The sequence below is a fragment of the Pseudarthrobacter sp. Y6 genome, assembly GCF_050156205.1.
Lineage (GTDB): Bacteria > Actinomycetota > Actinomycetes > Actinomycetales > Micrococcaceae > Arthrobacter.
In genome coordinates this window covers 3,293,275-3,404,920 of record NZ_CP189574.1, presented here as the reverse complement: position 1 = coordinate 3,404,920, position 111,646 = coordinate 3,293,275, and the positions used below count along the sequence as shown (strand labels likewise).

107 protein-coding genes, 3 tRNA genes and 5 pseudogenes (2 of these 115 running past the window's edge) are annotated in these 111,646 nt (G+C 66.1%); 72 read left to right on the top strand and 43 right to left on the bottom strand.

Features of this window, described 5'->3' with window-relative positions; translation table 11 throughout:
• Positions 1-123, bottom strand: the beginning of a protein-coding gene (locus ACQCSW_RS16315; RefSeq protein ID WP_426987509.1) for an SRPBCC family protein. It extends 384 nt beyond the left edge of the window; the window shows 123 of its 507 coding nt (coding positions 1-123); the start codon lies at positions 121-123; its stop codon lies off the left edge, out of view.
• A 14-nt stretch (positions 124-137) separates the two neighbouring features.
• Positions 138-482: an ArsR/SmtB family transcription factor gene (locus tag ACQCSW_RS16310; protein ID WP_426987507.1), complete on the bottom strand. Its 345-nt coding sequence runs from the start codon at positions 480-482 to the stop codon at positions 138-140.
• Between the two features lie 405 nt (positions 483-887).
• Between ACQCSW_RS16310 and ACQCSW_RS16305 the strand changes: the two genes are divergently transcribed.
• The gene (locus ACQCSW_RS16305) at positions 888-1,157 is read left to right on the top strand and encodes an ANTAR domain-containing protein (RefSeq protein WP_426987505.1); all 270 of its coding nucleotides are present in this window, start codon (positions 888-890) and stop codon (positions 1,155-1,157) included.
• Between the two features lie 30 nt (positions 1,158-1,187).
• On the top strand, positions 1,188-1,589 hold the full coding sequence (locus tag ACQCSW_RS16300; protein ID WP_426987503.1) for an Hpt domain-containing protein: 402 nt from the start codon (positions 1,188-1,190) through the stop codon (positions 1,587-1,589).
• 71 nt (positions 1,590-1,660) lie between these two features.
• On the opposite strand, the gene ACQCSW_RS16295 is transcribed toward ACQCSW_RS16300, so the two are convergent.
• Entirely contained in the window at positions 1,661-2,071 is a 411-nt protein-coding gene (locus tag ACQCSW_RS16295) for a DUF6855 family protein (RefSeq protein ID WP_426990719.1), read from the bottom strand.
• Between the two features lie 195 nt (positions 2,072-2,266).
• Between ACQCSW_RS16295 and ACQCSW_RS16290 the strand changes: the two genes are divergently transcribed.
• The 4 genes from ACQCSW_RS16290 to menD all read left to right on the top strand — a co-directional run bounded on the left by ACQCSW_RS16290 (position 2,267) and on the right by menD (position 8,302).
• Positions 2,267-3,283 carry a magnesium and cobalt transport protein CorA gene (locus ACQCSW_RS16290; protein WP_426987501.1) on the top strand — a complete coding sequence of 339 codons (1,017 nt, stop codon included), beginning with the start codon at positions 2,267-2,269 and terminating at the stop codon, positions 3,281-3,283.
• A gap of 20 nt (positions 3,284-3,303) precedes the next feature.
• On the top strand, positions 3,304-4,305 hold the full coding sequence (locus tag ACQCSW_RS16285; RefSeq protein WP_426987499.1) for an o-succinylbenzoate synthase: 1,002 nt from the start codon (positions 3,304-3,306) through the stop codon (positions 4,303-4,305).
• A gap of 84 nt (positions 4,306-4,389) precedes the next feature.
• Positions 4,390-6,459, top strand: coding sequence for a PhoX family protein (locus ACQCSW_RS16280; RefSeq protein WP_426987497.1), 2,070 nt, complete (start codon positions 4,390-4,392; stop codon positions 6,457-6,459).
• A 139-nt stretch (positions 6,460-6,598) separates the two neighbouring features.
• Positions 6,599-8,302 (top strand): 2-succinyl-5-enolpyruvyl-6-hydroxy-3-cyclohexene-1-carboxylic-acid synthase, encoded by a 1,704-nt coding sequence (gene menD / locus ACQCSW_RS16275; RefSeq protein ID WP_426987495.1) that lies wholly within the window; start codon positions 6,599-6,601, stop codon positions 8,300-8,302.
• Between the two features lie 89 nt (positions 8,303-8,391).
• Here the strand turns inward: menD and ACQCSW_RS16270 are convergent, their stop codons facing one another.
• The 5 genes from ACQCSW_RS16270 to ACQCSW_RS16250 form a co-directional block, all read right to left on the bottom strand.
• Complete coding sequence (locus ACQCSW_RS16270) at positions 8,392-9,168, bottom strand: amino acid ABC transporter ATP-binding protein (RefSeq protein WP_160673510.1); 777 nt, start codon at positions 9,166-9,168, stop codon at positions 8,392-8,394.
• A complete protein-coding gene (locus ACQCSW_RS16265; protein ID WP_426990718.1) occupies positions 9,165-10,130 on the bottom strand; it encodes an amino acid ABC transporter permease in 966 nt (321 codons plus the stop codon). Before ACQCSW_RS16265 ends, ACQCSW_RS16270 begins: the two co-directional genes overlap by 4 nt.
• Before the next feature lie 23 nt (positions 10,131-10,153).
• On the bottom strand, positions 10,154-11,107 hold the full coding sequence (locus ACQCSW_RS16260) for an ABC transporter substrate-binding protein (protein WP_426987493.1): 954 nt from the start codon (positions 11,105-11,107) through the stop codon (positions 10,154-10,156).
• A gap of 246 nt (positions 11,108-11,353) precedes the next feature.
• The gene (locus ACQCSW_RS16255) at positions 11,354-12,766 is read right to left on the bottom strand and encodes an isochorismate synthase (protein ID WP_426987491.1); all 1,413 of its coding nucleotides are present in this window, start codon (positions 12,764-12,766) and stop codon (positions 11,354-11,356) included.
• 98 nt (positions 12,767-12,864) lie between these two features.
• The gene (locus tag ACQCSW_RS16250) at positions 12,865-13,578 is read right to left on the bottom strand and encodes a GntR family transcriptional regulator (RefSeq protein WP_354252340.1); all 714 of its coding nucleotides are present in this window, start codon (positions 13,576-13,578) and stop codon (positions 12,865-12,867) included.
• A gap of 200 nt (positions 13,579-13,778) precedes the next feature.
• On the opposite strand from ACQCSW_RS16250, the gene ACQCSW_RS16245 reads away from it, so the two are divergent.
• From ACQCSW_RS16245 to ACQCSW_RS16220, 6 genes are all read left to right on the top strand, one after another.
• Positions 13,779-15,164, top strand: coding sequence for an MFS transporter (locus ACQCSW_RS16245; protein WP_426987489.1), 1,386 nt, complete (start codon positions 13,779-13,781; stop codon positions 15,162-15,164).
• Positions 15,161-16,177, top strand: coding sequence for an L-idonate 5-dehydrogenase (locus tag ACQCSW_RS16240; protein ID WP_426987487.1), 1,017 nt, complete (start codon positions 15,161-15,163; stop codon positions 16,175-16,177). The genes ACQCSW_RS16245 and ACQCSW_RS16240 overlap by 4 nt, the downstream gene beginning before the upstream one ends.
• Positions 16,178-16,189: 12 nt before the next feature.
• Positions 16,190-16,966 carry a demethylmenaquinone methyltransferase gene (locus tag ACQCSW_RS16235; protein WP_426990717.1) on the top strand — a complete coding sequence of 259 codons (777 nt, stop codon included), beginning with the start codon at positions 16,190-16,192 and terminating at the stop codon, positions 16,964-16,966.
• Between the two features lie 3 nt (positions 16,967-16,969).
• On the top strand, positions 16,970-18,289 hold the full coding sequence (locus ACQCSW_RS16230) for a geranylgeranyl reductase family protein (RefSeq protein ID WP_426987485.1): 1,320 nt from the start codon (positions 16,970-16,972) through the stop codon (positions 18,287-18,289).
• Positions 18,286-19,386, top strand: a complete 1,101-nt coding sequence (locus ACQCSW_RS16225) for a polyprenyl synthetase family protein (RefSeq protein ID WP_426987483.1) — start codon at positions 18,286-18,288, stop codon at positions 19,384-19,386. The genes ACQCSW_RS16230 and ACQCSW_RS16225 overlap by 4 nt, the downstream gene beginning before the upstream one ends.
• 412 nt (positions 19,387-19,798) lie before the next feature.
• Positions 19,799-20,620 (top strand): endonuclease domain-containing protein, encoded by an 822-nt coding sequence (locus ACQCSW_RS16220; protein ID WP_426987481.1) that lies wholly within the window; start codon positions 19,799-19,801, stop codon positions 20,618-20,620.
• 163 nt (positions 20,621-20,783) lie between these two features.
• On the opposite strand, the gene ACQCSW_RS16215 is transcribed toward ACQCSW_RS16220, so the two are convergent.
• Entirely contained in the window at positions 20,784-21,212 is a 429-nt protein-coding gene (locus ACQCSW_RS16215) for a hypothetical protein (RefSeq protein ID WP_426987479.1), read from the bottom strand.
• Positions 21,213-21,225: 13 nt separating this feature from the next.
• Entirely contained in the window at positions 21,226-22,002 is a 777-nt protein-coding gene (locus tag ACQCSW_RS16210) for a trimeric intracellular cation channel family protein (RefSeq protein WP_426987477.1), read from the bottom strand.
• 61 nt (positions 22,003-22,063) lie between these two features.
• Here ACQCSW_RS16210 and ACQCSW_RS16205 point away from each other — a divergent pair, with 61 nt between their 5' ends.
• The 10 genes from ACQCSW_RS16205 (at position 22,064) to ACQCSW_RS16160 (ending at position 32,694) form a co-directional block, all read left to right on the top strand.
• Complete coding sequence (locus tag ACQCSW_RS16205; protein WP_426987475.1) at positions 22,064-22,798, top strand: sirohydrochlorin chelatase; 735 nt, start codon at positions 22,064-22,066, stop codon at positions 22,796-22,798.
• A gap of 139 nt (positions 22,799-22,937) precedes the next feature.
• Positions 22,938-24,683: a nitrite/sulfite reductase gene (locus tag ACQCSW_RS16200; protein ID WP_426987473.1), complete on the top strand. Its 1,746-nt coding sequence runs from the start codon at positions 22,938-22,940 to the stop codon at positions 24,681-24,683.
• Positions 24,680-25,390: a phosphoadenylyl-sulfate reductase gene (locus tag ACQCSW_RS16195; RefSeq protein WP_426987471.1), complete on the top strand. Its 711-nt coding sequence runs from the start codon at positions 24,680-24,682 to the stop codon at positions 25,388-25,390. The genes ACQCSW_RS16200 and ACQCSW_RS16195 overlap by 4 nt, the downstream gene beginning before the upstream one ends.
• A complete protein-coding gene (cysD, locus tag ACQCSW_RS16190; RefSeq protein WP_426987469.1) occupies positions 25,387-26,334 on the top strand; it encodes a sulfate adenylyltransferase subunit CysD in 948 nt (315 codons plus the stop codon). Before ACQCSW_RS16195 ends, cysD begins: the two co-directional genes overlap by 4 nt.
• Positions 26,335-27,774 carry a sulfate adenylyltransferase subunit 1 gene (locus ACQCSW_RS16185; RefSeq protein WP_426987467.1) on the top strand — a complete coding sequence of 480 codons (1,440 nt, stop codon included), beginning with the start codon at positions 26,335-26,337 and terminating at the stop codon, positions 27,772-27,774.
• Between the two features lie 161 nt (positions 27,775-27,935).
• Positions 27,936-29,102, top strand: a complete 1,167-nt coding sequence (locus ACQCSW_RS16180) for an RtcB family protein (RefSeq protein ID WP_426987465.1) — start codon at positions 27,936-27,938, stop codon at positions 29,100-29,102.
• 112 nt (positions 29,103-29,214) lie between these two features.
• Positions 29,215-30,351, top strand: a complete 1,137-nt coding sequence (locus ACQCSW_RS16175; protein ID WP_426990716.1) for an ABC transporter substrate-binding protein — start codon at positions 29,215-29,217, stop codon at positions 30,349-30,351.
• Between the two features lie 38 nt (positions 30,352-30,389).
• Positions 30,390-31,115 (top strand): ABC transporter ATP-binding protein, encoded by a 726-nt coding sequence (locus ACQCSW_RS16170; protein WP_426987463.1) that lies wholly within the window; start codon positions 30,390-30,392, stop codon positions 31,113-31,115.
• Complete coding sequence (locus ACQCSW_RS16165; protein ID WP_426987461.1) at positions 31,105-32,097, top strand: ABC transporter permease; 993 nt, start codon at positions 31,105-31,107, stop codon at positions 32,095-32,097. The genes ACQCSW_RS16170 and ACQCSW_RS16165 overlap by 11 nt, the downstream gene beginning before the upstream one ends.
• 147 nt (positions 32,098-32,244) lie before the next feature.
• Positions 32,245-32,694, top strand: a complete 450-nt coding sequence (locus ACQCSW_RS16160; protein ID WP_426987459.1) for an SRPBCC family protein — start codon at positions 32,245-32,247, stop codon at positions 32,692-32,694.
• Here the strand turns inward: ACQCSW_RS16160 and ACQCSW_RS16155 are convergent.
• On the bottom strand, positions 32,691-33,185 hold the full coding sequence (locus ACQCSW_RS16155; protein WP_426987457.1) for a cupin domain-containing protein: 495 nt from the start codon (positions 33,183-33,185) through the stop codon (positions 32,691-32,693). The genes ACQCSW_RS16160 and ACQCSW_RS16155 overlap by 4 nt on opposite strands.
• 75 nt (positions 33,186-33,260) lie before the next feature.
• On the opposite strand from ACQCSW_RS16155, the gene ACQCSW_RS16150 reads away from it, so the two are divergent.
• From ACQCSW_RS16150 to ACQCSW_RS16140, 3 genes are all read left to right on the top strand, one after another.
• Positions 33,261-33,878, top strand: coding sequence for a TetR/AcrR family transcriptional regulator (locus ACQCSW_RS16150; protein WP_426987455.1), 618 nt, complete (start codon positions 33,261-33,263; stop codon positions 33,876-33,878).
• A gap of 199 nt (positions 33,879-34,077) precedes the next feature.
• Positions 34,078-35,346, top strand: a complete 1,269-nt coding sequence (cobA, locus tag ACQCSW_RS16145) for a uroporphyrinogen-III C-methyltransferase (protein WP_426987453.1) — start codon at positions 34,078-34,080, stop codon at positions 35,344-35,346.
• Between the two features lie 33 nt (positions 35,347-35,379).
• A complete protein-coding gene (locus ACQCSW_RS16140) occupies positions 35,380-36,846 on the top strand; it encodes an FAD-dependent oxidoreductase (protein WP_426987451.1) in 1,467 nt (488 codons plus the stop codon).
• Between the two features lie 179 nt (positions 36,847-37,025).
• Here the strand turns inward: ACQCSW_RS16140 and ACQCSW_RS16135 are convergent, their stop codons facing one another.
• Positions 37,026-37,394, bottom strand: a complete 369-nt coding sequence (locus tag ACQCSW_RS16135) for an SRPBCC family protein (protein ID WP_426987449.1) — start codon at positions 37,392-37,394, stop codon at positions 37,026-37,028.
• 19 nt (positions 37,395-37,413) lie between these two features.
• Positions 37,414-38,140: pseudogene (locus ACQCSW_RS16130) on the bottom strand (DUF1206 domain-containing protein).
• Here ACQCSW_RS16130 and ACQCSW_RS16125 point away from each other — a divergent pair.
• Positions 38,103-38,249, top strand: coding sequence for a hypothetical protein (locus tag ACQCSW_RS16125; protein ID WP_426990744.1), 147 nt, complete (start codon positions 38,103-38,105; stop codon positions 38,247-38,249). The pseudogene ACQCSW_RS16130 and the gene ACQCSW_RS16125 sit on opposite strands and share 38 nt — an antisense overlap.
• Here the strand turns inward: ACQCSW_RS16125 and ACQCSW_RS16120 are convergent.
• Positions 38,246-38,533: a hypothetical protein gene (locus ACQCSW_RS16120; RefSeq protein WP_426987447.1), complete on the bottom strand. Its 288-nt coding sequence runs from the start codon at positions 38,531-38,533 to the stop codon at positions 38,246-38,248. The genes ACQCSW_RS16125 and ACQCSW_RS16120 overlap by 4 nt on opposite strands.
• Before the next feature lie 156 nt (positions 38,534-38,689).
• Between ACQCSW_RS16120 and ACQCSW_RS16115 the strand changes: the two genes are divergently transcribed.
• A complete protein-coding gene (locus ACQCSW_RS16115) occupies positions 38,690-39,226 on the top strand; it encodes a hypothetical protein (protein ID WP_426987445.1) in 537 nt (178 codons plus the stop codon).
• Between the two features lie 232 nt (positions 39,227-39,458).
• On the opposite strand, the gene ACQCSW_RS16110 is transcribed toward ACQCSW_RS16115, so the two are convergent.
• Complete coding sequence (locus tag ACQCSW_RS16110; protein WP_354252790.1) at positions 39,459-40,139, bottom strand: FadR/GntR family transcriptional regulator; 681 nt, start codon at positions 40,137-40,139, stop codon at positions 39,459-39,461.
• A 6-nt stretch (positions 40,140-40,145) separates the two neighbouring features.
• Entirely contained in the window at positions 40,146-41,369 is a 1,224-nt protein-coding gene (locus ACQCSW_RS16105; protein WP_426987443.1) for an MFS transporter, read from the bottom strand.
• Between the two features lie 166 nt (positions 41,370-41,535).
• Here ACQCSW_RS16105 and ACQCSW_RS16100 point away from each other — a divergent pair, with 166 nt between their 5' ends.
• Entirely contained in the window at positions 41,536-43,149 is a 1,614-nt protein-coding gene (locus tag ACQCSW_RS16100; RefSeq protein ID WP_426987441.1) for a CHAD domain-containing protein, read from the top strand.
• An 8-nt stretch (positions 43,150-43,157) separates the two neighbouring features.
• Here ACQCSW_RS16100 and ACQCSW_RS16095 read toward each other — a convergent pair whose 3' ends face one another.
• Entirely contained in the window at positions 43,158-44,594 is a 1,437-nt protein-coding gene (locus ACQCSW_RS16095; protein WP_426987439.1) for a PucR family transcriptional regulator, read from the bottom strand.
• A 157-nt stretch (positions 44,595-44,751) separates the two neighbouring features.
• On the opposite strand from ACQCSW_RS16095, the gene ACQCSW_RS16090 reads away from it, so the two are divergent.
• Together ACQCSW_RS16090 and gabT are read left to right on the top strand one after the other, a co-directional pair.
• Positions 44,752-46,182 carry a gamma-aminobutyraldehyde dehydrogenase gene (locus ACQCSW_RS16090; protein ID WP_426987437.1) on the top strand — a complete coding sequence of 477 codons (1,431 nt, stop codon included), beginning with the start codon at positions 44,752-44,754 and terminating at the stop codon, positions 46,180-46,182.
• Between the two features lie 106 nt (positions 46,183-46,288).
• Positions 46,289-47,659, top strand: a complete 1,371-nt coding sequence (gabT, locus tag ACQCSW_RS16085; RefSeq protein ID WP_426987435.1) for a 4-aminobutyrate--2-oxoglutarate transaminase — start codon at positions 46,289-46,291, stop codon at positions 47,657-47,659.
• Between the two features lie 9 nt (positions 47,660-47,668).
• Here gabT and ACQCSW_RS16080 read toward each other — a convergent pair whose 3' ends face one another.
• Genes ACQCSW_RS16080 through rarD form a run of 3 tightly spaced genes read right to left on the bottom strand, consistent with a single transcriptional unit; the run spans position 47,669 to position 49,424 of the window.
• On the bottom strand, positions 47,669-48,022 hold the full coding sequence (locus tag ACQCSW_RS16080; RefSeq protein WP_426990715.1) for a hypothetical protein: 354 nt from the start codon (positions 48,020-48,022) through the stop codon (positions 47,669-47,671).
• A gap of 60 nt (positions 48,023-48,082) precedes the next feature.
• Positions 48,083-48,454 carry an FAD-dependent oxidoreductase gene (locus ACQCSW_RS16075; RefSeq protein ID WP_426987433.1) on the bottom strand — a complete coding sequence of 124 codons (372 nt, stop codon included), beginning with the start codon at positions 48,452-48,454 and terminating at the stop codon, positions 48,083-48,085.
• A gap of 1 nt (position 48,455) precedes the next feature.
• Complete coding sequence (rarD, locus tag ACQCSW_RS16070) at positions 48,456-49,424, bottom strand: EamA family transporter RarD (RefSeq protein ID WP_426987431.1); 969 nt, start codon at positions 49,422-49,424, stop codon at positions 48,456-48,458.
• 217 nt (positions 49,425-49,641) lie between these two features.
• Between rarD and ACQCSW_RS16065 the strand changes: the two genes are divergently transcribed.
• The 7 genes from ACQCSW_RS16065 to ACQCSW_RS16035 all read left to right on the top strand — a co-directional run bounded on the left by ACQCSW_RS16065 (position 49,642) and on the right by ACQCSW_RS16035 (position 58,797).
• Entirely contained in the window at positions 49,642-51,084 is a 1,443-nt protein-coding gene (locus ACQCSW_RS16065; protein WP_426987429.1) for an FAD-dependent oxidoreductase, read from the top strand.
• 176 nt (positions 51,085-51,260) lie between these two features.
• The gene (locus tag ACQCSW_RS16060; RefSeq protein WP_426987427.1) at positions 51,261-52,679 is read left to right on the top strand and encodes a GAF domain-containing protein; all 1,419 of its coding nucleotides are present in this window, start codon (positions 51,261-51,263) and stop codon (positions 52,677-52,679) included.
• 169 nt (positions 52,680-52,848) lie between these two features.
• The gene (exaC, locus tag ACQCSW_RS16055) at positions 52,849-54,372 is read left to right on the top strand and encodes an acetaldehyde dehydrogenase ExaC (protein WP_426987425.1); all 1,524 of its coding nucleotides are present in this window, start codon (positions 52,849-52,851) and stop codon (positions 54,370-54,372) included.
• A gap of 122 nt (positions 54,373-54,494) precedes the next feature.
• Complete coding sequence (gene adhP, locus ACQCSW_RS16050) at positions 54,495-55,517, top strand: alcohol dehydrogenase AdhP (RefSeq protein WP_426987423.1); 1,023 nt, start codon at positions 54,495-54,497, stop codon at positions 55,515-55,517.
• Entirely contained in the window at positions 55,517-55,924 is a 408-nt protein-coding gene (locus ACQCSW_RS16045; protein ID WP_426987421.1) for a DUF779 domain-containing protein, read from the top strand. Before adhP ends, ACQCSW_RS16045 begins: the two co-directional genes overlap by 1 nt.
• A 224-nt stretch (positions 55,925-56,148) precedes the next feature.
• Entirely contained in the window at positions 56,149-57,717 is a 1,569-nt protein-coding gene (locus ACQCSW_RS16040) for an APC family permease (protein WP_426987419.1), read from the top strand.
• A 150-nt stretch (positions 57,718-57,867) separates the two neighbouring features.
• On the top strand, positions 57,868-58,797 hold the full coding sequence (locus tag ACQCSW_RS16035; RefSeq protein WP_426987417.1) for a PfkB family carbohydrate kinase: 930 nt from the start codon (positions 57,868-57,870) through the stop codon (positions 58,795-58,797).
• Positions 58,798-58,819: 22 nt separating this feature from the next.
• Here ACQCSW_RS16035 and ACQCSW_RS16030 read toward each other — a convergent pair whose 3' ends face one another.
• The 4 genes from ACQCSW_RS16030 to ACQCSW_RS16015 form a co-directional block, all read right to left on the bottom strand.
• Positions 58,820-59,455, bottom strand: a complete 636-nt coding sequence (locus tag ACQCSW_RS16030; protein ID WP_426987415.1) for a DUF2461 domain-containing protein — start codon at positions 59,453-59,455, stop codon at positions 58,820-58,822.
• Positions 59,456-59,575: 120 nt separating this feature from the next.
• Complete coding sequence (locus ACQCSW_RS16025) at positions 59,576-61,063, bottom strand: catalase (RefSeq protein ID WP_426987413.1); 1,488 nt, start codon at positions 61,061-61,063, stop codon at positions 59,576-59,578.
• Positions 61,064-61,070: 7 nt separating this feature from the next.
• Positions 61,071-61,556 (bottom strand): Fur family transcriptional regulator, encoded by a 486-nt coding sequence (locus ACQCSW_RS16020; RefSeq protein WP_354252774.1) that lies wholly within the window; start codon positions 61,554-61,556, stop codon positions 61,071-61,073.
• A gap of 30 nt (positions 61,557-61,586) precedes the next feature.
• Positions 61,587-62,381, bottom strand: coding sequence for a hypothetical protein (locus tag ACQCSW_RS16015; RefSeq protein ID WP_426987411.1), 795 nt, complete (start codon positions 62,379-62,381; stop codon positions 61,587-61,589).
• A gap of 78 nt (positions 62,382-62,459) precedes the next feature.
• On the opposite strand from ACQCSW_RS16015, the gene ACQCSW_RS16010 reads away from it, so the two are divergent.
• Complete coding sequence (locus ACQCSW_RS16010; RefSeq protein WP_426987409.1) at positions 62,460-63,731, top strand: MFS transporter; 1,272 nt, start codon at positions 62,460-62,462, stop codon at positions 63,729-63,731.
• A gap of 64 nt (positions 63,732-63,795) precedes the next feature.
• On the top strand, positions 63,796-64,662 hold the full coding sequence (gene htpX, locus ACQCSW_RS16005; RefSeq protein ID WP_426987407.1) for a zinc metalloprotease HtpX: 867 nt from the start codon (positions 63,796-63,798) through the stop codon (positions 64,660-64,662).
• Positions 64,663-64,825: 163 nt separating this feature from the next.
• On the opposite strand, the gene ACQCSW_RS16000 is transcribed toward htpX, so the two are convergent.
• A complete protein-coding gene (locus tag ACQCSW_RS16000) occupies positions 64,826-65,314 on the bottom strand; it encodes a YajQ family cyclic di-GMP-binding protein (RefSeq protein ID WP_426987405.1) in 489 nt (162 codons plus the stop codon).
• A gap of 190 nt (positions 65,315-65,504) precedes the next feature.
• Between ACQCSW_RS16000 and ACQCSW_RS15995 the strand changes: the two genes are divergently transcribed.
• The 3 genes from ACQCSW_RS15995 to ACQCSW_RS15985 all read left to right on the top strand — a co-directional run bounded on the left by ACQCSW_RS15995 (position 65,505) and on the right by ACQCSW_RS15985 (position 66,654).
• The gene (locus ACQCSW_RS15995; protein WP_426987403.1) at positions 65,505-65,759 is read left to right on the top strand and encodes a hypothetical protein; all 255 of its coding nucleotides are present in this window, start codon (positions 65,505-65,507) and stop codon (positions 65,757-65,759) included.
• Between the two features lie 181 nt (positions 65,760-65,940).
• A tRNA-Tyr gene (locus ACQCSW_RS15990) sits at positions 65,941-66,022 on the top strand.
• 200 nt (positions 66,023-66,222) lie between these two features.
• Complete coding sequence (locus ACQCSW_RS15985) at positions 66,223-66,654, top strand: CBS domain-containing protein (protein ID WP_426987401.1); 432 nt, start codon at positions 66,223-66,225, stop codon at positions 66,652-66,654.
• Positions 66,655-66,759: 105 nt separating this feature from the next.
• Here the strand turns inward: ACQCSW_RS15985 and ACQCSW_RS15980 are convergent, their stop codons facing one another.
• Together ACQCSW_RS15980 and ACQCSW_RS15975 are read right to left on the bottom strand one after the other, a co-directional pair.
• Positions 66,760-67,740, bottom strand: coding sequence for a LysM peptidoglycan-binding domain-containing protein (locus ACQCSW_RS15980; RefSeq protein ID WP_426987399.1), 981 nt, complete (start codon positions 67,738-67,740; stop codon positions 66,760-66,762).
• 415 nt (positions 67,741-68,155) lie between these two features.
• A pseudogene (locus tag ACQCSW_RS15975) lies at positions 68,156-68,713 on the bottom strand (potassium channel family protein); the annotation flags it as partial.
• Positions 68,714-68,783: 70 nt separating this feature from the next.
• Here ACQCSW_RS15975 and ACQCSW_RS15970 point away from each other — a divergent pair.
• Positions 68,784-69,353, top strand: coding sequence for an acyl-CoA thioesterase (locus ACQCSW_RS15970; RefSeq protein ID WP_426987397.1), 570 nt, complete (start codon positions 68,784-68,786; stop codon positions 69,351-69,353).
• Between the two features lie 19 nt (positions 69,354-69,372).
• Here the strand turns inward: ACQCSW_RS15970 and ACQCSW_RS15965 are convergent, their stop codons facing one another.
• The gene (locus ACQCSW_RS15965) at positions 69,373-70,173 is read right to left on the bottom strand and encodes an ABC transporter permease subunit (RefSeq protein WP_426987395.1); all 801 of its coding nucleotides are present in this window, start codon (positions 70,171-70,173) and stop codon (positions 69,373-69,375) included.
• Positions 70,170-71,108 carry an ABC transporter ATP-binding protein gene (locus ACQCSW_RS15960; RefSeq protein ID WP_426987393.1) on the bottom strand — a complete coding sequence of 313 codons (939 nt, stop codon included), beginning with the start codon at positions 71,106-71,108 and terminating at the stop codon, positions 70,170-70,172. Before ACQCSW_RS15960 ends, ACQCSW_RS15965 begins: the two co-directional genes overlap by 4 nt.
• Positions 71,109-71,268: 160 nt before the next feature.
• Between ACQCSW_RS15960 and trxA the strand changes: the two genes are divergently transcribed.
• Positions 71,269-71,715 carry a thioredoxin gene (gene trxA, locus ACQCSW_RS15955; RefSeq protein WP_426987391.1) on the top strand — a complete coding sequence of 149 codons (447 nt, stop codon included), beginning with the start codon at positions 71,269-71,271 and terminating at the stop codon, positions 71,713-71,715.
• A 74-nt stretch (positions 71,716-71,789) separates the two neighbouring features.
• Here the strand turns inward: trxA and ACQCSW_RS15950 are convergent, their stop codons facing one another.
• Positions 71,790-72,068 (bottom strand): putative quinol monooxygenase, encoded by a 279-nt coding sequence (locus ACQCSW_RS15950; protein WP_426987390.1) that lies wholly within the window; start codon positions 72,066-72,068, stop codon positions 71,790-71,792.
• Between the two features lie 113 nt (positions 72,069-72,181).
• On the opposite strand from ACQCSW_RS15950, the gene ACQCSW_RS15945 reads away from it, so the two are divergent.
• A complete protein-coding gene (locus ACQCSW_RS15945) occupies positions 72,182-73,858 on the top strand; it encodes an AMP-binding protein (protein WP_426987388.1) in 1,677 nt (558 codons plus the stop codon).
• Between the two features lie 143 nt (positions 73,859-74,001).
• Complete coding sequence (locus ACQCSW_RS15940) at positions 74,002-74,922, top strand: hypothetical protein (RefSeq protein ID WP_426987386.1); 921 nt, start codon at positions 74,002-74,004, stop codon at positions 74,920-74,922.
• 74 nt (positions 74,923-74,996) lie between these two features.
• Here ACQCSW_RS15940 and ACQCSW_RS15935 read toward each other — a convergent pair whose 3' ends face one another.
• On the bottom strand, positions 74,997-75,968 hold the full coding sequence (locus ACQCSW_RS15935; RefSeq protein WP_426987384.1) for a DNA-3-methyladenine glycosylase family protein: 972 nt from the start codon (positions 75,966-75,968) through the stop codon (positions 74,997-74,999).
• Positions 75,969-76,099: 131 nt separating this feature from the next.
• Here ACQCSW_RS15935 and ACQCSW_RS15930 point away from each other — a divergent pair, with 131 nt between their 5' ends.
• The 5 genes and pseudogenes from ACQCSW_RS15930 to ACQCSW_RS15910 all read left to right on the top strand — a co-directional run bounded on the left by ACQCSW_RS15930 (position 76,100) and on the right by ACQCSW_RS15910 (position 81,054).
• Positions 76,100-76,492, top strand: a complete 393-nt coding sequence (locus ACQCSW_RS15930; RefSeq protein ID WP_426987382.1) for a VOC family protein — start codon at positions 76,100-76,102, stop codon at positions 76,490-76,492.
• A 43-nt stretch (positions 76,493-76,535) separates the two neighbouring features.
• Positions 76,536-77,921 carry a cystathionine beta-synthase gene (locus ACQCSW_RS15925; RefSeq protein ID WP_426987380.1) on the top strand — a complete coding sequence of 462 codons (1,386 nt, stop codon included), beginning with the start codon at positions 76,536-76,538 and terminating at the stop codon, positions 77,919-77,921.
• A 68-nt stretch (positions 77,922-77,989) separates the two neighbouring features.
• The gene (locus ACQCSW_RS15920) at positions 77,990-79,150 is read left to right on the top strand and encodes a cystathionine gamma-synthase (protein WP_426987378.1); all 1,161 of its coding nucleotides are present in this window, start codon (positions 77,990-77,992) and stop codon (positions 79,148-79,150) included.
• A 75-nt stretch (positions 79,151-79,225) separates the two neighbouring features.
• Positions 79,226-79,714 (top strand): winged helix-turn-helix transcriptional regulator, encoded by a 489-nt coding sequence (locus tag ACQCSW_RS15915; protein WP_426987376.1) that lies wholly within the window; start codon positions 79,226-79,228, stop codon positions 79,712-79,714.
• Positions 79,711-81,054, top strand: a pseudogene (locus ACQCSW_RS15910) (MFS transporter). The gene ACQCSW_RS15915 and the pseudogene ACQCSW_RS15910 overlap by 4 nt, the downstream one beginning before the upstream one ends.
• A gap of 76 nt (positions 81,055-81,130) precedes the next feature.
• Here ACQCSW_RS15910 and ACQCSW_RS15905 read toward each other — a convergent pair.
• The 3 genes and pseudogenes from ACQCSW_RS15905 to ACQCSW_RS15895 all read right to left on the bottom strand — a co-directional run bounded on the left by ACQCSW_RS15905 (position 81,131) and on the right by ACQCSW_RS15895 (position 85,097).
• Positions 81,131-84,277 carry a glycoside hydrolase family 2 TIM barrel-domain containing protein gene (locus tag ACQCSW_RS15905; RefSeq protein WP_426987374.1) on the bottom strand — a complete coding sequence of 1,049 codons (3,147 nt, stop codon included), beginning with the start codon at positions 84,275-84,277 and terminating at the stop codon, positions 81,131-81,133.
• Positions 84,277-84,474, bottom strand: a pseudogene (locus tag ACQCSW_RS15900) (carbohydrate ABC transporter permease); the annotation flags it as partial. The gene ACQCSW_RS15905 and the pseudogene ACQCSW_RS15900, both read right to left, overlap by 1 nt.
• A gap of 365 nt (positions 84,475-84,839) precedes the next feature.
• The gene (locus ACQCSW_RS15895; protein ID WP_426987372.1) at positions 84,840-85,097 is read right to left on the bottom strand and encodes a hypothetical protein; all 258 of its coding nucleotides are present in this window, start codon (positions 85,095-85,097) and stop codon (positions 84,840-84,842) included.
• 157 nt (positions 85,098-85,254) lie between these two features.
• Here ACQCSW_RS15895 and ACQCSW_RS15890 point away from each other — a divergent pair, with 157 nt between their 5' ends.
• Positions 85,255-85,866: a TetR/AcrR family transcriptional regulator gene (locus tag ACQCSW_RS15890; RefSeq protein ID WP_426987370.1), complete on the top strand. Its 612-nt coding sequence runs from the start codon at positions 85,255-85,257 to the stop codon at positions 85,864-85,866.
• 170 nt (positions 85,867-86,036) lie between these two features.
• Here ACQCSW_RS15890 and ACQCSW_RS15885 read toward each other — a convergent pair whose 3' ends face one another.
• The 4 genes from ACQCSW_RS15885 to ACQCSW_RS15870 are packed head-to-tail and all read right to left on the bottom strand — an operon-like array spanning position 86,037 to position 90,629.
• Complete coding sequence (locus tag ACQCSW_RS15885; protein WP_426987368.1) at positions 86,037-87,245, bottom strand: acyl-CoA dehydrogenase family protein; 1,209 nt, start codon at positions 87,243-87,245, stop codon at positions 86,037-86,039.
• A 9-nt stretch (positions 87,246-87,254) separates the two neighbouring features.
• Positions 87,255-88,790, bottom strand: a complete 1,536-nt coding sequence (locus tag ACQCSW_RS15880) for an APC family permease (protein WP_426987366.1) — start codon at positions 88,788-88,790, stop codon at positions 87,255-87,257.
• Between the two features lie 31 nt (positions 88,791-88,821).
• Positions 88,822-90,033: a glutathionylspermidine synthase family protein gene (locus ACQCSW_RS15875; protein ID WP_426987364.1), complete on the bottom strand. Its 1,212-nt coding sequence runs from the start codon at positions 90,031-90,033 to the stop codon at positions 88,822-88,824.
• Between the two features lie 2 nt (positions 90,034-90,035).
• Entirely contained in the window at positions 90,036-90,629 is a 594-nt protein-coding gene (locus tag ACQCSW_RS15870; protein ID WP_426987362.1) for a Tat pathway signal protein, read from the bottom strand.
• A gap of 172 nt (positions 90,630-90,801) precedes the next feature.
• Here ACQCSW_RS15870 and ACQCSW_RS15865 point away from each other — a divergent pair, with 172 nt between their 5' ends.
• From ACQCSW_RS15865 to ACQCSW_RS15840, 6 genes are all read left to right on the top strand, one after another.
• The gene (locus ACQCSW_RS15865; protein WP_426987360.1) at positions 90,802-91,455 is read left to right on the top strand and encodes an MOSC domain-containing protein; all 654 of its coding nucleotides are present in this window, start codon (positions 90,802-90,804) and stop codon (positions 91,453-91,455) included.
• 407 nt (positions 91,456-91,862) lie between these two features.
• Positions 91,863-94,088: a DEAD/DEAH box helicase gene (locus ACQCSW_RS15860; protein ID WP_426987358.1), complete on the top strand. Its 2,226-nt coding sequence runs from the start codon at positions 91,863-91,865 to the stop codon at positions 94,086-94,088.
• A 235-nt stretch (positions 94,089-94,323) separates the two neighbouring features.
• Positions 94,324-94,395, top strand: a tRNA-Thr gene (locus ACQCSW_RS15855).
• A gap of 62 nt (positions 94,396-94,457) precedes the next feature.
• Positions 94,458-94,534: transfer RNA gene (locus ACQCSW_RS15850), tRNA-Met, on the top strand.
• Between the two features lie 381 nt (positions 94,535-94,915).
• Positions 94,916-95,473: a dihydrofolate reductase family protein gene (locus tag ACQCSW_RS15845; RefSeq protein WP_426987356.1), complete on the top strand. Its 558-nt coding sequence runs from the start codon at positions 94,916-94,918 to the stop codon at positions 95,471-95,473.
• A 15-nt stretch (positions 95,474-95,488) separates the two neighbouring features.
• Positions 95,489-96,145: an SDR family oxidoreductase gene (locus ACQCSW_RS15840; protein ID WP_426987354.1), complete on the top strand. Its 657-nt coding sequence runs from the start codon at positions 95,489-95,491 to the stop codon at positions 96,143-96,145.
• Positions 96,146-96,195: 50 nt separating this feature from the next.
• Here ACQCSW_RS15840 and ACQCSW_RS15835 read toward each other — a convergent pair whose 3' ends face one another.
• Positions 96,196-97,398: an ROK family transcriptional regulator gene (locus tag ACQCSW_RS15835; protein WP_426987352.1), complete on the bottom strand. Its 1,203-nt coding sequence runs from the start codon at positions 97,396-97,398 to the stop codon at positions 96,196-96,198.
• A gap of 263 nt (positions 97,399-97,661) precedes the next feature.
• Between ACQCSW_RS15835 and ACQCSW_RS15830 the strand changes: the two are divergent.
• From ACQCSW_RS15830 to ACQCSW_RS15820, 3 genes and pseudogenes are all read left to right on the top strand, one after another.
• Positions 97,662-98,117: pseudogene (locus tag ACQCSW_RS15830) on the top strand (carbohydrate ABC transporter permease); the annotation flags it as partial.
• 53 nt (positions 98,118-98,170) lie between these two features.
• Positions 98,171-99,883: a glycoside hydrolase family 13 protein gene (locus ACQCSW_RS15825; protein ID WP_426987350.1), complete on the top strand. Its 1,713-nt coding sequence runs from the start codon at positions 98,171-98,173 to the stop codon at positions 99,881-99,883.
• Between the two features lie 84 nt (positions 99,884-99,967).
• A complete protein-coding gene (locus tag ACQCSW_RS15820) occupies positions 99,968-100,936 on the top strand; it encodes an aldo/keto reductase (RefSeq protein WP_426987348.1) in 969 nt (322 codons plus the stop codon).
• Positions 100,937-100,941: 5 nt separating this feature from the next.
• On the opposite strand, the gene ACQCSW_RS15815 is transcribed toward ACQCSW_RS15820, so the two are convergent.
• A complete protein-coding gene (locus tag ACQCSW_RS15815) occupies positions 100,942-101,292 on the bottom strand; it encodes a metalloregulator ArsR/SmtB family transcription factor (protein ID WP_354250497.1) in 351 nt (116 codons plus the stop codon).
• Between the two features lie 75 nt (positions 101,293-101,367).
• Positions 101,368-102,108 carry an aquaporin gene (locus ACQCSW_RS15810; RefSeq protein ID WP_426987345.1) on the bottom strand — a complete coding sequence of 247 codons (741 nt, stop codon included), beginning with the start codon at positions 102,106-102,108 and terminating at the stop codon, positions 101,368-101,370.
• A 45-nt stretch (positions 102,109-102,153) separates the two neighbouring features.
• Here ACQCSW_RS15810 and ACQCSW_RS15805 point away from each other — a divergent pair, with 45 nt between their 5' ends.
• The 10 genes from ACQCSW_RS15805 to ACQCSW_RS15760 all read left to right on the top strand — a co-directional run bounded on the left by ACQCSW_RS15805 (position 102,154) and on the right by ACQCSW_RS15760 (position 109,231).
• Positions 102,154-102,828: an ArsR family transcriptional regulator gene (locus tag ACQCSW_RS15805; protein WP_426987343.1), complete on the top strand. Its 675-nt coding sequence runs from the start codon at positions 102,154-102,156 to the stop codon at positions 102,826-102,828.
• Between the two features lie 175 nt (positions 102,829-103,003).
• On the top strand, positions 103,004-103,426 hold the full coding sequence (locus ACQCSW_RS15800) for an arsenate reductase ArsC (RefSeq protein WP_426987341.1): 423 nt from the start codon (positions 103,004-103,006) through the stop codon (positions 103,424-103,426).
• 39 nt (positions 103,427-103,465) lie between these two features.
• Positions 103,466-104,455 carry a thioredoxin-disulfide reductase gene (gene trxB / locus ACQCSW_RS15795; RefSeq protein WP_426987339.1) on the top strand — a complete coding sequence of 330 codons (990 nt, stop codon included), beginning with the start codon at positions 103,466-103,468 and terminating at the stop codon, positions 104,453-104,455.
• A gap of 145 nt (positions 104,456-104,600) precedes the next feature.
• Positions 104,601-105,980 (top strand): FAD-dependent oxidoreductase, encoded by a 1,380-nt coding sequence (locus tag ACQCSW_RS15790; protein ID WP_426987337.1) that lies wholly within the window; start codon positions 104,601-104,603, stop codon positions 105,978-105,980.
• Between the two features lie 55 nt (positions 105,981-106,035).
• Positions 106,036-106,218: a three-helix bundle dimerization domain-containing protein gene (locus ACQCSW_RS15785; RefSeq protein WP_426987335.1), complete on the top strand. Its 183-nt coding sequence runs from the start codon at positions 106,036-106,038 to the stop codon at positions 106,216-106,218.
• A gap of 37 nt (positions 106,219-106,255) precedes the next feature.
• Positions 106,256-106,564, top strand: a complete 309-nt coding sequence (locus ACQCSW_RS15780) for a hypothetical protein (RefSeq protein WP_426987333.1) — start codon at positions 106,256-106,258, stop codon at positions 106,562-106,564.
• Positions 106,561-106,983, top strand: a complete 423-nt coding sequence (locus tag ACQCSW_RS15775; protein WP_426987331.1) for a low molecular weight phosphatase family protein — start codon at positions 106,561-106,563, stop codon at positions 106,981-106,983. Before ACQCSW_RS15780 ends, ACQCSW_RS15775 begins: the two co-directional genes overlap by 4 nt.
• Positions 106,984-107,130: 147 nt before the next feature.
• Positions 107,131-107,994: an HpcH/HpaI aldolase/citrate lyase family protein gene (locus ACQCSW_RS15770; protein ID WP_111906681.1), complete on the top strand. Its 864-nt coding sequence runs from the start codon at positions 107,131-107,133 to the stop codon at positions 107,992-107,994.
• Between the two features lie 33 nt (positions 107,995-108,027).
• Complete coding sequence (locus ACQCSW_RS15765; protein ID WP_426987329.1) at positions 108,028-108,984, top strand: DUF2797 domain-containing protein; 957 nt, start codon at positions 108,028-108,030, stop codon at positions 108,982-108,984.
• Between the two features lie 22 nt (positions 108,985-109,006).
• On the top strand, positions 109,007-109,231 hold the full coding sequence (locus ACQCSW_RS15760; RefSeq protein ID WP_426987327.1) for a DUF3188 domain-containing protein: 225 nt from the start codon (positions 109,007-109,009) through the stop codon (positions 109,229-109,231).
• Here ACQCSW_RS15760 and ACQCSW_RS15755 read toward each other — a convergent pair.
• The gene (locus ACQCSW_RS15755; RefSeq protein ID WP_426987325.1) at positions 109,221-110,882 is read right to left on the bottom strand and encodes a SulP family inorganic anion transporter; all 1,662 of its coding nucleotides are present in this window, start codon (positions 110,880-110,882) and stop codon (positions 109,221-109,223) included. The genes ACQCSW_RS15760 and ACQCSW_RS15755 overlap by 11 nt on opposite strands.
• Positions 110,879-111,256 (bottom strand): ArsR/SmtB family transcription factor, encoded by a 378-nt coding sequence (locus tag ACQCSW_RS15750; RefSeq protein WP_426990714.1) that lies wholly within the window; start codon positions 111,254-111,256, stop codon positions 110,879-110,881. The genes ACQCSW_RS15755 and ACQCSW_RS15750 overlap by 4 nt, the downstream gene beginning before the upstream one ends.
• Positions 111,257-111,403: 147 nt before the next feature.
• On the opposite strand from ACQCSW_RS15750, the gene ACQCSW_RS15745 reads away from it, so the two are divergent.
• On the top strand, positions 111,404-111,646 hold the 5' portion of the coding sequence (locus ACQCSW_RS15745; RefSeq protein ID WP_426987323.1) for an FAS1-like dehydratase domain-containing protein. It continues 225 nt past the right edge of the window; 243 of the gene's 468 nt are visible here — the first part of the coding sequence; its start codon is at positions 111,404-111,406; its stop codon lies off the right edge, out of view.

The following is a 111,646-nucleotide window of genomic DNA, read 5'->3' as shown; positions in this document are numbered from 1 at the left end:
GAGCTCCGGCGTGGTCCAGGCCCGGTAGACGAGGTGCCGGGGTGCGTTGAGGGTCCGCGTGATCAGGATTTCCGTGTCGCTGGGGAACGTCACGTCCATGGTGCTGCTGCTTGCCTGTGCCATTGTCCTGCTCCTTTTCAGTGCTCTTCTTTGAGGTCCTCCAGCACGTCCTCCAGGACGTCCTCCAGGAGGTTGAAGCGCTCCTCCCAGAGGTGCTGGTAGCTGGCCACCCAGTCGTGGATGGGCTTGAGGGCTTGCGGATTGAGCCGGTAGAGCCGCTGCCGGCCTTCGTCACGCACGACGACGGCACCTACCTCGCGCAGGACCCGCAAGTGCCGTGATACGTGCGGCTGCGCCAGGCCCAGGAGGTCCACCAGCTCGTTGACCGGGCGCTCGCCTTGGGTGAGGGCGTCCAGGATTTCCCGACGGCGGGGCTCAGCCACCGCGTTGAACGCATCTGCCGTTGTTGCCGCCCGTGCCATACCGCGATTATATACCCATATGGATATGCATTGGAAGGATCATCTGCTCCGAGTGTCGTTGAGTCCGAAAAACGAGTACACACTACGCATGCTTTCCATCTCCCCTTCCATGTAGCGTCGATTGAGGATCCTGCGGGACGTCGAGTACGTCGGCTTTGGGGGTGGCCATGAGTTTGGAGTTACGCGCGCACCACCGTGTCCGGTCCGGGGCGGGCCAGCCCGGCGAGGCCGACTCCCTGTGTGGGAAAAGTGGGCTCACGCCTGAGAGTGAAGCCGCCGAGGCAGCATCTTCCGGGTTTCTGTTGGATTTCCGCGCAGTCAGCGAGGAAGTGGTGACGGACCGGTCTCGCAGGCATTGGCTGGGAAATTGGCCATTATCGCCAACGACTATTCCAGGGATACTCGATGGCCCGGGTACTGGCGTCCGCTCCGGGATGCCAGCTACCGATCGGTGGTGTCTGTGCCGCTTCCGCTGGAACCGGGAGGCTCCGCAGCCGGACCTCAATCGACGTGGCCTGCGGGGTAATCATGGGGCAGAACCAGTGCTCCTATGAGGAGGCCTTCAACATTCTCGCTACGGCCTCCAGCCACCGAAACATCAAGGTCCGGGTGCTGGCGGAATCCCTTCTGGAGGATCTGTCAGGGGGAACCCCGTCAACGCATTTCAAGGGATAGGTCATAGCCCCGTCTAGCGGAAGGACAGTCATGGCGCAGGACGAGCACATCGATGTGCCCCTTCTGGATCAGGCAGTGCTGGAAAGGCTGCGGACAGAGCTCGAGGAAGATGACGGTGTGTGGAAGGTCTTCGTGCAGAACTTCATCGAGCACCTGCCTCACAGGACTGACAAGCTGCGGCTGACCCTGACCACCGGGGACCTGACCGGTGCGATGGATGCGGTCCTGAGCCTCAAGACTTCCAGTCAGATGGTAGGCGCGGAGCGCCTGGCCGAACTTGCCATGGACCTGGAACGGGCCCTTCGCCACGAGAGCATCGACATTGAGCCTGCCCGGGTGCTGCCGAGGCTGGCAGCGGACCGCCTGCGTCAGATCATTCGCTGCGCCCGGCAGACCACATATCTCCTGCAGAAGTACCTGCACTCCGGGTGAGGCCGTGACTGTTGAGTGTCCGGTTGCAAGCTGCCGTCAAGGCCTCCACCCTAGGGTTCGGGCGCGAAAGGTCAGGGTTTCGGCAGGGCCCGTACTGTGTTGTTCCGCTTCTCGTGCGTGAGTTCGGCTAGGCCCAGGGCTTCCAGGAGCGGCGGGAGATACATCCCAAGCCGGCCGCGATAGCCCTTCCGCAGCCCGTACCAGCCGCCCACGGGGTTGGCCGGGTCCCGGCCCCAGGCCTCGACGCTGTCCTCCGGCGCGGGCTTACTTTCATCGGCAGCCCCCAGCGGAACCCAGTCACCTTGCTCGAGCAGCCACGAGTGGAGGTCCTCAACGGCCTGAAGATGGTACTTCAACGTGGTCGAGCCCACCTGGCAGACCAGCGTCGGAGGGTCCGCGTCAGGATCCCGGTACATCGTGTACTCAGATGATCCCGGAGCCGTCACCAGCTCCCAAGGATCAGCCTTCGTTCCTTCCGCCACGACCATACCCACCTTCTTGGATTCCACCTGGAACTCCAGCCTAGGGGCAGCAACACAACGCGTAAACAGCGGGCCAACGCTGCCACCTCAGTGGGGGTGCCGCTTCCTCGACGCCCGCCTGCCCGCACTGCTGGACGGCTGGGAGTCGGAAAGGAACACTGGGGTCAAGCGACGTTCTGACAGGAAGGGCTGGCCATGACCATCATCGATAACGCGGTGTACGTGGACGGGGTCAGGACGGCGGACCCCGAAGGCCTGGACGAGACGTACTTCGTCCTGAGACAGCGCGAAGGAATGGCGTGGATCGGACTGTACCGCCCGGACCCCGAGGAACTCAGGTCGGTGGCCGAGGAATTCGACCTGAGCCCCCTCGCGGTGGAGGACGCCCTGGCCGGACACCAGCGGGCCAAGCTGGAGCACTACGGTGAATGCGTCTTCCTGGTGCTCCGCCCCGCCCGCTACCTCGACGATGTGGAGAAAGTGGACTTTGGCGAGATCCACGTTTTTGTCGGCGCCGATTATGTGATCACCGTCCGCCACGCCGAATCGCCGGACCTGGCAAGGGTGCGCCACCGGATGGAGTCCACACCGGAGTTCCTCGCTTTGGGCCCGGACGCCGTGCTGTACGGGATCCTGGACCAGGTGGTGGACGAGTACGAACCAGTGGCCGCGGGGCTGGAGAACGATGTGGACGAGATCGAGGACGAACTCTTCGGCGCCGATCCGGACGTGTCGCGCCGGATCTACGAGCTCTCCCGCCAGGTCATCACCTTTCAGCGCGCTACCAGTCCGTTAGTTGGCATACTCCAGGCCCTCACGGCCGGAACGCCGGAGCGCGAACCGGGTCCCGAGCTGCAGGACCACTTCCGCGACGTATTGGACCACGTGATCCGGCTGAATGAACGGGTGGCGTCCTTCCGCGCACTGCTGCAGAACGCCCTAGCTGTCAATGCGGCGTTAGTGGCGCAGCGGCAGAACGACGAAATGCGCAGGCTCACCGAATCCAGCTTCGCCCAAAGCGAGCAGGTGAAACGCATTTCGTCGTGGGCGGCCATCCTGTTTGCTCCCACGCTGGTGGGCACCATTTATGGCATGAATTTCACCAGCATGCCCGAGCTGAATTGGGTTTTCGGCTACCCATTTGCCCTGGGCCTGATGGTTGCCATGGGGCTGGGGCTCTACTGGACCTTCAGACACAACAAGTGGATTTAGCGTGCTTGTACAGTGAATCCATGCCCGCCACCTTCCCCTCCCTGGACGAACTGCTCGCCACCGCGCATGTGGTCAGCCTGCCCATGCGGGTGAAGTTCCGCGGCATCATGGAACGCGAAACCCTGCTGCTGCGCGGCCCGCTCGGCTGGGGCGAGTTCTGCCCGTTCCCCGAATACGCTGACGCCGAGGCCTCCCGCTGGCTCGCCGCCACCATCGAGGCCGGCTGGCACGGCTTCCCTTCACCGGTCCGTTCGGTGATCCCCGTCAACGCCACCGTTCCGGCCGTCTCCGCTGACCGGGTACCCGAAGTCCTGGCACGGTTCGGCCGGGTGGACGCCGTCAAGATCAAGGTTGCCGAGCACGGGCAGACGCTCGACGACGACGCCGCCCGGGTTGCCGCCGTCCGTGCCGCACTGCCCGACGCCGCCATCCGCGTCGACGCCAACGGCGGTTGGGACGTACCCACCGCGGTGTCGGCACTCAACCGGCTCGCCGCCGTCGGGCTTGAATACGCCGAGCAGCCGGTGCCCACCATCGAGGGGCTCGCCGAGGTACGCCGCCAGCTGCGCGCCGCCGGAACGCCGGTGCTGATTGCGGCCGACGAAAGCGTGCGCAAGGAATCCGATCCCCTCAAGGTGGCGCGGGCCGGCGCGGCGGATCTGCTGGTTGTTAAGGTCGCGCCGCTCGGGGGAGTGCGCCGCGCGCTGGACATCGTGGCGCAGGCCGGGCTCCCCGCCGTCGTCAGTTCGGCGCTGGACACCTCCGTGGGCATCCGCGCCGGGCTGGCTTTGGCGGCTGCCCTGCCCCAGTTGCCTTACGCGTGCGGGCTGGGGACGGTGTCACTGTTCGCCTCGGATATCACGCTGGATCCGTTAGTGGCCGACGACGGCGCCATCCGCCTCCGCGAGGTCGCCGCCGACGCTGGGCTGCTGGAGCAGTATGCGGCTTCCGCGGACCGCCGGGACTGGTGGCTGGACCGGCTCCGACGGGTCTACGCGTTTCTGCAGGTCACCCCCGGTTAACCCGAACTTCAACCTGCGGACGGCTGGGCGTCGGAACCGGCTGACAGGGTGGCCGGGACCCGATCGTAAATTTGGAGGCACCCCTTGTCTGAAACGACAGCCCGCAAGTTCACCCTGCTGCCCATGCTCGGCCACACCAAGGGCAAGCGCAGCGCCGTCACCTGCGCCTTGAAGTGCGACAATGCCTGCGCCGGCGATGTCTGCAACACCAGCTCCAACAGCTACTTCCGCGACATCGCGTCCGCCACGATGTCCCGCCGCGCCGCCCTGGGCTTCGGCGCTGCCGGTGCCCTCGCCGTCGTACTCGGCAGTGCCGTTACCTCCGCGGAACCGGCAGTTGCCGGCGGTCTGTCCAAGGCAGCGAAGGAAGGCTTCGGCAAGTCCAAGCTGCAGTTCACGGCCATCCCGCCCGTGGATGCTGCGGTCGATGCCGTCACCGTCCCCGAAGGTTTCACCTGGCAACCGGTGATCCGCTGGGGTGACCCGATCTTCCACGGCACGCCGGACTTCGATCTGGACAACCAGACGGCCGCCGCGCAGGAGAAGCAGTTCGGTTACAACAACGACTACTCGGACATCCTCGAGATCCCTGACACCAAGGGCCGCCGCGCGGTGCTGTTCGCGAACCACGAATACACCAATGAGAGCATCATGTTCCCGGCCACCATGCCGGCTGCCGAGATGCGGGCCGTGGGCCAGGCTGCGCACGGCCTCTCCGTGGTCGAGCTTGAGCGCAAGAACACCACCAAGCCGTGGAGCTACGTCAAGGGCGCTGAACTGAACCGCCGCTTCCTGAACAGCACGGTCTATGAACTGACCGGCCCGGTCGCAGGTTCCTCGCTCGTGAGGACCGTCGCGGACCCCAGCGGCCGCTCGATCAAGGGCACGCTGGGCAACTGTTCCGGCGGCACCACCCCGTGGGGCACCATCCTGTCCGGCGAGGAGAACTTCAACGGCTACTTCGTTTCGCCGGGCACGTCCGCTGAAGACAAGCGCTACGGCCTGACCACCAAACCTACGGTCCGCCAGTGGGAAATTGACGACAAGCGGTTCGACACCCGCAACGAAGGCTACGCGAACGAATCCAACCGCTTCGGCTGGATCGTTGAAGTTGACCCCTTCGACCCCACCTCGACCCCAAGGAAGCACTCCGCGCTGGGCCGCTTCAAGCACGAGGGCGCCAATGTGATCGTGGCGGACTCCGGACATGTGGTGGCCTACATGGGCGACGACGAGCGCTTCGACTACCTGTACAAGTTCGTCTCGAAGGACAAGTACATCGAGGGTAACCGCAAGCACAACATGAACCTGCTCTCGGCGGGCGATCTGTATGTTGCCAAGTTCACGGGCAATTCGCCTGCTGCCGAAATCACCGGCACCGGAGCCGTTCCGACCGACGGTTCGTTCGACGGCACCGGCGAATGGCTGCCGCTGGTGGTGGACGGTGTTTCCATGGTGAAGGACATGACCCTGGAGCAGGTCCTGGTCTACACCCGCCTCGCCGCGGACAAGGTGGGCCCCACCAAGATGGACCGCTGCGAAGATGTTCAGCCCAGCCTGCTCACCGGCAAGGTCTACGTTGCGTGCACCAACAACTCGGACCGCGGCAAGGCCGGCAAGGAAGGCGCTACCGAGATCAACCCGCGCAACGAGAACCGCGACGGCCACATCGTGGAAATCACCGAAACCGGCGACCAGACCTCCACACTGTTCACGTGGAACCTGCTGATGGTCTGCGGCGATCCGGCCCAGGGCGACGTCACCTACTTCTCCGGGTTCCCGGTGGACCAGGTCTCGCCTATCTCCTGCCCGGACAACCTCGCGTTCGACTCAGTGGGCAACCTCTGGATCTCCACCGACGGCGCCCCGTCCGGGATCAAGAAGGCCGACGGCCTGTTCAAGGTCACCGTGGAGGGACCCGAACGCGGCAAGGTGGAGCAGTTCCTGGCCCTGCCGCGCGAAGCTGAAACCTGTGGGCCCATCATTCACGACGAGGAGCGCAACGTGTTCGTCTCCGTGCAGCACCCGGGCGAGGAGGGCTCGTTCGCGGACCAGCACTCCTTCTTCCCGGACTACGTTCCGGCAGGCGCGACGCCGGCACCCGGCCAGGCGAGCGCGCCCCGTCCGTCCGTGATCCAGGTTTTCCGCAGCTGAGTTAGCTTCCTCCCACCCCTCCCGACGCTCTCCCACTCGTTGCTCTATCACTTTTGGTCCCTTTTCCGGTCTTTTAGGGACTGTAAGTGATAGAGCAACGCCGGGAGGTGGGAGCGTCCGGGGGTGGCAGACTGGTTCGGTGACTTCTGAGACTTCCCCGGACACCCTGAACTCCCTCGCCGCCGCGCGGATCGCCGTCGACGCCCTGATCGACGGCGGCGTCCAGTACGTGGTGGTCTCGCCCGGCTCGCGCTCGGCCCCCATGGCCTACGCCCTCGCCGAGGCCGAAACGGCTGGCCGCGTGGACCTCCTGGTCCGGATCGACGAACGCAGCGCGGGCTTTACGGCCCTTGGCCTTGCCCTGTGCACCGGCTCCCCGGCGGCCGTCCTCACCACGTCAGGCACCGCCGTCGGGAATCTCATGCCCGCCGTCATGGAGGCCAACCACGCGGCCGTTCCGCTGGTGGTGGTGTCCGCGGACCGGCCCGAAGAGCTGCAGGGGACCGGCGCCAACCAGACCACCATCCAGCTGGACCTGTTCGGTGAACACGTACGGTTCGCCGCCGACGTCCCGGCCGGCACCAGCCCGCTGCGCGCGGTGGAAACGGCACTGGCTGCGGCCACCGGCGCATTTTCCGACCTCGCGCCCGGGCCCGTCCAGCTGAACTTGGCGTTCCGAGACCCGCTGGTTCCCGGGCCGGGGGAGGGGCTTCCGCCGGCGGCCGGGCATCCCAGATTCCGGATCGGTACCGACCCGCTCACCATGAACCTGCCGCCCGCCGCCGGGTCGCTGGAGGAAAGGCGCACCGTGGTGCTGGCAGGGCACGACGCCGGGCCCGTCGCCGAGGCGTTTGCCCGCGCGAACGGCCTGCCGCTGCTCGCGGAACCGTCCTCAAACGCCCGCTTCGGCCCCAACGCCGTGGGCCCGTACCGCCTGCTGCTGGAACACTTCGGACCGACGGCGGCACAGCCCATCGAACGGGTGGTGATGTTCGGCCGGCCCACGCTGTCCCGGCCGGTTGCCGCACTTCTGGAGCGGGCCGACGTGCCGTCCGCGCTGTACCAGCCCGTCCCTGTGGCCTGGTACCAGCCCGGCCGGCGCACGGAACTACCGCTGGAGAACCTCGCCGACCTCGCGGATTTCGCAGGCCGTGGCCCGTCCGACTGGCTGGATACCTGGCTGCTGGCCGGTGCCGCGGCGCAGCACGCGCTCGACGGCGTCCTGGCCGCCGAGCCGGCCGCCACCGGACCATCCGTGGGTGCCCAGGTCTGGCAGCACGCCCGCGGCCAGTTGATGCTCGGCTCCTCCAACGGCATCCGCGACGTTGATCTGGCCGGCCTGCCCGCCGCCGAGCCCTTGGCAACGGTGTACGCCAACCGCGGCCTCGCCGGGATAGACGGCACCATCTCCACCGCCACCGGAATCGCCCTCGGAGGCCGCCAGGACACCACGCTTCTGCTGGGTGACGTCACCTTCCTGCACGACGCCGGCGGGCTGCTCCTCGGTTCCGGCGAGGTTCAGCCGCCGCTCCGGATCGTGGTGCTGAACGACGCTGGCGGTGCCATCTTCGATCTGCTGGAGCACGGGGCTGTGCGTGAATCGGGACGCTACACGGACGCCGTCGAACGACTCTTCGGCACCCCCCACACCGTGGACATCGCGGCACTCGCCGCAGGGTACGGCGTCGGGCACTGCTCGGTAAGTACGACGGCGGGTCTCGCCGAAGCGCTCGCCCAGCGCATCGTGGGGCGCAGCATCATCGAAGTCCGCACGGACCGGGTTGGCCTCCGCGCCCTGCACGCCCGCATCAAAGCCGCCGTGGCAGCCGCGGTCGCCCTTTAAGAAGCAACGCGGGGTCACTTACGGCCCATCATGTACTGCACAATGGGCCGTAAGTGACCCCGCGTTGCTTGAGTCAGAGGTTGGTTGGATCAGAGGACCCGGCTCAGGAACTCCTTGGTGCGGGCGTGCTGCGGGTTGGCCAGAACTTCCCGGGGATCGCCCGATTCGACCACAACGCCGCCGTCCATGAAGGTCAGGCGGTCGCCCACTTCGCGGGCGAAGCCGATCTCATGGGTCACCACAATCATGGTCATGCCGGACTTGGCGAGGTCCTTCATCACGTTCAGGACGTCGCCCACGAGCTCGGGATCCAACGCCGACGTGGGCTCGTCGAAGAGCATAAGTTCCGGGTCCATGGCCAGCGCACGGGCAATGGCCACGCGCTGCTGCTGGCCGCCGGAAAGCTGCGACGGATAGTGGTCGGCGCGGTCCGCAAGGCCCACCCGGTCCAGCAGTTCCATTGCCCTCTTCCGTGCGGCAGCCCGGGACTGGCCCTTGACCTGCATGGGCGCTTCCATGATGTTGTACAGGGCCGTCTTGTGCGGAAACAGGTTGAACCGCTGGAACACCATGCCGATCTCGCGGCGCTGGGCCGCGATTTCCTTGGTTTTCAGGTCGTGGAGCCGGCCGTTGACCTCGCGGTAGCCGATCAGGTTGCCACCCACGGAAATGCGCCCGGCACTGATGGTCTCCAGCAGGTTCACGCAGCGCAGCATGGTGGATTTGCCCGAACCGGACGGCCCGATCACCACGGACACCTCACCCTGGTTGACGGTCAGGTCGATGCCGCGCAGCACATGGTGGTGGCCGTAGTACTTGTGCAGGCCGTCGATCTTCACCAGCGGTTTCTCGGCGGTGATGGTCATTTTTCCTCCTCCTCGGGGAAGTCCATCCGCAGTGCGGGCTCGGCGCTGGCGCTCGGAGCCACGGCTGCGGCGGCCTTGGCAGCTGCCGGGTTCACGGCTGCGGGAGCCAGGTTGTCCACACCCCTCCCGTAGTAGTCCTCGATAAAGTGCTGGCCCACCATCAGCAGGCTGGTGATCACCAGGTACCAGATGGCCGCCACGATCAGCAGCGGTACAGGCAGATAGGTCCGGTTTGCCAGTGTATTGGTGGCGAACGTCAGGTCCAGCGTGAACGGCACAGCCAGGACCAGGGATGTGGTCTTCAGCATGCCGATGGTCTCGTTGCCGGTGGGTGGAACAATGACGCGCATGGCCTGCGGCAGGATGATCCGCCACATGATCTTGGTCTTCCCCATGCCCAGGGCCTCGGCGGCCTCCATCTGGCCCCGGTCAACGGACTTCAGGCCTGCCCGGAAGATCTCGGCCAGATAGGCCGACTCGTTCAGGCCCAGGCCCAGGATCGCGGCAGCGAGTGCCGTGACCACGGTGCTGGTGTCCAGGCTGAACAGCTCGGGCCCAAAGGGGACTCCCGCGCTGATCTTCGGGTACAGGACGGACACCAGGCCCCAGAAGATCAGCTGGGTGTACACGGGCGTGCCCCGGAAGAACCAGACCCACGCCCAGCTGGACCAGCGGAACACCGGGTTGTCCGACTGGCGCATGAACGCCAGCAGGATCGCCAGCACAATGGCCAGGACCATTGACGCCACGGTCAGCAGCAGTGTCCAGCCAACGCCCTGGACCACTTTGGTGTCCAGGATGTAGGTGCCCACGATGTCCCAGCGGAAGTTGGGGTTGGTCACCAGGCTCTGCAGGAACAGGACCAGGACCCCGAGGATGATGATGGCGCTGATCCAGCGGCCGGGGTGCCGCACGGGTACTGCTTTATTCAGTACCGGTGCTTCGTGCTGGTGGTGTTCCATTGCTTTGTCAGTTGTGGGAATGCTCAAGAGACGGCCTGGTTGATTTCCGACTTGGTGATGGCGCCGTCGGCGTTACCCCAGCCGTCCAGGATCTTCTTGTAGGAGCCGTCCGCGATGAGCTTGGTGACCGTCTTCTGGATCACGTCTGCCAAAGCGGTGTCCGACTTCGCCACGGCGATGCCCTGCGGCGCGGCGTCGTAGACGTCGCCAAGCCGTTCCAGCTGGCCGTTCGTCTGGGACAGGGCGTAGCCGATGATGGGGGAGTCCGCCGCCATGGCGTCGATGCTGCCGTTGACCAGCCGGGTGGTGACATCTGTCTGGTTCTTCAGCGTGATGATGTCGATGGCCTTCTTGCCGGCGTCGGTGCACTTCTTGTTGCGGGCGGACAGGTCCGGATCTTCCTGGACGGTGCCGGTCTGGACGCCGATCGACTTGCCGCAGACGTCATCCATGGAGAACTTCTTGGGGTTGCCCTTCTGGACGGCCCATGCAGTGCCGGCGTTGAAGTAGCTGACGAAGTTTACGGCCGCAAGCCGCTCAGGGTTGATCGTGAAGGAGGAGATGCCCAGGTCGTACTTCGGGCCGAGGGCGGGGAGAATGCCGGTGAATTCGGCGGTCTGCACCTGGACCTTCAGGCCAAGGGTGGCGCCGATCGCCTTGGCGATGTCGACGTCGTAACCCACTGCCGTCTGGCCGTCCGCGCCGAGGAATTCCGCCGGGGCGTAAGAGGTGTCAGAACCCACGGTCAGGGTTCCCTTGGACTTGATTGCCGCCGGAACCATCGCGGCCAGCGAATCATCCTTGGTGATGGTTGACGGGTCGAAGCTGGCTTTGGCACTGCCGGACTCCGTCGACGCACCGCCGGGCGTGGCATTCTGCGACGCGTTGGTGCAGGCGGAGAGCGCGAGGGCGCCGATGGCGAGGACAGTCATGGCCTTGAGCTTGGAGGTGCCCGGAGGCTTGCGGGAGATCAGCATATTCTTACCTTTTGTTGCTGGAGGGATTTTTTCTGAGCGGCTAATAGTGTACAGCCGGAAACGAGATGTGCGTCACAGGTAACTTTGTTTCACTATTGGATAACTTTGTGCCCCGAAACGCAAGGGTATTTCGTGGGTGAGTATCTGGGATTTCAGACGCCCCGCCAATGTAGCTCGCATTTGTTGTCGTGAAAGCGCGGTTTCACGACGTTAAGTGCCAGTTAGTTGGGTGGGGGGATGGCGGCCTTAGTTGGAAATCCCCAGCGACTCCAGCATCGGCCGGAACTTCGCCCAGGTCTCGGCCAGCTCGGCCTCCGGCTGGGATCCGTCAACTATGCCGCAACCGGCATATAACCGCACGGTATGAGGATCCTCAATCACGGCTCCGCGCAGCGCGATGCCCCACTCGCCATTCCCCGCCGCATCCAGCCAGCCGACGGGTCCCGCGTACGGGCCGCGGTCCAGGTGTTCAAGCTTTCGGATCAGGGCGCCGGCCACCAGCGTGGGCGTGCCGCAGACGGCGGCCGTTGGATGCAGTGCGTTGATCAGGGCGAGGCACGTGGGCACATGGCCCTCCACCTCGGCCAACTCCGCCTTCACGTCCGACGCGAGGTGCCACACGTTCGGCAACTCCAAAATGAAAGGCTCGTCGTGCGCATTCATGGCCTCGGAAAACGGTGCCAGCTGCGACGTCAGCGACTGGATCGCGATCTCGTGCTCATGCCGCTGCTTCTCGGACCCGGCCAGTACCCGCTCGGCATAGTCCATGGGAATCCCGGCCTCGCCGTGCGCATCGCGGCGGTCCAGCGTCCCGGCCAGCACGCGCGCCTGGGCAGTGCGGCCCTCCACCTGGATCAGCATCTCCGGGGTGGCGCCCACCAGCCCGTCCACGCCATACGTCCAGCATTCGCGGTACCGCACGGCGAGCTCGCGCAGCACCTGCGCGGCGTTCACGCCCGACGGCACCGTGGCCACAATGTCCCGTGCCAACACCAGTTTCTCCAGCGCGCCGGTCCGGATCTCCGCCACACCCGCGGCCACGGCGGCCATCCAGTCTTCCTCGCTGAGCGAGCCGGTGTGCAGGGTGGCCCCGTCGGCGGAAGGCAAAGGACGCACGACGGCGCCGTCCTCCTTCGAGGTGAGGGCGCCGGACGTGCCGTCCCCGGCGCTGCCGGACTCACCAATGAGGTCGGCCTCACCAATGGTGCCGGCCTCACCGGCAACGCTGCCACCGCTGAGCCAGCCCGCCAGGGCGGCGAGTGCGCCCGCTTCGGTGAGTTCGCCGTCGTCGAACGTTAACTGGGTGAGCCAGTACTGGCCGTCCCGGACGCCCACGACGATCTCCGGCACGATCAGCCGCGATACGTGGGTGGATTTCTTGGAAAACGCGAAGGAGCCGAAGGCTATCGGGCCGGTGCCGGGCAGCTCCAGTGAGTCGGTGATGTCCGCTTCGAGGACCAGGTGGCGCCACCAGATGTCGGCCTCGAGGAAGCGCTCAGGGCCGGTGGCCGTGAAGCGGGCGATCTCGCCGAACCCCACGAGGCCGGCTTCGCGGCGGGTCCAGCAGAGGACGTCGTCCCGGACCAGAAACTGCGGAAGTCCGCCGGCGGATGCGTTGCCATCCAGGGGGACTGTGAGGGTGCGGAACGTGCTCGTCATGATGAGACAACATTACTCCCGCGTATGCGTGCGGCCGCGTTGGGCCGTGCCGGTCGCAGTGGGGGAGCGGAAAGGACGTGCCCGCGAAGTCCCCGGACTCAGACCCGGGCCGGCCGGCCGGTGCGTCGCTCCGGCCCGGAAGGGGCGGAGAACAGGTCCGGCCGTGCCGCGCGCATGCTCGTGACGTCGTCCAGGATGAAGCGCAGGTGGCTGCGCAGGCCGTCTTCCGCAGCCGAAAGATCGCCGGCGAGGATCGCGTCCAGTACGTGGCGGTGATCGGCCGCGTACTCCGTGATGCCGCGGTAGCCGCTGAGCCCCAGGTATCGGGCGCGGTCCAGGTGGCCCTTGGCGTTGGAAACGGTGGCCCAGGCTGTTTCATGGCCGGCGATCGCCAGCAGGGTCCGGTGGAAGTCCTCGTCCAGCGGGTAGAACTCCTCGCGGGTGGTGCAGGCATCCTGCCGGTCCAGGAGTTCGTAGAGTGCGGCGGCGGCTTCAGAGGTGATGTTGCGGGCGCAGTCAGCCAGCGATGCGACTTCGATGGCTTCGCGGATGAACTGGGCCTGGGCCACGATGTCCGGGTCCAGGTAGGTCACGTAGGTGCCGCTCTGCGGGCGGATTTCCACCAGGCCTTCCTGCGCGATGAGCATCAGGGCTTCCCGGATGGGCTGGCGGCTGGTGCCCAGGTGGTGCGCGAGCTCGTTCTCGGAGAGGAGCGTCCCGGGAGCGTTCTCGCCGGAGATGATGCGCTCACGGATCTGCGCATACGCCATCATCCGGGCGGAGATGCGCGGGGTGGTATCGGGGACGGCCATGCTTCCACAGTAGCTGTGCCGCCCAGTCCGGGCACCGTCAGCCCGGGGCGCGGGGTAAGAGCTGCGTCACCTGTTGACAGACTGGTATGGCAGTGCTTGAATGGCAGTCGTTGTTCCAACGCGGGGACAAGAAAAGACGTCTGGCCATGCCGCATCATTGAAGCTGTGCATCCGGCCAGACCCGTAGAACAGAGGGGTTCATGACGGCAACAATCCAGATCGGGGCCACCCAGCGCTCATCCAAAGACCTGATCAGAACAGCAGTGTCCGGCTGGCTCGGCACGGCCATGGAATACATGGACTTCCAGCTTTACTCGCTGGCAGCCGCCATCATCTTCCCCAAAATCTTCTTCCCCAACTTCGACCCCGTAGTGGGCCTGCTGGTCGCGTTCATCACCTACGGCGTGGGCTTCCTGGCCCGTCCGGTCGGCGCCTGGTTCTTCGGACGCATGGGTGACCGCGTGGGCCGCAAGAAGGTCCTGGTCATCACCATCGTGATGATGGGCGTGTCCACCATGCTCATCGGCTTCCTGCCCGGCTACGCCCAGATCGGCATCGCTGCGCCGATCATCCTGGTGTTGCTGCGCCTCGCCCAGGGCTTCGGTGCCGGCGCTGAACTCTCCGGCGCTTCGGTCATGCTGGCCGAATACGCCCCGCCGAAGAAGCGCGGCCTGATCGCCTCCTTCGTCTGCCTCGGCACCAACTCCGGCACGCTGCTGGCCTCCGGCCTGTGGGTCCTGCTGACCCTCCTGCCCGAAGAAGCCCTCATGAGCTGGGGCTGGCGCCTGCCGTTCATCGCCAGCATCGGCATCACGCTGTACGCCCTCTGGATGCGCCGCAACCTGAAGGAAAGCCCCGTTTTCGAGGCCACCCGTGAGCAGGAAATCGCCGACGCCGCTGCTGCCGCCGCCGTCGCCGCGAAGTCCGGCACCGCCGTCGGGCAGTCCGCACAGGCCTCCGCGCCGACCACCAAAGCCAAGCGCAAGGGCAAGGCCTTCTTCCTGGCGATGGCGCTGCGAATCGGCGAATCCGGCAACTCGGCCATGATCCAGACTTTCCTCATCGGCTACATCGTCACCGGCCTGAGCATGGACAAGAGCGTGGGCACCTTCGCGCTGCTGATCGGCTCGTTCCTCGGCTTCGCCACGGTTCCGCTGTCCGGCTGGCTCTCGGACGAGGTGGGCCGCCGCACCATGTACCGCGCCCTGTCCGGCTTCCAGATGTGCTTCGCCATCCCGGCCCTCCTCATGATGCAGTCCCGCGATCCGTTCCTGGTTTCGCTGGCCCTGATCATTGGCCTGTCCGTCTCCGTGCTGGGCATGTTCTCGGTCCAGTCCGCCTACGTCAACGAACTCTTCGGCTCCCGCAACCGCTACACCCAGCTGGCCATGGCCAAGGAAATCGGCGGCGTACTCTCCGGCGGCCTGGCCCCCATCATCGCCGCAGGCCTGCTGGCCCTCTTCACCAACTCCTGGTGGCCGGTCGCCGGAATGATGGTCCTCTACTCCGCCGTCGCGTTTGTGGCCACCTTCTTCGCCCCCGAAACCAAGGGACGCGACCTGACCCTCGTGGAGGACGCAGTATGAAAGCCGTCGTTGTCCATTCCGCCGGAGACCTGCGCCTCGAGGACCGTCCGGATCCGGACTGCCCGGCCGGCTCGGTGATCGTCGACGTCGAATACGGCGGCATCTGCGGCTCGGACCTGCATTACGTCACCCACGGCGCCTCCGGGTTGAGCCTCCTGGCCGATCCCATGGTCCTGGGCCACGAGGTCGCCGGCAGGATCTCCCAGCTCGGCGAGGGCGTGACGGGCTTCGCGGTGGGCGACGCCGTGACCGTCCACCCCGCCGTGTCCTGCGGCGAATGCGCCGACTGCCTCGCCGGACGCACCAACCTCTGCCCGCAGGTCACCTACTACGGCAGTGCCGCGCACCGGCCCCACACGGACGGCGCCTTCGCCTCCCGCAAAGCGGTCCCGGCGGGCCAGCTCCGCCGCCTGCCCGACGGCGTCACCACCCGCCAGGCCGCCGTCGCCGAGCCGCTGGCGGTGGCCATCCACGCCGTTGCCCGGGCTGGCAGCCTCGCCGGCAAGGACGTCCTGGTCAACGGTGCCGGGCCCATCGGCGCGCTGTTGGTGGCCGCCGCCCGGCGCGCCGGCGCAGCCAGCGTTGTCGCCAGTGACCTGTCGGAGACTTCGCTGGCGATCGCCAAACGGATGGGAGCCGACGACGTCGTGCTGGTGGGTTCCGGCGCGCAGCTTCCCGAGGTGGATGTTGCGTTCGAGGCCTCCGGCGCTGCCCGCGCCCTGGGCGGTGTGCTCGCGGCCGTGCGCCGCGGCGGCGTCGTGGTCCAGGTGGGCAACCTGCCGGCCGGGCCAGTGACCGCCGAGCTCGCCGCGCTGGTCTTCCGGGAGATCGATTACCGCGGGACCTTCCGCTTCGCGGACGAACTGGACGACGCCCTCGCGTACCTGGCGGACGGGCTGGACGTTGAGCCGCTGCTGACGCACACGTTCGACGCCGGTGACGTGGCCGAGGCGTTTGCCGTGGCTTCGGACCGGGCGACGGGCTCGTCGAAAGTCCTTCTCAAGTTTGTCTGAGACAATTGCATGGTGAACCGAGCATCCTTGGAAAAGCGTCCGGACGAAGTAGCCACGATGTTTGACGACGTCGCACCTAAGTACGACGTCGTCAACGATGTCCTCTCTATGGGGCAAACCCGCCGCTGGCGCAGGATCGTGGTGGACGCCATGGACATGAAACTGGGCCAGCGGGTGCTGGACCTGGCCGCGGGAACCGGCACCTCCAGCGAGCCATATGCCGATGCAGGCATAGACGTCATCGCCTGCGATTTCTCCCTCGGCATGCTCAAAGTTGGCAAGCGCCGCCGCCCGGATATCAACTTCGTTGCCGGCGACGCCACCAACCTGCCTTTCGCGGACAACAGCTTTGACGCCAGCACCATTTCGTTCGGGCTGCGCAATGTCAACGAGCCCAAGAAGGCGCTGGCCGAGATGCTCCGCGTCACCAAGCCCGGCGGCAAGCTGGTCATCGCCGAGTTCTCCCAGCCCGTGGTTCCGCTGTGGCGCACCATGTATACGGAATACCTCATGCGTGCCCTGCCGGCCATCGCCGTGAAGGTGGCCTCCAATCCGGACGCCTACGTCTACCTCGCCGAGTCCATCCGCGCCTGGCCGGACCAGGACCACCTGGCCGCCTGGCTGCAGGAATCGGGCTGGGAAAAGGTCACGTACCGCAACCTGACCGGCGGGATCGTGGCCGTGCACCGTGCCACCAAGCCGCTGGAATCCAAACCGGAAGGCGCAGCGGAGGCCATCGCCGCGCACAAGGGCCCCGTGGCCAAACTTCGACGAAACATCCAGCGCTGACCAGTGAATGTCCTGATTGTCGGCGCGGGGCCAGCCGGCTCCACCGCCGCGTATTACCTTGCCAAGGCCGGCATCAGCGTGACCGTCCTGGAGAAAACCAGCTTCCCGCGCGAGAAGGTCTGCGGTGACGGCCTCACCCCGCGGGCAGTCCGCGAAATCCAGAAGCTCGGACTGCCGCACCCTGAAGCGGACGGCTGGCGCCGGAACAAGGGCCTCCGCCTGATCGCCGGCGGCCGCACCATCGAACTGCCCTGGCCCGAGGTCTCCGACTTCCCGCAATACGGCCTGATCCGCACGCGCCTCGGCTTCGACGAGGAACTGGCCCGCCACGCCCAGTCCGCCGGCGCCGAAATCCTCGAGCGGCACAGCGTCACTGAAGCCCTGCGGTCTGAAGATGGCCGCGTGACAGGTGTCCGCGCAGCGCTCCTGGACGAGTCCGGACGCAAGACGGGGGAGTCACGCGACTTCAGCGCCGACGTCGTACTCGCCGCAGACGGCAACTCCACCCGAACCGCCGTGTCGCTGGGTATCCAGAAGCGTGACGACCGCCCTCTCGGCGTCGCCGTCCGCACCTACTTCACGTCGCCCCGGCACAACGACGACTGGATGGAAGGCTGGCTGGAGCTTCCCGGCCGCGACGGAAAACTGCTCCCCGGCTACGGCTGGGTGTTCGGCGTGGGCGACGGCACCTCCAACGTGGGCCTGGGCATCCTGAACTCGTCCAAGGAATTCGGCAAGCTCGACTACAAGCAGGTCCTGCGCGAATGGACCGCCGCCATGCCCGCCGAGTGGGGCTTCACCCCCGAAAACCAAGTGGGCGAAATCCGCGGTGCCGCGCTGCCCATGGGCTTCAACCGCACCCCGCACTACTCGCCCGGCCTGCTGCTCCTGGGCGACGCCGGCGGCATGGTCTCCCCGTTCAACGGCGAGGGCATTTCCTACGCGATGGAGTCGGCTCGGTTCGCGGCGGAGTTCATCATTGACGCGTCCGCTTCGTCCGGAGCGTACGACGCCGACGCACACCTGGCGGGGTACGCGGACTATGTGCGGGGCCAGTGGGGATCGCACTTCACGCTGGGCCGGGCATTTGCCGCGCTGATCGGAAAACCCGCCGTCATGAAGCTAGCGCTGCGGACCGGGATGCCCATTCCCGTGCTGATGCGCTTTGTGGTGCGGCTCCTCGCAAACCTGACCGACCCGGCCGCGAAAGGCTTCGAGGACCGGGCCATCCGCGTCCTGGAATCGCTGGTTCCGGCCACATCCAACACCCCACCGGCATCGAACCAGCGGTATCCGCAACAAAAAGTTAGGGTTAACCAGTGACTAACTCCGCAGACCACAGCTGGACGCACGCCGGGCACGGCCTGCCGGACTCCGAACCCAGCCTCAATACCACCGCCATTGCCACGGGACTGCAGCTGCCCGCTGGCTTTGCGGCAATCGCGGACGATGCCGAGCTGGGCCCCGCCATCACCAACAACCTGGCCCGCGTGGAGAAGAAACTCCGCGAGGCCATTGCCAACTCCGATCCGCTGGCTGATGCAACGTCGCGTCACCTGGTGGAAGCCGGCGGCAAGCGCATCCGGCCGCTGCTGACGCTGCTGTGCGCCCACCTCGGCGACGCCTCGCTTCCCGCCGTGGTGCAGGCGGCCGTGGTGGTGGAACTGACCCACCTGGCAACGCTGTACCACGACGACGTGATGGACTCGGCCCCGTTCCGCCGCGGCGCACCCACGGCTCACGAGGTTTGGGGAAACTCCGTGGCCGTCCTCACCGGCGACCTCATCTTTGCCCGCGCCTCCATCCTGGTGTCCGAACTGGGTTCCCGCGCCTTGGGCATCCAGGCCCGGACGTTCGAGCGCCTGTGCCTGGGCCAGCTGCACGAAACGGTAGGCCCGCGCCCGGACGAGGACCCGGTGGAGCACTACCTGTCCGTCATCGCGGACAAGACCGGTTCCCTGGTGGCCGCCTCCGGCCAACTCGGTGCCATCTTCGCCGGTGCCGACGAGGCCTACGAGGACCTCCTGGTCGAGTACGGCGAGAAGGTGGGCGTGGCCTTCCAGCTCGCCGACGACGTCATTGATGTCACCGGCGTCAAGGTGAAGTCCGGCAAGTCACCGGGCACGGACCTCCGCGAAGGTGTGCCCACGCTTCCGGTCCTGTTCCTGCGGCGCGATGCTGCAGCCGGTGACCAGTCCGCCGTCGAACTATTGAAGCTCATTGATGGGGACCTGACCTCCGACTCTGCCTTGGCTGCCGCCGTGGCCGGGCTGCGCGAGCACCCCGTCACCGCCGAGTCTTGGGTGATTGCCCGCCGCTGGGCCGACGAAGCCATTGCCGCACTGGCGCCGCTTCCCGAAGGTGTTGTGAAGTCCTCGCTGTCCAACTTCGCCTTGGCTGTGGTGGACCGCGCCAGCTGATTCCTGTTTCGCTGCGAGCGGGGCCTCGGCGGGGTGAACCTGGCCGGGGCCCTGCTTTTTGGCATTAAATGCAATAGCCCCGGTTCTCAGCAACGCTACGAGTCACACGTTGCGTCGAACCGGGGCTATATCTCCGTTCGCATCAGACCCGCCGGAGGCGTTTAGCGGATCCACGAACAGTCTATGACAGGATTGTCATAGGATGCAAGGCTGCTGTTACTGCGCGTGTCACAGGAGTTCATGCCGCTCGCTGGATTTCCCCACGTTTGCCTCGAGATGCCGCTGTCAGCCCGGCGAGTCCTGCCGCCACGCCGGGACGGGCGCCCGAACCAGGGGAGACCCAGCGACCAGGTTGTGCACATAGGTAATTTCGACACTGCCGGCGAGAGCCATGGTCGGCTCTGCTGGGAGCATGGACGTCACTTCTTACCTCAAATACGCAGGTTCCGTCTCCAGGACAGCGACATTGCGTCAGGCCGGATTCTCGGATCGAAACATCCGCGTGGCCGTTGGCGCAGGCCAGATGCGGCGGCTCCGGCACGGAGTGGTGGCAATGCCGGGAGCCGCTCCCGATCTCGTGAGTGCGGTTCTGGCCAATGGTCTGCTCAGTTGCGGCTCGGCCAGCACACATCACCGGCTGTGGCGACTGCACCAACCGGCGGCCCTTCACCTGCTCTGTCGGCACGGGGCCGCCAGGGATGTTGTGGTTCATCGTGAGACTGTGGTGCCCCAGGATGTGCCCTGGCCCGTGGCCGGCCTGACTGATGTGCTGCTTCATGGCCTGCGGTGTTTACCAGAGGTGGAGGCTGCCATCATGGTGGAGAGCGCGCTGCTGCAAGGCAGGACCACCCTGGATTATCTGCGCGGACACCTGCCGGGCAACCGAAACGGAGCCGCCCGAGGGGTCCTGGACCTGGTGGATGGCACGGCCGGTTCGCCGATCGAGGTGGTGGCCCGGCTCCTTTTCCGCAGTGAGGGCATCTTCGTCCAGACCCAGGTGGACCTGCCCGGGATCGGAATCGTGGACTTCCTTCTGGAGGGCTTCCTCATTGTGGAGCTCGACGGCGGCACTCATCTGGAGCCGAAGCAGGTCAAGAAGGACAGGCTGCGGAACAACGCAAGCACGCTGGATGGCTACGCCGTGCTCAGGTACGGCTACGCGGAGGTGGTCTACCACCCGCAGAAGGTCGTGGACGAGGTGTGGCAGGTACTACGTGGCCGGGTAAAGCGCTGAGATTCCCCGGCTTCGCTTCGAGAACGGGCCGACACTCCGGCAGATCGGGGAGACTCGCCGGGCGGACCAGCCAAACCTGGGGAATTCCAGCGGCGGACCGCAGGCGGCTGGGCAGGCCAGGCGGCGGCCAGGTGCCGAAAGGTGGGCCGGGCAGGGGAGGACCCTAGTTTTCTTCCTCGTCGTTGAAGGCCCACTCGAACATGTCGAAGACGAATTCGGAGAAGGTGCCTTCTTCGCTCTTCCACTGGCCGCGGGCGTTGTTGCGGCGGTAGACGATGGGGTCCGGGATGCCCAGATCGCCTACGCGGAAGCCCCAGGTGAACTGTTCTTCCTCGTCCTCAAGGAACATCAGGAAGCCTTCGTCATCGACTTCCAGCTCTTCAGGATCCCAGAAGTAGTGGTAGGCCTCCATGATGTCCTCGCAGCCCCCCACCGCAAGGTAAAACTCGCGGAGGACCAGGGGAACCTGGAACTGGTGTTCGGCAAGGGCCGCGTCCATTTCGTCCGCGGGCAGGCCATCCTCTTCCTGCCATTCGTCCTCGAGATACGTTGGAACAAGCGCGCGGAACTTCTCGAGGAACATGTCAGTCATGCTCATATCCTAGCTAACTGCGGCGTGCTCCCGAGCCGCTGCCAGCCCCATCAGCCCCACCGCCCCCAAAGCCGCCCGGGCCACCAAAGCCCTCTGTCCCGTCCCCGCCGCCGGAGCCGCGGCCGGAGCCGCCGCCGGAGCCCCGCCGGTGCCAGCCGTGCACGGCCAGCGGAACATACCAGGACCGGCGCCAGGCAACCACGCGGAAAGCGAACACCACGGCAGCCACCGCGCACGCCGTCAACGCGTTGAAGGCCCCTGTCACCCAGAGCAAAGCGGTCAGAACCGCCCCGCTCAAGGCCGGCAGCGCGTAGAGGTCCCGGGGGTTGAAAAGCTGGGGCACCTCGTTGGCGGTGATGTCCCGCAGCAGGCCGCCGCCCACGGCTGTGGTCACGCCGAGGAGCACGGCGGCCACCGGATTCATCCCCAAGGCCAGGGCCTTCAGCGTTCCGGTGATGCAGAAGAGGGCCAGCCCGCCGGCGTCGAACAGCACCAGCAGCGAGGTGTACCGCTGCACACTGGAGTACAGGAAATACACCAGGACGGTGGCCAGCACCGGGGGAACCAGGTAGGCGGGGTTCGAGAACGCAGCCGGCGTGGTGTTGAGGATGATGTCGCGGATGACGCCGCCGCCGAGGGAGACCAGGGATGCCAGCAGCAGCGAGCCCACCAGGTCGAACTGTTTCCGTGCTGCCAACAACGATCCGGAGACGGCGAAGAAGAAGACCCCGGCCAGGTCCAGCCACACCAGGTCGATGTCGAACGGCAAGGAGTCGAACGGCAATGTCATGAGGCGTCCCGGCGGTTTCAAGGTGGGCGGAAAGGGCGGCTCCAACGTTACGCTAGCCCCTATGAACAACCCGATCATGATCGCCTGTGCCCACGGGACGTCCAGCACCCAGGGCGCCGCAGAGGTCAACGCACTGCGCGCAGACATCGCCGCCCTGCGCCCTGGCTTGGACGTGCGGGAAGCGTACGTGGACGTCCAGCAGCCGGATCTCGTGGACGTGGTGGCGTCGCTGCCCGAAGAGGATAAAGCCGTCATTGTGCCTCTGCTGCTGAGCGTGGGATACCACGTCAAGGTGGACATCGCCCGCGCTGTGAAAAGCCGTCCGGGCAGCCTGGCCGCGGCCCCCCTCGGCCCGGACTCACGGCTCGCGGCCCTGCTGGACCAGCGGCTCCGGGAAGCCGGCGTCACGGACCGCGACGCGATTGTCCTCGCCGCTGCCGGTTCCTCCAATCCCAACGCCGCCGTCAGCGTGGAAGAGCTCGCCGACCAGCTCAGGGCGCTGCGGCGCAACCGGATTCTGCCCGCCTACGGTGCCTCCGCCCAGCCGTCAGTGCCCGACGCCGTCGCCATGCTCCGACTGGAACTGGCAGGAGGTGCCGGGGCGGGGGAGTCCGCGGGGGCCGTGGACGACGGCGGCCGCGTGGTGATTGCCTCGTACCTCCTCGCGCCGGGGTACTTCCACGACCAGCTGGCCAAGGCGGGTGCCGACCTCGTGACGGAACCACTGCTGCCGTCGCCGGTGCTCGCCGAGATCGCGCTGGAACGGTTCGACGCCGCCGTCGCCCACGGTCAATAGCCGCCCGGGGCTCGGCAACCAAGCACAGCAGGCAGGCATCTTCAAGGTTCTCCGGCGGTTCGTGACGAATTGTTTCCCTAGGTGACCTCCCGTTTCCGGACCTTTGTGACGCGCTCCGGCAGGCACCTACAGTCGATGCATGACTGATACAGCTCTAGCCGGAGCGTCCGTGGACCCCGCCGCCGCCAAGCGCCCCGCGCGCGCCTCCCGCCCCGCTGCAAAGCCGCACGGGCAGTGGAAAGTCGACGGCAAGACCCCGCTGAACGCCAACGAAACCTGGAAACAGGAAGACGATGGCCTCAACGTGCGCGAGCGTATCGAGACCATCTACTCCAAGGACGGCTTCGACGCCATCCCCAGCCAGGACCTCCACGGCCGCTTCCGGTGGTGGGGCCTGTACACCCAGCGCAAGCCCGGCATCGACGGCGGCAAGACCGCCACGCTCGAGCCACACGAGCTGGAAGACAAGTACTTCATGCTCCGGGTCAGGATCGACGGCGGTGCGCTGACCACCGAGCAGCTGCGCGTCATCGGCCAGATTTCCGTTGATTTCGGCCGGGATTCCGCCGACCTCACGGACCGCCAGAATATCCAGCTGCACTGGATCCGGGTGGAGGATATCCCCGAGATCTGGAACCGGCTGGAGGGTGTTGGCCTGTCCACCACCGAGGCCTGCGGCGACGTTCCCCGCGTCATCCTGGGCTCCCCGGTGGCCGGCATCGCCAAGGACGAGATCATCGACCCCACGCCGCTCATCGCGGAACTGGGCGAGCGCTTCATCGGCAACCCGCTGCTGTCCAACCTGCCGCGTAAGTACAAGACCGCCATCACCGGCCACCCCAGCCAGGACGTGGTCCATGAGATCAACGACTTCGCCCTGGTGGGCGTCCGCCATCCCGAACTCGGCGTCGGCTACGACCTCTGGGCCGGCGGCGCGCTGTCCACCAACCCGATGCTCGGCAAGCGGCTCGGTGCCTTCGTGAAGCCCGAGGAAGCCGCCGAAGTCTGGCTCGGCGTCACCAGCATCTTCCGCGACTACGGCTACCGCCGCATGCGCACCAAGGCCCGCCTGAAGTTCCTGATGGCTGACTGGGGACCGGCGAAATTCCGCCAGATCCTCGAGGACGAGTACCTCGGCTACAAGCTGGCCGACGGTCCCGCCGCGCCCAAGCCCACCACTCCGGGCGACCACATCGGCGTGCACGAGCAGAAGGACGGCAAGTTCTTCATCGGCGCCACCCCGCTGGCCGGCCGCCTGTCCGGTGCGCAGCTGGTGACGCTCGCGGACACCCTCGAGGCCCGCGGCTCCTACCGCCTGCGCACCACCCCGCACCAGAAGCTGGTGGTCCTGGACGTTGCCAAGGACCACGTGGAACCGCTGGTTGCCGAACTGGACGCACTGGGCCTCTCCGCACGCCCGTCCGTGTTCCGCCGCGGCACGATCGCCTGCACCGGCATTGAATACTGCAAGTTGGCGATCGTGGAAACCAAGGTCACGGCCGCCACCGCCGTCGCGGACCTGGAACGCCGCCTGGCGGACCTCGCGGAGTCCGGCGAACTGCCGCACGCGCTGTCCCTGCACATCAACGGCTGCCCCAACTCCTGCGCCCGCATCCAGACCGCGGACATCGGCCTGAAGGGCATGATGCTGCCAACGCCCGACGGCGACCCCTCCCCGGGTTTCCAGGTCCACCTTGGCGGCGGGCTGGCTTCCAACAGCCGCGAAGAGGCAGGTTTGGGACGCACCGTCCGCGGCCTGAAGGTGTACGTCGAGGACCTGCCGGACTACGTGGAACGCGTCGTGCGCACGTTCGTGGCTAAGCGCGCCGAAGGCCAGACCTTCGCCGAGTGGGCCCACGCAGCAGACGAGGAGGCCCTCCAGTGACAACAGCCCTCCGAACCCACGACGAACTGAAGGTCATCGCCGAGTCCGGCGCCGCCGAGCTCGGCTGGGATGCGCCCGCCCGCGACGTCATCGCCTGGGTGGAGCGCAACTTCGACCTGTCCGCGGTGGCCGTCGCGTGCTCCATGGCCGACGCCGTCCTGCCGGCGCTGGTCGCGGACCAGCTGCCCGGCGTCGACGTCCTGTTCCTGGAGACCGGCTACCATTTCCCGGAAACCTACGCCACGCGTGACGAGGTGGCCGCGAACCTCCGTGTCAACGTGGTGGATGTCCTTCCCGAGAACACCGTGGAACAGCAGGACCGGCTCCTGGGCAAGGACCTCTTTGCCCGCGACGCCGCCCAGTGCTGCGCCCTCCGCAAGGTGGCCCCGCTTCGCCGCACCTTGGCCGGCTACGAACTTTGGTTCACCGGCGTCCGCCGCGACGAAGCCCCCACCCGGACGAACACCCCGCTGGTGACCTGGGACGACGTCAACGGCCTGGTCAAGGTCAACCCGGTGGCCGCGTGGACGTTCGACCAGCTGGTCCAGTACTCCGACGACAACCTCCTGCCCGTCAACCCGCTGCTTTCCCAGGGTTATCCCTCCATTGGCTGCCAGCCCTGTACCCGCAAGGTGGCGCCCGGCGATGACCCCCGCGCCGGCCGCTGGGCAGGCACCGACAAGACAGAATGCGGACTACACGTATGAGCACTTTCCTAACCGAGGAGACCACCCAGGTGACTGACGCTGCCGTTTCAACGCGCCTTTCCAGCCTGGACGCCCTCGAGTCCGAAGCGATCCACATCATCCGCGAAGTCGTGGCCGAGTTCGAGAAGCCTGCGCTGCTGTTCTCCGGCGGCAAGGACTCCGTGGTGATGCTGCACCTGGCCACCAAGGCATTCTGGCCGGGTAAGGTCCCGTTCCCCGTCCTGCACGTGGATACCGGCCATAACTTTCCCGAGGTCATCGACTTCCGCGACCGGACGGTGGAGCGGCTGGGACTGAAGCTCGTCGTCGGAAGTGTCCAGGAGTTCATCGACCGCGGCGAATTGGCCGAGCGTGCCGACGGCACCCGCAACCCGCTGCAGACCGTCCCGCTGCTGGACGCCATCCAGCAGAACAAGTTCGACGCCGTCTTCGGCGGCGGCCGCCGTGACGAGGACAAGGCCCGCGCCAAGGAGCGCATCCTGAGCCTCCGGGACGAGTTCGGCCAGTGGGACCCGCGCAACCAGCGCCCCGAACTGTGGAACCTCTACAACGGCCGCCACACCGTGGGCCAGCATGTCCGCGCGTTCCCCATCAGCAACTGGACCGAGCTGGACATCTGGCGCTACATCGAACGCGAGAACATCGAGCTGCCGGGGCTGTACTACGCCCATGACCGCGAAGTGTTTGCCCGCGACGGCATGTGGCGTGCGGTGGGCGAGGTTTCCCAGCCGTTGCCGCACGAGGAAGTCATCGTCAAAACCGTCCGCTACCGCACCGTGGGCGACATGTCCTGCACCGGTGCCGTTGAATCGGACGCAGCCACCGTGGGCGACGTTGTGATCGAAGTTGCCGCCTCCACCATCACCGAACGTGGCGCCACCCGTGCAGATGACCGCATCTCCGAGGCAGCCATGGAAGACCGCAAGAAGGATGGGTACTTCTAAATGAGCACCGAAACCTCACTCCTGGCCGCCGAGCTGGAGACAGCCCTGCCCACCACCCTTTTCCGGTTCGCCACCGCCGGATCGGTCGACGACGGGAAGTCCACTTTGGTGGGCCGCCTCCTGCACGACTCCAAGGCGATTCTTGCTGACACGCTCGACGCCGTTGCCCGCACCTCCGCGGACCGCGGTTTCGGCGGCGCGGGTGCCACCGGCACCCAGGCAATCGACCTGGCCCTCCTGACGGACGGCCTGCGCGCCGAGCGGGAGCAGGGCATCACCATCGACGTGGCCTACCGCTACTTCGCCACGGACCAGCGCAGCTTCATCCTGGCCGACTGCCCCGGGCACGTTCAGTACACCAAAAACACGGTGACCGGCGCGTCCACGGCGGATGCCGTCGTCGTACTCATTGACGCCCGTAAGGGTGTCCTGGAGCAGACGCGCCGGCACCTGTCCGTGCTGCAGCTGCTGCGCGTGGCGCACGTGATCGTGGCCGTCAACAAGATCGACCTGGTGGACTTCAGCGAGTCCGTGTTCCGTGAGATCCAGGCCGACGTGCAGCAGGTGGCCCGCGAACTGGGCATCGGCTCGGCCGAGCTGGGCACCGCGGACCACATCGATGACCTGCTGGTGATCCCCGTGTCCGCCCTCGACGGCGACAACGTGGTGGACCGTTCCGAGCGCACCCCCTGGTACGACGGCCCGGCCCTGCTGGAGGTCCTCGAGACCCTGCCCGCCGCGGACGAGATCGACACGCAGCTGGAGAGCTTCCGTTTCCCCGTGCAGCTGGTCATCCGGCCGCAAGGTGCGCTGGCTCCCGACGCCGTCGCTGGTGGCCTGGACGTTGAAGCCTTCCGTGACTACCGCGCATACGCCGGCCAGATCACCGAAGGTTCCGTGAAGGTGGGGGATTCGGTGTCAGTGCTGACCCCCGGCCAGGCTGCCCGCACCACCACGGTGACCGGCATCGATTTCGCCGGTGAGTCACTGCAGGAAGCGTTCGCCCCGCAGTCCGTGGCGATCCGCCTGGCGGAGGAATTCGACGTCGCCCGCGGTGACACCATTGCCGCCGCCGGAACCTTCCCGGAGTCCACTGCCGACCTCTACGCCGCGCTGTGCTGGCTCTCGCCCAAGCCGCTGCGTGAAGGTGCCAAGGTGCTGGTGAAGCACGGCACCCGTACCGTCCAGGCGCTGGTCCGCAGCGTCAGCGGCAAGCTGGACCTCGCCACGTTCAAGCTCGAAGGTGCGTCCAGCCTGGAGCTGAACGACATCGGCCACGCGCAGCTCCGGCTCGCCGCGCCGCTGCCGCTGGAGAACTACCTGCACCACCGCCGCACGGGCGCGTTCCTGGTGATCGACCCGCTGGACGGCAACACGCTGGCCGCGGGCCTGGTCAAGGACCACCCGGGCGACCATGAGGACGAGCGTTACTCCATCTGAGCCTCAGGAACCGCGGCTTGTCCGCGTATCCGGACCTTCACGGGCCGGATACGCGGACAAGCCGCGGTTTCGTCGTTTCTGGTCCTTGCAGGCCGTTCTTGCGGGCCGGTTATTGCGGGCCGGCAGGCACCAGACCATGATCGTGAGTGGGAGGCCGCGGCATGGAAACCATCAACAGCAAACTCATCAGCTGGGCCTCGATCCTGGATGACAAGACCCGCGAGCAGGCGCTGGCCACTTCCACGCTGCCGTTCATCTACCCGCATCTGGCTCTGATGCCGGACGCACACCTGGGCAAGGGCGCCACCGTCGGCTCGGTGATTCCCACCCTGCGCGCGATCATCCCTGCTGCCGTCGGCGTCGATATCGGCTGCGGCATGATCGCCGTGCGGACCCAGTACGCGGTCAAGGACCTGCCCCGGGACCGCAAACGGCTGCGCGAGGACATTGAACGCGCCATTCCGTTGTCTGCCGGCCACAACAACCGGCGGATCGTGGCCACTGCCGAACCGCGCCTTGAGGAGCTCAGGAAGCTGGCCGCGCAGGCCGGGTTCAACCCGGCCCAGTATCTGGCCAAGTGGGAGCTTCAGCTGGGCTCGCTGGGATCGGGCAACCACTTCATCGAGGTCTCTGCCGACGAGACCGACGCCGTCTGGCTGTTCCTCCACTCCGGCTCGCGGGGCGTCGGCAACAAGATCGCGCAGCACCACATCGGCGTCGCCCAGCAGGTGACCCGGAAACGCGGGACCAGGCTGCCCGACCCGGACCTCGCCTACCTGGAGGAGGGTACCAGCGAGTTCACCCGGTACATCAAGGAACTCCGCTGGGCGCAACATTTCGCCCTCCTGAACCGCGAGGAAATGATGGACCGCGCCATCACGCAGTTCGGGCACTGGGTGGGCGGCCATGTCAGGGAGCGCGAGCGGATCAACTGCCACCACAACTTCACGCAGCAGGAGACGCATTACGGCAAGTCCGTGTGGGTATCCCGCAAGGGCGCGATCAGAGCCGAGCACGGCGATCCGGGACTTATTCCCGGGTCCATGGGGACGGCGTCGTACGTGGTGGAGGGGCTCGGCAACCCCGTTTCCCTGAACTCCTCCCCGCACGGGGCCGGCCGCGAGTACTCCCGGACGGCTGCCCGGAAGACCTTTTCATTGGCCGAGCTGAAGACGGCCATGCAGGGCATTGAGTTCCGCGTCACTGAGGCGTTCATCGACGAGATTCCGGCGGCGTACAAGCCCATCGATGTTGTGATGCGGGACGCCGCGGACCTGGTCACGGTGCGCCACAAACTGCGGCAGCTGATCAACGTCAAGGGGGACTGAATCGGGCCCGGAATGTGACGCTGCATGAACCCGCGTGACCCCCCGTTTCTGCTTCATTGAATGGGTTTATGTCACTCCCTATGGTGAAACAATGACTAGTTCCAAGCCCGGGATGACCCGCATCGTGGCAGGCGAAAGCGCAGTACCCAAGCGCAAGCGTGCCATCGAGGCAGCCCTGGCCATCGGGCTCGTCTTCCTCATCGCCGCCGGTGCCGTAGTGGCGTCGTCCATTTCCCGTAATACGGCGGCAGAGGCAGCCATCCCGGCGCCCACTCCGGCCGCCGAACTGAAGCTGGGCTACTTCGGAAACCTGACCCACGCCCCCGCCCTGGTGGGCGTGAAGCAGGGGATCCTCGCCCGGAACCTGGGCGACACCAAGCTCAGCACCGAAACTTTCAACGCGGGACCTGCCGCGATCGAGGCGCTGAACGCCGGCGCCATCGACGCGGCATACATCGGCCCGAACCCGGCCATCAACTCGTTTGTCAAGAGCGAGGGGGAATCCGTGAGCGTCATCGCCGGAGCCGCCGCGGGTGGCGCCCAGCTGGTGGTGCGTCCCGGGATCACTTCCGCGGCCGAGCTGAAGGGCAAGACTCTCGCGTCGCCTCAGCTTGGCGGCACGCAGGATGTGGCCCTCCGCGCCTGGCTCGCCGCGGAGGGCTACAAAACAAACGTGGACGGCAGCGGCGACGTGGCCATCAACCCCACAGACAACGCGCAGACGCTGAAGCTGTTCCAGGATGGAAAGCTCGACGGCGCGTGGTTGCCCGAGCCGTGGGCGTCCCGTCTGGTGCTCCAGGCAGGAGCCAAGGTCCTGGTCGACGAAAAAGACCTCTGGGACGGCTCACTCTCCGGCAAGGCCGGCGAGTTCCCCACCACCATCCTGATCGTGAACAAGAAGTTCGCAGCCGCGCATCCGGACACCGTGAAAGCACTGCTGCGCGGCCACGCCGAGTCTGTGGCCTGGCTGAATGACACACCCGCCGCGGAGAAGACGGCCGTCATCAACGACGCCCTGCAGGAATCGGCAGGCGCGGCGCTCCCCGCCGATGTCCTTGATCGAGCCCTGCAGAACGTGGTGTTCACGGTGGATCCGCTCGCGGGAACTTACCCAAAGCTCCTCGAAGACGGGGTGAAAGCCGGCACCACCAAGCAGGCGGACATCACCGGACTGTTCGACCTCCGTGCCCTGAACGAAGTCATCGGGTCTGCCGGCCGCGTCTCCGCCGCCGGCCTGGGCCAGGACTGACCTCACAAACTCCCCACCAACTACTTAAGGACGGGACCATGCCAGTCGTACTGGAAAACCTGGGCAAGCGCTTCGGCGACGGCGCCCCGGTGCTGGACGACGTCAACGCCAATATCGGCGCGGGCGAATTCGTAGCCCTCCTCGGTGCGTCCGGCTGCGGCAAATCCACCCTGCTGAACATCATGGCGGGACTCGAAGTCCCGACGTCGGGCGCCCTTGAAGTACCCAGCGACGGAGCAGCCTTTATGTTCCAGGACGCCGCCCTCTTCCCCTGGCTGACGGCGCGGGAGAACATCGAGCTGGCCCTGAAGCTGCGCGGTGTGAGGAAAGCTGAACGCCGGATCAAGGCCGATGAGCTGCTCGAGTTGGTGCACCTCGGCGAGGCCGGGGACAAGCGTCCGCACGAGCTGTCCGGCGGCATGCGCCAGCGTGTGGCACTGGCCCGGGCCCTGTCGCAGGACCGGCAACTGCTGCTCATGGATGAGCCGTTTGCCGCCCTGGACGCCATCACCCGCGACCTCCTGCACGACGAGCTGGAACGCATCTGGAAGGAAACAGGGCGCACCATCGTTTTTGTCACCCACAACGTCCGCGAGGCCGTGCGGCTGGGCCAGCGCGTGTTGCTGTTGTCGTCCCGACCCGGCCGCGTGGTCCAGGAGTGGGCTGTTTCCGAGGAACACCGAACCGACGCCGGCCTGGCCGGACAGCTGACCGGGGTCATCACCGCCCGGCTGCGGGAGGAGATTCGCCGCCATGCCAAATAACCCCACGCCCCTCGCCGAGACCGAACCGGTGGTCGAGTCTGTCGAGACCGGGATTTCGCCAAGCTCAATCACCGGACAGCCGGAAACCCGCAAAGTCCACGCCGCCCTGACCCGCTCTTCCACCGGGCATGAGGACCTGCGTGAGCTCGAGGCCGGGCTGGATTCTCTCCAGTCCGACGCGGCGCGCAAGCACCGGATCGACTGGAGCCGGGTGCTCCTGCCCGTCGCGGCCCTCGTGGTCCTTGTCCTGATCTGGCAGTTCTACGTATCCCTGGGCCTCAAGCGCCGCGACCTGGTTCCCGGTCCGCTCGACGTCCTGGGCCAGATCGGCGTCCTCTGGGGCGAGGCCAAACTGCAGGAAGCGGTGTGGACCTCGCTGCAGCGCGGGCTGGTCGGGTTCCTGATCAGCGTTGCCATCGCCACGCCGGTGGGGCTGCTGCTGGCCCAGGTTGCGCCGCTGCGCCGTGCCTTCGGGCCGCTAATTTCCGGCCTTCAGGTGCTGCCGTCCGTTGCCTGGGTGCCCGCTGCCATCATCTGGTTCGGCCTCACGGACGCCACGGTCTACTTCGTGGTGTTTATGGGTGCGATCCCGTCCATCATCAACGGGCTGATATCCGGCGTGGACCAGATCCCGCCGCAGTACCGCCGCGTCGGCACGGTGCTGGGCGCCAACCGTTTCCAGATGGCCATGCAGATCATCCTCCCTGCCGCGCTGCCCGGCTACCTCAGCGGGCTCAAACAAGGCTGGGCGTTCTCCTGGCGGTCGCTGATGGCCGCGGAAATCATCGCCGTGGGCGGAACCATCGGCTTCGGCCTCGGCTCCATGCTGAACCAGGGCCGCGACTTGGCCGACATGACCATCGTGATGTCCGCAATCCTGCTGATCCTGGCCGTCGGCATCCTGATCGAGCTGCTGGTGTTCGCCCCCATCGAGAAGCGCCTCCTCCGCAGCCGCGGCCTGCTGGCCGGCAGCACCCGCTAACCCAGGCAGCACCTCTCAAGCGGCAGAAACCTGTCAGCAGAGCCCGATGGCGAGTCCCGCCGTCGGGCTTTGCTGTTCTGTTCTGTTCTGTTCTAAAGGCAACCAACTACGCACGTAGCCCACCAGGGAGTCTGGCAGACTGGCGCCATGACTGTCAGCTTCGTGTGCCGCACCGCGTCCGCCCTCCCGCCGGAGCGCCTGTTCGATCTCGCACGCAGCATTGAGACGCACCTGGATTCCCAGAAGGACGCCGGGGAACGGGCCGTAGGCGGGGTCACGTCCGGCCTGATCGGCGAGGGGCAAGAGGTGACCTGGCAGGCCCGGCATTTCGGCGTCCCACTGAGGATGACCAGCCGCATCACCGCACTGGACTTCCCCGACAGCTTCACGGACGAGCAGATCAGGGGCCCGTTCAAAACGTTCCGCCACGTCCACGAGTTCGAGGCCACGTCCACCGGCAGCATCATGACGGACCGTGTGGAGTTCACGGCGCCGTTCGGGGTCCTGGGCCGGCTGGTGGAGGACTTGGTTCTGAGCCGCTACCTGCAGCGGCTCATCACCAACCGCGGCCGGTTCGTGGCCGGCCTTGAGGACTAAGCCTCAGGGAATGGCGGCGGCCCCACGATCTCGATGCCGCCGTTCAGCTGCCCTGATTCACGGATGCGGTCAAAGTCCACAAGACCTGTTCCTTCGCCGTCAATGAGCGGTTCACTCGCGCCGAAGTAGAAGGCCTGGGCGCCGCCGGGGGTGTGCAGGCACAGCATGCGGGTCCCCTCCTGGAGGACCTTGAACGCGTGCGGGACACCCCTCGGCGCAATGGTCACGCCACCCGCTGCGACGTGATGCTCCGTGCCGTCCATGTTCATCAGGATCTCGCCGGCCAGGATGTACAGCGTTTCGTCGGAGTCCGGATGGGTGTGCATCGGCGTCACCTTGTTCAGGGCCATCTCATCTTCGAAGAGCAGGAAGGCCCCGGCCGTGTCTTCCTCCGTGGCCTTCCAGGTCTGCACTCCGCCGCCGAAGAACCAGCGCCTGGCCCCTTCGCCGGGCTGCAGGACAACTGCGGATGCTGAGTTCTTCGTCTTCATGGTGGTCGCCTCGATAGTGGTCGGAAGACTTATGGGACCGTTGTCCCATAACAAGACTGGGGTATCATAAAGAGCATGTCAAGACCCTATGCAGACGTCGGCCGCACCGGCCAGAAGCGCCGCACCCTTGATGCGCTGGTTGCTGCGGCGCGCCAACTCGTAGCGGATGGCGCCACGCCTACAGTGGACGATGCTGCGCTGGTCGCGGGGGTCGCCCGCAGTACCGCGTACCGGTACTTCCAGGGGCAGCGGGAACTGCTGGCTGCCGCCCACCCGGAAACCGCCGCCACATCGTTGCTGCCCGAAAATCCGCCGGCAGACGTCGCGGAGCGGCTGGACGCAGTGATCACCCAGTTCACCACGATGATTCTCGAGACTGAAGCGCAGCAGCGGACCATGTTGAGGCTCTCACTGGAGCAGACCACCGACGAACGCCGAAGCCTGCCCCTGCGGCAGGGCCGGGCGATCGCGTGGATTACCGAGGCGCTGTCGCCGCTCCAGGGGCAGATGGCGGAGCCGGACATCCATCGGCTGGTCCTGGCCATCCGCAGCGCCACCGGCATTGAGTCGCTGGTCTGGCTGACGGACATCGGCGGCCTGAGCCGCGACGAGGCTGTTGCCTCCCAGCGGTGGACCGCACGCGCCCTGCTCCAGCAGGCTTTGCAGCAAGGAGCTCCGCCCAGCGCGAACTAAGGACCCGCCAGCCGCCGATCTGGGGCACTTTGACACGGACGCGCCGGCGATCGAGCCGGCCTTGGCGTTCATTCCGGCCAATGTGCCCCACGACGGCGACCCGGGATTGCGGCCGCGCCTATGTGACGCAGGGTTACCTTACGTGAACTGGTGTTTCCGTCCCGTTGTTGGTGAAACGGCGCGGCCCTATCGTCGATCTATGGCAATTCAGGATATTTACCCCACAGCCTTGCGGCTGCTCGGCCGCCCCGTGCTGGTGGTGGGCGGCGGCCCGGTGGCTGCCCGCCGCGCCAAGGGTTTGCTCGACGCCGGTGCGCAGGTCACCGTCGTCGCACCCGTTGCCTCCGCCGCGCTCCGCGAACTGGCCGACGCCGGCCTCCTCACCTGGGAGCCGCGCACTTACCTTCCGTCCGACGTCGACGGCGTCTGGTTCGTCCAGACGGCCACCGGCGATCCCGCCGTGGACACCCAGGTGTCGGCCGACGCCGAGGCGCAGCGCATCTGGTGCGTCAACGCCTCCGACCACGAAGCCTCAGCCGCGTGGACGCCCGCCGTCGCCGTGGTTGATGACGTGCAGATCGCCGTGAACGCCGGGGGAGACCCGCGCCGCGCCATGGCCCTGCGTGACGCCGTCGCCACCGCACTGGAAACTGGCGACCTCCCGCTGCGCCGCCGTCGTGCGTCTGCGGGCTCTGTGGCCCTTGTTGGCGGCGGGCCCGGCGACACCGGCCTCATCACCGTCCGCGGCCGCCGGCTCCTCGGCCAGGCCGACGTCGTGGTGGCAGACCGCCTCGGCCCGCGCGAACTGCTCAACGAACTTGCCCCGGATGTCCGCGTCATTGAGGTGGGCAAGACTCCCGGCCACCATCCCGTGCCGCAGGCCGAGATCAACCGCATCCTCGTCGACGAGGCGCTCGCCGGGCACCGCGTGGTCCGGCTCAAGGGCGGCGACCCGTACGTCCTGGGTCGCGGCGGCGAGGAAGCCGAGTACTGCCGGCAGCATGGCGTCGAGGTTGAAGTGGTCTCCGGCGTCACGTCCGCGATCTCTGTTCCGGCCGCCGCCGGCATCCCCGTGACGCACCGCGGCCTGGCCAAGGGCTTCAGTGTTGTGACTGGCCATGAGGAGTTGTCCGAGGTCCCTGCCCGGGCAGATCACACCATCGTCCTGCTGATGGGCGTGGCCGCACTTCGCGACTCCGCCGCTGCCCTGGCGGGCGCCGGTTTGCCTCAGGACACTCCAGTTGGCATCGTTGAGAACGGCTATCTGCCGAATCAGCGCGTGACGATCGGCACGCTCGGTTCCATCGCCGACCAGGCGGAAGCCACCGGCGTCGCAAATCCTGCTGTGATTGTGATCGGCGACGTGGTCCGCGTCAGCCCGTTCGCGCCGTCGCACTTCAAGACAGCGGACTACAGCACCACCACCCCGAACAGCCCCCGCACCACCGCAACAGCCCTCACCACCTAGCCCCCAGCCGGAACGAACCAAAGGAACACAGCCGTGTCATCAAGCACCTCCGTAGGATCTGCCGAGCGTCCGCTGCGCGTCGCCGTCGTGGGCTCCGGTCCGGCCGGCGTTTACGCCGCGGACATCCTCACCAAGAGCGAAGCCGTCAAGAGCGGCGAGCTGACCGTGAGCATCGACCTCTTTGACCGCTACCCGGCACCCTACGGCCTGATCCGCTACGGCGTGGCCCCGGACCACCCGCGCATCAAGGGCATCGTCAACGCCCTGCACAAGGTCCTGGACCGCGGCGACATCCGCTTCTTCGGCAACGTGGACTACGGCACCGACATCTCCATCGAGGACCTCCGCACCCACTACGACGCCGTCATCTTCGCCACCGGCGCCATCAAGGACGCGGACCTGAATATCCCGGGCATCGAGCTGGACGGCTCCTACGGCGGCGCGGACTTCGTCTCCTGGTACGACGGCCACCCCGACGTGTCCCGCGAATGGCCGCTGGACGCCAAGGAAATCGCCGTGATCGGCAACGGCAACGTGGCCCTGGACGTGGCCCGGGTCCTCTCCAAGCACGCCGACGACCTGCTGGTCTCCGAAATTCCGGACAACGTCTACGCCGGGCTGAAGAACTCGCCCGTCACGGACGTGCACGTATTCGGGCGCCGCGGCCCGGCCCAGGTGAAGTTCACCCCGCTGGAGCTCCGCGAGCTGTCCCACTCCAAGGACGTGGACATCATCCTCTACGCCGAGGACTTCGAGTTCGACGAGGAATCGGACCGCCAGATCCAGAGCAACAACCAGACCAAGACCATGGTGGGCACCCTCACCAACTGGATCGCCGAGCAGCCCGAGGACCTCTCCGAGCTCACCGCCTCACGCCGTCTGCACCTGCACTTCCTGCACAGCCCGGTGGAAATTTACGACGACGCCGCGACGCCGGGCAAGGTTGCCGGCCTGAAGTTCGAGCGCACCGAGCTGGACGGCACGGGCAACGCCCGCGGCACGGGCGACTTCGTGGACTATCCCGTCCAGGCCGTCTACCGCTCGATCGGCTACTTCGGCTCGGCGCTGCCGGAGATCGAGTTCGACCACAAGAAGGGTGTTGTACCGAACGACGGCGGTCGCGTCCTGGATGCCGCCGGCACCCACGTGCCGGGCATCTACGCCACGGGCTGGATCAAGCGCGGACCGGTCGGCCTCATCGGCCACACCAAGGGCGACGCCCTCGAGACCGTGACGTACCTGCTGGAAGACCGCGAAAACCTTCCGGTCGCCGCTGTTCCCGAGGCGGACGCCGTCGTCGAACTCCTCGACGCCCGCGGCGTGAAGTTCACCAGCTGGGAAGGTTGGCTGGCACTGGACGCGCACGAACTGGCGCTCGGTGCCGCGGCCACGGAGTTCGGCGGATCGCACGGCGTTGAGGTCAAGCGTGAGCGCATCAAGGTGGTGCCGCGCGAGGACATGGTTGCCATCTCCCGCGACGGCGTGGCAGCCAACGTCTAGGAGGCTGCTAGTTCCCCCGCACTACAGCGCGAACTGGCAGCTAATGACCGCAAAACCCAAGTTTGAGGTCATCAGCTGCCGGTTCGCGCTTCCGTTTTAAGTGTCCGGGGCTTAACTCCCCGCCCCACCGGCCGCCATGAGTTCCAGCCGGTCGAGTGTTTCGCGGTTTCGGGCGCCGATCAGTGCGGCGCGCAGCGCCTTGGGGACCAGCTTGCCCGGTCCGCGGATGGCGTCCTCGGCGATGGAAGGCACTGTGTTCCCAAATCCTCCAGCGTGATGACCACTTTGGCCTCGCCCAGCGGCCAGCCGCGCGCCACGAGTTCCAGGGAGCGACCGGGCTCGACGGCGGACACCCGGGTGCTGTCGTTGATCACCAGCGGCCAGGCGCCCACGGAGTGGTGCAGCCGTGAACCGGTTGCAGGCCAGTGTGCGTCGACGGCGCGGATGCGGGAGGCGCCCACTACCCAGCCGGAGTAGAGCCACCCGTCGGCGATCACCTTCCAGACGTCGTCGGCTGGGGAATTGAACAGTTGGCTCACGGTTGACATGGCTTCCTTCCCTTGAAAGTTACATCCTGCCAAAGCGGGCACGGACCAGCGCGAACGCGCCGTAGCAGATGAAGCCCGCCCCGATTGCGACCAGCAGGTACGGGCCGAACGGATGGTCGCGGAGCGCCTGGAGGCTTCCGTCCAGCCCGGTGGACTCCTCGGGACTTTGCTTCCCGGCGGCGATGACAAACAGCAGCCCCGCCAGGTTCAGCGCGATTCCCTTGGCCACGTGCCCGGTGACGCCCAGGGAGTCGATGAGCTTGCCGCGGCGGGTGCCGTCAAACCGGAAGAGCTCCGTCTTGAACCCACGCCGCAGCCCCTTGACCACGAAGTAGACGCCGACGCCCATGGTGGTCAGGCCCACCGCCACCAGCACAGGCAGCCCGAACGGTGCGTCCAGGAGGGCGCTGCTGAAATCCCGGGTAGTGTCGCCGGAGTCCCCGCGCATGCCGACGGCGAATCCGGCGAAGCTGAGCCCCACGCTTCCGTAGGCAATGGTCAAGCACCCCGAAGAGAACAGTTTTCCCAAACGCTGAGCGGGGGGGCAGGTGCCGGGCACGGAGCGTGGCCTCACTGAGTTGCCAGGCCGCAAGGCCGGTGCACGCCACCACGCACGTCCAGAGCACGGCCGGTCCCCAGGGGTTGGCGCCCAGCTGCTCGATGGCACCGGTGGCTTCCGCCTGTCCCGGCTGACCGAAGGCCAGGGCGATGGCAATCGCGCCAACAATGATGTGGAGCAGGGCCATCACGGCGAATCCGGAGCGCGCCACAACGTCCAGCGCCTTGGTGTCTGACGCTTCCTCAACGGCATCCGCCGCCTCGCTGATGCTGGATTCCCCGTCTGCCATGGCTTAGCCGTTCATGGGTCCCTCTGCGTGCAGCTTTCCCGCGCCCGGGCCTTCAACGTGGACCGTGCATCGGACCACCAGCTTGCCCGGAGCATGATCCAGCTCCACGAGGCTGTCATTCGCACTCAGTGAGGTGAAGACATCAGAGCCGTTGACGACTGCGACGCCCTTGGCCTCAGCCGTCTCCCTGGCGTTCTCCAAGGCTTCCTTCTCAAGGCCTGCTATGTACGTATCGTCATCTTCGCGGGCGGGGTCTCCGAATGCCCAGCCGAATAATGTCCCTGTTTCCATGCCGACGATATTACGCGTTTCGGCTGTACAAGACGGGGTTCCGTGACATTAGTAAGTGTGCTTACCATGGTGTGACCGTGATCCTGATGGGACATGGACACCAAAGACCGCACCAGCGGCATTCCGGTACCAGTTTCGACGTGAGGAAAACACATCATGGCAGGAAATCTTGTTGCCCGGTCCGTTCACGATCTGACCGCTGCGGCCTGGTTCGGCGGATCGCTGATGGGTGCAATAGGGCTGAACGGCGCGGCTGCGGAAGCCAAGAACCCGGCTGAACGTACGCGGCTCTCCAGCGCGGGCTGGATGAAATGGGCGCCCCTCCAGACCGCGGCATTCGCCTCGCACCTGGTGGCCGACCTCGCCATTGCCTGGGAGAACAAAGGGCGCATCGCCAAGCAGGACGGCGTGGCCCGGGACACGGTGATCAAGACGGCGGTGACCGTGGCCGGGGCCGCTGTGACACTGTACGCCGGCATCCTCGGCAAGAAGGTGGACAAGCTCGCGGATCAGGGCGGCGAGGGTGCCACCGAGCCCAGGCCGGGGGCCTCCGACGAGCTGAAGTCGGCGCAGCAGCAGCTCAAGTTGCTGCAGTGGGCCATCCCGGCCTTCGCAGGCGCAGTAATCATCCTTGGTGCCAAGCACGGCGAGATGCAGCGACCCAGGAACGTGTTCGAGGGACTCCGCTCCTAACCCGGCTGACCCCGGCAGCGGCACAGCGCATTAACGCCCGACGGCGGTCCGGCCCCCAGGTGCCGGACCGTCGTCGGGCATTCCCCTTGCGACGCCCGAATGCCCCGCCGACGCGCAAATCTTCCTGCGACGCCCAAAAAATCCGCCGCACCCGATATTTCGGTTGCGCCAGATTCTTTGCGCGTCGAAATTGGCTGGGCGCGTCGAAACCGGCTGGGCACGTCGGGAGGATTTACGCCCGCAGCCACTCCGCGCAGGTGTTCAGGTTCTGGTTGACGCTGGCCACTGCGGCGTCGGCATCGTGGGCCTCGATCGCGTCCACCAGGGCGCCATGGCCCTCATACGTGAGACCGTCCAGCCGGCCCTTGCGTTGCTGCTTGAGCAGGTCCTGGTGGAACAGGTCACCAAAGCTGACGTAGAGCTCGTGCAGCAGCGGGTTCCCGGTCGCCTGGGCAACGCGCGCGTGGAAGTCCCAGTCGGCCCGGGCCCAACCCTCGAAGTCTGCGGCGTTCCAGGCGACTTCCCGGGTGGCGAGCACGGCACGCAGGGCGGCGACGTCGTCGGCCGTTGCAGTCCGGGCGGCGAGGCGCGCGGCCTGGGTATCCAGGCCCAGCCTGACCTCGAGGATGTGTTCGTCCGTGTGGTCCTGGTACATCCGGCGGGCGGCGCCGGACATCTCGCTGGTGGCGCGGACGTAGGTGCCGTCGCCCCGGCGGACCTCCAGCATCCCGCTGTGGGCCAGGGCCTTGATGGCTTCGCGCAATGTGCCGCGCGAGACGCCCAGGCGCTGCATCAGTTCCGGTTCAGAGGGGATGCGCTGGTCCAAGGGCCACTCGCCGGAGTGGATCATCTGCCGGAGTTTGGCGGTGACCTCGTCGGCGAGAGGCTGGCGTTGTGAGGTGCTCAGGGTCATGGCGTCCTACTTCTTCAGGCCGGACAAGGGGGCACGCGAGATCAGGTGGGCCACCGCCACTTGGACCACGGCGAGGCCCAGCAGCAGTGCCAGCGGCAGGGTCCAGCTGCCGGTGGCGCCGTACAGCAGGCCGGTGCCGAAGGGGCCCGCCGTGGCCAGCAGGTATCCGGTGGACTGCGCCAGGGTGGACAGGGCAGTGGTCTCGGCTGTGCTGGTCCCGCTCCGGCTGATCATCACCATCACCAGCGGGAAAATACCCAGGCCGAAGCCGAGCAGGACAGCGGGAATGACGGCCAGGCCCACCGGCAGGAACAGCAGCGACGCCATCCCGGCCACCATCATGAGGCTGACCAGATACAGCGCGGGGCGGAGCATCCGGGGCCGGGAGCCGATGGCGATCACCAACATGCCGGCGGGCACGGAGACCAGCTGCATCAGCCCGTACATCAGGCCACTGTCCGCCGAGTTGAGCCCCATGCTGATCAGGATGGAAGGGAACCAGCTGATAAGCGCGTACGCGAGCAGCGACTGGAGAGCGAAGATGGCCGTGAGCAGCTGGCCCTTCCGGGTGCGGAGCAAAGGCCACGGGGAGATGCGGACAGCCGTGCTCCGGACGCTGGTGCGGTGCGCATGCAGAACGACGGGCAGGAAGCCCAGGAAGGCAGCCACGGCCAGGAATCCGATTGCGCCCACCGCGGCGGACGGCGAGCCGAGCGCCAGGGCCAGCGGGACCACGGCGACCGCGGTGACAGTGGCGCCGGTGGTCATGGTGACGGTGTACAGCGCGGTCATCGCTGAGGTCCGGTGGGCAAAATGCTCGCGGATGAACGACGGCATGGCCACATTGCAGACCGCCAGGCCGGACATTCCCACCACGGTGCCCGCCACCAGCATGCCCGTTGCCGGGATCCCGCGGAGCAGCAACCCGCCGGCCAGGAATCCAAGTGCCAACAGGATTGCCTTCTCGACGCCGAGCCGCCCGGTCAGCCACGACGTCGCCGCCCCCGCCACCGCAAAACAGAGCGTGGGGATGGACGGGATGATCGCGGCCACTAGGGGCCCGTAGCCCAGGACCTGCTGAAAATCATGGAGGAGGGCAGACACGCCCGCGATCCCCGCCCGCAGGTTCAGCCCGATGAGCACCAGCGCAATGACGCCGAATACGACGGCGGTGCGCGGCTTGTGCGGCGCGTCGGACAGCGTCAGGGCATCGGATGAGGCAACAGTCATGTCTTAACATTAGACGTTAGACGTTTGATGTCTAGGGTTCTGTGGTGAACCTCTCCCGGCTATTAATGTTGCGGGCATAGACTCGGGCAACAAGAGTTCAGCCCCGGGCTCAAGAGAACTCGTCCAGCTGGATCTGGCGCCCATCAACGTGGAAGGACGGCCGGTCATGGCTTCGCAGGCAGTTGAGGTCGAAAAGAAGTACGACGTCGGTCAGGACGCCGAGGTGCCGTCGCTCGCGGAGATCCCCGGGGTCGCCCGCGTGGGGGAGCCCCACGTGGACACCCTGGAAGCGGTGTACTTCGACACGGCAGGTCACGCGCTCGCCTCCTGCGATATCACCCTTCGCCGCCGCACCGGCGGAGTCGACGCCGGCTGGCACCTGAAGCTGTCCACGGAGCGCCCCCGGTCCGGTGACGGGTCCGGCGGCTCCGGCTCGGAACCCCAGCGGCGCCGCGAGCTGCACGCCCCGCTGGGCCAGCCCGGCGTCGTTCCTGACAGCCTGTTGGCGCACGTGCTGGTGTACCTCCGCGGCGAGGGTGCCGCCCCGGTGGTCCGGCTGGAAACCCGGCGCACCACCTATCCGTTGTACGGCGAGGACGGTGTCCACCTGGCGGACCTGGCCGATGACCGCGTGAGCGCAGAGTTGCTTGGCGCTGCCGACAGCGCGGGCGACGCCGCTGCGGACGGTGCCGCCGCGCCCGACGGGGAGGCCCGGACGCAGCAGTGGCGCGAATGGGAACTCGAGCTGGTGCACGGGAGTCCTGACCTGTTCCCGGCCGCAGCGGAAATCCTGGCCGCCGCCGGGGCACTCCCGGCCAGGCACGGCTCCAAGCTGGCAAAAGTCCTGGCGCTGCCTGCGAGGGAGTCCGGTGCCGATGCCGGGCCAAAAAGTCCTGGCAGGAACGGGCCGGTGTCGGACCTCCTGGCCGCCTACCTGGCTGTGCAGATCCGCGGGATCCTGGCGCATGATCCCGGCGTCCGCCTGGAGGAGCCCGAGGCTGTGCACGATCTGCGGTCGGCCACCCGCCGGGCCCGTTCCGCGCTCGCAGCGTACCGCCGGCTCTACAGCGCCGTGGCCGTGCGGCGCCTCCGGGACGAGCTGAAGTGGCTCGGCAGGGTCCTGGGATCGCCGCGCGACGCCGAAGTGATGCTGGCTCGCCTGCTCGAGCACACGGCCGAACTGCACCCCGGGCTGGCCTCGGCTGTGAAGGCCCGGCTGGACGATGAACTCGGCAACAGATTGAACACTGCCTACCGGAAACTCCAGAAGGCCCTGCTTTCCGAACGGTACTTCCGGCTCCTGGATGACCTGGAAGCCTTCCGTGACCATCCGCCGGTCCGGCCGGACGGCGCAGCCCCGGCCCGCAAGGCGGCGGGCAAGCTGGTGGCCAAGGCCGCCCAACGGCTGCAGCGTGCAGCCAGGGCGGCCAAGCGATCACACAGGGGAGCCGAGCACGAGACGGCCCTGCACCAGGTGCGCAAGGACGCCAAACGGCTGCGGCACGTGGCGGAGTCCGCAGGGCCCGTTCACGGCAAGCGCGCTGCGAAGATCGCCAAGGCCGCGCACCGCCAGCAGAAGGTCCTGGGCGATTTCCACGACAGTGTTGTGGCCCGGGACGTGCTGGCCAAGTTGGCGGCGGCGCCGGACCTGCCCGAGGCCGTCGCGTCGGCCTACGTCACGCTCCATACCCGGCAGGTGCAGCTCGCGGCCGACGCCGAAGCCGCGTACCGGAAAGAACGGAAAAAGTCCCGCAAGGTCCTCCGGGGGACGGTCATTTAGGGCGGGGCCTACCTGGCCTGCCGCGCTCCGAGCCGCGACACGGCGAGTGCCAGCCACAGCTGCACACGGTCCGCCGTGACCGAAGGATCGTAGCCGGTCAGCTCGGTGATCTGCGCCAGCCGGTACCGCACGGTGTTCCGGTGCAGGGTTAGGCCTTCGGCGACGGCGGCCACTGAACCGTTGTTGTTCAGGTAGCTTTCCAGGGTGGTCACAAGTTCCGCACCGTGGGCGGCGTCGAACGCGCGCAGCGGGTTCAGCGACTCATGGGCCATGTCGGCCAGGGGAACGTCTTCGCTGGCCAGCAACAGTGAGGTCAGGCTCAGGCGCTCCGGCTCGTTCACCGGCAGCCCGTGGCTGGCCGCATCGCGCGCCTCGAAGTAGCTCCAGCGCAGGCCGTTCGGCTTGGTGTACGCGCCGCCGATCCCGATCGTCGCGTGGATCCCGGCCTCAGCCAGGTGGTCGCTGAGGTTCCGGGCCAGCGCAGGGGCCGCGCCGCCGTCGTCGTTAATTACCACCACCAGGTCCTTCCCGACGACGGCGGCCACCGCCTTCTCCAGCGGCTGCGGTACGGAGGTGCTCACCAGGGCCTTGTGATGGGCGGCGGACACCGCCAGCAGCACCACGTTTTTCCGGGTGCTGTTCAGGCCAACGCCGGCGAGGCGCCGCTGGGCCTCGCTGGTCTCCAGGGCGCCGTGGATGACGTCCTCCAGCACCTGGCCGCACAGGGCGCGTTGGGCTTGGCGCTGCTTGACCATATTGTTCAGCTCTACGCTGATCAGGTTCTGGGCGTAGCCGATGATGCCGGAATCCTCGAAGGGCTGGCGGATCCACAGAGTGCAGGCATCGCGGCGGCCGGTGGGGATGGGGTAGGAGGCCCACGTGTCGGCGAAGGGGAGTTCGGCGCTGCTGTTGTACAGGTGGGCGGTGAACTGGGTGAGGGCAATCTCTGTCCTCAGCATGCCGCCCAGGTGCTTCAGGAGCTGGGTGAGGCCGCCGCCGGTGAGGAGGGCGCGTGCCAGGATCTGGTGGCCCGCGATCAGGCGCTCCAGCTTGGCGACATGATCGGCGGCCTGCGCTTCCGCCACCAGTTTGCCGATGGCAATGAACGGAGTCTCGTAAGGCACCTGGACGATCGGCAGCCCCCAGCGGTTGGCCTCGGCAATAAGGGCCGGCGGGACGGCGTCGTGCGTCAGTCCTGTCCCGAACCCGATGCCCACGGCGCCGGCGCGCTGGACCTGCCGGACGAAGCGCCGCTGCTCGGGCGCGGACCGCAGGCGCATGCCGGTGGTGAGCACCAGTTCGCCGCCGTTGAGGAAGCGCTGTGGGTCTTCCAGTTCCGTGACGGCAACCCAGTTGATGTCCTCGTGCCAGGTGGTCTCGGCAAGGCCTGCTTTGGACAGATGGAGGGAGTGCACGCCGAGCAGGGTGGCGAGGGAAATGGCCATGGATCAAGGATAGACGGACGCTGGTCAACCGCACTAAACATTGCGGCCAAGGGTGTGCAGGTGGCTATTCCCCGGGGGGAAGGTGCTGGCATAGGCTCAAGGCAGTCGCAACCATCCGCTTTGCAGCTGATGTTCCCTATGAAAGAGGTTGTACACCGTGGTTCAAACCTTGCAGAACTTCATCAACGGTGAGTTCGTCACGCCCGCGGGCACTGACCTGCTGGACATCGTCAATCCCACCAACGGCGAGGTAGTGGCGCAGTCTCCTGTGTCCATCCAGGCCGACGTCGATGCTGCCATGACCGCGGCCAAGGACGCGTTTAAGACCTGGAAGCACGTCACCCCCGGGCAGCGCCAGCTTATGCTCCTCAAGTTGGCCGACGCCGTTGAGGCCAACAGCGACGAACTGGTGGAGGCGCAGCACCGCAACACCGGGCAGGTGCGCTCGCTGATCGCGTCCGAGGAAGTTGCCGCCGGCGCCGACCAGCTCCGCTTCTTCGCCGGTGCCGCGCGCATCCTGGAAGGCAAGTCCGCCGGCGAGTACTTCGAAGGCCACACCTCCTACGTGCGCCGCGAACCCATCGGCGTGGTGGCCCAGGTTGCACCGTGGAACTACCCGTTCCTGATGGCCATCTGGAAGATCGGCCCCGCGCTCGCCGCCGGAAACACCGTGGTCCTCAAGCCGTCCGACACCACGCCGGAATCCACGCTGGTGCTGGCCCGCCTGGCCGGCGACATCCTGCCCGCCGGCGTCCTGAATGTGGTGCTGGGAACGGGCGAAACCGGCGCCATGATGGTGGAACACCGGGTCCCCGGCCTGGTGTCCATCACGGGTTCGGTCCGCGCCGGCATTGCCGTGGCCTCCGGAGCGGCGAAAGGCCTCAAGCGCGCCCACCTGGAGCTCGGCGGCAAGGCCCCGGCCATCGTGTTTAAGGATGCCGACATAAAGAAGAGCGCCGCGGCCATCGCCGAGTTCGCCTTCTTCAACGCCGGCCAGGACTGCACCGCCATCACCCGCGTCCTGGTGGAGGATTCGGTCCACGACGACGTGGTGGCGGCCATGGTGGAGCACACCCGGACGCTGCACACCGGCTCGCAGAACGATGAGGACAACTACTTCGGCCCGCTGAACAACGTGAACCACTTCAACGCCGTCACCTCCGTGGTGGAGCACCTCCCGGAGAACTGCAAGGTTGTCACGGGCGGGCACCGTGCTGGGGACAAGGGCTTTTTCTTCGAACCCACTATCGTCACCGGTGCCAAGCAGACGGACGACATCGTCCAGAAGGAAACCTTCGGCCCGGTCATCACGGTGCAGAAGTTCTCATCCGAGGCCGAGGCCCTCGAGCTGGCGAACGACGTCGAATACGCCCTCGCGTCCAGCGTCTGGACCAGCGACCACGGCACCGCCATGCGGATGAGCCGGGACCTGGACTTCGGCGCGGTCTGGATCAACACCCACATCCTCCTCACCGCCGAAATGCCCCACGGCGGCTTCAAGCAGTCCGGCTACGGCAAGGACCTCTCCATGTACGGCGTCGAGGACTACACGCGCATCAAGCACGTCATGAGCGCACTCGACGCTTAGCAACTCTCCCGGTGGTCGAGCCTCCCCACCGGCGCCCTAACCTCGCTTCGCTTCGGCCAGGGAACCCTGCCGGAGTGGCCCCCATTCAGTCAAGAAAGGCCCTCCCATGAGCACCACAGCAAGTGAAATCACCTTCCGCCTGGAACAGAAGCGCCGTGTCCAGGCCGACTTCCCGGGCCCCAAGTCCATCGCCCTGACCGAGCGCCGCAAGGCAGTTGTCGCCGCTGGTGTCGCCTCCGCCGTTCCGGTCTACGTTGCGGACGCCGACGGCGGCATCATCCACGACGTCGACGGCAACTCCTTCATCGACCTCGGCTCGGGCATCGCGGTGACCAGCGTCGGCGCGTCCGATCCCGCCGTCGTCGGGGCCGTGAAGGAAGCCGTGGAGCACTTCACCCACACCTGCTTTATGGTCACCCCGTACGAAAGCTACGTGGCCCTCGCCGAGCAGCTCAACCGTCTGACCCCGGGCGACCACGAGAAGCGGACGGTGCTGTTCAACTCCGGTGCCGAGGCTGTGGAGAACGCCGTCAAGGTGGCCCGCCTTGCCACTGGACGTGACGCCGTCGTCGCCTTTGACCACGCCTACCACGGCCGCACCAACCTGACCATGGCCCTGACCGCCAAGGCCATGCCGTACAAGACCAACTTCGGCCCGTTCGCGCCCGAGGTTTACCGCATGCCCATGAGCTACCCGTACCGCGAGGAGAACCCCTCGATCACGGGGGCGGAGGCTGCCAAGCGCGCCATCACCATGATCGAGAAGCAGATCGGCGGTGACCAGGTTGCCGCGATCATCATCGAACCCATCCAGGGCGAGGGCGGCTTCATTGTCCCCGCCGAGGGCTTCCTCCCCGCGCTGGCCGCCTGGGCCAAGGCCAACGGCGTGGTGTTCATCGCCGACGAGGTCCAGTCCGGCTTCTGCCGCACCGGCGAGTGGTTCGCGGTAGACCACGAGGGCGTTGTCCCGGACATCCTCACCATGGCCAAGGGCATCGCCGGCGGTATGCCGCTGTCCGCGATCACCGGACGCGCGGACCTGCTCGACGCCGTCCACCCGGGCGGCCTGGGCGGCACCTACGGCGGCAACCCGGTGGCGTGCGCCGCCGCGCTTGCCGCGATCGGGTCCATGGAGGAATACAACCTCGCCGGACGTGCGCGCCACATTGAGCAGCTCGCCACGGGCCGCCTGCAGGAACTTCAGGCGGAGCTGGCCGGCGCCGGGAAGTCCGTGATCGGCGACATCCGCGGCCGCGGCGCCATGCTGGCCGTCGAACTGGTCCAGGCCGGGTCCAAGGAACCCAATGCGGAACTGACCAAGGCCGTGGCCGCCGCCTGCCTCAAGGAGGGCGTCATCATCCTCACCTGCGGCACCTACGGCAACGTCATCCGCCTGCTGCCCCCGCTGGTCATCACCGACGAACTGCTGAACGACGGCCTGGACGTCCTGGCCGCAGCCATCAAGGCCAACGCTTAGGACCAACACTCACCCCCACACCTCATATAGCGCGAACTGGCAGCAGATGACGTCAAATCCCGGATTTGAGGTCATCTGCTGCCAGTTCGCGCTTAAGAGCGGGTGGGGGTTAAGTGTCCTTTCGCGCTTCCAGGAAGGCGTCGCTGAGGAGCAGTTGGAGAACAGGGCGGCGCCCAGGATCAGATCGGTGTCACTGTCGACGACGGCCTTCCAGACGCCGTCGAGCTCGCCGATGGTGCGGGCCCGGGGTATGGCGGAAACGGGCATGCGCGCCCGGACGTTGCGTCCGGCCGCGCGTGCCTCAGTTTCAGTCAGGCCTACCCGGCCAAGCTCTGGCGTGATGAAGACCGCGTAGGGAACCAGCCGGTCCTTGGTGCTGAGGGATCCGCCGGCCAGGTTGGCTTTGGGGATGCGGAAATCGTTCTAGGACGCGTGGGTGAACTGCGGGGAGCCGGCAACATCGCCGGCTGCCCAGACGCCGTCGGCAGTGATGCGCAGGTGCTGGTCCACTGCCACAAACCCGCGCGGTGTGAGCTCGACGCCGGGTTTCTCAAGTCCCAGCCCTGCCGCGACCGGTTCGCGGCCCAGTTCCACCAGGACGACCTGGGCGGAAACTGAGCTGCCGTCGGAAAGTTCCACAATCAGTTCCTGGAGCCGGAGGATACTTTCGCTTGTCTGGACATTGGCGCCGGCAAGGCCGTCGATGGGCGGCAGGGACGGAACCGTGCCGGTGTTGATGAGCACCTTGGTGCCGCTGATGGTGCGGGTGCCGCCGCCGATGACGAGTAGATCCACGTTAGGAGACTGCATTCAGCTTTGCCCGCTTCCTTGCCATCGAGTTCTTGCGGGTGGCGCGGAGCATGTCGACGGTCAGCACCAGGAGTGCCAGCCACACCACCCCGAAGCCGATCCAGCGTCCCGGGGTCATGGCTTCCTGGAAGACCACTAAGGCCACGATGAACTGCAGCACCGGGGCGACGTACTGCAGCAGCCCGATGGTGGTCATGGGCAGCCGGCGGGCCGACGCACCGAAGAACAGCAGCGGCACCGCGGTGATCACGCCGGAGGCCACCAGGAGCCAGAAGTGCCCGGGGCCCTGGCTGGCCAGGGTGGCCGATCCGGTGACGCCCAGGAACACCATGGTGGCCGCGGCGATCGGTGCCAGCACGATGGTTTCCACGCTGAGGCTTGTCACCGCATCCACCTTGGGGCCAACCCGTTTCTTCACGAACCCGTACAGCCCAAAGCTGAGGGCCAGCGTCAGTGCGATCCAGGGCAGTTTGCCGTAGCTCACCGTGAGCACGCCTACTGCTACAAGACCGATTCCGACGGCAGCCCACTGGAGGGGACGCAGCGTCTCCTTCAGGACGAACACACCCAGGAGGACCGAGACCAGGGGATTGATGAAGTAGCCCAGCGCGGCTTCGACAGCTTGGCCGGTGGTCACGCCATAGGTGTAGGTCAGCCAGTTCACGGCAATGAGGGCCGCCGCGAGGGCCAGCGTGCCGAACACAGAGCGGTCGCGGAAGGCTGCGGACAGCGCGCGCCAGGACCGGGTGACGGTGATCAGGAAGATGCAGAAAATCAGCGACCACACGACGCGGTTGGCCACGATCTCCACCGCGCCGGCGGGCATCAGCGCAAAGAAGTACAGGGGAAGCAGCCCCCACAGCCCGTACGCGCCGAAGCCGAACAGGACTCCCGGCGTCGTCTCCTTGTCCACAGCTTTGAGCCCGGCAGGAACTCTGAAAGTGGTCGCGGGCACTGAGGTGGATCCATGAGGCGTAGGCACCTAACCATTAACACCAGTTGATGGACGCGTATTCCAGTCAGTACTCAATACAAACGCCTGGACTCCGCGGAAGCGGAGCTGCGGGCCCTGCTGTACCGGGAAAGCGACGTGGTGCCGCTGCAACACATTTAGAATGGGGACATTGTGCGCAGCCTGTCCCGCGCACCTCCTCGTTCCAGAAGGGCTCCCGGTGTCCAACCCAGGCGAAACCACCTCCAAGCGTCCACTCCGCGTTGCCATTGTGGGCGCGGGACCGGCAGGTGTGTATGCGGCGGACATCCTGACCAAGTCCAACGGCGTCAAGGACGGCGATTTTGAGGTCAGCATCGACCTTTTTGAGGCCTACCCCGCCCCGTACGGCCTGATCCGCTATGGCGTGGCGCCTGACCACCCGCGCATCAAGGGCATCGTGAACGCGCTGCACAAGGTCCTGGACCGGGGCGACATCCGCTTCCTGGGGAACGTCACCTATGGCCGGGACCTCACGCTGCACGATTTCCGCGCCTTCTACGACGCCGTGATCTTCTCCACCGGTGCCATCAAGGACGCCGATCTCCCTATCCCGGGCATCGACCTGGCCGGATCGTTCGGCGGCGCCGACTTTGTGTCCTGGTACGACGGCCACCCCGATGTACCCCGCGACTGGCCGCTGGATGCCAAGGAAATAGCGGTGATCGGCAACGGGAACGTGGCGCTGGACGTGGCGCGGATGCTGGTCAAGCACGCCGAAGAACTCCTCACCACCGAAATCCCTGACAACGTCTACCAGGGCCTGAAGAACTCACCTGTCACGGACGTCCACGTGTTCGGCCGCCGCGGCCCGGCGCAGGTCAAGTTCACGCCGCTGGAACTGCGCGAGCTGAGCCACATGAAGGACGTGGACATTGTCCTGTACCCGGAGGACTTCGAGTTCGACGAAGCCTCCGATGACGCCATCCGCAGCAACAACCAGATCAAGACCATGGTGAACACGCTGACCAACTGGCTCGTGGAGGAGCACGCCGAATCGGAAGAACCGTCCTCACGCCGCCTGCACCTGCACTTCCTGCACAGCCCGGTTGAGGTCTACAGGAACCCCGACGACGGCGGGTCCGGCCAGGTGGCTGGCATCAAGTTTGAGCGCATGGAGCTGGACGGCACCGGCAACGTCAAGGGCACGGGCGAGTTTGTGGACTACTCGGTCCAGGCCGTGTACCGCGCCATCGGCTACCACGGCTCGCCGCTGGATGAGCTGGAATACGATGCCAGGCGCGGAGTGGTCCCGAACGAGGGCGGCCGCGTGCTGGACGCCGCCGGCAACCCTGTCCCCGGAATCTACGCCACCGGCTGGATCAAGCGCGGGCCGGTCGGCCTGATCGGGCACACCAAGGGCGACGCCCTGGAGACCATCGGCTTCCTGCTGGAGGACCGGCTGACGCTGCCTCCGGCGCACAACCCGGATCCGCAGGCCATCATTGATCTCCTGCAAGAGCGCGGCATCGAGTTCACCACGTGGGAGGGCTGGATCAAGCTGGACGCGCACGAAGCAGCCCTCGGCGCGGAATGGGTTGGCTCCGACGTGACCGCCGACGTCGTGCGTGAACGCATCAAAGTAGTCCCGCGCGGGGAAATGATCAACATCTCCCGCGCCTGACCCCGTTCCTCCCTCCCGAGTTTTTGTCCACTTATCGTGACTTCCACGCCCCGGAAGCCGGAATACGTGGACAAAAACTCCAGCCCTAGGCTCGTGTGCGGGGCGGCGCTAGACTGGCTACACTCAGGCCGGCCGCGATGTGCCGCGCCTGCACGCCAAGCGCAAGTGGGAGTTCGATGAGGAACCTGATCCACCCGGCGGCTCCCGGTAACGACTCCGAGAGGCTGCTGCAGCGGAGTGCCTTGGCAGGCCATGAACTGCTCGACGGTGTGGCACGGCTTCCCGGAGACGGCCGCGACTTCCCGGGAACCCAGGAAATCCCCGGGCTGCGCAGGCTGATCCGGGAGTCCTGGCAGCGGTCCGCCAAACTGAAGGCCAACCCGGACAATCCAGAAGCGCCCCTTGCCCTGGACACTGACGAGCTGGAGGAATACCGCCGGCAGCATCCCCTGGCCAGCATCATGCCGGTGATCCACAAGCTCCTGGTCCAGCCCAGCCACGACAGCGGCCTGCTCGTTGCCGTGGGTGACGAAGTGGGCCGGCTGCTCTGGGTGGAAGGCGATCCGGCCCTGCAGCGCCGCGCCGAAGGGATGATGTTCGTCCCGGGCGCCGACTGGTCAGAGGCCACCGTGGGGACCAGCGCTCCCGGAACTGCCCTGGCCTTGGGCCGCGGGATCCAGATTTCCGGGGCGGAGCATTACCAGCGGTCCGTGCACGCGTGGAGCTGCACCGCCGTCCCGTTCCACGATCCGGATTCCGGCGCGCTGCTCGGCGTTGTGGACATCACGGGCAAGGCCACAGCGGTGGCGCCCCACACGCTGTCACTCGTCGAGGCGACCGTCGCTGCCGCTCAGGCGCAGCTTCGTGTTGAGCGGCTCCAGTTGGCGGCGACCCTTGCCAGCCGGCCGGCCCGACGGCGGAACGCCAGTTCGGCGGCCAGGCCGGATTCGGCGCGGGCCGGGAGAGCGGGCGCCGGCAGCGCCAAGGAAGGCAGCCTGTACCGCAACAGCCTGCAGCTTCTGGGCCGCGACCAGGCGTTGCTCAGCATCGAAGGCAAAACGGTGGCGCTGTCCGCCCGGCACAGCGAAATTCTCGCCCTGCTCAGCACCCACCCGGCCGGGCTGAGCGCCGAGGAGCTCAGTGTCCTGCTCTACCCAGGCGACGGCCCCACCATGACGCTCCGCGCGGAAATGGTTCGGCTGCGCAAGATCCTCCAGCAGCTCAACCCGGCCGCCGTCCCGGAATCCCGGCCGTACAAACTCACCATGGACCTGGTCCCGGACAGCGGGCAGGTGCTGAACTGCCTGCAGCGCGGCGCCCACCGCATTGCGCTGGAAATCTACCGCGGCGGGGTGCTGCCGCGCTCCGAAGCGCCGGGCATCATCGATCTCCGCGACAGGGTCTCCTCGCTCATGCGCGAAGCGGTGCTGACCGACGGCAGTGCCGAGACGCTGCTCAAGTATGCTGCCCTCCCGGAGGCGAGGGACGACGTCGACGTCCGGTCTGCCGCCCTGAAGCTGCTGCCGCCGCGCTCGCCCAAGCGGGCCGCCGTCGTCGCGGACCTTGAGCGGCTGGAAGCCGAACTCAGCGCCTGACTGCCGCGTCCGGGATTTCGACAAGCTCAATCACCGATCCCGGTGGGGACCGGCCGTGAGCTGGCTCACACCCGCGCAACCTGACTGCAACCTTCACCCTCCTACGCTGAAACCAACGGCGGCCGCCAGCATCAGGCGCCACCTTTCATGCACAGCAAAGGAGCTAGCAATGACTGTCTACGCACAGCCCGGTACCGAGGGTTCGAAGGTCACGTTCAAGGACCGCTACGAGAACTGGATCGGCGGCGAGTGGGTTGCCCCTGTCAAGGGCCAGTACTTCGAGAACATCACTCCCGTCACCGGCAAGGTCTTCTGCGAAGTGGCCCGCGGAACCGCCGAGGACATTGAACTCGCCCTGGACGCCGCCCACAAGATTGCGCCCTCCTGGGGCAAGACCTCCGTCGCGGAACGTGCCGCCATCCTGAACAAGATCGCAGACCGCATCGACGAAAACCTTGAAATGCTGGCCGTCGCCGAATCCTGGGACAACGGCAAGCCCATCCGAGAGACCCTGAACGCGGACATCCCGCTCGCCGCGGACCACTTCCGCTACTTCGCCTCGGCCGTCCGCGCCCAGGAAGGCCGGCTCTCCCAGCTCGACGACGACACCACCGCCTACCATTACCACGAGCCCCTCGGCGTCGTCGGCCAGATCATTCCGTGGAACTTCCCCATCCTGATGGCCGTCTGGAAGCTCGCCCCGGCCCTGGCAGCCGGCAACGCCGTGGTCCTCAAGCCCGCCGAGCAGACGCCGTCGTCCATTCTGGTCCTGATGGAACTCATCGGTGACCTGCTGCCGGCCGGTGTGCTCAACGTGGTCAACGGTTTCGGCGTCGAGGCCGGCAAGCCGCTCGCGTCCAGCCCGCGGATCCGCAAGATCGCCTTCACCGGCGAGACGTCCACCGGGCGCCTGATCAGCCAGTACGCCAGCCAGAACCTGATTCCCGTCACCCTGGAGCTCGGCGGCAAGAGCCCGAACATCTTCTTCAACGATGTTGCCGAGTCCAACGACGCGTTCTACGACAAGGCGCAGGAGGGCTTCACGCTCTTTGCCTTCAACCAGGGCGAGGTCTGTACCTGCCCGTCCCGCGCCCTGGTCCAGGAGGACATCTACGATTCCTTCATGGCTGACGCCGTGGCCCGGGTGGAGAAGATCATCCAGGGCAACCCGCTGGACACCGAGACCCAGCTCGGTGCACAGGCCTCCAACGACCAGCTGGAAAAGATCCTTTCCTACATCGACATCGGCAAGCAGGAAGGCGCGAAGGTGCTCACCGGCGGCGCCCGCGCCCAGCTGGAAGGCGACCTGGCCGGCGGCTATTACGTCCAGCCCACCGTCTTCGAGGGCCACAACAAGATGCGGATCTTCCAGGAGGAGATCTTCGGACCTGTCGTGTCTGTCTCCCGGTTCAGTGACTACAACGACGCGATGGAAATCGCCAACGACACCCTCTACGGGCTCGGCGCCGGCGTCTGGTCGCGGAACGGCAACGTCGCTTACCGTGCGGGCCGCGAGATCCAGGCCGGCCGCGTCTGGGTCAACAACTACCACGCCTACCCGGCCGGCGCCGCGTTCGGCGGGTACAAGTCCTCCGGCATCGGACGTGAAAACCACTCCATGATGCTGGACCACTACCAGCAGACCAAGAACCTCCTGGTCAGCTACAACGAGAACAAGCTCGGCTTCTTCTAAGCCGCCCTTAGCCCGGGCGGGGACGGATTAATGCGTCCCCGCCTGCACCACCCTGGCCACCCCTCAGGAAGGCAGCACCACCTCCACCGCACCATCGCTCCATCGACGCAAGGATTTCGCCAATGACGACGACAATGCAAGCAGCAGTAGTAACCGAGTTCGGCAAGGATCTTCAGATCCAGACCCTCCCCATTCCCACCCCGGGCCGGGGTGAGGCGCTGGTCAAGGTCATCACCACCGGCGTCTGCCACACAGACCTCCACGCGGCGGCGGGCGACTGGCCGGTCAAGCCGACACCACCGTTCATCCCCGGCCACGAAGGCGTAGGGGAAGTGGTTGCCTTGGGCGAGGGTGTAACTGACCTGGCTGTCGGAGACCTTGTCGGCAACGCCTGGTTATGGTCCGCCTGCGGCGACTGCCAATACTGCCGCACCGGCTGGGAGACACTGTGTGAAGCGCAGAAGAACGCCGGCTACAGTGTGGACGGTTCCTTCGGGCAGTACATGCTGGTGGACACGCGTTTTGCCGCACGCATCCCGGCGGGCTCGGACCCCGTTGAAGTCGCCCCGGTGCTTTGCGCCGGCGTCACGGTCTACAAGGGCCTGAAAATGACCGAAGCCAGGCCCGGACAGTGGGTCACCATTTCCGGCATCGGCGGACTTGGACACATTGCCGTCCAGTACGCCGTGGCGATGGGCCTGCGGGTGGCTGCCGTGGATATCGCGGACGACAAACTCGCCCTGGCCAAGAAGCACGGTGCGGAGCTTACCGTCAACGCGCTGCACGAAGATCCCGCCGAAGTCATCCAACGTGAAACCGGAGGTTGCCATGGAGTCCTGGTCACGGCAGTGCACCCATCGGCGTTCGGACAGGCGATCGGCATGGCCCGCCGGGGCGGGACGATCGTGTTCAACGGTCTGCCGCCGGGCGACTTCCCGGCACCGATCTTCGAGATTGTGCTCAAGGGCCTGACAGTCCGCGGCTCGATCGTGGGGACCCGGCAGGACCTGGAGGAAGCCCTCGAGTTCTACGCGGAGGGCAAGATCCACCCCACGGTGTCCACCCGGGAGCTCTCCGAGGTCAACGCCGTTCTTGACGAGATGAAGCACGCCAAGATCGACGGCCGCGTCGTCATCAAGTACTGATGATTGAGGCGGGGCTTGACGCGGCAGTGACGCTGCCCGGGGAGGACATCTCCCGCGTGGCGCTCACGGCCGAGGCCGTGGCACTTCTCAGGAAGCTGTGGGGCCGGCACGGACCCCTCATGTTCCACCAGTCCGGCGGCTGCTGCGACGGCTCCTCGCCTATGTGTTATCCGGCCGGGGAGTTCATCACCGCGGAAGCGGACGTCCTTCTGGGCCTATTCGACATCGCCGACGGCGTGCCGCCGCAGCCCCTCGAGTTCTGGATGTCCAGGGAGCAGTTCAACTACTGGAGCCACACCCATCTGACCGTGGACGTGGTCCAGGGCCGGGGGAGCGGGTTCTCGGTTGAGTCGCCGGAAGGCAAGCGGTTCCTGATCCGGTCAAAGCTGATGGACTGGCCCGTCTAGGCAGCCCGGTCCAACAACCCGTCAGCCAGCACCAAAACACCAGCACCAACCACCAGCGCGAACGGACACTTGAGGCCCTCCCGGCGAGGGCCTCAAGTGTCCGTTCGCGCTTTAACCGGGGCGGGCAGGCAGTCTCACCATGCGGGACGGGTGTGAACATCCAGTGGGTGGACAAGTATCGTTGATGGGTCTGTTTCCAACACAAATCAGGATTGTGGAACCTTATGAACCTTCTCCGGACCAAATCCATCGAGCAGTCCATTGCCGACGCCGATGAACCCGGACGCAAGCTCAAGCGGTCGCTCAGCAGCTGGGACCTGATGATCATGGGCGTCGCCGTCGCTGTCGGCGCCGGGATTTTCTCGGTGGGCGCCAAGGCCGCGGCCAACTTCTCCGGCCCGGCGGTGACGTTGTCCTTCGCCATTGCCGCCGTGACATGTGCCCTGGCCATCATGTGCTACGCCGAGTTTGCCACCGCCATTCCGGTCGCCGGGTCGGCCTACGTCTTTACGTACGCCACCATGGGCGAACTGCTTGCCTGGATCATCGGCTGGAACCTGATACTGGAACTGTTCACCGCCGCGGCAGTGATCGCCAAGTACTGGGGCATCTACCTCAGCAAGGTGTTCGCGCTGATGGGGGCCGACGTGCCGCCGGCCCTGTCGCTCGGCGGCGTGGACCTCTACTGGGGCGCCTTCCTGATCGTTGCCGTCTTCACCGTGCTCCTGGTGCTGGGCACCAAGCTCTCCGCCCGCGTTGGCAACGTCTTCACCTTGATCAAGATCGCCGTTGTGCTTTTTGTGATCGTAGTGGGCTTCACGTACGTGAAGTTCGAGAACTACACGCCCTTCGTGCCCGCCGCGGAACCCACCGCCGGTGGCACCGCCGACGTCCTGAAACAGTCATTCTTCGGCTTCCTCACCGGTGCCGCGCCTGCCCAGTACGGCACCCTCGGCATCTTCGCCGGTGCGGCCCTGGTCTTCTTCGCCTTCATCGGCTTCGACGTCGTGGCCACCTCCGCGGAGGAAGTCAAGAACCCGCAGAAGACCCTGCCGCGCGGCATCTTCGGCGGCCTGGCCGTGGTGACTGTGCTCTACATCCTGGTGTCCCTCGCGCTCACCGGCATGGTGTCCTACACGGACCTCGCGGCAGCCGAGACGCCCACCCTCACCACCGCGTTCGAGGCCGTCGGCAACACCACGGCGGCCAAGGTTATCGCCTTCGGCTCCCTGATCGGCCTCACCACGGTCATCATGGTGCTGCTGATGGGGCTGTCCCGCGTGGTGCTGGCCATGAGCCGCGACGGACTGCTGCCCCGCGCGCTGTCCAAGACCAGTGAAAAGCGTTCGACGCCGGTCCGCCTCCAGATCATCTGCGGCGCCGCAGTAGCACTTGTGGCCGGCCTGACCAACGTTGACCTGCTGGAAGAAATGATCAACATCGGCACGCTGTCAGCGTTTGTTGTGGTGAGCCTGGGCATCCTGGTGCTGCGCAAGAAGCGCCCGGACCTGAAGCCGTCCTTCCGCGTCCCGTTCGGCAAGGTCCTTCCGGTGGTTTCCGCAGTCCTGTGCCTGTACCTGATGACGAACCTCGCCGTGGAGACGTGGATCTTCTTCGCCGGCTGGCTGGTCATCGGCGTCGTGATCTACTTCGCCTACGGCCAGCGGCACTCCCGCCTGAACGAGAAGTTCGCCGAAGCAAAGTCCGCCGTGGACGCCACGGATTCCAGTGCAGACGCCGGCCTTGCCGGCAGTGATGCCGCAGTCGACAACGAGGCACTCACCCGCTCGTAAGCCCGCAGCTGCCAAGGCTGAAAACCAAGTCAGAGGCATCCGTCCACCCCTTTGGTGGCAGGGTGCCTCTGCCGTTTAACCCGCCTCTACTGTGGCTGAGAACGATGTTGTTCGCAGTAAATCGGCGGTCCTCGACCCCGACGGCAATGCGTGGCACTCCAGCGCGGCGCGTTGGCCCCGGAACTGGCAGCCGCTGCGGAAGCGGCAGGCGTCAGCGCCGCCGCGGTTCACGTGGACCTGGCGAGCGAAGAGTCCGTGGCCGCGGCCACGGCGGAAGCCTTCGCGGGCCGGCAGGTGGACATCCTGGTCAGATGCCGTGCAGGCGAGGGGGACAAGGTGACCTTCACCGACGTCGTGACCCTCGGCGGAACGATGGGCCTGATGAAGGCCGAGAAGCCTGGTCCGCTGGCCCAGGTGTCCTCGCTCAGCCTGGGCATGGGCGGCTCCGAGAGCAACTTTGCCATCGCCCTGCGGCGCTTGGGCACCTCGGTGACATGGGTGGGACGCGTCGGCAACGACAGCCTCGGCGAACTCGTCCTGCGTGAGCTCGCCGCGGAGGGCATCATGGTTGACCCCCTGCGCGACGAGTCGGCACCCACCGGCCTCATGATCAAAGAGCGGCGCACCATGGACCAGCTCAAGGTCTGGGACCACCGGTCCGGAAGCGCGGGCCCCGGCTGTCCCGGGAGGACATCCCCGCCGAGCGGATTGCCAACGCCCGGCTGCTGCACCTCACGGGCATCACTCCCGCGCTGTCGCCGGGGGCGGCCCGGGCGGGAGAAATGTGCGCTGGATATTGCACGCGAAGCAGGCGTGCTGGTCTCCTTCGACCTCAACTACCGCGCCGCACTGTGGCCCGCCGAGGAGGCCCGTGAGGTCGTCCGGAACTTCATCGCTCAGACTGACGTCGTGTTCGCCGGCGACGACGAAGCGGCGATTGCGGTCGGTGCTTCAGAGGACTCCCTGGAGCTTGCCCGCCGGGTTGCGGCCCTTGGGCCGAGCCAGGCGGTCATCAAGCGCCGAGCCGCAGGTGTGGGAATAACTTCCATGCCCCCAATTATCCCACGTATAGGGATATGACCCATCTACAGGAAGTCCGGCGTCAGGGCGCCGCGTGCCGGCCGACCCAGTCCACCAAGGGCCGCAGCTGGTCCCACAGCGCTGCGATTTCCTGCGCCGCGGCCGGTGAGTCCATCCACTCCGGCTGGCCCAGCTCGATGCCGGCGGACAGCGACTTGTGCTTCAGCAGCTCCGCCCGGGGATGGTCCTTGTCGAAACCGCGCGGCACTGTCTTGAGCTTTTCGCCCTCCACCGCAAAGCCCGCAGCAGTCACGGTATCCACGATGTGCCGCAGCGATTCGCCGGTCCCGGACGCATCCACCGAGTTCCGGAAGCGGGCCAGCTGCGCCGGCGTATGCGAATGGTAGCCACCGCCCACCAACAGGCCGTCGGCGCTCACCTGAAGGTAATACCCCACGCCTTCCTGGGCCGAGGCGAAGGCACCCTGGGCAGTCTTGTAGGGCGATTTGTCCTGGGAGAACCTGATGTCCCGGTTGGGCCGGAAGATCTTGCCCGGACCGAACCGCGGCTCCAGTTCGGCCAGCAGCGCCGTGACCGGATCCCGCACAAGAGTGTTGTAGCTGTCCTTGTGCTCCAGCCACCACTCCCGGTTGTTGTTGTGCTCAAGTTCGGCATAGAACACGAATGCCCCCGCGGGGATGCCCTCGAATGTACTCATGCAGTGATCCTAGGGACAGCCAACAGCTCCAGCCAGAGGGAACGCCCCCTATGTGGAAACAAGACCGCCCCGCCACGGAAACCGTGACGGGGCGGACGTTTCACCACAAGGGCAGGAAAACTAGCCGATCTTGTTGGCAGCCTCAGCGTCGGAGTCAGCGAGCCCAGCACCGAGGTTGGCGCGCAGCTTCGCGCCGAGTTCGGCGTCCACGTTGGTCCAGTACTGGATGGCGCGTTCCTTGATCTCGGCGTTCTTCACGCCGCCCACCGCACCGGTGATGGTGTCCAGCAGGCGGGCCTTGGCGCCGTCGTCGAACACCTCGCGGTACAGGGTGCCGGCCTGGACGAAGTCGCCGTCCTCGGCGTGCAGGGAGTGTGCGGAGAGCGTGAGCTCGCCGTCGTTCTCCCAGCCGCCGGCCGGGGAAGCCGGCTCAACTGCAGCGGGGCCGTTGAAGGAGTTGGGGGCGTAAACCGGCACGGACGGGGCGTTGAAGTGGTAACGCCCGGCGCCGTCCTGGCTGTAGTTGTTGACTTGGTTCTTGGGCTGGTTCACCGGGATCTGGGCGTGGTTGGTGCCCACGCGGTAACGGTGTGCATCCGCGTAGGAGAAGATGCGGGCCTGCAGCATCTTGTCCGGCGAAGCAGCGATGCCCGGCACGAAGTTCGACGGCGCGAAGGTGGCCTGCTCGATCTGCGCGAAGTAGTTCTCCGGGTTCTTGTTCAGCTCCATGGTGCCCACGTGGATCAGCGGGTAGTCCGAGTGCGGCCACACCTTGGTGAGGTCGAACGGGTTGAAGCGGTAGGCCTTGGCGTCTTCGTACGGCATGACCTGGACGTGCAGTTCCCAGGACGGGAAGTTGCCCTCGGCGATGTTGTCCTGCAGGTCGCGGATGTAGAAGTCCGCGTCCGAGCCGGCCAGCTCTTCAGCCTGGTCACCGGACATGGTCTTGACGCCCTGGTTGGACTGGAAGTGGTACTTGACCCAGAAGCGCTCGCCCTCGGCGTTGATCCACTGGTATGTGTGCGAGCCGTAGCCCTGCATTTCACGCCAGGATGCCGGCAGGCCGCGGTCGCCCATGAGCCAGGTGACCTGGTGCGCGGACTCGGGGGACAGGGTCCAGAAGTCCCACTGCATGTCGGCGTCGCGCAGGTGGGTGCCCGGGAGGCGCTTCTGGGAGTGGATGAAGTCCGGGAACTTGATGCCGTCGCGGATGAAGAAGACGGGGGTGTTATTGCCCACGAGGTCGTAGTTGCCCTCGGAGGTGTAGAACTTGACGGCGAAACCGCGGGGGTCGCGCCAGGTGTCCGGGGAACCGCTCTCGCCCGCCACGGAGGAGAAACGGATCAGCATCTCGGTCTCAACGCCCGGCTGCAGGAACGCGGCCTTCGTGTACTTCGAGATGTCCGAGGTGGCCTTGAACGTACCGAACGCGCCGCCGCCCTTGGCGTGCACTACGCGCTCCGGCACTCGCTCGCGGTTGAACTGGGCGAGCTTTTCGATCAGGTAGTGGTCCGTGAGGACGATGGCGCCGTCGGCACCGACGGACTTTGCGTGCGCGTCGGAAGTGACGGGCGCGCCGGACTGGGTTGTTGAGATGTTCGCAGTCATTTTTCTCCTATTTCTCGATTACTTGTGAGGGACGTTCAGAAGGAAGTTTTTGGGACTCTTGGCAGTCCTGGCAGATGCCCTGGTACATCACGTCGGCAATCTGGATGGTCATGGGCTTGGAGTTCTCATCCCAGTGCGGGGTGAGGCACGGCGCGTGCCCGACGGCGCATTCGACGTCCTCCACGCGGCCGCAGCTGGTGCAGATGGCGTGGTGGTGGTTGTCACCGACCCGGGTCTCATACAGGGCGGGGGAATGCGGCGGCTCGAAGCGGCGCAGCATGTGCAGGTCGGTCAGGTCGCCGAGGACCACGTAGACCGATTGTGCGGTCAGCTCGGGGAGCTCGGCGCGCGCGGCGGCCAGGATGGACTCCGCAGGGGAATGCGGGTGATGTTCGACGGCGGTCAGCACGGCGAGCCGCTGTTTGGTCACCCGGCGGCCGTGGGCGCGCAGGGCGGCAGCCCATGCGTCGTGGCCGCCAAAGTGATCCGTCATACCTCTATTGAAGCACTTATTATGAGTCGATCACAATAAGGCTTGGCTTACCTTCGGTAAATCCAGGAATTCCTGCATGGGGTTGACCGATTCTCCTGCCGCGCGGCCCATGACATGGACTTCCAGCCCGTCGGTGCCGGGGTCCGGCACCACGCAGCTCAGCCCCGTCACGCCGGGGCGATCGGTCAGGCCCTGTACGGCCGCTGCCAGCGCCAGCAGGTGGCCGGGGGTCAGGCCGGGTCCGCCCGACGCCGGCGCGAGCACCGTGTGGTGCGCACCGGCCTTGAACTGCGGGGCCCGGGAAGCGATTTCTGGGTCCAGATCCGCGAGATGGCATTTCGCGGCAGTGTCGCTGGTCAACATTGCCGCGAAATGCCATCTCGCGACTGCTTCGTGCTCCGCAGCCAGCCGGCGCAGGGCGGCGCGGAGACCGCCGTCGTACTCTTTGAGCTCTTCCGCTGCGGCCGGCACCCGGCGCTGAACGGGAAGGCGCAGCTGTGCGCCGGGCGTGACCGGCTCGGCGTCCCAGCGCCCGAACACGTGGAACGTGGGGGTGGAGGACTCCGCCTCCGGTTCGCCGATGGCCGCTCCGATAGGGTGCCACTTGTGCGCAAACACCACAGTGCAGCGGCTGGCACCCAGAACGTCGGTGAGGGCCTGCCGGGCAATATTGTGGCAGTGCAGCCAGTCAGCGGCCGAGCGGAGATCGAACGCCATGGCCGGGTTCGTAAGCCGGATCAGGAGATGGCCGGCGTTCAGGGCAGTCCTGGGCCGGGCAACCTCCCAGAAAGCCGAGGCAAAAAGCAGCCGCCTGGACACATTCATAAGCCAACTCCTTTCCCCCGCCTGAGGATACCAAGCGTGTGACAGAACAGGACACTGCTGCGCCATTAGGGTTGCAAGGTGGGGAAACTGCTGGCCGATATCACACCGCTCCGGGAGAGCCCGGCCTTCCGCCGGCTCTGGCTGGGTTCCGCCGTCTCGGCCGTGGGGAGCCAGCTCACGCTGGTGGCCGTGAGCCTGGAGGTGTACCGGCTCACGCAGGACAGTTTCTATGTGGGACTGCTGGGTGTGTTTGCGCTGGTGCCGTTGGTGTTCGGCGGCCTGCTGGGCGGGTCCATCGCCGACTCCCACAACCGCCGCACGGTGGCGCTCCTGGCAACCTCTGTCCTGTGGCTGACCACCGGCCTGATCGCGCTGCAGTCCTGGCTGCAGCTGGGAAACGTCTGGGTCCTGTACCTCCTGGTGGCGCTGCAAAGCGGCGCCCAGGCCATCAACCAGCCGGCACGCAGTGCCATCATCCCCACGCTTATCCGCAAGGAACTGCTTCCCGCGGCCAATGCGCTCAGCATGATTTCGTTCGGGCTGGCCATGACTGTGGGACCACTGCTGGCGGGTGTGCTGGTGGCGTGGGTGGGCTTCGGCTGGACCTACACCATCGACTTCATCAGCTTCGCGTTTGTGCTCTGGGCAGTCTTCCGACTGCCGTCCATGCCCCCTTCGGGAAGCGCCGGGCGGGTAGGGATCCGGTCCGTGATCGAAGGGTTCCGGTTCCTGGGCACCCGGCCCAACCTGCGGATGACCTTCATCATCGACCTCGTGGCCATGATCCTCGCCCAGCCGCGCGCGCTGATGCCCGCCATCGGTGCGCTGATGATCGGCGGCGGCGAAGCCACGGTGGGCATCCTGCTGGCGTCCACCGCGGTGGGCGCGTTTCTGGCCGGTCTCTTTTCCGGGCCGCTCGGCCATGTCCGGTGGCAGGGGAGTGCCGTGGTGTGGTCGGTGATGGGCTGGGGCGCATCCATTGCGGGCTTTGGCGTGGTGGTGCTCCTGGCAGGACGGACGAACGACGGCGGGGCCACCCTTTGGCTGGTCCCTGCGGCTTTGTGCTGCGCCCTGGCCGGAATCGCAGACTCCATCAGCGCCGTCTTCCGCAACACCATCCTGCAGGCCGCTGCGCCGGACCACCTGCGGGGACGGCTCCAGGGGGTCTTCATTGTGGTGGTGGCCGGTGGGCCGCGCGTGGGTGACCTGCTGGCAGGCGGCGGGACTAAGATTTTGAGTGAGGGCTGGGTCCTGCTGTTGGGCGGGGTTTTGTGCGTCGCGGTGGCCTGGCTGGCGGCACAGCTGCAGCCGGGCTTCCGGACGTACGATGCCCGCGACCCGGTGCCTTAGGACCATGCCTTGTCGGGGCAACTTTGTCAGGGCAACTTTGTCAGGGCGACGTGGAGGAGTGGACGTGCACAAGCATTACAACGGCCTGAAAACTGCGGCGCTCTTTGGCGTACTGTGGGCGGTGCTCCTGGGCCTGGGCGGCCTGATCGGGATCAATACCCGCAGCTCGGCACCCATCTGGATCATGGCCTTGATCGGTGTGGCCACCACGGCGTACGGCTACTGGAACAGCGACAAGATCGCCATCCGTTCCATGCAGGCCTACCCCGTCACGGAGGCGCAGGCGCCACAGCTGTACCAGATTGTCCGGGAACTCTCGGTCCGGGCCAACCAGCCGATGCCGCGCATCTACCTCTCACCCACCATGAACCCGAACGCGTTCGCCACGGGCCGGAACCCCAAAAACGCCGCCGTGTGCTGCACCGAGGGGATTCTGCAGCTGCTGGATGCCCGCGAGCTGCGCGGGGTCCTGGGGCACGAGCTGATGCACGTGTACAACCGGGACATCCTCACGTCCTCCGTGGCGGCCGCGGTGGCCGGCGTCATCACGTCCGTGGGCCAGATGCTGCTGTTCTTCGGCGGCGACCGGCGCAACTCCAACCCGCTGGCGATGCTGGCGATGGCGCTTTTGGCACCGTTTGCGGCATCCCTGATCCAGCTCGCCATCTCCCGGACCAGGGAGTACGACGCCGACGAGGACGGCTCGCAGCTCACTGGCGATCCGCTGGCGCTCGCCTCAGCCCTGCGCAAGATTGAGCAGGGCGTCCGGATCGCGCCGCTGCCGCAGGAGCAGAAGCTGGTCAACACCTCGCACCTGATGATCGCCAATCCGTTCCGCGGCGGGGCGATGACCAAGCTGTTCGCCACCCACCCGCCGATGAAGGACAGGATTGCGCGGCTGGAACGGATTGCCGGCCGGCCGCTGAACTGAGGACGGCTGAACTGACAGAAGCGCCGCCGTCGTACTTCCTCATTTGGCGACACTGAAAATCACCCGGGACACGCAAAGACGCCGGCGCTACCGGAATTCAGGTAGCGCCGGCGTCTTTTGCCAGCGGCAGAATTTTTGCGCCTCGAAAACGAAGGTTTGGTAGCTAGCGGAAGTTGACGAACTGCAGGTCCGCCTCGTCGAAGCCCTTCAGCAGTGCCATGGTGGCCTGCAGGTCATCGCGGGACTTGGACGAGACACGGAGTTCGTCGCCCTGGATCTGGGACTTGACGCCCTTGGGCCCCTCATCGCGGATCAGCTTGTTGATCTTCTTGGCCAGGTCCTGCTCGATGCCTTCCTTGATGGAGGCTTCCAGGCGGAATTCCTTGCCGGATGGGTACGGCTCACCGGTGTCCAGGGACTTCAGGGAGATGCCGCGGCGGATCAGCTTGGACTGGAGCACGTCCAGCACGGCCAGGACGCGTTCCTCAGAGTTCGCCTTCATCAGGATCTTCTCGCCGCTGAAATCGACATCGGCGCCAACGCCCTTGAAGTCGTAGCGCTGGACCAGTTCCTTCTGTGCCTGGTTCAGCGCATTGGCCACTTCCTGCTTGTCCACTTTGCTTACGACGTCGAACGTTGACTCGCCTGCCATGATGCTCCTTGTGCCGGTGGGTGCCCTGAAATTGGCTCTGCAGGGCGTGGATCTCTGCATTCCAGCCTAATACGGATGCCCGGCCGTGGCATGGTTGCGGATTCACAGTTCCCTCATAGCGGACGCACTGCGGGAACGAAGCCGGGCAGGCGAGAGTTGAACGAGTTGGAAGAAGCTCGAAAGGGAAGTCATGCAAGGCACCGCCATCCAGTACGTCACCCGAACCACAGCCGCAGCTGCCGGAGCGGTTGCCACCGCTGCCACGTCCGTTGCCGCCGCAGCCCTGGCAGGCTCCATCATCTTCAGCCCTGTCCCGGATGCCTCGGCCCGCATGGACGGTGTGAGTGAGGATCTGCTGCGGGCGGTCCAGCTGAACCAGATCACCGAGGCGCAGGCAGTGAAGTTCGAGGCAAGGCTGGCCGGACGGATTCTCGGCGAGGCCTAAGTCCCCGCGTTTTCCGCGGAATTGCGGGGCTTCTGGCAGCGTTTTCATGGGTCTGCCACCTCGATTCGATTCTTCGGCAGAAGTTCTGTAAAGTTGTCTTGCCCGCGGTTACTGGAAGCGGAACGGCCCGGAAACGGACGTTCCGAACACTGCAGCCGGGGGTGATCTTCTTTTGAAGTTCGGCAGATTACCCGAGCGGCCAAAGGGGGCTGACTGTAAATCAGCTGGCAACGCCTACGGGGGTTCGAATCCCTCATCTGCCACCCAAGGAGAAGCCTCCGGAACCACCAGGTTCCGGAGGCTTTTTTGTGCCCTGAGGCCGGCTCTTGGAATGTTGGCGGCAGCGCAAAAACAAGGGGAGGAACCGTCGTCGACAGCAGCGTTAGCCCCGGCGTAGGCTGGCAACATCGGCGCACGTGTCCCGATGCCCCGCGTCGATACATCAATCGATGAAGGAGAACCAATGAGCGTTGTACGTGAATTCATGACCACGGATGCACAGTGTATTAAGGAGCATCAGTCCCTCGCAGATGCCGCTCGGATGATGTTGGATCTGGACTGCGGATCGCTGCCGATCTGCGGTGATGACGGCAAGTTGAAGGGCATGATCACCGACCGTGACATCGTGCTCAAGTGCGTTGCTGCCGGCCGTGATCCCCGCGAGATGATGGCGCGCGACCTCGCCACAGGCAGCCCCCACTGGGTTGACGCCGATGCCAACGTTGATGCCGCCATCGACATCATGGAAAGGCACCAAATCCGGCGGCTCCCGGTCATCGCCGACCATAAGTTGGTCGGCATCATCAGCCAGGGCGACATTGCGCGCAACTACTCCGAGGAGCGCGTGGGCGAACTGGTGGAGCACATTTCGGAACGCCACCCGATGTCTGCATAGTCAGACAATTCCCGCATGGCCTTGTTCGCGGCTCCTTGCCTTGAAGGTTCGGAACCGCGAACAAGCTTCGGAAATGCTGGGCCGCGTACCCGGCTGGACCGGAGCCTAGTTCAGTGCGATCAGCAGCATCTGGTTGGTCCCGGGGATGCAGGTCTGCAGGATGGCCCGGGGGAACCCGCCGAACACTGCGATGACATCGTTGGTGGTTCCCGGGTTAGGGACCTGGCCCCTCGCTGTCGCTGTGTACGTCCCGTAGCCCGGAATGCTGACGGTCTCGCCCACGCCGATGCCGGAGAAACGCGCCCACCCGCCGCAGAAGTCGTGCTCCGTGATAAAGAGCGAGTAGCCGTCGTTTGGCGTGTAGTGGATTGGCCCGATGCAGGCGTCCAACATGGCCTGTCCGCCAGCGCCCGCGACATAGATGGTGCGGACAGCGGGCGCGGCCTGGACAGGCGCCGGGGCGGGGGCGTAGGCCGGTGAAGCAGCAACGGGTGCAGCCCCTGCCGGAGCCGGGGCTGGAGCGGAAACCTCGACGGCGGGTCCCGTCAGCTTCAGCGTCTGACCCGGGACGATGATGCTGTAAAAGCCGAGCCCATTGGCGGCCAGCATCGCGTTCGTGTCAACGCCGTACGTGGCCGCGATCCCACCCACCGTGTCGCCGGGAACCACTGTGTAGAGGTTGGGGTCGGCCGCGGGTGCCGGAGCTGGTGGTGGGGCAGCCTCGGCCGGAGCCGACGGCGGCACTGCAGCTGCGACCGGCGGCTGCGCGGTGCCAGCTCCTGCACTGCCAAACTCAACGGACCCAACATAGGGCGCATCCAGGGGCACCGCGGCCAAAGGCCGGGCAATCCGCACAACTGGAGACGCCGCCGTCGTCACCGCTTCCGGTGGCGTGGACACCTCCACCGTGGGGACGGGACCGGCCAACGCGCCGACGCCGAAGGCGGAAATCACAGCCGCTGTGGCCATGCCTGCCCACAGCCTGTTGCTGATCGGCCGGCGGCCCGTCAGGAGATCGGCCCGCGGGACGTCGGTTTCGAAATTTCGGCGGGGTGGTTCGGAAGTCTTTGCGGTCAACTGGTACATGGGTGGCCCGTCGCAGGTTGGCCCCGCAGCTGTGGCGGCAAGGCCGCCGCGAACTCCACATGCGGGACGGATCGAGGTGTGATGCGCTGCGCGGTCCCGGTCGGAACCGCGCGGAAGCGCATGATGGGAGCGCCCGCATACCCAGAAGATACGGATGCTCCGCTATGAAGCGGCATCATCCACCCCAGCTCGGAGGATGCGCCGGCAACTTTGTTTGGCCCTAGGAATTTCGAGTCTAGGAAGCCCGGAGAGCCGCGGCACGAGTAGGCGTTACCTGAATTTTTCCGCCGAATACTTGGCCCCGCGGCGGCATCTACTCGGGGTTCTTGGCGGCGACTACTCGGTGACCAGCGGCCCGGACCGCTGGACATTTCTACAACGTTGGGCGGTCCTTGAGCTCGGCCACCTCGCGCCGCACGGGAATGCCGCTCATCATCAGCGCCGAGGCCACCAGCCGGCCGATCGGCGTCACGGCGTACATGTCGCCATACCCAACAGCGGTGATGGTGGTGATGGCCCACCAAAGGGCGTCGCCGAACGTCAGGATCTTGGCGTCCGGGGCGGACTGTTCAACGTCGAGCACCGCCAGCGCGCCGACAAATACCCGGAGCGCCGCTGACCCGGCCACGTACGTGACCACCCGGCCCCTGAGGGTCTCGCCGATGGTTCGGTGCAGCACTGAAAGCAGCGTGACCAGCCGGAGGATGCGCAGCGGCCGGAAGAACGGAAGGGCCACGATCAGAAGTTCGTGCAGGTTCCAGAGGAACCAGCGGCGGCGGTCCGTGGCCAGCCGCAGGTTCGCGGCGTAGTCAAGGGCGAAAATACCCCACGTCAGCCACATAACCGTCTCAAGCCATACCGCGCCGCTGCCCTCGACGCGGCCGATCACCTGCCACGCATACGCCGCCCGGAACACCAGCGCCGTCGCCATTAGCGGCCACTCGGCGAGGTCCCGGTAGCGTTGTTGCGTCATGCGCCACATCCTGCGTGGCTGCCCGGTCCTGCGGACTTGTCAGCAAGTTACTGCCGGGTAACATTGACGCATGCACCTGCTTCTGCGCACCCTCCTGATGCTGTTCACGTCCGCCCGCCGCTCCGCGCTGACCATCTGGGATACCTCGTCCCTGCCGCTGCGCGTCCTGCCCACCGACATCGACATCGCCATGCACGTCAACAACGGCATGTACTTTTCCCTGATGGACCTGGGCCGGTTCGACCTGATGGTCCGCAGCGGGGTGTGGAAGTTGATGCGCCGGCACGGCTGGAGCCCGGTGGCGGCGGGGGAGACCATCGCCTTCCGGAAGTCGCTGCAGCTGTGGCAGCACTACACCATCGAGACAAAGATCATCGGCCTGGATGCCAAGGCCATCTACTTTGAGCAGCGCATGGTGTCCGACGGCGAGATATACGCGCGTGCCTACATCGCCACCCGCCTAGTCAGCAAGGGCAGGCCGGTGAGCCAGGAGGAGATCCTGCGCGAGTTCGGGCAGCCTCCGGTGGACATGGTGCTGCCCGAATGGATCCACGAGTGGCGCGAGACCAACGCCCTGCCCGGCAGCCGGACGCCGGCGCCTCATCTTTGGGACAACCTCACCCGGGAAACCAAGGCCTGACCGTCGGTCACCCGGAAGGCTACGTGCCGACGTCGCGCCTGTCCACCGCGAACGCGGCCACGGCCACCAGAGCTGCCGAAATTCCCCAGAGCCACCCGGCCGCAGCCCAGTCCGCGCCGTTGGCCACCGGTGAATTCCCGTAAGCCCAGTGGTACGGGCTCAGGTTCAGCAGCCACTCCACGTTCTCGCTCTGCCGGCCGACGGCGTTGAAGACATAGCCAAGAACGCCGACGGCCGCTCCGGCGGCCAGTCCGTACGTCCGCCGGCCGGACACGGCCCCGGCGCATAGCGCGGCCGTTCCGCTCAGCAATGCCAGCCCGGCAAACAGCACTGCTGCGCCGAAGAGGTTCTCGGGCCGGATGGCCAGCTGCGCCGAATCATTGAGCAGCCGGACCAGCATTAAGACCAGGGCCGCGAGCAGCACCACGCGCAGGAACAGGGAAAGTGCGCGCTCCAACACCACCTGCACGCGGGTCACCCCGTGGGCGAGGGTCAGCTCCAGCTGGCCGGATTCCTCGTCGCCGCCCACCGCGGCCGCACCCCACCCCACGGAAGCGATGGTCATCAGCAGGAAGCCGATCAGCCCGAACAGCGTGGCCTGGGTATACCCGGGACCGGTGGCGATCTGGTCGTAGTTCAGCGCCTTGGTCATCTCGGCCGGGAGGGCATCGATCATGTCCTGCATCTGCGCGCTCCCGCCGATGGACGGGTACAGCGGCAGGTAGAGGAACGTGGCGGCGGCCAGGCCGGCGGCCCACGCCACCGTGGAGCGCCAGGAATCAAAGAAGGCCCGGCGGAACAGCGGCAGGGTGGTGCTCATCGCGCGGCCTCCCGCTGGTCCGTGTCTGCGGGACTTGAATACATCTTCAGCACAGCCTCCTCAAGATCCGGTTCCTCCAGCACCAGGTCCGTAAGCTCCAGGGCGCCAAGGGCCCTGACCAGCGGCTGGATGGCCCCCTCCACGGTGGCCGAAAGGGTGATGCTGCCGTCGGAATCCAGCACCTCTACGTGCCCGACGCCGGGCACCCCATCCAGCAGCGCGCCGGCGTCGTGCGCTGTTATTCCGTTCGCGGTGAACCGGACCCGGCGCACCGCACCTTCCCGAAGCCCGCTCACGGACTCGACGGCGATGATCCGGCCATCCCGGAGAATCGCTACTGTGTCGGCCGTCTGCTGGACCTCGCTGAGGACATGGGAGCTGAGGAAGATGGTCTGGCCCTTGTGCTGCGCCTCGCGGACCATCGCATGGAATTCCTGCTGGACCAGCGGATCCAGGCCACTGGTGGGCTCATCGAGGACCAGGAGCTCGGGATCGTGCATAAACGCCTGGAGCAGGCCGAGCTTCTGCTTGTTGCCTTTGGACAGTTTGCGCGTGTGGCGGTCCAGGTCCAGCCCAAGCCGTTCGGCGAGGCCATCGATCCTGCCCGGGGCCACCGGACCGCTGATGGCCTGGTAGTGGGCCAGGAGTGTCCGGCCCGTGACACGGCCCTCGAGGAACAGCTCGCCCGGAAGGTAACCGATCCGCCTGCGGAGCTCCGGGCCTCCAGCCCGCGGATCCTTGCCCAGGACGCGGACCTCCCCGGAGGTGGGGCGGATGATGTCCAGGAGGCAGCGCATGGTGGTGGTCTTGCCTGCGCCGTTGGGGCCGATCACGCCGAACACGGAGCCCACCTCAACGCTGAAATCCACCCCGTGGAGCGCCCAGCGCGGGCCGAATTTCTTGGTGAGGGACCGGGCGGAGATAGCCTGGGCCATGAACCCTCCTGTGTGCGGCAGTCAGCGGCTGATGACCCCAAGGGTAGGCCGCGCAATGCCCGGTGTACACGGTCCGGCGCCGGATATTCCCGATGACGCGGGGAGCGAACAGGAGGCGCCGGGCCGGGACATCCGCCTGCGCCTCGCGTACCGTTGAACCATGGCTACCCTTGATATCACCGGCGAACAGTTCGCATCGACCATCGAAGGCAACGACATTGTGCTCGTTGACTTCTGGGCCGAATGGTGTGGGCCCTGCAAGCAGTTTGGGCCCACGTATTCAGCCGTTTCCGAGAAGCACCCGGACGTCGCCTTCACCAAGGTGGACACCGAGGCCCAGCAGCAGCTCGCCGCCGAGGCCGGCATCACGTCCATCCCCACCCTGATGGCCTTCCGCGAAAAGGTGCTGGTCTTCTCCCAGCCGGGTGCGTTGAACGCCCAGCAGCTGGAGCAGGTCATCGACGCAGTCAAGGCGCTGGACATGGAAGAAGTGCATGCCCATGTGGCGCGCTCGCAGGCAGAAGCCGCAGCGGCTGCGGGCAGCAACCCGGCTACCGCCGGAAAGACGTCAGGCCCCCAGGACGGTACTCAAATCCCGGACGCCTGATCCTTCCCTAAACTCCGAAGCGGGGCCTCTCAGAGAGAGGCCCCGCTTCGCTTTAACCGCTTTTTGACTGTGGGTTACAGGCGTTCCAGCTGAACGGGCTCGGCCAGCAGCGCGCTCAGGGATTCGTTCAGGTCCTGGACGGCCGTGCCCTTGGAGTGCTTGTCGAGATCCTCCTCGGACGCCCACTGCTCCGTCAGGACCAGCTTCTCCTCCGTGGCTTCCGTCAGTTCAAAGCGGATGCAGCCGGGCTCGTTCACCACCTCGTCGATCGCGATTTCCAGGGCGAGTTTTACACGGAAAAACTCGCCTTCGTTGGGGGTGAACGTTGCCTGCAGGTCGATGGGTGCACTCATGGATTTCACAATACCGGGCCGATGCAGGCAGTCCGTCCTGTTTACACCGGACACCCCACTGTTGCGCTTCTCTTGTGCTTTCTTTGTTGAAGGCCAGTTGGTAGCGTGCCATCATGCGCGCATACACAGCCGGGGACACTGACGTCCCGCTGCTCGAGGAAACCATCGGCCAGAACTTTGAGCGGGTGGTGGCCATGTTCCCCTTCCACGACGCGCTGATTGAGGCCGCAGCGGTTCCGGGCGCCGACGCCCGCCGCTGGAGCTACACCAAGATGAACGACGACGTCGACCGCCTGGCCCGTGCGCTCCTCGCCCTGGGCGTCGCCAAGGGCGACCGGGTGGGCATCTGGAGCCCCAACTGCGCCGAATGGACCCTCCTGCAGTACGCCTCTGCCAAGGCCGGCGCCATCCTGGTGAACGTGAATCCGGCGTACCGCAGCCACGAGCTTGAGTTCGTGGTGGAACAGAACGGCATGCGCGTGCTGGTGGCGGCACCGTCGGACCGGAACAGCGACTATGTGGGCATGGCCCGCCAGGCGCTCGCCGAATGCCCGGACCTCCGCGAACTCGTTTTCCTGCCGGATTCCGGCGTGGACGGGCTCGACGCCGGCGTCCCCCGAAACGACGCAGAGCTGACGTACGCCGAGCTGCTCAAGCGGGCTGACGACGTCGGGCATTCAGGCCTGAAGGCGCGGATGGCAGAGCTGGACCCGCACGATCCCATCAACCTGCAGTACACCTCCGGAACCACCGGATTCCCCAAGGGTGCCACCCTGACCCACCACAACATCCTGAACAACGGGTACTCGATCGGGGAGCTGCTGGGCTATACGGAGCATGACCGGGTGGTGATTCCGGTGCCGTTCTACCACTGCTTCGGAATGGTGATCGGCAACCTGAACGCGCTCAGCCGCGGTGCAGCCACCATCATCCCTGGCCGCGGCTTCACCCCGGCCGCCGCTTTGGAGGCCGTGCAGGACTTCGGCGGGACGTCACTCTACGGCGTGCCCACCATGTTCATCGCCGAGCTCGCCCTGCCGGACTTCGCCTCCTACGACCTGTCCACGCTCCGGACCGGGGTCATGGCGGGCTCGCCCTGCCCCATCGAGGTGATGCACCGGGTTATTTCGGAGATGAACATGAAGGATGTGGCCATCTGCTACGGCATGACGGAAACGTCCCCGGTGTCCACCATGACGCGCAGGGGGGACACGATGGAGCAGCGCACCGGGACAGTGGGCCGCACCATGCCGCGGCTGGAAAGCCAGATCGTCGGTCCCGCCTCCGGCGAGGTTCTGGAGCGCGGGCAGATCGGCGAGCTGTGCACCCGCGGCTACGCCGTGATGTCGGGCTACTGGGACCAGCCGGACAAGACCGGCGAAGCGATTGACCCTGACGGCTGGATGCACACCGGCGACCTTGCCCGGATGGATGAGAGCGGCTACGTGGTGATCGAAGGCCGGATCAAGGACATGGTGATCCGCGGCGGCGAGAACATCTACCCGCGCGAGATCGAGGAGTTCCTGTACACCCACCCTGCCATCCAGGACGTCCAGGTGATCGGTGTACCGGACGCCAAATACGGTGAGGAACTGATGGCCTGCCTTATCCTCAAGCCCGGCGCGGAGCCGCTGGACACGGCCGCCGTCGCCGACTTCTGCCGCGGGCGCCTGGCCCACTACAAGATCCCGCGCTACGTGGACATCCGCGAAAGCTTCCCGATGACCGTGTCCGGGAAGATCCGCAAAGTGGAGATGCGCGAAGAGGCGGTGGCGCGCCTGGGACTCTGACCCACCTCTAATTGCAACGCGGGGTCACTTACGGCCTATGTTTGCGTCCCGGAAGGGCCGTAAGTGACCCCGCGTTGGAGTGGATGAAACTGGGCCTGTGGATAACTCAGTATCCTCTCAACGGTGCGGACAGAATGGTGCACATGGTCCGCATCACGCCCTTGCCGCAGACGCTCAACACCCAGCCGTTCACCATCTATGAGTCCCGGATGCTGGGGGTCGCGCCCAAGCGCCTTCGCGCCAGGGACGTGCTCGACGGCGGACGGCTGATCTACCTGCCTGCCGGCCGTGAGTTTGTCCTTGCCGAACGGTCCCGGGTCCTTGCCGCGGCAACGCCCGGAGCCTGGGTTTCCCATGAGAGCGCCGCAATACTGACCGGGCTCGGCCTGCCGCCGTGGCTGGGTAAGGAGGAAACGATCCACCTCAGCAAACCCCACGGACTTCCTCGGGTCCGCCGTACCGGAGTGGCCGGCCATCGCGTGCATGCGCTGCCCGGCGAGGTCATGGAAATCGACGGAATCCCAGTCTCCGTCCCGCCCCGGACCTGGCTTGATCTGGCGCATCACTTACCGCTGGCATACGTGATCGCCATGGGAGACCAGCTGATCCGCATGCCTCGGCCCGGTCTTGAAGGAAGGACCGAACCATACGCCTTCAAGGAAGGACTGCGATTGCTCATCCGGCAGCATCCAAACATGAAGGGTGTGGAGAAGGCCCGGCTTGCCCTGGACGAGATGAGAGTCGGCGCGGACTCGTTTCCGGAGACATTCCTACGCCTGGCCATGCTGGACGCCCGACTTCCTGAGCCGGAATTGCAGCTCCGCCTGGATCCGGATGACCCCTGGTCGCCGTCCGCGGACCTGGGGTATCGGCGCTTCAGGACCGCATTGCAGTACGACGGCGCCCCTCATCTCACGCGCGATCAGCAGTCGCGGGACAATCGCCGTGACGAAGCCTTCACCAGCGCCGGGTGGTCCTACTTCAAGGCCAACGCGGATGACCTTGCCGAAGGATTCACCGGCCTCATCGCCAGGATCAAGAAGGCCAAACTCCGCTCCCTCTAGTCCAACGCGGGGTCACTTAGCGCCCATGTTGGCGTCCCGCATGGGCGCTAAGTGACCCCGCGTCGCTCCGGCGCTCAGTGCCGGCGGTGGTCCTGGATGGTCATCCGCGGCCCGAACGTCGGTTTGCGGAAGCCGCTCAGCCCGATCATCCGGACAACTCGCTGCCGGTGCCCGGTCCACGGCTCAAGCAGGGCCAGCATGCCCGCGTCATCCGTACGGTGGCCGGTGAGCGCGGCGCCCACATAGGCGGCGAGGTGGTAGTCGCCCACCGCGATGGAATCCGGACAGCCGTGGGTACGCTGCACCACTTCGGCCGCGGTCCACACGCCGATACCGGGAATCACCTGCAGCTTTGCTGCCGCCTCCGCAGCAGGCAGGGCCGCCAGCCGTTCAAGGGCGACGGCGGATCGCAGGGCCCGCATGACGGTCGCCGAACGCTGGGGTCCCACCCCAGCCTGGTGCCATTCCCAGGAGGGGATGCGCAGCCACTGCTCCGGGGTGGGCTGGAGGCGGAGCCCTTCCGGCGCGGCGTGTCCGGCCGCCGGAGCGGGTGAGCCGAAGCGGTACATCAGATACCGGTAGCCGCAGCGGGCCTCAATGACGGTGACCTTCTGCTCGAGGATAGTGGGAACGAGGCAATCAACCACCCGCCCGGTGGACGGCAGCCGGACAGCCAGGTTCCGGCGTCGGGCGTCACGGACCATCCGGGGGAGCGTGGCATGGAAGGCGGGTTCGTCAAACGCCGACCAGTCGTCCTCCGCGCCCAGGAGCCGGGGTACGCCGGCGAGTCCGGCGGCGGAACCTGGACCCCATGCTTGGGCATCAACAGCCCCATCCGCAGCAACAGTGAGGCGCAGCGTGACAGGGCCATCGGGCGTCGTAAAGGCAGTCCACAGCCCGTCCGGCTGGAACGAAAACGATGGATCCCCGGTGCCCCGCAGGAGCGTGCCCAGGGTCTGGTTCAGGCTGTACGGGCCGTCCGGATGCCACCGCAGGGACGCATCCGCGGCGGCGGCCAGCCGGGCGGGTGCGTCAGCAATGGTCATGTATTCATCGTCCCACGGTGGGCTGACAACGTAGCTTCCGGAGCCCCTTACAGAGCGAAGATGGCAGGACTAGACTCCATCGTGTGGCGCGGGGCGTCCGCGCCTTCCCCTCGCATTCAAAGGAGCAGGCAGTGGCTGGAGTTGTGCATTTCGAGATCCCCACGGAAAACAAAGAACGCGCCAACACGTTCTACCAAACCGCGTTTAATTGGAACCTGGTCCCCATGCAGGGGATGGACTACACCAGCGCCATCACCACGCCGTCGGACGAAAAAACGGGAATGCCCAGCGCGCCCGGGGCCATCAACGGGGCCCTGTTCCCGCGCACGGACAACCTCAAGACCCCCATCATCACCATCGACGTGGAGGACGTGGACGCCGCACTGGGGCAGATCGAATCCGCCGGCGGCTCGGTGGCCCAGGCCAAGGCCGCCGTTCCCGGCATGGGCTACTTCGCCTACTTCACGGACACCGAAGGCAACATCATGGGCCTCTGGCAGACGGATTCCTCGGCAGGGAGCTGAGCCCCGGGAAGGACCTGTGGCGGCAGGCGGTAACTTTGTACCTATGAAGTACGCGCAGTCCGTCCTGGACCTCATCGGAAACACGCCGCTCATCAAGCTCAACCACGTGACGGAAGGCCTCAAAGCCACTGTCCTGGTCAAGCTGGAATACATCAATCCAGGCGGCTCCATCAAAGACCGCATCGCGGTGAAAATGATCGAAGAGGGCGAACGGACCGGCAAGCTCCTGCCCGGCGGAACCATCGTTGAGCCGACGTCGGGCAACACCGGCGTGGGTCTGGCGCTCGTGGCCCAGCAAAAGGGCTACAAATGCATCTTTGTGGTGCCGGACAAGGTGGGCGAGGACAAGCGCGCCGTGCTTCAGGCTTATGGCGCCGAAGTAGTGGTCACGCCCACGTCCGTGGCCCCGGACAGCCCGCAGAGCTACTACAGCGTCTCGGACCGCCTGGTCACGGAAATTCCGGGCGCCTACAAGCCTGACCAGTTCTCCAACCCGGCCGCCCCCGGCAGCCATTACGAGACCACAGGGCCGGAAATCTGGCAGGACACGGACGGCCTGGTGACGCACTGTGTGATCGGCGCCGGCACCGGCGGCACCATCACCGGCACCGGCCGTTTCCTCAAGGAGATCTCGGCCCACCGTCCGGAGGCCGACGGCGGCCGGGTCAGGATCATCGGGGCGGACCCCGAAGGTTCGGTCTACTCCGGCGGCACCGGGCGCCCGTACTTCGTCGAGGGCGTGGGCGAGGACATGTGGCCGGCCAACTACGACAAATCCGTTCCGGACGACGTCATCGCCGTCACCGACGCCGATTCCTTCGCCATGACCCGGCGGCTGGCCCGCGAGGAAGGGCTTCTGGTGGGCGGCTCGTCCGGCATGGCGGTGGTGGCTGCGCTGCAGACCGCCCGCGACCTCCCCGAAAGCGCCGTGGTGGTGGTCATCCTCCCGGACTCCGGCCGCGGCTACCTGGCCAAGATCTTCAACGACCAGTGGATGCGTTCCTACGGCTTCCTCTCCGGCGGCGAAGAAGCGTCCGTGGGCGAGGTCATTAAGACCAAGAACGGCGAGCTGCCGGACCTGGTCCACATCCACCCCAACGAGACCGTCCGCGACGTCATCAACATCATGAACGAGTACGGTGTCAGCCACATCCCGGTCCTCTCGCAGGAACCGCCCGTGGTGATGGGCGAGGTCCTCGGCGCCGTGGATGAGCGCACCCTGACCTCCAAGCTGTTCCGCGGCGAGGCCAAGCTGACGGACAAGATCTCCGAGCACATGGGGCCCCGCCTGCCGGTCATCGGCTCGCTGGAAACCATCTCCGCAGCCCGCGAGCTGCTTTCCGACGTGGACACCGTGATGGTGACGTTCGTCGGCGCCCCCGTGGGAATCCTCACCCGCCACGACCTCCTCGCCTACCTCAGCAACTAACCCTCGGTGGTTGAGCTTGTCGAAACCAGGATCTCGACAGGCTCGATCACCGCATGAAAGGACCTTCAATGTCTGCAGAAAACCAGGGTTTCAACACGCGCGCCGTCCACGCCGGCCAGGCCTTCGAACCCCGCACCGGCGCTGTGGTTCCGCCCGTGCACTTCAGCTCCACCTACGCCCAGGACGGCATCGGCGGGCTCCGCGACGGTTACGAATACGGCCGCGGCACCAACCCCACCCGTGACGCCCTGCAGGAGCAGCTCGCGGCCCTCGAAGGCGGAACCCACGCCTACTCCTTCAGTTCCGGCCTCGCGGCGGAGGACTCCCTGATCCGGGCGCTGGCCCGGCCGGGCGACCACATCGTGCTCGGCAACGACGCCTACGGCGGCACGTACCGGCTCATCAGCCGTGTGCTCGGCGACTGGGGGATCGGCAACACCCCCGTGGACATGGCGGACCTGGACGCGGTGCGCAAAGCTGTGGCCACGAACAAGACCCGCTTCGTCTGGGTGGAGACCCCTTCCAACCCGCTGATGAAGATCACCGATATTGAGGCGCTCGCCGCGGTAGCGCACGACGCCGGGGCCCTCCTCGTCGTGGACAACACCTTCGCGTCGCCCTACCTGCAGAACCCGCTCGCCTTGGGTGCCGACGTCGTGGTCCATTCCACCACCAAGTACATCGGCGGACACTCCGATGTGGTGGGCGGCGCCGTTGTGGTCAACGACGCGGAACTCGCGGAGAAGATCGGCTTTGTACAGTTCGCCGTGGGTGCGGTGTCCGGCCCCATGGACGCGTTCCTCACCACCCGCGGCCTGAAGACGCTCGGCGTGCGCATGGACCGGCACAGCGACAACGGCCAGGCCGTGGCCGAATGGCTGCTCGAGCGCCCCGAGGTGGAGGCCGTCCTGTACCCGGGCCTGCCGTCCCACCCCGGCCATGAGCTGGCTAAGAAACAGATGAAGAAGTTCGGCGGCATGGTGTCCGTCCAGTTCAAGGGCGGCGAGGCGGCGGCCCGCACGGTCGCGGAAAACACGTCGGTGTTCACCTTGGCTGAGTCCTTGGGCGGCATCGAATCGCTGATGAACTACCCCTCGGAGATGACCCACGCATCGGTCAAGGGCACGGAACTGGCTGTTCCCGTGAACCTGATCCGGCTCTCGTGCGGCATCGAAGACGTGGAAGACCTCATCGCCGACCTGGAGCGGGCCTTCACGTTCCTCAAGTAGCACCGCTCAGTAGCACCGCGCTTTCCAACCACGGGCACCCTGGCTTTCTTCAAGAAAGTTAGCTAGGGTGCCTTTATGGTACTCCGCTCCGACTGGTCCCAGCGCAACTGCAGCATGGCACGCGGTCTCGACATTTTGGGTGACCCCTGGAGCATTCTGGTGCTCCGCGAGGTCTTTTTCGGCAACGGGCGCTTCGACGCCATGAAGTCCCGGCTCGCCGTCGCGGACTCGGTGCTCACCAGGCGCCTGGCGGGTCTCGTGGAGTCGGGTCTGCTCGAGAAGAAGGCGTACGACGACGGCGGGCGCGTCCGCCAGGAGTACGTCCTGACCCCGAAGGGCGAGGATGCCCTCCCTGTCCTGAACGCCGTGGTCATGTGGGCGGAAAAGCACCTCCCGGCGCCCTCGGACCAAGCCCACATGTTCGTGATCCATTCCGGCTGCGGCCAGCGGACCAGCTCCGCGGACACGTGCACCGGCTGCGGGGAGCGGCTGACGGCCGCGAACACGAGCTGGCACAGCCTCACCCGGACGGACGCGCCTGTGCAACTGGCCACCGCCGCATGAGCACCACCGAAACAACCCGCCGCCCGCGCCTGCACCCCGCCTGGACCGTCGCGGCCGTCGCCTTCCTGGCCCTTGTGGGAGCCGCCGGATTCCGTGCTGCACCCGGTGTGCTGATGGTGCCCCTGCAGCAGGAGTTCGGCTGGTCCACCACCGTTCTGTCCGCAGCTGTCAGCATCAACCTGGTGCTGTTTGGCCTGACCGCTCCCTTCGCCGCGGCCCTGATGGAACGGTTCGGGATCCGGGCCGTCACCGCCACCGCCCTGGTGATGATCGGCACCGGCAGCGCGCTCACGGTGCTGGTCAACCAGTCCTGGCAGATCCTCCTGACCTGGGGACTGTTGATTGGGCTGGGCACAGGCTCCATGGCGCTCGTCTTCGCCGCCACCATCGCCAACACCTGGTTCTCCAAGAGCCGGGGCCTGGTGATCGGCATCCTGACCGCCGGCAGCGCCGCGGGCCAGCTGGTGTTCCTGCCGTTCATCGCCATGCTGGCCCAGGACCCCGGCTGGCGGCAGGCATCGCTGCTGATCGCCGCCGGCGCACTGGCGGTGGTTCCGCTGGTGCTGAAGTTCCTCAAGAACTCACCGGCCGACGTCGGCGCCTTGCCTTACGGTGAAACGGCACCTGAGGAGGGGCTGGCTCCGTCCGCTGCTGCGGCAGCGGACACCGTGGACACCGGCCTTGCCCCGGACAGCGGGCGGAGCAGCAACGCCGCAGTGCGTGCCCTCCAGGTGCTCAAGCGTGCCAGCAAGGTGCGGACGTTCTGGGCGCTGGTGGCGGGATTTGCCATCTGCGGGGCCACAACGAACGGGCTGATCGGCACCCATTTCATCCCCTCCGCCCACGACCACGGCATGCCCGAAACCACCGCGGCCGGCCTGCTCGCCGTCGTCGGGATCTTTGACATCCTGGGCACCATCGCCTCGGGCTGGCTGACCGACCGCTACAACCCCAAAATCCTGCTGGCCGTCTATTACCAGTTCCGGGGGATCGGCCTGCTGGTGCTGCCGCTGCTCCTGAGCGCCACCGTCCAGCCGAGCATGATCGTTTTTGTGGTGATCTACGGCCTGGACTGGGTGGCTACGGTGCCGCCCACCGCGGCAATCTGCCGGAAAGCGTTCGGCGCGGACGGCAGCGTGGTGTTCGGCTGGGTGTTCGCGGCCCACCAGCTCGGCGCGGCAGCCGCTGCCCTCGGCGCCGGTGCCATCCGGGACGCCACCGGCCAGTACACCTAAGCCTGGTTTGGTGCGGCCGCCATGTGCACCATTGCCGCCGTGATCAGCGCGACCATCCGGAAGGGCAAGCCGGCCAGGGAACCCGTACCGGCAGGGGTTGCGTAGCCGCCCGGAACGCGACGAGATGGCACTTCGCGGCAGTCCCGGCGCCGGACATTGCCACGAAATGCCATCTCGGTGGCTACCCAGCCGTCCCGATGCGCAGCGTCAGCGTGCGGGCCTCCGGACGAAGGGCGAAGTCCGGCCAGACGTCCGGGCCGCAGGCCCGTGAACCCAAACCATGCTGGGCGGCGTCCAGGTAGAGGTAGCTGTGCTCACTCCGAGGCAACTCGTGGGGATGGGCCGCGGCGCTGACCTCCTGTGCGGTGTGACGGGCCAAGGTGAAACCGGGCCGGCGCCCGCGGGCATCCGCCACGGTGTCGATCTGCAGCCAGGGTGCGCCCGCGTTGTTCAGCTTGAGTGAACGCACGGCACTGCGGTGCCCGCTCTCCTGGGGCTTCGCGTATGTCACTGTGAGGTCGTCGATTGCTGCCGAATACCGCCCGATCAGTGCCGCGTGCATGCTGTCCGGATACGATTCCCGGGGGCCAGCGCCAAACCAGGAGGCGCCGTCCACGGAGCCGGGCAGATCGAACCTGACCCCGATGCGCGGCCAGATCATGTCCCAACCGCTACTGGGAACGATGTCCAGGCGCAGCCACAGCTCCCCATCCGCGAGCTGCCACTGTTCTTCGACTGTCACAGAGTCGGCGCTGTCGGCCGGCGCATACCGTGTCCGGACCACCACGGTTTCGGCGTTCGCCGAGATCATTTCCACGCGGGCAGTCAGGCGGTCCAGGCCTGCTTGACGCCAGACCGAGGCCGACGGCGGGGCTGGAACACCGATTCCGTTATTCAGCCAAGGTTCGTCGAGATCGTAACTGCCGTGGCCCGCTCCGCCGTCGTTGTCCGTCGGTGCGCGCCAGAGCTCCAGACGGGGACCGGCTACGGACAAGCCGCCAAGCGACAGAAGGCGGCCGTCTTCAAAAACCGCGGGTCCGAGGTTCACCGTTCCGGCCCCCGAGGAGCCGGCCCCCGAGGAGCCGGCCCTGCCGGCGGAAGCGATGGGGCGCGGCGCTTGAACTGACGGCGCAGGCGCCGAGAGATCCAGCTGGGCGGCTGAAATCATGTGCCCGGCCGGAGCCCAGTCGGTGTCTTTGCGGAGAACGGCTTCAACGGTGAGCCAGTGCTCGCCGTTACCTGAGCCGGCAAACTCCGGCAGCTCCAGCTGCGCCGATTCGCCTGCGGCCAGGGCATTGCCGGACGCGTCGGCGACCGCCAGCTCGCCCGAGTCACTGCGGACGCCGTCCACTTCGGTCCGCCACTTTAGTACGACGTCGGACGCGTCCGCCGAGTGCCGCAGGTTGGCGACCGTAACGAATGGCTTGGCGCCGGCGTGGTGGCCTGCGCCGGCCGGAACGTCGGTGCTGAAGCCCAAACGGATCGGCGCCACGATCTGCTTGTATTCGAAAAGTCCCGGACTCGGTGTCGAATCGGAGAGGACCATTCCGTCCATCACGAAGTTGCCGTCGTGGATGACCTCGTTGAAATCGCCGCCATAGGCGAAAAATTCGATTCCGTCCTCCGTGCGTGTGCGGATGCCGTGATCCCGCCATTCCCAGACGAAACCTCCGTGCAGCCGTGGGTAGCGGTCAACGAGGTCCTCATATTGGTCGATGGCGCCGGGGCCGTTGCCCATCGCGTGAACGTACTCGCACAGGATGAAGGGCTTGGTCCGTTGGCGGGCCGACTCGGCGGCGGAGCAGCCGAGCAGCAGCGAGCCGGAGTCGTCGCGACCGATCGACTCGGTCTCGGGCACGGAGGAGTACATCCGCGAATAGACGTCCGTGTAGGCGCCGCTGTAGTCGCCCTCATAGTGCACGGGTCGTCCGGTGTCACGGGCGTGGGCCCACGCTGCCATGGCTGCGAGGTTGGCGCCCGTGCCGGCCTCGTTACCGAGCGACCACATGATGATGGAGGGGTGGTTCTTGTCGCGCTCGACTGTGCGCTCGATGCGGTCCACGAAGGCTTCGCGCCAGGCTGGATCGTCACTGGGATTTCCGGCCCACTGCTGCGCGACGAACCCGTGCGTTTCGAGGTCGCACTCAAGGACCACCCAGAAACCCAGTTCATCGGCCAGGTCCAGAAGCCGCGGATGCGGGGGATAATGGCTGGTGCGGATCGCATTGACGTTGAACTGCTTCATGACGGCCAGATCGGCGCGGGCAAATTCTTCGTCGAAGACGCGGCCCCGGTCGGGATGGGTCTCATGCCGGTTCATGCCGTGGAACACCACACGGCGGCCGTTCACCAGAAAGCGATCCCCCACGATTTCCACCGTGCGGAACCCCAGCCGGAGTGAGACAATCTCGGCGGCGCTGGCCACCGTCGCGTCATACAGCCGCGGGAGCTCAGCAGACCAGGGCGCCACAGCGTCGACCACGACCGGTGCAACGTCCGCCGCAGAGTTCCACGTGACGTCGACACCCAGCTCCGGAACGGAGAGCGTCACCGGAAAGGCGTCACCGTTTGCCGTGATTTCGGGGTCAATCGTGCCGGCGCCGGAATCACCGGAGCCGCTGAACGAGGTGCGCAGCCAGACGTCGTCGATGCCGCCCGCCGGCCGTGCCTGGAGCGTCACGTCGCGGAAGATGCCAGGAAGCCACCACTGGTCCTGGTCTTCGAGGTAGCTCGACGCCGACCATTGGTGCACGCGCACGGCCAGCACGTTCGATCCCGGACGCACCGCGTCCGTTACGTCGAACTCCTGAGCCAGCCGGCTCCCGACGCCGACGCCGATCGGAACCCCGTTGATCCATACCTTGTAGCGCGATTCGACGCCGTCGAACCGCAGCAGGATCCGCTCGGCTTCGGTCCATGACTCCGGCAGTTCGAAGGCGCGCCGGTAGTCGCCGGTGGGATTCTCATCGGGGACGTTGGGTGCATCGGTGGGGAAGGGAAAGCGCACGTTCGTGTAGATCGGCCGCCCGTAGCGCCCGTCGCCTTCGAGCACCCAGTGGGCAGGGACGGCGATCTCGTCCCATGACGAGTCATCGAAGGCCTCCTCGGCGATGCCCTCCACAGCCTCGCCGGCGGGCAGGACGCCGCGGCCCCCGGGGGTTCCGGGTGCACCAGGAAGGAGCCGGAAGCGCCAATTGCCGTTGAATGACTGGGTGGGAGCGTTGCTGTGCAGCCAGGATCGGGCGGCTGTCCGCCTGCCCGATCCCGGTCCGCGGTCGATGATGTAGGAGGCATCGGCGGTGTGCCCGGATGCTGTGGGCTGGGTCATTACTTGACTGCTCCTTCTGTGAGTCCGCCGCGCCAGAAGCGCTGCAGAACGACCATGGCGATGCTGAGCGGGATGATCGACAGCAGTACGCCGCCGGTTGTCAGTTCGTAGAATTCGGGCAGGCGGTCAACCTGGCTCAGCCAGGTGTTCAGCCCGAGCGTAATCGGATACAGCCGGGAATCGGACAGCATCACGATGACAGGCACTTGCACAATGCCGAACAGAAGCATCCGCCCGATCGAGGCGAGGAAGCTGACGTCGGCCAGCGCCTGCGCGTAGTTGCTGAACCACGCGAATTCGCTTTTCACTCCGGTCTCACCGAAGAGTCCGCTCCTGGTCACCTTGGTGAAGCTCGTGAGGACCGCGACGAAAATCGGGAGGACAAACGTGAGGATGAACAGTACGAGGAACGGCGTGAGCAGCAGCCAAGGCGCACGGGATGGCGCATCATTTCTGGTTCCGCGGATCTTGGTCCGCGCCGGAAAGTCCGCGGCTGGACGTTGGCCGGCTCGATGCTGCCCGGCTGGACGCGGCCCGGCTCGGGCGGGGCGGGACGTCGTCGTCATGCCGTTCCCTTTCGAAGGCTGAGGCCCTTGTTCTTGAAAACGGCCATGATCTGTTGTTCCGCCGCGGCGACGGAATCGACCAGGCTCGTCCCGGACGCCTTCTTCCGGAAGCCGTCGCTGAGGATATTGAATGACTGCTGGGTGACCGGCCACACCACGACCAGTCCTTGTTTTGCTGCTGCGTTGCGCAGCCAGTGAGGAGCCTCATCGCTGCAGTGCCGAGGCCAGCGCCCAAGAGTTGTCTCCGCGTGCATCGGGCCATATTGCCTTCACCTCATTGTGTCGGTTCACGTGCCGGCAAATGTGAGCTCCAGCACGTATGGAATCGGATAAAAGAAAGGCTAACACAAAATTCGAGTAGTCACTCGAGTTTTGATTTATCGCACAAATCCGCCTGTACACTGGCTTGCCATGACCACAAACGACGTGAGCCGGCCGCCCCGGCGGGGACCATATGCGAAGTCAACGGAACGCCGCCACGCGATCCTTGTTGCCGCGCACGCCGTGTTTGCGGCCCACGGGTACCGCGGGGGCTCCCTGCAGGATGTGGCCGACCGCGTCGGAATGAGCCAGACGAGCCTCCTGCATTACTTCCCGTCGAAAAGCGATCTGCTGCTTGCCGTGCTCAATTGGCGCGACTCGATTACCGGAGATGGCACCACACCTCCCGATCCGGAGGAAACGCTCGTTGACGCCGTGATCCGCCAGGCGCGCTTCAACGAAGAGATCCCAGGCGTCATTGAGTTGTACACCGTGCTGTGCGCGGAATCTGTCACGGACGGCCATCCGGGGCGCGAATTCTTCACCGAACGATTTGACCGGCTGCGGCGGAGCTACGCCCGACGGTTTACGCAGCTCGCGGAGGAAGGGCGGCTGCGCCACGGCGTGGAACCGGAATCCGCCGCTGCATCATTGATTGCCCTGTGGGACGGCATCCAGACACAGTGGCTGCTGTCGCCCGAGAGCGTCGACATGGCGGGTTGCCTGCGTGGCTACCTTGAGCTGGTCATCCTGCCCGAATAGCCACACGTATGGGCCCGCGTCGTTCTCTGCGCCGCGGGATGCATCCGCCGGCTTTCATCGACATGGCACTTCGCGGCAGTCGCGGGGCCGGACATTGCCACGAAATGTCATCTCGGCGGCGAGGGGATGGGGAGCGGCGGGTAGTCAGGCAGGCCGGGCTGACGAGCGGACTACCGGAACGCGCCGAGGCCCGTGATGTGCTGACCCAGCACCAGCATGTGGACCTCATCCGTGCCCTCATAGGTGCGGACTGACTCCAGGTTGGCAGCGTGCCGGAGCGGCGAATAGTCCAGCGTGATGCCGTTGCCGCCCAGGATGGAACGGGCTTCCCGGGCGATCTTGATGGCCTCGCGCACGTTGTTCAGCTTGCCCAGCGAGATCTGCTCGGGCCGCAGTTTGTGCTCGTCTTTGAGGCGCCCCAGGTAGAAGGCCAGCATGGTGCCCTTCTGGATCTCCAGCAGCATGTTCACCAGCTTTTCCTGCGTCAGCTGGTACCCGGCCAGCGGCTTGCCGAACTGCAGCCGGTCCTGGGAATAGGCCAGGGCGGCTTCGTAGGAATCACGCGCGGCGCCCATGGCACCCCAGACGATCCCGTAGCGGGCCTCGTTCAGGCACGTAAACGGCCCGCGCAGGCCCAGCGCAGCCGGCAGCATGGCCTCCGGTCCCAGCCGGACGCCGTCGAACACTACATCGCACTGGATGGAAGCGCGCATGGATAGTTTCTGTGCGATGGGCGTGGCGGTCACGCCCGGCGTTCCGGCCGGCACCAGGAAGCCGCGGACGCCGTCGTCGGTTTTTGCCCACACCACCATCACCCCGGCCACGGAGGCCAGCCCGATCCAGCGCTTGGCACCGTCAAGCACCCAGCCGGCGTTGTCCCCGGTACCGTCCCTGCGGGCGAAAGTGGTCATTGAAGACGGGTCGGAGCCCGCCGTGGGTTCGGTCAGGGCGAAGCAGCCGATGACCTCGCCGGCGGCCATCCGGGGGAGCCACTCCTGCTTCTGGTCCTCGGAACCCCATTTGTGGATGGCCGTCATGGCCAGGGACCCCTGCACCGAGACGAAAGTCCGGATCCCGGAATCGCCGGCCTCGAGTTCCATGGCGGCCAGGCCGTATTCGACGGCGGTGCGGCCGGGGCAGCCGTACCCTTCCAGGTGCATCCCCAGGACGCCCAGCTCGCCGAGTTCGGGAGCGAGCTCCAGCGGAAAGACGGCGTCGTCATACCAGCGGGCGATGTTTGGTTTGATCCGCTGGTCGGTGAAGTCGCGGATACGCTGACGAAGCGCGCGTTCTTCAGCGCTCAGCAGCGCATTGAGGGCCAGGATGTCGGAGGGGTCCGGTGTAGGGGGCACGTCGGCAGTGACTTCAGCGTCGCTCATCTGAGTATCTTAGGCCGACGTCGATCTGGCGGCCGCCGCCGGCTTCCCGGTAAAGTAGCCCCGCGTTGACGGCAGGAACCGGCAGACAAAGGCCAGGACGACGCCCAGGGCCAGGAGCACAACCCCGCTGACAAACGCCCCGCCGATGCCGAAGATCTGCGTGTCGCCGTAGGCCGGATCCCACATCTGGACGGCTGAGATGAAGAACGCGGCCGTCAGTAGAAGAGCCCCGAGCAGCGGAAGGATGCCCCGGAACCAGAGGTTGCGGGCCGATTCCCGGAAGGTCACACGGAAATACCAGAAGCACGCGAAGCCCGTCAGCGCGTAGTAGAAGGCGATGAACAGGCTGATGGCGCTGATGGAATCGAAGAGCAGGTTTTCGCTGAGGAAACTCATGGCCACGTAGTACACCACGGCCGCTGCGCCCATAACCTGGGTGGAGAATCCGGGGGTCTGGTTGCGCGGATGGACCTCGCCGAACTTCGGCGGCAGCGCGCCGTGGACGCCCATGGAGAGCGTGCCGCGGGCCGTGGGGAGGATGGTGGTCTGGGTGGACGAGAGCACCGAAGCCAGCACCGCAACCACCATGAGCCAGCCCCACGGACCCAGGACCACGTCCTTCATGGCCAGGAAGACGTCGCTCTGGTTCGCTTCGTTGCCCAGGCCGATCCCGTCGGTGCCCACGGTGGCGTACATCATCACCAGCAGGGCAACGGAGACGTAGATGGCCACCAGGACAAAGGCCGAAATCACGGCGCCACGCCCCGGCGTGATGGACGGGTTCTCGGTCTCCTCGTTCACCGCGAGGCAGGTATCCCAGCCCCAGTAGATGAACAGGGCAAGGAGCGCACCGTGCACCACGGCGCCCGGATCAGCAAAGGCCCCGGCCGGGTTGAACCACTCGAAATCGAAAGCCTGAATGGTTGTGGCTTCGCCGGATGCCCCGCCCGCGATCCGCACAACGATGGCCAGCGCGAAGATGCCCAGCGAGACATACTGCACGTAGGTCAGGACGCGCTGGACATGCTCGCCCAGCCGGATGCCCCGGTAATTCACCAGGGTCATAAAGACAATGAACAGCACGCCGGTGGCCGTTACCACCACCTTGTTTTCGGCCAGCGAGCCGTCGCCGATCAGCAGCCACAGGTACTGGCCTGCCACCTGTGCAAGGTTGGCCAGGACCACGATGCCGGCCAGGGCGACACCCCAGCCGCCCAGCCAGCCGGCCCAGGGGCCGAACGCCCGGCGGGACCAGGTGAACGTGGTGCCGCAGTCCGGCATGGCGCTGTTGAGCTCCCGGAAGGCGTAGGCGATGAACAGGACAGGGATGAACCCGAGGACCAGAATCAGGGGAGTGTAGTTTCCGTTGACGGCCACGATCAGGCCAAGCGTGGCGGCCAGCGAATACACGGGCGCCGTGGACGCGAGGCCCAGCATGACCGAGTCGCCGAGGTCCAGGATTCCGGTACGGAGCCCCTTGGCCGGGACGGCACCGCCGGAGGGTCCGCCGGAAGCGCCGCCCGCCGTCGTCGTCTCCGCACTCATACGGTCACCGGGCTCGGGAATATCAGGGGGCTCATAGTGCGATACCTGCCTTGCTGGAGTGGGCCTGCGCTGAAAGCGGCGCCGGGGCGTCGATGGTGTTGGGCACAAAACGGCAGAAGTAGTCGGTGATGGGTCCGTCCGATTCCCGGATCCCGCAGCCCACGGACTCGCCGTCCACCACCCAGAGGCCCAGGACCGGGTGGTTGCCGTCGAAGTCCGGCAGCGAATGGAACTGCTGATAGCACCAGCCCTCACGGCCGTACCCGCCCGGTTGCTCCATGCTGATGCCCTGCGCGTGGATCTTGATGTTGTCCCCTTCGCGGCCGTGCAGCGGCTTGGCCACCCATTCCTTCAGGGCACCCGGCTCGTTCAGGTACGCGGGCAGCAGGTTGGGATGGTTGGGGTACAGGTGCCACAGCGCGGCCAGCAAGGCCTTGTTGGAGAGCAGCATCTTCCACGCAGGCTCCACCCAGCGGGGATTGTGTGCGCGCTGCAGCAGCCGGTGCCCGAACGGCTCCTTCATCATCAGCTCCCAGGGGTACAGCTTGAACATGGTGCTGATCATGAAGTTGTCCAGGTCCACAAAGCGGTTCAGGTTGGGATCCCAGCCGATATCGGACATGTTGATGCCGATGGTGGTCCAGCCCGCCTGGCTGGCCACGTCCCGCATGTATCCGGCCGTCATCCAGTCCTCGCCAGACTCCTCAGCCTCGGAATGGGCTATGTGGAGCGTGCTCATTCCGGTGCGGTACTGCATTTTCTTCCACTGCCGGATCAGGGCCTCGTGGATGCCGTTCCACTGGTCCCTTTCCGGGAACACGTCCTGCAGCCAGAACCATTGCGCGACGGCGGCCTCGATCAGGCCGGTAGGGGTGTCGGCGTTGTACTCCAGCATCTTGGCGGGTCCGCCCTGGCCGTCATAGATAAAGTCGAAGCGCCCGTAGACATCCATGTCCGCGGCCTGCAAAGACTCAGCCGCGAGCTCCAATGCCTGCGGGCCGATGCCGATGTTCCCCATGGCGCCGGTGGCCAGGAACTTGGCTGCCTCCAGGCACATCTTGTGCATGTCCTCGGCCGTGACCTCCAGCGTCTCCACCTCGTCCATGGTGAATTCGTAGTAGGCCGCCTCGTTCCAGTATTCAATTTTCCGGCCGTCGGGCATGGTGGTGGTGGAGAAGACCAGGCCCTGCTCTTCGATCTTCTGCTTCCAGTCAGGCCTGGGCTCCGATAACAACCGCTTCACGCCTAGCCCCCTGTGCTTCCGCCCTTGGAGCTGCTGCCAAAGCCGCCCCTGCTGACCGTTCCGCCCTTGGTGCTGTACCCGGTGGAAGCCTTGGCGCCGCTGGGGATGGTGCTGGTGTAGCTCGGATACGAGGACCGGTTCTGGCCCACCCCGGGAACGCTGGCGCCGCGGGAGTAGAAGTACCACGCGTAGAGTGCACCGCTGCGCCCGGCCGAACTGTTGCACTGGGTGTCCTCCACGCGCTCGCCGGTTTCGTCGTTGAAACAGACCTGGGCGTAGTCGGCCTCATCCTGGTTACTGGCCACGACGGCGGTGATGGTGCCGGCGAGGAGTGCCGTGACTCCCAACCCCACCACAACGGTCCGCCGCTGGGAACGTTTCTTGCGCGCGGCCACATCATGGGTCTGGCGCTCGCGGTCCCGGGCGAAGGGATCAACCGTGGGAATGGGTTCATTCAGGAGTTCGGGGCGCAGTTCCGGCTTGGGCACCTGCCACGGCGGCGGCTTCGGCGCCCCCTGGTCCTTGTCTTGACCGGTGCCCTTGTCCTTGGCCGGGTCTTTGTCCGGACCGTTGCCTTGGTCCTTTTCCGGGTCCATGACGTCCCCCCTTGGTAGTCCATGCTGAACGTGGGCGCAGCTGTGCGCCGGAAGCTCAATCCTGAAATCAGCGTAGTCTCTGCCCGGTCCGGCTGCGAGCACGAAACGGGAGAGAACTGCCCATCTCCGGTTCCACCGGTGGCTGTAACGCCGGGAACCCTACACTGGAGCCATGGAAACCGCATCAGTGCTAGCCGTCTGCCGTGTCCACCAGCTCCTTCCCGACGAAGGCAGTGTGGGAGTCACCGCCATCGACAAGCGGCCGGTGGAAGGTCCCGTTAAAGTCCACAAACTCGGCCTCCACGGTGACGTCCAGGCGAGCCGGGTCCACCATGGCGGGGAGGACCAGGCCATCTACGCCTACTCCCAGGATGATGCCGACTACTGGGCGAAGGAGCTTCAGCGCGACGTCCCGCCCGGGATCTTCGGCGAGAACCTCCGTGTTGCGGGCATCGAAACCACCGGGGCAGTGATCGGCGAACGCTGGAAGATCGGGCTCGACGTCGAAGTTGAAGTCACCTCGCCGCGCGTCCCGTGCGCCGCCTTTCAGCGTCGGATGGGGGAGCCGCAATGGGTCAAGCGCTTCACGGAAGCGGGCCGGGTTGGTACCTACCTGCGCGTGATCCGCACCGGTACCGTCCAGGCCGGCGACCACATCCACCGGCTTTTCGTGCCGACCCACGGCATCACCATCGGAAAGTGGTTCAGCGAACCTGACCTTGAGTCTATGGAAGCGTTGAGGGATGCCGACGCCGACGGTGAGATCCGCCTCCAGCCCGAGTACCACGACACCTTTGAGGCGCTATTGCGGCGGCTGGGACGGTAGCGTTACGGCCTCAGCCGCATGGAACCGACGGCCGTGTGCGCAAGCTCACCGCCGCCGTCGTACGTTCAATTAGCCGCAAAGCGGATCTGTACCTTACACTTGAAACATCCCCCACTCCGGAAATCCCTTATTCCTGCCCAATTTTTGAGGCAGGACTGGCAAGTGTTGGGGCCCGCTATTGTGATGCGGGCATTTTCATAGGGAGAGCCGGCTAAAGAAAACGCTGTACAGACTGCTGGGATAGCAGCCAAGAGATGCAGCGGGAAGTCCTGCCACGGGATTGCGAAAGCGCCGGACTTCTAAGTGACCGGCCGGTCAATGTATGCCCGGCACCCACGGCACACGTACTGCGGCTCCGCTCACCTCGGGTTGTGCCGCCTGGCCCCCTATGGATGAGGAAATTTCCTATGCCTGAAAATCAGACCAACACCGAGACGGCTGCCACCGCCGAAGCAGTAACTGCCGAAACCGTCGCCGTCGAATTCACCGAGGCCGTTGCCCCCGCAGCAGAGCCCGCCGCCACCGAAGCTGAAGCCCCCGCCGCTCCGGCTGAAGAAGCCCCCGCCAAGGTCGAAGAAGCGCCTGCCGCTCAGACCGAGGCGCCTGCCAAGGTCGAAGAGGCGCCCGCCGCTAAGGCTGAGGAAGCCCCCGTCAAGGCCGAGGAAGCCGAAGAAGAGGGCGTCAAGTTCGCCGATCTCGGCATCGACCCCCGCGTCCTCGCCGCCCTGCAGGATGTCGGCTATGAAAAGCCTTCCCCCATCCAGGCAGCAACCATCCCGCTGCTGCTTGAAGGCCGCGACGTCGTGGGCCTCGCCCAGACCGGCACCGGCAAGACTGCAGCATTCGCAGTACCGGCCCTGTCCCGCCTGGCCGAACTCCACGACCTCAACGGCCCGTCACGCAAGACCCAGGCCCTGGTCCTGGCCCCGACCCGCGAGCTGGCGCTCCAGGTAGCCGAGGCCTTCACTTCGTACGCCAAGCACATCGATGACTTCACCGTCCTCCCCGTCTACGGCGGCTCCGCTTACGGCCCTCAGCTCGCCGGCCTGCGCCGCGGTGCCCAGGTTGTTGTCGGTACTCCCGGCCGTGTGATCGACCACATCTCCAAGGGTTCCCTGGACCTGTCCGAGCTCCAGTACCTGGTGCTGGACGAGGCCGACGAAATGCTGCGCATGGGCTTCGCCGAAGACGTGGAGCAGATCTTCCAGCAGACCCCGTCGGACCGCCAGGTTGCACTGTTCTCGGCCACCATGCCGAGCCAGATCCGCCGCATGTCCAAGCAGTACCTGAACAACCCGGCCGAGATCTCGGTCAAGTCCAAGACCACCACCGGCGCCAACACCCGCCAGCGGTACCTGCAGGTTATGGGCCCGCACAAGCTTGACGCCCTGACCCGCATCCTCGAGGTTGAAGAGTTCGACGGCGTTATCGCCTTTGTGCGCACCAAGATGGCTACCGAGGACCTGGCTGACAAGCTGAAGTCCCGCGGCTTCCAGGCTGCCGCCATCAACGGCGACATCCCGCAGCAGCAGCGAGAACGCACTGTCGAGGCGCTGAAGGAAGGCCGCATCGATATCCTGGTGGCCACCGACGTCGCGGCCCGTGGCCTTGACGTTGAGCGCATCAGCCACGTGGTCAACTACGACATCCCGCACGACACCGAGTCTTACGTGCACCGCATCGGCCGCACCGGCCGTGCAGGCCGTTCCGGTGACGCCATCCTGTTCATGACGCCGCGGGAGAAGTACCTGCTGCGTTCCATCGAGAAGGCAACCCGCCAGCCGGTGGAGCAGATGCACCTGCCCACGGCCGAGACCGTGAACACGCTGCGCCTGGGCAAGTTCGCCGAGCGCATCACGGAGACCCTCGAGTCCGAGGACGTTGCCGCGTTCCGCGACCTCATCTCCTCCTACGAGGAAGAGCACAACGTGCCGGCCTCGGAGATCGCTGCTGCGCTGGCCGTGATGGCCCAGGGCGGTCAGCCTCTGCTCGTCAAGGAACTGGCCGCAGCTCCCGATTTCCAGAAGCGCGAGCGCTCCAAGGACGGCTTCGGCTCACGTGGCCCCACCCGTACGCTCACTGAGGGCAACGCCACCTACCGGATCGCCGTCGGACGCCGCCAGCGCGTTATGCCGGGTTCCATCGTTGGCGCCATTGCCAACGAAGGCGGCATCTCCTCGGCCAACATCGGCGGCATCGACATCCGTGCGGACCACTCCCTCGTGGAGCTCCCGGCGGACCTCAGTGCCGACCAGCTGAAGGCTCTGTCCCGCACCCGGATCGGAGGCGAGCTGATCCACCTCGAACTGGACAACGGCCGCAAGCCCTCCGGCGACGGCGAGCGTGGCGGCTACCAGGGCAACCGTGGCGGCGACCGTGGCGGCTACCAGGGCAACCGTGGCGGCGGCGAGCGTGGCGGCTACTCCGGCGGTGGCGCCGGCGGCGGAGACCGTGGCGGCAACTTCAAGGGCAACGGCGGGTTCAAGAAAGAATTCCGCAAGACCGACGGCGAGCGTAGCTCCGCTGACCGCGGCGGCCGCTCCTTCAGCGACCGCAACGAGCGCAGCGTGGGCACCGACGCGGCACGCAAGCCGCGCACCGAAGGCGGCTTCAAGCCCCGCAACAAGTGGTAACCACTGCTTCCTAAAGTGAACTGAGAACGGGCCGGCTTCCTGCCGGCCCGTTCTGCTTTAAGGTTGCTGCTTAAGTTCGCTTGGTCACATCCCTTCAGAGATCCGTCCCCGGGCCGGGTCATGGGCCGTCCGGAGGGCCCGGGAAGCCCGGATTTCCGGCACTTTTGGCGCCGCGGGCGTCGTTCTGGAGCCGATTTGTTGGTGGCCAAATCTTCCGGTAGAGTATTTACTCGTTGCCCCCCTAGCTCAGTGGTAGAGCGCGTTCTTGGTAAGAACGAGGTCACCGGATCGATTCCGGTGGGGGGCTCTGGATGAGGGCCTGTGTCAAGGCGGTTTTTGACCGGCTTGGCGCAGGTTTTTCTCATTCGTGGCGGTGTAGCTCAGTTGGTTAGAGCGTACGACTCATAATCGTGAGGTCGGGAGATCGAGCCTCCCCACCGCTACCAAAACCGCAGGTCAGAGGCACATTGCCTCTGACCTGCTTTTGTTTAAGCCCCGCTCCAACGGAAACCCAACTAATTGAGTCTAGGTTGATCGTTTTTCGTCGTGCTGTGACCCCCATTGGGGAGGCCTGTACCACGCTCGAGCCTGTGGAAAAGCCATGCATAGTTCTTTGCATGTCCTTGGAACGTTTAAAGAAAATGGCGTTTTCTTTACACGTTGTGCCATACGTTGCTCGTTTCTTTCTATGTCGAACTGGGATCCGAAGAAGCCGCACAACTAACGGTCGCCCGAAGCACTGAAACCTCACCCCTCACCGCAGGGCAGGCACCGCGCGGCCGCTACAGCCTACCCATCCGGCCCGGCCCAGGGGCACAATGGGCCGCATGGGCCAGCTCATCTACTCAGCAATCGCGTCACTGGACGGATACGTCGCGGACCGCAACGGCAACTTCAGCTGGAGCGAGCCGGACGCGGAAGTCCATACGTTCGTCAATGATCTCGAACGCGATGTGGGCACCTACCTTTTCGGCCGCCGCATGTACCAGGTCATGTCTGCGTGGGAAACCTTCGATACGCCCGATCAGCCGGACTACATCCGGGACTTCGCGCGGATCTGGCAAGAGGCAGACAAAGTTGTCTACTCCACCACTCTCAACGCTGTATCCACGGCCAAGACCAGGATCGAGCGGACCTTTGTTCCCGACGCCGTCCGGGACCTCAAGAACGCCACGGACGCGCACATCAGCATCAGTGGCCCCACGCTGGCCGCTGCCGCGCTCCGGGCCGGGCTGGTGGAGGAATGCCGCGTGTTCCTCAATCCGGTGGCCGTGGGAGGAGGCCTGCGCTTCCTGCCGGACGGGCTGGGCATGCGGCTGGAACTCCTCGAAGAGCACACCTTTGGAAACGGCGTGGCCTACCTCCGCTATCGCACACGGAGATAAGGAGCAGAATGGGGCATGACCAGCATCGTTATCATTGGCGGCCACGGCAAAGTGGCCCTCCACCTGTCCACGCTTCTTACAACCGAAGGTCACAGTGTCACGTCGATCATCCGCAACCCGGACCATGCCGCTGACATCGCGGCTACCGGTGCTACGCCGTCGGTCCTGGACGTTGAAAATTCGACGACGGCGGCAATCGCCGACGCCCTCAGGGGCCATGACGCCGTGGTCTGGTCCGCCGGGGCCGGGGGAGGAAGCCCGGAACGCACTTATGCGGTGGACCGTGACGCGGCCATCCGGTCGATGGACGCGGCGGCGGAGGCCGGCGTCGGGCGATATGTGATGGTGTCCTACCTGGGCGCGGGGCCGGACCACGGCGTCCCGGCCGAGAACAGCTTCTTTGCCTACGCGGACGCCAAGGCGGCGGCGGATGAGTACCTGCGCGGCACCGCACTGGCCTGGACCATCCTGGGTCCGGGGACGCTGACGGACCAGCCGGGGACAGGGCTCATCGAAGTGGACCCCGGAACGGACGGCAGCCGGGCAACCTCCCGCAGCAACACGGCCAGTGTGGCCGCCGCGGTGCTTGACCTTCCCGAAACGGCGGGGAGGACCATCGAATTCCGTGACGGCACACTCCCGATTGCCGCCGCCCTGGAGCCGCAGCCGTAGCCGAGGGGCCGGCCGCGACGCTGGAATAACACGGCGTCGGAGCACGCAGCTTAGTCCGGAACCGCGAGCTCCAGGTCCAGGGTGTTCCTTTCCACGTAGTCGAGGGCGCACCGCACGGCTCCCACGGTCACGATTGAATCCCCCAACGGTGAGACCGCCACCCGCGGGGGAGTGACGGTGTACTCCGTCAGGTGCCTGGCGATCGGCTCGAGCAGCACGCCGGCGGAGTTTGCTACGGCCCCGCCGATGACTACGAGTTCGGGGTTGATCATGGTAGCCACGGCCCCGATAACCCGGGCCATCCTGTCGGCCAGCCGTTCAAGGATCTCCAGCGCCACAGCATCGCCGTCCGCGGCGGCTGCGAAGACGTGCTCAGCTTCGGCGCCACTGGCGGCGTAGTCCCGGAGCGACGTCTTGTTCATGCCCGCGAGCGCCTCTGCGGCCCATCTCCTGGCCAGTGCGGCGATACCGTACGTATCTCCCACTCCCTCCAACATGTCGAGGAAGGCGAGCTCGCCGGCGCCTCCGCCGCGGCCGTGCAACAGCCGTCCGCCGTCGATCACGCCCGAACCGAGGCGCTCACTCGCGAGGATGACCACGACGTCGTCCACGCCGGCAGCGGCGCCCCGCCAGCGGTCGCCCAGGGCGGCCAGGTTGGCATCATTTTCCAGAAGAACCGTCCAGCCCCGCCGGTCCCGTAGTGCAGACTTCAGGCCGACGTCGAACAGTCCCCAGAAGTGCTGCGTCACCAGCACAACGCCGTTGCGGTCCACCGGCGCCGCAATGCCGGCGCAGACCGCCAGAACGGAATCGGGGGAGGCTCCCACGCTGTGGAGGGCCATCATGGCGGTGCGGTCAATCACGGCGATACGTTCCTCTGCCGGGATGTCCGCTTCCGCGAAGGGTTGGCTGGACCTGCCGAGTGCCTTTCCGCGAAGGTCGGACACCACGACGGTGGCCTTGGAGACACCTACGTCCATGCCCAAAACGTAGCCTGCGCGTTCGTTGAGCTCGAACCGCCGTGCCGGCCTGCCTTTCTGGTAGCCGCCGAATGCCCGCTGGTTTTCCAGCTCCCGGATCCAGCCTCGGTGCATGAGGTCCTCGCACACTGATATAGCCGTGGCCCGTGTCAGTCCGGTGGCTTCCATCACGTCGGTGACCGTTACGGCCTGCGACGCGCGCATAAAATCCAGGACGGCTCCGGCACTCACGCGCCTGAGTAGCTGGGGCGTTGCGACGGAAATTTCGGACATGGTGTTGACCCCCTGTGTTCTACACCACATAATACTTGAGTAACTAAATTTAGATTCCAAATAAACGATGCATTGCCGTGCGGACCGGATGGCCACCGACCGCCGGCCTTCTCCCGTCCTTCACTCAGCCTTTGCAAAGGAGTAACCGTGAACCGCATCCCGAAGCACTGCCCGCCCTCACCGCAGTCCCCTCCCCGTCCTGTGAACGCCGCTGTGCCCGCAACACTGCCCAATAGGCGCTCGCTGTTCCGGGCGGCCGGCCGCCGCTGATCAAGCAGACGGCTTTGCTCGGCCTGGACAACCCGGCCGGCGTCGTCTTCCTGCACGTGCTGGGCGGAATCTCGTTCAACGCGCTGCTGTACATCGCGTTCGTCCGCTCCATACCTGTGGAGCTGGAGGAATCGGCCCGGATGGACGGCGCCACCACGTGGCAGGTGTTCCGCAAGATCATCTTCCCGCTGCTGGCCCCCATGAACGCCACCGTGGGCATCTTCGCTTTCCTGGGCTCGTGGAACGACTTCCTGTTGCCGCAGATGATGATCGCGGACCCGGCGCTGCAGACCCTCCCCGTGGTCCAAATGCTGTTCCAGGGCGAATTCAACACGAACTACAGCCTCGCGTTCGCGTCCTACCTGATGGCCATGGCACCCACCCTGGTGGTTTACATCCTGGCCCAACGTTGGGTACTGTCCGGAGTCATGCGCGGGGCCGTTAAATAGCCAGATCAATCCACCCAGCAACAACAATCCAACAAAGAGAAAAGGATCATCCTTTGCCCACCACCGCCACTCTGGCAACCCTGTCCGACTCTGACCGTTTGAGCGATCCCAACTGGTGGCGCCAGGCCGCGGTGTACCAGATCTATCCGCGCAGTTTCTCCGATTCCAACGGCGACGGACTGGGTGACATCAAGGGCATCACCGCTAAGGTCCCGTACCTGAAAGCATTGGGGATCGACGCCGTATGGCTCAGCCCGTTCTATCCGTCGGCCCTGGCCGACGGCGGCTACGATGTGGACGACTACCGCGATGTGGACCCCAAGCTCGGCACCCTGGCAGACTTCGACGAGATGGCCGCGGCACTGCACGCCGCCGGCATCAAGCTGATCGCCGACATCGTCCCCAACCACTCCTCGAACCGGCACGAATGGTTCAAGGAAGCCCTCGCCTCGCCGAAGGGATCCGCCGCCCGCGGCCGCTACATCTTCCGTGACGGCAAGGGACCCAACGGCGAATTCCCGCCGTCGGACTGGGATTCCGTCTTCGGCGGCCCTGCCTGGGAGCGCATCACCGAACCTGACGGAACACCCGGCCAGTGGTACATGCACATCTTCGCGAAGGAGCAGCCGGACCTGAACTGGGCCAGCCGGGAGGTCCGCGATGACTTCCTCAAGACCCTGCGTTTCTGGTCCGACCGCGGCGTGGACGGCTTCCGCGTGGACGTGGCACACGCCCTCACCAAGAACCTCACCGAGCCGCTTCTCTCCAAGCTGGAGCTGAGCGCGGCCAACACCGGCACCGACGGTTTCGACGACGGTTCGCATCCCTTCTGGGACCGGGACGACGTCCACGACATTTACCTTGAATGGCGCGAAGTCTTCAACGAATACAACCCGCCGCGCACCGCCGTCGCCGAGGCATGGGTGCACGCCACCCGCCGCGCCCGCTACGCCAGCCCTGAGGGCTTGGGCCAGGCCTTCAACTTCGACCTGCTGCAGGCCGACTTCGATGCCGAGGATTTCCGCGAAATCATCACCCGCAACCTCGCCGAGGCGGCTGCGACCGGTGCGTCCTCCACCTGGGTTTTCTCCAACCACGACGTCGTCCGGCATGCCACGCGCTACGGCCTGCCCAAGGCGTCCAAGGGCAAGAAGCACGCCAAGGGCCAGGACGGCAAGGGCTGGCTGCTGGCCGGTGGCCCCAAGGAGGAGCTCGACGGAGAGCTTGGCGAGCACCGTGCCCGCGCCGCAACCCTGCTCATGCTCGCTGTGCCCGGTTCGGCCTACCTTTACCAGGGCGAGGAGCTGGGCCTGCAGGAAGTGGCGGAGATTCCGGACTCCGAACGCCAGGACCCCGCGTTCTTCCGGAACAAGGGTGTTGAGGTGGGCCGCGACGGCTGTCGCGTGCCCCTGCCGTGGAATGTTGAGGGAACCTCATTCGGTTTCGGCAACGGCGGCGCACACCTGCCGCAGCCGGACTGGTTCAGCAAGTACGCGGTCGAAGCACAGGACGGCACCAAAAACTCCACCCTGGAGCTGTACCGCTCAGCCCTGAAGCTGCGCCGGGAACTGCAGGCCGGGGAGGAGCTGGAATGGGTGGAGACCAGTATCCCCGACGTCCTGCACTTCCGCCGCCCCGGCGGCTGGCAGTCCGTCACCAACTTCGGGGACACCGCCGTCGAGCTGCCGGCAGGGACCGTACTGGTCAGCAGCTCCCCGCTGGAGGACGGCAGACTGGCCGCCAACAGCACGGTCTGGCTGCGCTGACCTAACTCAATATCAAGCACAGGTGGCGGGGCCCGGCCGGGCCCCGCCACCTGTGTCTGCCGCGACTCATGAAAGAGTGAAGCAATGACTGAACCCAACGTTCCTTCGTCCGCGCAGGAACTCATCTATGGATGCATGGGCCTGGGCGGCAGCTGGTCCGACGTGCCACATGGCAGCGACCATGTGAACGAGGCCGCTGCCGCCGTCGAGGCGGCGCTGGCTGCCGGAATCACGTTGTTCGACCACGCCGATATCTACCGCAGCGGCAAGTCCGAAACGGTGTTCGGCGAGGTGCTCGCGGCAACGCCCGGGCTGCGTGACCGGATCAGGCTGCAGACCAAGTGCGGGATCCGGCTCAGCGAACGCGGGCTGGCCACGCACTATGACCTCAGCCGGGAATCCATCCTGGAGCGGGTCGACGGCAGCCTGAAGAGGCTACAGACGGACTTCGTGGACGTGCTCCTGCTGCACCGCCCCGATCCGCTGACGGACGTTGCGGAGGTGGCGGCCGCCGTCGGGCAACTGCTGGCCGACGGCAAGGTGCGGAAGATCGGTGTTTCCAACATGTCCGGCGCGCAGATCGAGGCGTTGCAGGACCGGCTGGAGGTGCCCGTGGTAGCCAACCAGCTGGAGATGAGCCTGCTGAAGCGGGCCTGGCTGGAGAGCCAGGTTCTGGTGAACCATCCTGAGTCGGTAGATTACAGCTTCCCGCACGGGACCCTGGAATACTGCAGCAGCAACGGCGTCACCCTCCAGGCCTATGGTGCGCTGGCCCGCGGGCTGTACACCGGTGCGGGTCCGGATGATCCGACGGCGGCGGAAGCTGCCACTGCAGTGCTGGTGGGGGAGCTGGCACGGGAGCACAACACCACGGGGGAGGCGGTACTCCTGGGCTGGCTTATGAAGCACCCCGCGGGGATCGCGCCGGTGATCGGGACCGTGAATCCCGCAAGGATCGCTGCCTGCGCGGACGCCGCACGGGTGGCAGAAGCCCTGACGCGGGCCCAGTGGTACGGGCTGTGGATTACTGCGCGGGGCAGCAATATCCCCTGAGGCGATCAGAGGGTTGTGAGAAGCCCGGCCACGTCGTCAAGTGCTCCTGGAACCAGGGAGTAATAGGCCCAGGTTCCGCGCTTTTCGCGGTGCAACAGACCTGAGTCCACCAGGATTTTCAGGTGGTGGGAGACCGTGGGCTGGCCTAGGTCCAGTGACTCTGTCAGGTCGCATACGCAGGATTCACCGGAGGACTCGGCCTTAACCATGGACAGCAGCCGCAGCCGGTTCGGGTCGGCCAGGGCTTTGAAGACCAGGGACTTCTGCTTGGCCTCATCCGCGCCCAGGGCGGGTTGCCCTGCCGGTGTACAGCAGGCTTCTTCCGTACTCGGCTCAAGGGTGGGGAGCGCGTTCATGTACCCATTATGCCTGAATATTGACCAGCATCAATGTATGGGCTCCGCGTTCCCGGCCCGTCAGTCCGGCGACGCTTATGAGCTGGTCCTCGCCAGGGCGTGCGGAAGAACGACGTCGTCCGCGGTTCGAGCGGCGGAGGGGAAGAGGATGGCGAGTAGCCCCACGCCTACCGCCGCTCCGATCAGCTGCGCCAGGACGAAGCCGGGAACGGAAGCAGGTGCGATGCCGGCGAACGTGTCACTGAAAATGCGGCCGACGGTCACTGCCGGGTTCGCGAACGAAGCCGATGACGTGAACCAGCACGCGGCTCCGATGTAGGCACCCACGGCCGGCGCGGCGAGCGCGCCGCGGTTGGTGGCGGCGAGGGCGAAGATCAGCAGGACGAGTCCTGCGGTGGCGACGATTTCGCCCAGCAGGTGCCCCGTGGTGGCGCGGTCTTTGACCGAGATGGAGGTTCCCACCTCAAACATGGCGTTCGCGACGACGCTGCCGCCGATCGCCCCGACCGTCTGCGCTATCACATAGGTGCCAAGCTCCCGCAGGGTCAGCCCGGTTCCGCTGCGCCGGCCCAGGACCCAGTCCACGAGCGAGACCACAGGATTGAAGTGCGCGCCGCTGACGGGTCCGAACATGAGGATCAGCACCGTCAGGCCGAGCACTGTGGCGGTACTGTTCTGGAGCAGTTGCAGGCCAACATCGTCGGGGGAGAGCTGCTGCGCGGCGATCCCGGAACCGACGACGATGGTTACGAGAAAGCTGGTGCCGATCAGTTCGGCGACGGCGCGGCGCCACAACGGCGGCTGGTTGGAAGTCATGCCAACAGCTTGACTCAAGAAATTAACTCAGTCAAAATTGAACCAATGATTACTGAGTCAGCTGAAGCTTTTCAGGCGCGGGTCGCAAAGCATGCCGCCCTCGCAGATCCTGCGCGGCTGCGCATTGTGGACCTGCTGACATTGGGCGACCTTTCCCCCATGGAACTGCAGGCCGAGCTCGGGATGCCGTCGAACCTGCTGTCCCACCATCTGCGGACCCTGGAAGGGGCGGGTCTGGCGACCCGGCATCGTTCAGAGGCAGACAGGCGGCGCAGCTACGTCCGGCTCGCTGCGGGGGCGCTCGAAGGGCTGGCGCCGGGGGCTGAACACGGAGCCCGCCGCGTCCTCTTCGTCTGCACGCGGAACAGTGCACGGTCCCAACTCGCCGCCGCACTCTGGATGCAGATCAGCAACATCCCTTCGACCTCGGCAGGAACCCACCCCGCGGACCGCATGGCCCAGGGGGCTATCGATGTCGCCCGCCGCCACGGCGTCGAACTCGGAGACCTCTCCCCGCGCCGGCTGGACCAGGTGGCGCACGCTGAAGACTTTGTCGTGACCGTGTGCGACAACGCCCATGAGGAACTCGCCGGCCTTCGGAGTATTCACTGGTCTGTTCCGGATCCACTGCGACTGAACACTGACGAAGCCTTCGAGGACGCCTTTACTGATATTTCGCACCGCATCGACGACCTGTCGCCCCGCCTGCACGCCGCTTAGCCCGACTAGTTAACCCCGACTAAACCCCGACTGATGAGAATATTGACAATCATCAATGTATTGTTCGATACTGCATAGATCGACAAGCATCAATATCCAGTCAGTCAGTCAGGCGGTGCGGGCATGAAGGCCTCAACCACACCGTTCCACACCCAACTGATTCCAGGAGAAACCCGTGAGCACAGAAACCGCCAAGAAGCCCTCCGTCCTGTTCGTCTGCGTCCACAACGCCGGCCGTTCCCAGATGGCAGCCGCTTTCCTCACCACGCTGTCCAAGGGCGGCGTTGAGGTCCGTTCCGCAGGCTCCCAGCCCGCAGACAAGGTCAACCCAGCCGCCGTCGAGGCCATGGCGGAACTGGGCATCGACATGTCTGCAGAGATCCCCAAGGTCCTCACCACCGAGGCCGTCAAGGAGTCCGACGTCGTCATCACCATGGGCTGCGGCGACGAATGTCCGTACTTCCCCGGCAAACGTTACGAGGACTGGGTCCTGGAGGACCCTGCCGGGCAGGGCGTGGACGCGGTCCGCCCCATCCGTGACGAGATCAAAACGCGCATCCAAGGACTCATCGAGTCCCTGATCCCGGCCACCAAGTAACCCGCCCCCACGCATTTTCAAGCATCAGGAGAGTCCTTCGTGAGCACCGACGCCAGCACCGAACAGTTGATCATCATTGGGTCCGGCCCTGCCGGTTACACGGCCGCCATCTACGCCGCCCGCGCGGGGCTCAGCCCGCTGGTCCTGGCCGGATCGGTCACGGCAGGCGGGGCCTTGATGAACACCACCGAAGTGGAGAACTTCCCGGGCTTCCCGGGCGGTGTCCAAGGACCCGAGCTCATGGACGGGCTGCAGGAGCAGGCCGAAAAATTTGGCGCACAGGTGAAGTTCGACGACGTCACTGAAGTCACGCTGACCGGTCACCTCAAGCGCGTGGTGACCGGAGCCGGCGACGCTTACGAGGCTCCTGCCGTCATCCTCGCCACCGGCTCCGTCTACAAGGAACTGGGCCTGCCCGAAGAGAAGAAACTCAGCGGACACGGAGTGTCCTGGTGCGCCACCTGCGACGGCTTCTTCTTCCGCGAGCAGGACATCATTGTGGTCGGCGGCGGCGACTCCGCCATGGAGGAAGCAACCTTCCTGACCCGCTTCGGAAAATCCGTGACCGTCGTCGTCCGCAAGGGCGAGCTGCGCGCCTCCCGCATCATGGCCCAGCGGGCCAAGGACAACCCGAAAATCAGCTTCGCCTGGAACTCAGCCATCACCGCCATCCACGGCGATTCCAAAGTCGCCGGCGTCACCCTCACCGACACCCGCACGGGCGAAACACGAGAACAGGCCGCCACCGGGATCTTCGTGGCCATCGGTCACCTGCCGCGCACGGAACTCGTGGCCGGGCAGGTCGATCTGGACGACGAGGGCTACATCAAAGTCGACTCGCCCACCACCGTCACCAACCTCACCGGCGTTTTCGCGTGCGGCGACTCGGTGGACCACCGCTACCGCCAGGCGATCACGGCCGCCGGCACCGGATGCGCCGCAGCCCTCGACGCTGAACGCTACCTCGCCGCCCTGGACGATGCTGACAGCATCGCCACGGCGCTGGTCGAAGAGCCAACACACGCCTGATCACAGGGAAGGGAGAGGGGGTGAGCTGGATGGACACCGAATGCTGCACCGATACGGGCTGCTGCGACGAGGAGGATCTGGACTGCTGCTAGCCACCGCGCCCCTCACCGAACCGGCCACACCAACGGATGAAACAGAGGACAGCATGGATTCAGTGAAGAAGCTTCCCGTCGCCATCATCGGCGCCGGCCCCGTCGGACTCGCCACCGCGGCCCACCTGCTCGAACGCGGCCTCAAGCCTCTGATCTTCGAAGCCGGCCCGACCGCGGGATCCGCCATCGAAGCGTGGCGCCACATCCGGCTGTTCTCACCCTGGCGGTTCAACCTCGACGCCGCCGCCGTCCGCCTACTCGAAGCCTCCGGCTGGGACTCGCCCCGGCCCACGGCACTGCCCTACGGCGGGGAACTCGTCGACAACTACCTGGCCCTACTGGCTGCACTCCCGGCCATCAGCTCGCAGCTGCAGACCGGCGCCAGGGTCATCGCCGTGACCCGCGCCGGCATGGACAAGACCCACACCCGCGACCGCGAGAACACACCCTTTATCGTCCGGGTCGAACACGCCGGCGGCGAGGTCCGCGACCACACGGTCGCGGCGGTCATTGACGCGTCCGGCACCTGGTCCACCCGGAACCCGCTCGGCACTTCCGGCCTGCCCGCCAGCGGCGAAAGCGCGGCCGCGGACCGGATCTCATCGCCCCTGCCGGACGTCACCGGACGGGACCGGGCGTCCTTCGCGGGCCGCCGCGTCCTGGTCGTCGGAGCCGGGCACTCGGCCGCGAATACCCTGATCAACCTCGCGGACCTCAGCAAGGAAGAACCCGGAACCACCATCCTGTGGGCCGTCCGCGGGCCCTCGGCGGAGAAGGTCTACGGCGGCGGGGACGCCGACGGACTGCCCGCCCGGGGCCAGCTCGGCTCCCGGCTCCGCCGACTCGTTGAGGCAGGGACCATCGACCTGCACACAGGCTTCGGCATCTCCTCGCTGAAGACCCTGGACACCCACGTGAGCATCGAAGCCGTCGACGGACGGACCCTGGACGCCGACGTCATCGTTGCCTGCACCGGGTTCCGGCCCGACCTGGACATCCTGCGCGAGTTGCGCCTGAACCTGGACGCCGCCGTCGAAGCACCTGTCGAGCTCGGCCCGCTGATCGACCCCGAATTCCACTCCTGCGGCACGGTCCAGCCGCACGGCGCCAGGCTGCTGGCCCACCCGGAGAAGGACTTCTACATCGTCGGCATGAAGTCATACGGCCGCGCTCCGACCTTCCTGCTGGCCACCGGCTACGAACAGGTCCGCTCCGTCGCAGCAGCCCTTGCCGGCGACCGCGAAGCCGCGGACACCGTCCACCTCGAACTCCCCGAAACTGGAGTCTGCTCCGCCGACGGCGGCACCAGCTGCGAGGACCCGGCAGCCTCCACAGCAGCGGGCTCGGCGGAAACGGGCTGCTGCGCCGTGCCGGAACCGGTCCTCGTTGGATTCCCCAGCGGGCTGGCTCACGGCCGCTCCGGCGAACAATGACCACAACCACCACAACGATCACCGCCGTTCCGGACGCGCTCAAGGGAGTACTGCCATGACCGAACACCGAGAAACGACGCTGGGGCTGCAGGGCAACACTGAAATCCTGCACCGGATCAGCAACCGCCTCGCCGACCGTTTCACCGGGATATTCGCCACCGCAACCGTCGAACGCTACGTCTTCGGTGCCTACACGGCCTTGGCCAGGACAGCGAAGATCAGCGCCTACCTGCGTTGAAGCCAAAGGCAGGATCCGGGTCGGCTCGGCCGGGTCCATGCCGGCATCTGAACTGGATCCGACCGTTGTGACTGCGATGTCCGAAATGGGCTTGGACCTGGCCAACGTCTATCCGAAGCCGCTCACGGACGACGTCGTTCGCGCATCCGATGTCGTCATCACCATGGGCTGCGGTGACTCCTGCCCGATCTACCCCGGGAAACGCTACGAAGACTGGGACCTCACCGACCCCGCCGGAGAATCCCTGGAGACCGTCCGGGTCATCCGCGACGAAATCCATGAACGCATCAAATCCCTTGTCGGCTCCCTCCTGGCCGCACAACAGAAAGAAGACACCAACGCATGACCGAAAGCATCAAGACTCCCCGCATCCTGTTCGTTTGCAGCAAGAACGGCGGCAAGTCCCAACTGGCGGCCGGTCTCATGCGGGACCTCGCCGGGGACGACGTCACCGTTTACTCGGCAGGCACCAAGCCGGGCAGCTCCCTGAACGACCAGGCCGTGGAATCCCTGAACGAACTCGGCATCAACATCACGGGCGAGCACCCTAAGCCTGTCACTGACGAGGTGCTCGACGCCGTCGACGTCGTCATCGTTCTGGGCACCGAAGCCAAACTCGAACCCCGCGAAGGCACCCGCTTCGAAACCTGGGAATCCGACGAACCTTCCACCCGGGGCATCGAAGGCACGGAACGCATGCGCCTCGTCCGCGACGACATCAACACCCGCGTCCGAAAGCTCTATGCGGAACTCACAGGCAACTGAGCGTGGGCCCACGCCCGCCGGGTTCCCTGGCCGAGCTTGCGAGGTCAGGGAGCGGGTGGGGAGCGTAGCCCGGTCGTATCTGTATTGTTCAGCACGTCCGGCACCATCGCTTAGCGCTGGCGGTGCCCGGACAGATACGGTAGTAGCATGACGTCACCCACCGCCACCGAGACCTTACGCCCCAAACGCAACATCCCAGCAGAAATCGCCCGTTCGTGGCTTCTGGTCAACGCCATGAAAACCGACCTGTTTGACCAGTCGGCTGTTTCGCGCGCTGACTCGATCATCCTGGACATCGAGGACGCCGTGGACCCGTCGCAAAAGGACGAGGCGCGCGGACATGTGATTGATTGGCTCAGCGGCGGCGGCCAGGCCTGGGTCCGCATCAATGATGCCACCAGCCCGTTCTGGGCCGATGACCTTGCCGGGCTGCGCGGTACCCCGGGCCTGCTCGGCGTGATGCTCGCCAAGACCGAATCAGCCGACCAGGTGACCGAAAGCTTCCATCGGATGGACGGCAAGACGCCCGTCATCCCGCTCGTGGAGTCGGCGCTCGGCATCGAGGAAGCCAACCACATCGCCAAGGCCCAGGGCGCCTTCCGCCTTGCCTTCGGCTCCGGCGACTTCCGCCGCGACACCGGCATGGCGGCCACCCCGGAGGCCATGGCCTACCCGCGCGCGAAACTGGTGGTTGCCAGCCGCGTCGGCAACCTGCCGGGCCCCATCGACGGCCCCACCGTCGGCACCAACCACCCCATCCTGCGCGAGCAGACCGGCATCACCGTGATGATGGGCATGACCGGCAAGCTGTGCCTGGCCATCGATCAGACGAACGTCATCAACGAAGTCATCAGCCCCACCCCGTCGGACGTCGCCTGGGCCACGGACTTTATGTCCGACTTCGAAGCCAACGGCCGCGTCATCCGCGACGGCTCGGACCTGCCCCGCCTGGGCCGCGCCGAAAAGATCATGAAGCTCGCGGTAGCGTTCGGCGTGCAGCCGGCGCTGTAGCGCCACCCGTTTATCCAAAGCACAGGAGACCCCGTGACCGATACTCGCTATCTGGTTCACGGGGTCTTTTGGGACGGCGTCCCGGCGCAGTCGGTAGGGCACGACGGCGGCAGCCCGGTTCTGCGCCTTCAGTCACCGCCCGGGGGTCTCCGCGACGTCAGCCTCGAGGCGGGCGCCAGGCTCGGGTTCGCGGTGGCCGATCACGGCAGGTTCTGCCTGGGGCACCACAAGGTCCACTCAGCCAGCAGCCGAGACCACATCCTGTGCCCCACAAGCGCCCCCGCAGTGAAGGGCAAGCAGTGCGAACGCTGCTTTGTGGTGGACGATTCCCGCCTTATCCACGATTTCCACCGGGGCGGTCGTGTTCCGGACGGGCTGCGCACGTACCTTCTGCAGGATCACTGGCTCTACGTGGCCACCTTCGCCGGGGGCGCCAGCAAGGTGGGCACGGCGTCCCACCTGAGGAAATGGAACCGGCTCGCGGAGCAGGGAGCGGTGGTGGCGCGGTATGTTGCCAGGGCGGAGGACGGCCGGGTGGTGCGGCTCCTCGAGGACATGGTGACCAGGGAGTCCGGGCTGGCGCAGCAGGTCCGCTCCGCCGCCAAGGCCGAAGCCCTCGCGGGGCCGTTGCCAACGGCTGCACTGGACGGCATCAACAGCGCCCACGCGGCAGCGGTCCGCACACTGCTGGGCCAGGCCGCCGTCGAAGGTTTCAGCACAGAAGGTTTCAGCATTGTGGACGAAGGGTGGGTGCGGCCGGCGCAGGCGGCGGGGCTCTGTGCCCCAACGGCGCGCCACGCCTACCCCCATCCGTTGGAACAGGGAAAGCACGGCTTCGGAATCACCGCTCTGAGCGGGACCAACGCCCTCGCCAGCCTGGCCGGAACGGACGCGGCGTTTGTGGTGAACCTTGGCCGTCTGACTGCCCGTACCATCGTCCTGGGGGACTTCGCCTCGGAAGTGCCGGCCGTGCAGGAATCGCTGTTCTGAACGTGCTCGGTAGACTGTCACAGTGCTCAAAGAATTCTGGGAGTCAGCGCCCACCTCGTATAAAGTCCTGGTATTCGGCGCCATGGGCCTCATCGGCGTCGGGATCATCCTGAACCTGGTGGGCAACACCACCAACAACCGTGACCTCGCCATGGCGTCCCTTGCGGTCATCGGCCTGGGCCTGGTCCTGCACATCGCCGGGATTGTGGTGCGGGGCCAGACTATTCGGAAGAACCTCAAGCGTTAGCGGCAGCGTTCCGGAGTACGTGGCTGCGGGCGTGCTCCACAGCCTCGGGCAGGGACGTGAACAGGTGCTTGTGATGCCGCAGCGAGCGGATGACGCCGACGTTGGTGACGAGTTCGAGGTGTTGGGGCTGGACGCCCTTCAGCAGGACTGTCACGCCGCGCAGCTCCAGCGCCGAGATGACCTCCACCAGCATGTGGGCTCCGGTGGCGTCGAGCATCCGCACCTGTGACAGCCTGATTATTGCCACCTGGATGTCCCGGACCTGGCTGATTTCCTGCAGGACGCGTTCCGCGGCGCCGAAGAACATGGCCCCGTCCAGCCTGAAGAGCGCGATGTGCTCGTCCCCGGCCTCGGGCGGCCCCGGAATTTCCTCACGCTTTACGCTGCTGAGCGTGGCGAACTTCCGCAGCGTAAAGAGGGCCGCGGCGACAAGCCCGATCTCGATGGCCACGATCAGGTCGAAGGCCACGGTAATAAGGGCCGTCAGGATGAACACGAAGGCGTCGGCGCGGGTGGAGCGCATGATGGCGGTGACCGTGTGCCGTGAAACCATACGGGTTGCCGTGACCATCAGGATCCCGGCCAGGACCGCCAGCGGGATCTTCCCTACCAGACCGGCCGCCAGGTAGATGATGGCCAGCAGCACGAGCGCGTGAACAATCGCGGAGAGCCGGGTCTTGGCGCCGGAGCGTACGTTGACCGCGGTCCGGGCGATGGCACCCGTGGCCGGCATGCCGCCGAAGAACCCCGCCGCAACGGAGGCGAGTCCCTGCCCCATGAGCTCCCTGTCCGGGCTGTAGGTCCCGGAGGGCCTCCCGTCAGGGCCAACCATGCCGGCTGCCACCCGTGCGGACAGCAGGGACTCGATAGCGGCCAGTATCGCGATTGACACCGCGGGCATCAGCAGCCCGCCCAGCGCTTCCGGATCAAGGGACGGCATCGACGGTGCGGACAGGGAATGTGGCAGGGCGCCGATCCGTGGAATGTCCACGTGCAGCAGCTCGGCCGCCACGGTGGCCAGCAGCACTGCGATCAGGCTCGCGGGCAGGGCTTTGTTCAGCTTCGGCAGCAGGAGCATCACGGCGGCCACACCCACCACGACGCCGAGCGTCTGAAGCACCGCGGGCAAGGTGGCCTGGGAGGCGCTCTCGAAGGCGGCCAGCAGGGTGTTGTGGCCCGGTATCCCCGCGGTGCCGGTGGCCATGGGGACCTGCTGGAGGAAGATGATCGCGGCGATGCCGAGCGTGAAGCCCTCCACCACCGGCCACGGGATGAAGGCAACCGCCCGGCCCAGCCCGCTGATGCCGAGGATGGCCACTAGCAGCCCTGCGACCAGGGAGACCAAGGCGATGCTGCCGACGCCGTGCGTAGCGACGACCGGGGCCAGCACCACGACCATCGCGCCGGTGGGGCCGGAGACCTGGACGTGCGAGCCGCCCATGACCGCAGCCACCAGGCCGGCCACGACGGCGGTGATGAGTCCGGCTTCGGCGCCGACGCCCGAACTCACTCCGAATGCCAGGGCAAGCGGCAGGGCCACAATCCCCACGGTGATGCCGGCCAGCAGATCCGTTTTCCAGGACGAGCTCAGCCCGTCATAGTCGCGGCGGGACGGCAGGAACCGGCTGAGATGCGCCAGGGCGGCCCTCATGAATTTGAACTTTTCAGATGCTCGCTAGGCAGTCCCTGCGCGAGTTTGAGCTGTTCGTTGGAGTCGGCCAGGCTGTCGAGGAGGAAGATCCGGGCGATGGTCAGCAATTCGGCGATCTTCGGATGGGCCAGCCGGTAGGTCACGGTGTTTGCGGAACGGACCGAGGTCACCACCCCGTGCCGGCGCAGAGTGGCGAGATGCTGGGAAAGGTGGGATGCCTCGAGGCCCGTCTCGGACAGCAGGTAGCCGACGGTCGCCGAGTTATCCGGCGCCGCGGACAGCAGTTCAAGCACGCGGATCCGCGCCGGGTGGGCGAGGGCCTTGAACAGGTTCGCCTTGATCTCGTACAAGGGGGTTTGCGCTGCCGAGATCATCGCTGCCTGTGCTTTCTCGTCACCGCGGATCGGAGGACCGGCCGTGAATTGATGAATTGATGTTTTCATCATACCGCATTTGGTAATCCTGTACAGCCTCATGTCTTCGGCGCGGGCGCCCGGACGCGTGACGCTAGGCTTGAACCCATGACTATCAATCCGGACCTGCAGGGCCGCAGCTACCCTGCCGCAGAGGTTTACGACGTCGGCCGCGAGAAGATCCGCGAGTTCGCCCGCGCGGTCAAGGCCACGCACCCAGCCCATTTCGACGTCGAGGCCGCCAAGGCTCTGGGGCACAAAGACCTGGTGGCACCACCTACGTTCGCCATCATCATCGCCCAGCGCGCCGATGCCCAGCTGATCGAGGATCCGGATGCCGGCATCGACTTC

Bases quoted from the DNA above. Each gene is read 5' to 3' on its own strand.
- adhP (WP_426987423.1), top strand. From the start codon at position 54,495: ATGACGACGACAATGCAAGCAGCAGTAGTAACCGAGTTCGGCAAGGAT.
- ACQCSW_RS15870 (WP_426987362.1), bottom strand. From the start codon at position 90,629: ATGGACCCGGAAAAGGACCAAGGCAACGGTCCGGACAAAGACCCGGCC.
- ACQCSW_RS16125 (WP_426990744.1), top strand. From the start codon at position 38,103: ATGGCAATCGCGCCAACAATGATGTGGAGCAGGGCCATCACGGCGAAT.
- ACQCSW_RS16025 (WP_426987413.1), bottom strand. From the start codon at position 61,063: ATGACTGCGAACATCTCAACAACCCAGTCCGGCGCGCCCGTCACTTCC.
- ACQCSW_RS16310 (WP_426987507.1), bottom strand. From the start codon at position 482: ATGGCACGGGCGGCAACAACGGCAGATGCGTTCAACGCGGTGGCTGAG.
- cysD (WP_426987469.1), top strand. From the start codon at position 25,387: ATGAGCACTTTCCTAACCGAGGAGACCACCCAGGTGACTGACGCTGCC.
- ACQCSW_RS15980 (WP_426987399.1), bottom strand. From the start codon at position 67,740: ATGTACCAGTTGACCGCAAAGACTTCCGAACCACCCCGCCGAAATTTC.
- ACQCSW_RS16110 (WP_354252790.1), bottom strand. From the start codon at position 40,139: ATGACCCTGAGCACCTCACAACGCCAGCCTCTCGCCGACGAGGTCACC.
- ACQCSW_RS16155 (WP_426987457.1), bottom strand. From the start codon at position 33,185: ATGAAGACGAAGAACTCAGCATCCGCAGTTGTCCTGCAGCCCGGCGAA.
- ACQCSW_RS15845 (WP_426987356.1), top strand. From the start codon at position 94,916: ATGGGCCAGCTCATCTACTCAGCAATCGCGTCACTGGACGGATACGTC.
- ACQCSW_RS16205 (WP_426987475.1), top strand. From the start codon at position 22,064: ATGAACAACCCGATCATGATCGCCTGTGCCCACGGGACGTCCAGCACC.
- ACQCSW_RS16220 (WP_426987481.1), top strand. From the start codon at position 19,799: ATGGACGTCACTTCTTACCTCAAATACGCAGGTTCCGTCTCCAGGACA.
- ACQCSW_RS16015 (WP_426987411.1), bottom strand. From the start codon at position 62,381: ATGAATGTGTCCAGGCGGCTGCTTTTTGCCTCGGCTTTCTGGGAGGTT.
- ACQCSW_RS16115 (WP_426987445.1), top strand. From the start codon at position 38,690: ATGGCAGGAAATCTTGTTGCCCGGTCCGTTCACGATCTGACCGCTGCG.
- ACQCSW_RS16045 (WP_426987421.1), top strand. From the start codon at position 55,517: ATGATTGAGGCGGGGCTTGACGCGGCAGTGACGCTGCCCGGGGAGGAC.
- ACQCSW_RS15905 (WP_426987374.1), bottom strand. From the start codon at position 84,277: ATGACCCAGCCCACAGCATCCGGGCACACCGCCGATGCCTCCTACATC.
- gabT (WP_426987435.1), top strand. From the start codon at position 46,289: ATGAGCACCACAGCAAGTGAAATCACCTTCCGCCTGGAACAGAAGCGC.
- ACQCSW_RS16105 (WP_426987443.1), bottom strand. From the start codon at position 41,369: ATGACTGTTGCCTCATCCGATGCCCTGACGCTGTCCGACGCGCCGCAC.
- ACQCSW_RS15940 (WP_426987386.1), top strand. From the start codon at position 74,002: ATGGTCCGCATCACGCCCTTGCCGCAGACGCTCAACACCCAGCCGTTC.
- ACQCSW_RS15995 (WP_426987403.1), top strand. From the start codon at position 65,505: ATGCAAGGCACCGCCATCCAGTACGTCACCCGAACCACAGCCGCAGCT.
- ACQCSW_RS16000 (WP_426987405.1), bottom strand. From the start codon at position 65,314: ATGGCAGGCGAGTCAACGTTCGACGTCGTAAGCAAAGTGGACAAGCAG.
- ACQCSW_RS15820 (WP_426987348.1), top strand. From the start codon at position 99,968: ATGACTGAACCCAACGTTCCTTCGTCCGCGCAGGAACTCATCTATGGA.
- ACQCSW_RS16030 (WP_426987415.1), bottom strand. From the start codon at position 59,455: ATGAGTACATTCGAGGGCATCCCCGCGGGGGCATTCGTGTTCTATGCC.
- ACQCSW_RS15970 (WP_426987397.1), top strand. From the start codon at position 68,784: ATGCACCTGCTTCTGCGCACCCTCCTGATGCTGTTCACGTCCGCCCGC.
- ACQCSW_RS16165 (WP_426987461.1), top strand. From the start codon at position 31,105: ATGCCAAATAACCCCACGCCCCTCGCCGAGACCGAACCGGTGGTCGAG.
- cobA (WP_426987453.1), top strand. From the start codon at position 34,078: ATGGCAATTCAGGATATTTACCCCACAGCCTTGCGGCTGCTCGGCCGC.
- ACQCSW_RS16040 (WP_426987419.1), top strand. From the start codon at position 56,149: ATGAACCTTCTCCGGACCAAATCCATCGAGCAGTCCATTGCCGACGCC.
- ACQCSW_RS15755 (WP_426987325.1), bottom strand. From the start codon at position 110,882: ATGAGGGCCGCCCTGGCGCATCTCAGCCGGTTCCTGCCGTCCCGCCGC.
- ACQCSW_RS15750 (WP_426990714.1), bottom strand. From the start codon at position 111,256: ATGATCTCGGCAGCGCAAACCCCCTTGTACGAGATCAAGGCGAACCTG.
- ACQCSW_RS15840 (WP_426987354.1), top strand. From the start codon at position 95,489: ATGACCAGCATCGTTATCATTGGCGGCCACGGCAAAGTGGCCCTCCAC.
- ACQCSW_RS15985 (WP_426987401.1), top strand. From the start codon at position 66,223: ATGAGCGTTGTACGTGAATTCATGACCACGGATGCACAGTGTATTAAG.
- ACQCSW_RS16095 (WP_426987439.1), bottom strand. From the start codon at position 44,594: ATGGCCATTTCCCTCGCCACCCTGCTCGGCGTGCACTCCCTCCATCTG.
- ACQCSW_RS16200 (WP_426987473.1), top strand. From the start codon at position 22,938: ATGACTGATACAGCTCTAGCCGGAGCGTCCGTGGACCCCGCCGCCGCC.
- ACQCSW_RS15895 (WP_426987372.1), bottom strand. From the start codon at position 85,097: ATGCACGCGGAGACAACTCTTGGGCGCTGGCCTCGGCACTGCAGCGAT.
- ACQCSW_RS16120 (WP_426987447.1), bottom strand. From the start codon at position 38,533: ATGGAAACAGGGACATTATTCGGCTGGGCATTCGGAGACCCCGCCCGC.
- ACQCSW_RS15815 (WP_354250497.1), bottom strand. From the start codon at position 101,292: ATGAACGCGCTCCCCACCCTTGAGCCGAGTACGGAAGAAGCCTGCTGT.
- ACQCSW_RS16300 (WP_426987503.1), top strand. From the start codon at position 1,188: ATGGCGCAGGACGAGCACATCGATGTGCCCCTTCTGGATCAGGCAGTG.
- ACQCSW_RS15805 (WP_426987343.1), top strand. From the start codon at position 102,154: ATGATTACTGAGTCAGCTGAAGCTTTTCAGGCGCGGGTCGCAAAGCAT.
- ACQCSW_RS15790 (WP_426987337.1), top strand. From the start codon at position 104,601: ATGGATTCAGTGAAGAAGCTTCCCGTCGCCATCATCGGCGCCGGCCCC.
- ACQCSW_RS15890 (WP_426987370.1), top strand. From the start codon at position 85,255: ATGACCACAAACGACGTGAGCCGGCCGCCCCGGCGGGGACCATATGCG.
- ACQCSW_RS16265 (WP_426990718.1), bottom strand. From the start codon at position 10,130: ATGGAACACCACCAGCACGAAGCACCGGTACTGAATAAAGCAGTACCC.
- ACQCSW_RS16215 (WP_426987479.1), bottom strand. From the start codon at position 21,212: ATGACTGACATGTTCCTCGAGAAGTTCCGCGCGCTTGTTCCAACGTAT.
- ACQCSW_RS15880 (WP_426987366.1), bottom strand. From the start codon at position 88,790: ATGAGTGCGGAGACGACGACGGCGGGCGGCGCTTCCGGCGGACCCTCC.
- ACQCSW_RS16245 (WP_426987489.1), top strand. From the start codon at position 13,779: ATGACGGCAACAATCCAGATCGGGGCCACCCAGCGCTCATCCAAAGAC.
- ACQCSW_RS15785 (WP_426987335.1), top strand. From the start codon at position 106,036: ATGACCGAACACCGAGAAACGACGCTGGGGCTGCAGGGCAACACTGAA.
- ACQCSW_RS15860 (WP_426987358.1), top strand. From the start codon at position 91,863: ATGCCTGAAAATCAGACCAACACCGAGACGGCTGCCACCGCCGAAGCA.
- ACQCSW_RS16170 (WP_426987463.1), top strand. From the start codon at position 30,390: ATGCCAGTCGTACTGGAAAACCTGGGCAAGCGCTTCGGCGACGGCGCC.
- ACQCSW_RS16135 (WP_426987449.1), bottom strand. From the start codon at position 37,394: ATGTCAACCGTGAGCCAACTGTTCAATTCCCCAGCCGACGACGTCTGG.
- ACQCSW_RS16270 (WP_160673510.1), bottom strand. From the start codon at position 9,168: ATGACCATCACCGCCGAGAAACCGCTGGTGAAGATCGACGGCCTGCAC.
- ACQCSW_RS16260 (WP_426987493.1), bottom strand. From the start codon at position 11,107: ATGCTGATCTCCCGCAAGCCTCCGGGCACCTCCAAGCTCAAGGCCATG.
- ACQCSW_RS16175 (WP_426990716.1), top strand. From the start codon at position 29,215: ATGACCCGCATCGTGGCAGGCGAAAGCGCAGTACCCAAGCGCAAGCGT.
- ACQCSW_RS16150 (WP_426987455.1), top strand. From the start codon at position 33,261: ATGTCAAGACCCTATGCAGACGTCGGCCGCACCGGCCAGAAGCGCCGC.
- ACQCSW_RS16255 (WP_426987491.1), bottom strand. From the start codon at position 12,766: ATGACGAGCACGTTCCGCACCCTCACAGTCCCCCTGGATGGCAACGCA.
- ACQCSW_RS15770 (WP_111906681.1), top strand. From the start codon at position 107,131: ATGACGTCACCCACCGCCACCGAGACCTTACGCCCCAAACGCAACATC.
- ACQCSW_RS16020 (WP_354252774.1), bottom strand. From the start codon at position 61,556: ATGACGGATCACTTTGGCGGCCACGACGCATGGGCTGCCGCCCTGCGC.
- ACQCSW_RS15780 (WP_426987333.1), top strand. From the start codon at position 106,256: ATGCCGGCATCTGAACTGGATCCGACCGTTGTGACTGCGATGTCCGAA.
- ACQCSW_RS15960 (WP_426987393.1), bottom strand. From the start codon at position 71,108: ATGGCCCAGGCTATCTCCGCCCGGTCCCTCACCAAGAAATTCGGCCCG.
- ACQCSW_RS16180 (WP_426987465.1), top strand. From the start codon at position 27,936: ATGGAAACCATCAACAGCAAACTCATCAGCTGGGCCTCGATCCTGGAT.
- ACQCSW_RS16210 (WP_426987477.1), bottom strand. From the start codon at position 22,002: ATGACATTGCCGTTCGACTCCTTGCCGTTCGACATCGACCTGGTGTGG.
- exaC (WP_426987425.1), top strand. From the start codon at position 52,849: ATGACTGTCTACGCACAGCCCGGTACCGAGGGTTCGAAGGTCACGTTC.
- ACQCSW_RS15865 (WP_426987360.1), top strand. From the start codon at position 90,802: ATGGAAACCGCATCAGTGCTAGCCGTCTGCCGTGTCCACCAGCTCCTT.
- ACQCSW_RS16100 (WP_426987441.1), top strand. From the start codon at position 41,536: ATGGCTTCGCAGGCAGTTGAGGTCGAAAAGAAGTACGACGTCGGTCAG.
- ACQCSW_RS16290 (WP_426987501.1), top strand. From the start codon at position 2,267: ATGACCATCATCGATAACGCGGTGTACGTGGACGGGGTCAGGACGGCG.
- ACQCSW_RS15775 (WP_426987331.1), top strand. From the start codon at position 106,561: ATGACCGAAAGCATCAAGACTCCCCGCATCCTGTTCGTTTGCAGCAAG.
- ACQCSW_RS15965 (WP_426987395.1), bottom strand. From the start codon at position 70,173: ATGAGCACCACCCTGCCGCTGTTCCGCCGGGCCTTCTTTGATTCCTGG.
- ACQCSW_RS16185 (WP_426987467.1), top strand. From the start codon at position 26,335: ATGAGCACCGAAACCTCACTCCTGGCCGCCGAGCTGGAGACAGCCCTG.
- ACQCSW_RS15925 (WP_426987380.1), top strand. From the start codon at position 76,536: ATGAAGTACGCGCAGTCCGTCCTGGACCTCATCGGAAACACGCCGCTC.
- trxA (WP_426987391.1), top strand. From the start codon at position 71,269: ATGGCTACCCTTGATATCACCGGCGAACAGTTCGCATCGACCATCGAA.
- ACQCSW_RS15835 (WP_426987352.1), bottom strand. From the start codon at position 97,398: ATGTCCGAAATTTCCGTCGCAACGCCCCAGCTACTCAGGCGCGTGAGT.
- ACQCSW_RS15915 (WP_426987376.1), top strand. From the start codon at position 79,226: ATGGTACTCCGCTCCGACTGGTCCCAGCGCAACTGCAGCATGGCACGC.
- ACQCSW_RS15935 (WP_426987384.1), bottom strand. From the start codon at position 75,968: ATGACCATTGCTGACGCACCCGCCCGGCTGGCCGCCGCCGCGGATGCG.
- ACQCSW_RS15950 (WP_426987390.1), bottom strand. From the start codon at position 72,068: ATGAGTGCACCCATCGACCTGCAGGCAACGTTCACCCCCAACGAAGGC.
- ACQCSW_RS16060 (WP_426987427.1), top strand. From the start codon at position 51,261: ATGAGGAACCTGATCCACCCGGCGGCTCCCGGTAACGACTCCGAGAGG.
- ACQCSW_RS16250 (WP_354252340.1), bottom strand. From the start codon at position 13,578: ATGGCCGTCCCCGATACCACCCCGCGCATCTCCGCCCGGATGATGGCG.
- ACQCSW_RS16305 (WP_426987505.1), top strand. From the start codon at position 888: ATGGCCCGGGTACTGGCGTCCGCTCCGGGATGCCAGCTACCGATCGGT.
- ACQCSW_RS16160 (WP_426987459.1), top strand. From the start codon at position 32,245: ATGACTGTCAGCTTCGTGTGCCGCACCGCGTCCGCCCTCCCGCCGGAG.
- ACQCSW_RS15945 (WP_426987388.1), top strand. From the start codon at position 72,182: ATGCGCGCATACACAGCCGGGGACACTGACGTCCCGCTGCTCGAGGAA.
- ACQCSW_RS16240 (WP_426987487.1), top strand. From the start codon at position 15,161: ATGAAAGCCGTCGTTGTCCATTCCGCCGGAGACCTGCGCCTCGAGGAC.
- ACQCSW_RS15920 (WP_426987378.1), top strand. From the start codon at position 77,990: ATGTCTGCAGAAAACCAGGGTTTCAACACGCGCGCCGTCCACGCCGGC.
- ACQCSW_RS15885 (WP_426987368.1), bottom strand. From the start codon at position 87,245: ATGAGCGACGCTGAAGTCACTGCCGACGTGCCCCCTACACCGGACCCC.
- ACQCSW_RS15810 (WP_426987345.1), bottom strand. From the start codon at position 102,108: ATGACTTCCAACCAGCCGCCGTTGTGGCGCCGCGCCGTCGCCGAACTG.
- ACQCSW_RS16285 (WP_426987499.1), top strand. From the start codon at position 3,304: ATGCCCGCCACCTTCCCCTCCCTGGACGAACTGCTCGCCACCGCGCAT.